95 protein-coding genes and 5 pseudogenes (2 of these 100 only partly in view) are annotated in these 114748 nt (G+C 70.8%); 41 read left to right on the top strand and 59 right to left on the bottom strand.

Features of this window, described 5'->3' with window-relative positions:
* Both EF387_RS24790 and chvE read left to right on the top strand, forming a co-directional pair.
* Window positions 1–73, top strand: the 3' portion of a protein-coding gene (locus tag EF387_RS24790; RefSeq protein ID WP_128378811.1) for an ATP-binding protein. It extends 2174 nt beyond the left edge of the window; the window shows 73 of its 2247 coding nt (coding positions 2175–2247); the start codon falls outside the window, past its left edge; its stop codon occupies window positions 71–73.
* Window positions 74–583: 510 nt separating this feature from the next.
* Window positions 584–1684, top strand: coding sequence for a multiple monosaccharide ABC transporter substrate-binding protein (gene chvE, locus EF387_RS24785; RefSeq protein ID WP_128378810.1), 1101 nt, complete (start codon window positions 584–586; stop codon window positions 1682–1684).
* A 72-nt stretch (window positions 1685–1756) separates the two neighbouring features.
* Here the strand turns inward: chvE and EF387_RS24780 are convergent, their stop codons facing one another.
* The 4 genes from EF387_RS24780 to EF387_RS24765 all read right to left on the bottom strand — a co-directional run bounded on the left by EF387_RS24780 (window position 1757) and on the right by EF387_RS24765 (window position 5186).
* Window positions 1757–2392 (bottom strand): HAD family acid phosphatase, encoded by a 636-nt coding sequence (locus EF387_RS24780; protein ID WP_128378809.1) that lies wholly within the window; start codon window positions 2390–2392, stop codon window positions 1757–1759.
* Window positions 2393–2681: 289 nt separating this feature from the next.
* Complete coding sequence (locus tag EF387_RS24775) at window positions 2682–3494, bottom strand: ABC transporter permease (protein ID WP_128378808.1); 813 nt, start codon at window positions 3492–3494, stop codon at window positions 2682–2684.
* The gene (locus EF387_RS24770; protein ID WP_128378807.1) at window positions 3491–4456 is read right to left on the bottom strand and encodes an ATP-binding cassette domain-containing protein; all 966 of its coding nucleotides are present in this window, start codon (window positions 4454–4456) and stop codon (window positions 3491–3493) included. The genes EF387_RS24775 and EF387_RS24770 overlap by 4 nt, the downstream gene beginning before the upstream one ends.
* Before the next feature lie 58 nt (window positions 4457–4514).
* Window positions 4515–5186, bottom strand: a complete 672-nt coding sequence (locus EF387_RS24765) for a DUF4097 family beta strand repeat-containing protein (RefSeq protein ID WP_128378806.1) — start codon at window positions 5184–5186, stop codon at window positions 4515–4517.
* A gap of 232 nt (window positions 5187–5418) precedes the next feature.
* On the opposite strand from EF387_RS24765, the gene EF387_RS50090 reads away from it, so the two are divergent.
* Window positions 5419–6174, top strand: a complete 756-nt coding sequence (locus EF387_RS50090) for a GbsR/MarR family transcriptional regulator (protein ID WP_128378805.1) — start codon at window positions 5419–5421, stop codon at window positions 6172–6174.
* A gap of 172 nt (window positions 6175–6346) precedes the next feature.
* Window positions 6347–6586 carry a chaplin gene (locus tag EF387_RS24755; protein ID WP_128378804.1) on the top strand — a complete coding sequence of 80 codons (240 nt, stop codon included), beginning with the start codon at window positions 6347–6349 and terminating at the stop codon, window positions 6584–6586.
* A gap of 110 nt (window positions 6587–6696) precedes the next feature.
* On the opposite strand, the gene EF387_RS24750 is transcribed toward EF387_RS24755, so the two are convergent.
* The 4 genes from EF387_RS24750 to EF387_RS24735 form a co-directional block, all read right to left on the bottom strand.
* The gene (locus tag EF387_RS24750; protein WP_128378803.1) at window positions 6697–7200 is read right to left on the bottom strand and encodes a DUF5949 family protein; all 504 of its coding nucleotides are present in this window, start codon (window positions 7198–7200) and stop codon (window positions 6697–6699) included.
* Between the two features lie 149 nt (window positions 7201–7349).
* Window positions 7350–7586, bottom strand: coding sequence for a chaplin (locus EF387_RS24745; protein WP_128378802.1), 237 nt, complete (start codon window positions 7584–7586; stop codon window positions 7350–7352).
* Between the two features lie 313 nt (window positions 7587–7899).
* Window positions 7900–9111 carry a chaplin gene (locus EF387_RS24740; protein WP_128378801.1) on the bottom strand — a complete coding sequence of 404 codons (1212 nt, stop codon included), beginning with the start codon at window positions 9109–9111 and terminating at the stop codon, window positions 7900–7902.
* Between the two features lie 96 nt (window positions 9112–9207).
* Window positions 9208–9468 carry a chaplin gene (locus EF387_RS24735; protein WP_128378800.1) on the bottom strand — a complete coding sequence of 87 codons (261 nt, stop codon included), beginning with the start codon at window positions 9466–9468 and terminating at the stop codon, window positions 9208–9210.
* Between the two features lie 373 nt (window positions 9469–9841).
* Here EF387_RS24735 and EF387_RS24730 point away from each other — a divergent pair, with 373 nt between their 5' ends.
* Complete coding sequence (locus EF387_RS24730) at window positions 9842–10222, top strand: rodlin (protein WP_128378799.1); 381 nt, start codon at window positions 9842–9844, stop codon at window positions 10220–10222.
* Window positions 10223–10267: 45 nt separating this feature from the next.
* Here the strand turns inward: EF387_RS24730 and EF387_RS24725 are convergent, their stop codons facing one another.
* The 3 genes from EF387_RS24725 to EF387_RS24715 form a co-directional block, all read right to left on the bottom strand.
* Window positions 10268–11842, bottom strand: coding sequence for a vWA domain-containing protein (locus tag EF387_RS24725; protein ID WP_128378798.1), 1575 nt, complete (start codon window positions 11840–11842; stop codon window positions 10268–10270).
* A 222-nt stretch (window positions 11843–12064) separates the two neighbouring features.
* The gene (locus tag EF387_RS24720; RefSeq protein ID WP_128378797.1) at window positions 12065–12928 is read right to left on the bottom strand and encodes an ABC transporter permease; all 864 of its coding nucleotides are present in this window, start codon (window positions 12926–12928) and stop codon (window positions 12065–12067) included.
* Window positions 12925–15807, bottom strand: a complete 2883-nt coding sequence (locus EF387_RS24715) for an alpha/beta fold hydrolase (RefSeq protein ID WP_128378796.1) — start codon at window positions 15805–15807, stop codon at window positions 12925–12927. Before EF387_RS24715 ends, EF387_RS24720 begins: the two co-directional genes overlap by 4 nt.
* A gap of 116 nt (window positions 15808–15923) precedes the next feature.
* On the opposite strand from EF387_RS24715, the gene EF387_RS24710 reads away from it, so the two are divergent.
* Window positions 15924–16334, top strand: coding sequence for a GNAT family N-acetyltransferase (locus EF387_RS24710; protein ID WP_128378795.1), 411 nt, complete (start codon window positions 15924–15926; stop codon window positions 16332–16334).
* A 332-nt stretch (window positions 16335–16666) separates the two neighbouring features.
* Here EF387_RS24710 and mmsA read toward each other — a convergent pair whose 3' ends face one another.
* The 5 genes from mmsA to iolC form a co-directional block, all read right to left on the bottom strand.
* Window positions 16667–18169, bottom strand: a complete 1503-nt coding sequence (gene mmsA / locus EF387_RS24705; protein WP_128378794.1) for a CoA-acylating methylmalonate-semialdehyde dehydrogenase — start codon at window positions 18167–18169, stop codon at window positions 16667–16669.
* Window positions 18170–18183: 14 nt separating this feature from the next.
* The gene (iolD, locus tag EF387_RS24700) at window positions 18184–20058 is read right to left on the bottom strand and encodes a 3D-(3,5/4)-trihydroxycyclohexane-1,2-dione acylhydrolase (decyclizing) (RefSeq protein WP_128378793.1); all 1875 of its coding nucleotides are present in this window, start codon (window positions 20056–20058) and stop codon (window positions 18184–18186) included.
* Window positions 20055–20873, bottom strand: coding sequence for a 5-deoxy-glucuronate isomerase (gene iolB, locus EF387_RS24695; protein WP_128378792.1), 819 nt, complete (start codon window positions 20871–20873; stop codon window positions 20055–20057). The genes iolD and iolB overlap by 4 nt, the downstream gene beginning before the upstream one ends.
* Before the next feature lie 35 nt (window positions 20874–20908).
* Entirely contained in the window at window positions 20909–21817 is a 909-nt protein-coding gene (locus EF387_RS24690; protein ID WP_128378841.1) for a Cgl0159 family (beta/alpha)8-fold protein, read from the bottom strand.
* A 287-nt stretch (window positions 21818–22104) separates the two neighbouring features.
* Entirely contained in the window at window positions 22105–23109 is a 1005-nt protein-coding gene (iolC, locus tag EF387_RS24685) for a 5-dehydro-2-deoxygluconokinase (protein ID WP_128378791.1), read from the bottom strand.
* A gap of 521 nt (window positions 23110–23630) precedes the next feature.
* Between iolC and EF387_RS24680 the strand changes: the two genes are divergently transcribed.
* Window positions 23631–24611 carry a helix-turn-helix domain-containing protein gene (locus EF387_RS24680; protein WP_128378790.1) on the top strand — a complete coding sequence of 327 codons (981 nt, stop codon included), beginning with the start codon at window positions 23631–23633 and terminating at the stop codon, window positions 24609–24611.
* Between the two features lie 258 nt (window positions 24612–24869).
* Here the strand turns inward: EF387_RS24680 and EF387_RS24675 are convergent, their stop codons facing one another.
* Window positions 24870–27236: an MMPL family transporter gene (locus EF387_RS24675; RefSeq protein WP_128378789.1), complete on the bottom strand. Its 2367-nt coding sequence runs from the start codon at window positions 27234–27236 to the stop codon at window positions 24870–24872.
* A 166-nt stretch (window positions 27237–27402) separates the two neighbouring features.
* Here EF387_RS24675 and EF387_RS24670 point away from each other — a divergent pair, with 166 nt between their 5' ends.
* The 3 genes from EF387_RS24670 to EF387_RS24660 all read left to right on the top strand — a co-directional run bounded on the left by EF387_RS24670 (window position 27403) and on the right by EF387_RS24660 (window position 30949).
* Window positions 27403–28212, top strand: coding sequence for a TetR/AcrR family transcriptional regulator (locus EF387_RS24670; RefSeq protein ID WP_128378788.1), 810 nt, complete (start codon window positions 27403–27405; stop codon window positions 28210–28212).
* A 120-nt stretch (window positions 28213–28332) separates the two neighbouring features.
* Entirely contained in the window at window positions 28333–28587 is a 255-nt protein-coding gene (locus EF387_RS24665; RefSeq protein ID WP_128378787.1) for a heavy-metal-associated domain-containing protein, read from the top strand.
* Between the two features lie 10 nt (window positions 28588–28597).
* Window positions 28598–30949, top strand: a complete 2352-nt coding sequence (locus EF387_RS24660; protein WP_128378786.1) for a heavy metal translocating P-type ATPase — start codon at window positions 28598–28600, stop codon at window positions 30947–30949.
* Window positions 30950–31649: 700 nt separating this feature from the next.
* Here the strand turns inward: EF387_RS24660 and EF387_RS24655 are convergent.
* Window positions 31650–32939 carry a citrate synthase gene (locus tag EF387_RS24655; RefSeq protein WP_128378785.1) on the bottom strand — a complete coding sequence of 430 codons (1290 nt, stop codon included), beginning with the start codon at window positions 32937–32939 and terminating at the stop codon, window positions 31650–31652.
* Window positions 32940–33215: 276 nt separating this feature from the next.
* Window positions 33216–35474 carry an SF1B family DNA helicase RecD2 gene (recD2, locus tag EF387_RS24650; protein ID WP_128378784.1) on the bottom strand — a complete coding sequence of 753 codons (2259 nt, stop codon included), beginning with the start codon at window positions 35472–35474 and terminating at the stop codon, window positions 33216–33218.
* Between the two features lie 235 nt (window positions 35475–35709).
* On the opposite strand from recD2, the gene EF387_RS24645 reads away from it, so the two are divergent.
* The 4 genes and pseudogenes from EF387_RS24645 to EF387_RS24630 all read left to right on the top strand — a co-directional run bounded on the left by EF387_RS24645 (window position 35710) and on the right by EF387_RS24630 (window position 38871).
* Window positions 35710–36789 carry a LacI family DNA-binding transcriptional regulator gene (locus EF387_RS24645; protein ID WP_128378783.1) on the top strand — a complete coding sequence of 360 codons (1080 nt, stop codon included), beginning with the start codon at window positions 35710–35712 and terminating at the stop codon, window positions 36787–36789.
* 107 nt (window positions 36790–36896) lie between these two features.
* Window positions 36897–37796, top strand: coding sequence for a ribokinase (locus EF387_RS24640; RefSeq protein ID WP_128378782.1), 900 nt, complete (start codon window positions 36897–36899; stop codon window positions 37794–37796).
* 34 nt (window positions 37797–37830) lie between these two features.
* Window positions 37831–38218, top strand: a pseudogene (gene rbsD, locus EF387_RS24635) (D-ribose pyranase).
* 248 nt (window positions 38219–38466) lie between these two features.
* On the top strand, window positions 38467–38871 hold the full coding sequence (locus EF387_RS24630; RefSeq protein WP_128378781.1) for a DUF937 domain-containing protein: 405 nt from the start codon (window positions 38467–38469) through the stop codon (window positions 38869–38871).
* A gap of 225 nt (window positions 38872–39096) precedes the next feature.
* On the opposite strand, the gene EF387_RS24625 is transcribed toward EF387_RS24630, so the two are convergent.
* From EF387_RS24625 to EF387_RS24615, 3 genes are read right to left on the bottom strand one after another with little or no spacing between them, the layout of a single operon-like run.
* Window positions 39097–39894 carry a sugar phosphate isomerase/epimerase family protein gene (locus EF387_RS24625; protein ID WP_128378840.1) on the bottom strand — a complete coding sequence of 266 codons (798 nt, stop codon included), beginning with the start codon at window positions 39892–39894 and terminating at the stop codon, window positions 39097–39099.
* A gap of 38 nt (window positions 39895–39932) precedes the next feature.
* Entirely contained in the window at window positions 39933–41084 is a 1152-nt protein-coding gene (locus tag EF387_RS24620) for a dihydrodipicolinate synthase family protein (RefSeq protein WP_128378780.1), read from the bottom strand.
* Window positions 41081–42232, bottom strand: a complete 1152-nt coding sequence (locus EF387_RS24615) for a Gfo/Idh/MocA family protein (protein ID WP_162467199.1) — start codon at window positions 42230–42232, stop codon at window positions 41081–41083. The genes EF387_RS24620 and EF387_RS24615 overlap by 4 nt, the downstream gene beginning before the upstream one ends.
* 432 nt (window positions 42233–42664) lie before the next feature.
* Between EF387_RS24615 and EF387_RS24610 the strand changes: the two genes are divergently transcribed.
* Entirely contained in the window at window positions 42665–43711 is a 1047-nt protein-coding gene (locus tag EF387_RS24610) for a LacI family DNA-binding transcriptional regulator (RefSeq protein ID WP_128378779.1), read from the top strand.
* 627 nt (window positions 43712–44338) lie between these two features.
* Here EF387_RS24610 and EF387_RS24605 read toward each other — a convergent pair.
* Window positions 44339–44761, bottom strand: coding sequence for a MerR family transcriptional regulator (locus tag EF387_RS24605; RefSeq protein ID WP_128378778.1), 423 nt, complete (start codon window positions 44759–44761; stop codon window positions 44339–44341).
* Between the two features lie 158 nt (window positions 44762–44919).
* On the opposite strand from EF387_RS24605, the gene EF387_RS24600 reads away from it, so the two are divergent.
* Complete coding sequence (locus EF387_RS24600; protein ID WP_128378777.1) at window positions 44920–45633, top strand: SDR family oxidoreductase; 714 nt, start codon at window positions 44920–44922, stop codon at window positions 45631–45633.
* Window positions 45634–45882: 249 nt separating this feature from the next.
* Here the strand turns inward: EF387_RS24600 and EF387_RS24595 are convergent, their stop codons facing one another.
* Window positions 45883–46449, bottom strand: a complete 567-nt coding sequence (locus tag EF387_RS24595) for a cysteine hydrolase family protein (protein ID WP_128378776.1) — start codon at window positions 46447–46449, stop codon at window positions 45883–45885.
* Between the two features lie 188 nt (window positions 46450–46637).
* Between EF387_RS24595 and EF387_RS24590 the strand changes: the two genes are divergently transcribed.
* On the top strand, window positions 46638–47570 hold the full coding sequence (locus EF387_RS24590) for a bifunctional helix-turn-helix transcriptional regulator/GNAT family N-acetyltransferase (protein ID WP_128378775.1): 933 nt from the start codon (window positions 46638–46640) through the stop codon (window positions 47568–47570).
* Window positions 47571–47657: 87 nt separating this feature from the next.
* Complete coding sequence (locus EF387_RS24585) at window positions 47658–48458, top strand: sugar phosphate isomerase/epimerase family protein (protein WP_128378774.1); 801 nt, start codon at window positions 47658–47660, stop codon at window positions 48456–48458.
* Between the two features lie 67 nt (window positions 48459–48525).
* Here the strand turns inward: EF387_RS24585 and EF387_RS24580 are convergent, their stop codons facing one another.
* Both EF387_RS24580 and EF387_RS24575 read right to left on the bottom strand, forming a co-directional pair.
* Entirely contained in the window at window positions 48526–49509 is a 984-nt protein-coding gene (locus tag EF387_RS24580; protein WP_128378773.1) for a peptidoglycan-binding protein, read from the bottom strand.
* A 197-nt stretch (window positions 49510–49706) separates the two neighbouring features.
* Window positions 49707–49841: pseudogene (locus tag EF387_RS24575) on the bottom strand (peptidase E); the annotation flags it as partial.
* A 255-nt stretch (window positions 49842–50096) separates the two neighbouring features.
* Between EF387_RS24575 and EF387_RS24570 the strand changes: the two are divergent.
* Window positions 50097–52208 carry an acyltransferase family protein gene (locus tag EF387_RS24570; protein ID WP_238431662.1) on the top strand — a complete coding sequence of 704 codons (2112 nt, stop codon included), beginning with the start codon at window positions 50097–50099 and terminating at the stop codon, window positions 52206–52208.
* A gap of 49 nt (window positions 52209–52257) precedes the next feature.
* Here the strand turns inward: EF387_RS24570 and EF387_RS24565 are convergent, their stop codons facing one another.
* Complete coding sequence (locus EF387_RS24565; protein WP_128378772.1) at window positions 52258–52896, bottom strand: GNAT family N-acetyltransferase; 639 nt, start codon at window positions 52894–52896, stop codon at window positions 52258–52260.
* Window positions 52897–53676: 780 nt separating this feature from the next.
* Between EF387_RS24565 and EF387_RS24560 the strand changes: the two genes are divergently transcribed.
* Both EF387_RS24560 and EF387_RS24555 read left to right on the top strand, forming a co-directional pair.
* Window positions 53677–55497, top strand: a complete 1821-nt coding sequence (locus EF387_RS24560) for a glycoside hydrolase family 3 protein (protein WP_128378771.1) — start codon at window positions 53677–53679, stop codon at window positions 55495–55497.
* 135 nt (window positions 55498–55632) lie between these two features.
* The gene (locus EF387_RS24555; RefSeq protein ID WP_128378770.1) at window positions 55633–56259 is read left to right on the top strand and encodes a hypothetical protein; all 627 of its coding nucleotides are present in this window, start codon (window positions 55633–55635) and stop codon (window positions 56257–56259) included.
* 77 nt (window positions 56260–56336) lie between these two features.
* On the opposite strand, the gene EF387_RS24550 is transcribed toward EF387_RS24555, so the two are convergent.
* From EF387_RS24550 to EF387_RS24530, 5 genes are all read right to left on the bottom strand, one after another.
* On the bottom strand, window positions 56337–57761 hold the full coding sequence (locus EF387_RS24550) for a S28 family serine protease (RefSeq protein ID WP_128378769.1): 1425 nt from the start codon (window positions 57759–57761) through the stop codon (window positions 56337–56339).
* A 139-nt stretch (window positions 57762–57900) separates the two neighbouring features.
* Window positions 57901–58251, bottom strand: a complete 351-nt coding sequence (locus EF387_RS24545; RefSeq protein ID WP_128378768.1) for a hypothetical protein — start codon at window positions 58249–58251, stop codon at window positions 57901–57903.
* 205 nt (window positions 58252–58456) lie between these two features.
* Window positions 58457–62281 carry an ABC transporter ATP-binding protein gene (locus EF387_RS24540; protein ID WP_128378767.1) on the bottom strand — a complete coding sequence of 1275 codons (3825 nt, stop codon included), beginning with the start codon at window positions 62279–62281 and terminating at the stop codon, window positions 58457–58459.
* Between the two features lie 190 nt (window positions 62282–62471).
* Entirely contained in the window at window positions 62472–63509 is a 1038-nt protein-coding gene (locus tag EF387_RS24535) for an esterase-like activity of phytase family protein (protein ID WP_128378766.1), read from the bottom strand.
* 67 nt (window positions 63510–63576) lie between these two features.
* The gene (locus tag EF387_RS24530; protein WP_128378765.1) at window positions 63577–64515 is read right to left on the bottom strand and encodes a serine hydrolase; all 939 of its coding nucleotides are present in this window, start codon (window positions 64513–64515) and stop codon (window positions 63577–63579) included.
* 307 nt (window positions 64516–64822) lie between these two features.
* On the opposite strand from EF387_RS24530, the gene EF387_RS24525 reads away from it, so the two are divergent.
* The 4 genes from EF387_RS24525 to EF387_RS24510 all read left to right on the top strand — a co-directional run bounded on the left by EF387_RS24525 (window position 64823) and on the right by EF387_RS24510 (window position 68465).
* The gene (locus tag EF387_RS24525; protein ID WP_128378764.1) at window positions 64823–66310 is read left to right on the top strand and encodes an FG-GAP repeat domain-containing protein; all 1488 of its coding nucleotides are present in this window, start codon (window positions 64823–64825) and stop codon (window positions 66308–66310) included.
* Between the two features lie 57 nt (window positions 66311–66367).
* Window positions 66368–66712: a hypothetical protein gene (locus EF387_RS24520; protein ID WP_128378763.1), complete on the top strand. Its 345-nt coding sequence runs from the start codon at window positions 66368–66370 to the stop codon at window positions 66710–66712.
* 269 nt (window positions 66713–66981) lie between these two features.
* On the top strand, window positions 66982–67743 hold the full coding sequence (locus tag EF387_RS24515) for an endonuclease I family protein (protein ID WP_238431661.1): 762 nt from the start codon (window positions 66982–66984) through the stop codon (window positions 67741–67743).
* 119 nt (window positions 67744–67862) lie between these two features.
* Entirely contained in the window at window positions 67863–68465 is a 603-nt protein-coding gene (locus EF387_RS24510; RefSeq protein ID WP_128378761.1) for a hypothetical protein, read from the top strand.
* A gap of 41 nt (window positions 68466–68506) precedes the next feature.
* Here the strand turns inward: EF387_RS24510 and EF387_RS24505 are convergent, their stop codons facing one another.
* The 3 genes from EF387_RS24505 to EF387_RS24495 all read right to left on the bottom strand — a co-directional run bounded on the left by EF387_RS24505 (window position 68507) and on the right by EF387_RS24495 (window position 72724).
* Window positions 68507–70195 (bottom strand): thiamine pyrophosphate-binding protein, encoded by a 1689-nt coding sequence (locus EF387_RS24505; protein ID WP_128378760.1) that lies wholly within the window; start codon window positions 70193–70195, stop codon window positions 68507–68509.
* Complete coding sequence (speB, locus tag EF387_RS24500; protein ID WP_128378759.1) at window positions 70192–71178, bottom strand: agmatinase; 987 nt, start codon at window positions 71176–71178, stop codon at window positions 70192–70194. Before speB ends, EF387_RS24505 begins: the two co-directional genes overlap by 4 nt.
* An 85-nt stretch (window positions 71179–71263) precedes the next feature.
* Window positions 71264–72724, bottom strand: coding sequence for a sodium:solute symporter family protein (locus EF387_RS24495; protein ID WP_128378758.1), 1461 nt, complete (start codon window positions 72722–72724; stop codon window positions 71264–71266).
* Between the two features lie 135 nt (window positions 72725–72859).
* Between EF387_RS24495 and EF387_RS24490 the strand changes: the two genes are divergently transcribed.
* The gene (locus EF387_RS24490) at window positions 72860–74401 is read left to right on the top strand and encodes a helix-turn-helix domain-containing protein (protein WP_128378757.1); all 1542 of its coding nucleotides are present in this window, start codon (window positions 72860–72862) and stop codon (window positions 74399–74401) included.
* Between the two features lie 116 nt (window positions 74402–74517).
* Window positions 74518–75333: a phosphatase gene (locus EF387_RS24485; RefSeq protein ID WP_128378756.1), complete on the top strand. Its 816-nt coding sequence runs from the start codon at window positions 74518–74520 to the stop codon at window positions 75331–75333.
* A 104-nt stretch (window positions 75334–75437) separates the two neighbouring features.
* On the opposite strand, the gene EF387_RS24480 is transcribed toward EF387_RS24485, so the two are convergent.
* The 4 genes and pseudogenes from EF387_RS24480 to EF387_RS24460 all read right to left on the bottom strand — a co-directional run.
* The gene (locus EF387_RS24480; protein WP_128378755.1) at window positions 75438–76304 is read right to left on the bottom strand and encodes an acyl-CoA thioesterase; all 867 of its coding nucleotides are present in this window, start codon (window positions 76302–76304) and stop codon (window positions 75438–75440) included.
* A 36-nt stretch (window positions 76305–76340) separates the two neighbouring features.
* Complete coding sequence (locus EF387_RS24475; protein WP_128378837.1) at window positions 76341–77498, bottom strand: acyl-CoA dehydrogenase family protein; 1158 nt, start codon at window positions 77496–77498, stop codon at window positions 76341–76343.
* A gap of 116 nt (window positions 77499–77614) precedes the next feature.
* The gene (locus tag EF387_RS50085; RefSeq protein WP_420802616.1) at window positions 77615–78172 is read right to left on the bottom strand and encodes a TetR-type transcription factor C-terminal domain-containing protein; all 558 of its coding nucleotides are present in this window, start codon (window positions 78170–78172) and stop codon (window positions 77615–77617) included.
* A gap of 99 nt (window positions 78173–78271) precedes the next feature.
* Window positions 78272–78514, bottom strand: a pseudogene (locus EF387_RS24460) (helix-turn-helix domain-containing protein); the annotation flags it as partial.
* Window positions 78515–78611: 97 nt separating this feature from the next.
* Between EF387_RS24460 and EF387_RS24455 the strand changes: the two are divergent.
* Genes EF387_RS24455 through EF387_RS24440 form a run of 4 tightly spaced genes read left to right on the top strand, consistent with a single transcriptional unit; the run spans window position 78612 to window position 84316 of the window.
* Window positions 78612–80228: a carboxyl transferase domain-containing protein gene (locus EF387_RS24455; protein ID WP_128378754.1), complete on the top strand. Its 1617-nt coding sequence runs from the start codon at window positions 78612–78614 to the stop codon at window positions 80226–80228.
* A 14-nt stretch (window positions 80229–80242) separates the two neighbouring features.
* Complete coding sequence (locus EF387_RS24450; protein ID WP_128378753.1) at window positions 80243–82195, top strand: ATP-binding protein; 1953 nt, start codon at window positions 80243–80245, stop codon at window positions 82193–82195.
* Window positions 82192–83148: a hydroxymethylglutaryl-CoA lyase gene (locus tag EF387_RS24445; protein WP_128378752.1), complete on the top strand. Its 957-nt coding sequence runs from the start codon at window positions 82192–82194 to the stop codon at window positions 83146–83148. Before EF387_RS24450 ends, EF387_RS24445 begins: the two co-directional genes overlap by 4 nt.
* Before the next feature lie 7 nt (window positions 83149–83155).
* Complete coding sequence (locus tag EF387_RS24440; protein ID WP_128378751.1) at window positions 83156–84316, top strand: acyl-CoA dehydrogenase family protein; 1161 nt, start codon at window positions 83156–83158, stop codon at window positions 84314–84316.
* A 22-nt stretch (window positions 84317–84338) separates the two neighbouring features.
* On the opposite strand, the gene EF387_RS24435 is transcribed toward EF387_RS24440, so the two are convergent.
* The 3 genes from EF387_RS24435 to EF387_RS24425 all read right to left on the bottom strand — a co-directional run bounded on the left by EF387_RS24435 (window position 84339) and on the right by EF387_RS24425 (window position 85976).
* On the bottom strand, window positions 84339–84773 hold the full coding sequence (locus EF387_RS24435) for a hypothetical protein (protein WP_238431660.1): 435 nt from the start codon (window positions 84771–84773) through the stop codon (window positions 84339–84341).
* Between the two features lie 259 nt (window positions 84774–85032).
* Window positions 85033–85599, bottom strand: coding sequence for a hypothetical protein (locus EF387_RS24430; protein WP_128378750.1), 567 nt, complete (start codon window positions 85597–85599; stop codon window positions 85033–85035).
* Window positions 85596–85976 (bottom strand): PadR family transcriptional regulator, encoded by a 381-nt coding sequence (locus tag EF387_RS24425; RefSeq protein ID WP_128378749.1) that lies wholly within the window; start codon window positions 85974–85976, stop codon window positions 85596–85598. Before EF387_RS24425 ends, EF387_RS24430 begins: the two co-directional genes overlap by 4 nt.
* 130 nt (window positions 85977–86106) lie before the next feature.
* Between EF387_RS24425 and EF387_RS48505 the strand changes: the two are divergent.
* A pseudogene (locus EF387_RS48505) lies at window positions 86107–86385 on the top strand (acyl-CoA dehydrogenase family protein); the annotation flags it as partial.
* Window positions 86386–86419: 34 nt separating this feature from the next.
* Here the strand turns inward: EF387_RS48505 and EF387_RS24415 are convergent.
* Window positions 86420–87649, bottom strand: a complete 1230-nt coding sequence (locus EF387_RS24415; RefSeq protein ID WP_128378748.1) for a GNAT family N-acetyltransferase — start codon at window positions 87647–87649, stop codon at window positions 86420–86422.
* A gap of 235 nt (window positions 87650–87884) precedes the next feature.
* On the opposite strand from EF387_RS24415, the pseudogene EF387_RS48500 reads away from it, so the two are divergent.
* The 3 genes and pseudogenes from EF387_RS48500 to EF387_RS24400 all read left to right on the top strand — a co-directional run.
* A pseudogene (locus EF387_RS48500) lies at window positions 87885–87980 on the top strand (GNAT family N-acetyltransferase); the annotation flags it as partial.
* Window positions 87981–88123: 143 nt separating this feature from the next.
* Window positions 88124–89176, top strand: a complete 1053-nt coding sequence (locus tag EF387_RS24405) for an ABC transporter substrate-binding protein (protein ID WP_128378747.1) — start codon at window positions 88124–88126, stop codon at window positions 89174–89176.
* 28 nt (window positions 89177–89204) lie between these two features.
* The gene (locus EF387_RS24400) at window positions 89205–90056 is read left to right on the top strand and encodes a siderophore-interacting protein (RefSeq protein ID WP_128378746.1); all 852 of its coding nucleotides are present in this window, start codon (window positions 89205–89207) and stop codon (window positions 90054–90056) included.
* A gap of 109 nt (window positions 90057–90165) precedes the next feature.
* On the opposite strand, the gene EF387_RS24395 is transcribed toward EF387_RS24400, so the two are convergent.
* A complete protein-coding gene (locus EF387_RS24395; protein WP_420802614.1) occupies window positions 90166–91785 on the bottom strand; it encodes a beta-N-acetylhexosaminidase in 1620 nt (539 codons plus the stop codon).
* 203 nt (window positions 91786–91988) lie between these two features.
* On the opposite strand from EF387_RS24395, the gene EF387_RS24390 reads away from it, so the two are divergent.
* Window positions 91989–92900 carry a DUF4429 domain-containing protein gene (locus EF387_RS24390; protein ID WP_128378745.1) on the top strand — a complete coding sequence of 304 codons (912 nt, stop codon included), beginning with the start codon at window positions 91989–91991 and terminating at the stop codon, window positions 92898–92900.
* A gap of 74 nt (window positions 92901–92974) precedes the next feature.
* Here the strand turns inward: EF387_RS24390 and EF387_RS24385 are convergent, their stop codons facing one another.
* The 10 genes from EF387_RS24385 to EF387_RS24345 form a co-directional block, all read right to left on the bottom strand.
* Entirely contained in the window at window positions 92975–93853 is an 879-nt protein-coding gene (locus tag EF387_RS24385; RefSeq protein ID WP_128378744.1) for a potassium channel family protein, read from the bottom strand.
* 548 nt (window positions 93854–94401) lie between these two features.
* Window positions 94402–94656, bottom strand: a complete 255-nt coding sequence (locus EF387_RS24380; RefSeq protein ID WP_128378743.1) for a DUF1876 domain-containing protein — start codon at window positions 94654–94656, stop codon at window positions 94402–94404.
* A gap of 319 nt (window positions 94657–94975) precedes the next feature.
* Window positions 94976–95482 (bottom strand): OsmC family protein, encoded by a 507-nt coding sequence (locus EF387_RS24375; protein WP_128378742.1) that lies wholly within the window; start codon window positions 95480–95482, stop codon window positions 94976–94978.
* A 518-nt stretch (window positions 95483–96000) separates the two neighbouring features.
* A complete protein-coding gene (hypE, locus tag EF387_RS24370; RefSeq protein WP_128378741.1) occupies window positions 96001–97062 on the bottom strand; it encodes a hydrogenase expression/formation protein HypE in 1062 nt (353 codons plus the stop codon).
* On the bottom strand, window positions 97059–98153 hold the full coding sequence (hypD, locus tag EF387_RS24365) for a hydrogenase formation protein HypD (RefSeq protein WP_128378740.1): 1095 nt from the start codon (window positions 98151–98153) through the stop codon (window positions 97059–97061). Before hypD ends, hypE begins: the two co-directional genes overlap by 4 nt.
* Window positions 98150–98404: a HypC/HybG/HupF family hydrogenase formation chaperone gene (locus EF387_RS24360; RefSeq protein WP_128378739.1), complete on the bottom strand. Its 255-nt coding sequence runs from the start codon at window positions 98402–98404 to the stop codon at window positions 98150–98152. The genes hypD and EF387_RS24360 overlap by 4 nt, the downstream gene beginning before the upstream one ends.
* A 5-nt stretch (window positions 98405–98409) precedes the next feature.
* Entirely contained in the window at window positions 98410–100788 is a 2379-nt protein-coding gene (gene hypF / locus EF387_RS24355; RefSeq protein WP_128378738.1) for a carbamoyltransferase HypF, read from the bottom strand.
* On the bottom strand, window positions 100785–100931 hold the full coding sequence (locus tag EF387_RS46755; protein WP_155589783.1) for a hypothetical protein: 147 nt from the start codon (window positions 100929–100931) through the stop codon (window positions 100785–100787). Before EF387_RS46755 ends, hypF begins: the two co-directional genes overlap by 4 nt.
* A 184-nt stretch (window positions 100932–101115) precedes the next feature.
* Window positions 101116–101964, bottom strand: a complete 849-nt coding sequence (gene hypB / locus EF387_RS24350) for a hydrogenase nickel incorporation protein HypB (protein WP_128378737.1) — start codon at window positions 101962–101964, stop codon at window positions 101116–101118.
* Window positions 101965–101970: 6 nt separating this feature from the next.
* On the bottom strand, window positions 101971–102369 hold the full coding sequence (locus tag EF387_RS24345; RefSeq protein ID WP_128378736.1) for a hydrogenase maturation nickel metallochaperone HypA/HybF: 399 nt from the start codon (window positions 102367–102369) through the stop codon (window positions 101971–101973).
* 327 nt (window positions 102370–102696) lie between these two features.
* Between EF387_RS24345 and moaA the strand changes: the two genes are divergently transcribed.
* Entirely contained in the window at window positions 102697–103797 is a 1101-nt protein-coding gene (gene moaA, locus EF387_RS24340; RefSeq protein ID WP_128378735.1) for a GTP 3',8-cyclase MoaA, read from the top strand.
* A gap of 606 nt (window positions 103798–104403) precedes the next feature.
* Here moaA and EF387_RS24335 read toward each other — a convergent pair.
* The 3 genes from EF387_RS24335 to EF387_RS24325 all read right to left on the bottom strand — a co-directional run bounded on the left by EF387_RS24335 (window position 104404) and on the right by EF387_RS24325 (window position 107170).
* Complete coding sequence (locus EF387_RS24335; protein WP_128378734.1) at window positions 104404–105558, bottom strand: ABC transporter ATP-binding protein; 1155 nt, start codon at window positions 105556–105558, stop codon at window positions 104404–104406.
* 1 nt (window position 105559) lies between these two features.
* On the bottom strand, window positions 105560–106204 hold the full coding sequence (locus EF387_RS24330; RefSeq protein ID WP_128378733.1) for an ABC transporter permease: 645 nt from the start codon (window positions 106202–106204) through the stop codon (window positions 105560–105562).
* Between the two features lie 69 nt (window positions 106205–106273).
* The gene (locus EF387_RS24325) at window positions 106274–107170 is read right to left on the bottom strand and encodes an ABC transporter substrate-binding protein (protein WP_128378732.1); all 897 of its coding nucleotides are present in this window, start codon (window positions 107168–107170) and stop codon (window positions 106274–106276) included.
* A 500-nt stretch (window positions 107171–107670) separates the two neighbouring features.
* On the opposite strand from EF387_RS24325, the gene EF387_RS24320 reads away from it, so the two are divergent.
* Complete coding sequence (locus EF387_RS24320) at window positions 107671–108714, top strand: ThiF family adenylyltransferase (RefSeq protein WP_128378731.1); 1044 nt, start codon at window positions 107671–107673, stop codon at window positions 108712–108714.
* Between the two features lies 1 nt (window position 108715).
* Window positions 108716–109864 carry an aminotransferase class V-fold PLP-dependent enzyme gene (locus tag EF387_RS24315; protein ID WP_128378730.1) on the top strand — a complete coding sequence of 383 codons (1149 nt, stop codon included), beginning with the start codon at window positions 108716–108718 and terminating at the stop codon, window positions 109862–109864.
* Between the two features lie 51 nt (window positions 109865–109915).
* Here EF387_RS24315 and EF387_RS24310 read toward each other — a convergent pair whose 3' ends face one another.
* Both EF387_RS24310 and EF387_RS24305 read right to left on the bottom strand, forming a co-directional pair.
* Window positions 109916–111484: a GAF domain-containing protein gene (locus EF387_RS24310; RefSeq protein ID WP_128378729.1), complete on the bottom strand. Its 1569-nt coding sequence runs from the start codon at window positions 111482–111484 to the stop codon at window positions 109916–109918.
* Window positions 111485–112258: 774 nt separating this feature from the next.
* Window positions 112259–113479, bottom strand: coding sequence for a molybdopterin molybdotransferase MoeA (locus tag EF387_RS24305; protein WP_128378728.1), 1221 nt, complete (start codon window positions 113477–113479; stop codon window positions 112259–112261).
* 440 nt (window positions 113480–113919) lie between these two features.
* On the opposite strand from EF387_RS24305, the gene EF387_RS24300 reads away from it, so the two are divergent.
* Together EF387_RS24300 and EF387_RS24295 are read left to right on the top strand one after the other, a co-directional pair.
* The gene (locus EF387_RS24300) at window positions 113920–114402 is read left to right on the top strand and encodes a 4Fe-4S dicluster domain-containing protein (RefSeq protein WP_128378727.1); all 483 of its coding nucleotides are present in this window, start codon (window positions 113920–113922) and stop codon (window positions 114400–114402) included.
* On the top strand, window positions 114402–114748 hold the start of the coding sequence (locus EF387_RS24295) for an aldehyde ferredoxin oxidoreductase family protein (RefSeq protein ID WP_128378726.1). 1456 nt of this gene lie beyond the right edge of the window; 347 of the gene's 1803 nt are visible here — the first part of the coding sequence; its start codon is at window positions 114402–114404; its stop codon lies off the right edge, out of view. Before EF387_RS24300 ends, EF387_RS24295 begins: the two co-directional genes overlap by 1 nt.

The raw sequence follows: 114748 nt of genomic DNA, 5'->3' as shown, positions 1-114748 counted from the left end.
CACGTCGGACCGCCGGCGGGAACGCCACGCACGCTCAGCGCACGCGAAGAGCTGGGGAACGGGGACCAGATGACCGGCGACCCGAGGTTCCTCGTCGCGATTGCCCGGTGTGGTCCATCACGGGGGCATCCGGGGTGCGTTCGGCACCGCTCCGTGTATTCCAATCGTTACGTGAGCCCTGTCACGTGTCAGGCGCTCCCTTTCCCCCTTTTGCGCCCCTCCGTAAACCGAACACACCCTCTCAAGCCCGATTACCGAGGGAGGTTTTCGCCACGCCCCGCCCAGGAACGACTCCTCTTCGTGACCATGAAGCTCGCGGACGGGGGATGTGGTGATTATGTGCTTCGAGGTACGCTGCCCGGCATTCCACGTTCGAGGACCGTGCTCGTTCGGGCCGGTCAACCCGGTCCACTCGTGCGCGGAGAAGGCCGAGGGCCCGGTCGCAACCACATACCGTCCTGTCCGACGCCAGTACCAGCTCACCGGGAACCGGTGAGTAGCGTTACTCCCGGGCGGTGCGTCACGTCCGGGTAACCGGTCGCCATCCCGACGGCCGGCTGAATAACCGTTTTTGTTAGGAACGATGACGATGCGCGCCCGCACCACTGCCGCTGCGGCCATAGCCGCGGCTCTCTCCCTCTCCCTCGCCGCTTGCAGCGGCGGCGACAGCGAGGGGGCCAGCAGCACGGACGACGCGACAGTCGGTATCGCCATGCCGACCAAGACCTCCCAGCGGTGGATCAACGACGGCGACAACATGGTCAGCGAGCTGCGGCAGTACGGCTACAGCACGACCCTGAAGTACGCCAACAACAGTTCCAAGACGCAGATCGAGCAGCTGGAGAACATGATCCAGGGCGGCGCGGACGTCCTGGTGATCGCTGCGGTCGACAGCACCGTGTTGGGCGGAGTGCTGAAGAAGGCGGAGGACGCCGGCGTTCCCGTCATCGGCTACGACCGTCTGCCGATGAACACGCCGGACGTCGACTACTACTCCAGCTTCGACAACCTGAAGGTCGGCCAGCTCCAGGCGATGTACATCGTGGAGCAGCTGGGTCTGGTCAACGGCAGCGGTAAGGGCCCCTTCAACATCGAGCTGTTCGCCGGCTCCGCCGACGACAACAACGCCAAGTACTTCTTCAAAGGCGCGATGGATGTCCTGCAGGAGTACATCGACAGCGGCCAGCTCGTAGTGAAGTCGGGCGAGACCGATTTCAAGAACCTCACCACCCTGCGGTGGGACGGCCGCCTCGCCCAGAAGCGTATGGCGAAGGTGCTCTCCTCGACGTACTCCGACGCCAAGCTGGACGCGGTCCTCTCTCCGTATGACGGCATGTCCATCGGCATCATCAACGCGCTGAAGGCTGACGGTTACGGCACCGACGCCAAGCCGCTGCCGCTCGTGACGGGGCAGGACGCCGAGACCCCGTCCGTGCAGGCGATCATCGATCGCGAGCAGTCGGAGACGGTCTACAAGGACACCCGCAAGCTCGCCCTGGTCACCGCGCACATGGTCAACTCGGTGCTGCACGGCAACTCGCCGGTGATCAGCGACACCAAGACCTACGACAACGGCAAGAAGATCGTCCCGGCGTACCTGCTGGAGCCGGTCAGCGTCGACCGGACCAACTACAAGCAGGTGCTGGTCAACTCCGGTTACATCAAGGCGAGCGACCTCAAGTAGCGCCCGGCGCCGGGTCCTTCACCGTCACGGTGGCGCGCCGCACCGGCGTCGCCACCGCGAAGTCCCACTGACTCAGGACAACTGGCCGTCGTAGTCCGGCAGTTTGAAGGTGCGCTCCGCGTGGCCGCCCACCAGGTCGGTGGTGTTGTTGCCGACGTTGGCGATGATCGTGTAGCCCTTGGCCTCGATCTCCGTGCGCTTGGCCGTCTTGTACGCGCCGACCTCCGCGAACAGGTCCGGCAGATCACGGACATAGAGGTCGTCGAGGGGGTAACCCACCGATGTCAGGTTGGACTTGGTCAGGCTGTAGATGATGCCCGGCCGCGCGGTGATGAAGAAGACGTTCACACCACGGGACTTGGCGTACGTGGCCAGCTCCAGCGACGGCTTCACCGCCGGGGTGGGCAGCTGGTACCAGGGGTGGAAGTCGCTCTCCAGCGTGGTGTTGTCGATGTCGAAGACGATCGCGAGCTTCTGCCCTGAAGTGTTCTGCGTACGCTGCTGGACGTACGGCAGCGCCTGGTCGATGACCTTGCGTACGTCGCTCTGCCAGGTGGCGTAGTCGACGTCGGCCGCGGCGGCGGCCGTTGTGACGCTTGCCGCCGGTGCCGCTGCGGCCGGTCCCGCGGCAACCACCGGTACTCCCAACCCGAGGACCGCCGCGACCGATACCGCCGCAATCCGCTGACGTACACCGCGTCTTGCCATGCTCGCTCCTTCTCTCGTACGAGACGGGATTCAACTCGTCATGGTCACGACCAAGAATGGACGGCAGGCCAACAGAAAGCTACCCATGAGTAGACAGCGAACGTGCGGAGTTGGCCGTACGGGCGGGGATGGCCGGCGTGCGGTCTGCCGGATGGCCGGTCAGGCGGCCCCGTGTGCATGGGCGGGCGGCCGATGACGCGGACGGGGCGGCGTGCGCCGACGCTGTGTCGGTGCACGCCGCCCTCGAGTGGGACGAGTCGCGGGACAACTGCCCGCGTTGTCATGGCGGTTACTTCGGGTCGTTGTTGAACTTGGAGGTCGACCAGAGGTAGCCGAGTACCGCGAGGCCCAGGCACCAGGCCACGGCGAGCCATCCGTTGTGGCCGATCTCGGTGCCGAGGAGCAGGCCGCGCAGGGTCTCGATGGCGGGGGTGAAGGGCTGGTATTCGGCGATCGGCTGGAACCAGCTCGGCATCGCGTCGATGGGGACGAAGGCGCTGGAGATGAGCGGGAGGAAGATCAGCGGCAGGGCGTTGTTGCTGGCGGCCTCGGCGTTCGGGCTGATCAGGCCCATGCCGACGGCGATCCAGGTGAGTGCCAGGGCGAACAGGGTGAGCAGTCCGAAGGCCGCGAACCATTCCAGGGCGGTGGCGTCGGTGGAGCGGAAGCCGATGGCCACGCCGACGGCGCCGACGAGGATGACACTGATGATGGACTGCAGCACGCTGCCGATGACGTGGCCGACGAGCACAGAGCCGCGGTGGATGGCCATGGTGCGGAAGCGGGCGATGATGCCCTCGGTCATGTCGTTGGAGACGGAGACGGCGGTGCCGATGGTGGTGCTGCCGATGGTCATCAGCAGCAGGCCCGGCACGAGGTAGGCGATGTAGTCGGAGCGGTCGCCGCCGCCGATGCCCGCGCTCATGGTGTTGCCGAAGACGTAGACGAACAGCAGTAGCAGCATGACCGGGGTGAGCAGCAGGTTCAGGGTGAGGGAGGGGTAGCGCCGGGCGTGCAGGAGGTTGCGGCGCAGCATCGTGGAGGAGTCGCGCACGGCCAGGGAGATCCGGGTCGGGCGGGCGGGAGCCAGGGGGGCGCTCATCGGACAGCCTCCTCAGGCTGGTTGGGCTGGTGGGTGGTCTGGGTGGCGCCGGTCAGGGCGAAGAAGACGTCGTCGAGGTCGGGGGTGTGCACGGTGAGTTCGTCGGCCTCGATGCCGGCGGAGTCCAACCGGTCGAGGATGGAGCGCAGTTCGCGCTGACTGCCGCCGGAGGGGATCTGCAGGGCCAGTGACGTGTCGTCGCGGGTGGCGTCGCGCAGGACGGTGGCGGCGCCCTGGTAGGCGGCCGGGTCGGTGAAGCGGAGCCGGACGTGGCCGCCGGGGATGAGTCGCTTGAGTTCCTCGGCGCTGCCCTGGGCGGCGATCGTGCCGTTGTTGAGTACGGCGATGCGGTCGGCGAGCTGGTCGGCTTCCTCCAAGTACTGGGTGGTGAGGAAGACGGTCACGCCGCCGGTGACGAGTTCGCGGATGATCTGCCACATGTTGTGGCGGGAGCGGGGGTCCAGGCCGGTGGTGGGTTCGTCGAGGAAGATGATGCGCGGGTTTCCGACCAGGGTCATGGCGATGTCGAGGCGGCGTTTCATGCCGCCGGAGTAGGTGGAGGCGGGCTTGTTCGCGGCCTCGACCAGGTCGAAGCGTTCCAGCAGTTCCGCGGCGACCCGCCGCCCTTGGTGCCTGGGGAGGTGGTGCAGGTCCGCCATGAGGAGCATGTTCTCCTCACCGGTGATCAGGCCGTCGACGGCGGAGAACTGTCCGGTGACGCCGATCGCGGCGCGCACGGCCTGCGGGTCGGTGGCCAGGTCGTGTCCGCCGACCTGGGCCTGGCCGCCGTCGGCGGTGATGAGCGTGGAGAGGATCTTCACGGCGGTGGTCTTGCCGGCGCCGTTCGGGCCGAGCAGGGAGAAGACCGTTCCTTGCGGGACGGTCAGGTCTACGCCGTCCAGGACGGTCTTGTCGCCGTAGGACTTGCGCAGCCCGTTCGCTGCGATGGCCGGGGTGGTCATGAGGATGCTCCTTGTCGCAGGCTGCCGGGTCATGAGGACTGCCGGGCCGGAAGGCGTGTCAGAGGCTGCGGGCGGTGATGTCGCCGTAGGCGGTGGTGGCGTGGATGGTCAGCTGGGGGTTGGGGCCGTCGGTGTTGCTGAGTGCGTTGTGGATCCGGCCGTGGGAGGTGCCGGCGTCCAGGGCAGCGGAGACTCCGGCGGCGGCGCCGACCGAGATCTCGCCGTGCTCGGTGCGCAGCGTCACCGTGCCGCGCACGGCCTGGTCGATGCGGATGTCCCCCTTCTGGGTGCTGATCTCCGCGGGGCCGCCCAGCCGGCCGACCACGACATCCCCGGCCAGGACGGCCAGGCGGGCGCTCGCGGCCTCCTCGAGCGTGACCTGGCCGAGCGCGCCGTCGAAGACGACATCGCCGAGCCGTCCCACGCCCTGCAATGCGGCGCCGGCCGTCTTCGCCTCGATGCGGGAACCGGCGGGCAGCTCGATGGTCACCTCGACCGAACCGGACGGCCCGATGAGCTGGTTCTTCGCCGCCGGGCCCTCGACCCGCAGCACACCCTCGCCGAATTCCACCGTGGTCTGCTCCGCAGCCTTAACATCACGGCCCTTCGAGCCGTCCACGGGCAGGACCTCCACCGTGGTGTCGGCCCGGTCGCCGGCGATGAACCGCACACGGCCCGCGGGGATGTCCAGGACGGCGGAAACCGGGGCCGGAGTGTCGAACGTCTGCATGATGCTCTCCCGTGACTCGTCGTTTCGAACGATGGAAACGCTACGTTGCATTCCAATGCCCCGCAACAAGTTCGTTGCGTCAACTCTTAATAAGTGCAGGTAAAAGCCATGAGATTGTTGCAACAGCCTCGAATTTAACGCAACGACAACCACCCCAGCCATTGCAATGGACTGGGAATGAACGCTATAGTCGAGGAACCAAGGACCGCCGAGGGGCACAAAGGAGATCGCGATGCCGGGAGGCAGGCTCACCCAACAGGAACGCCGGCGGATCGCGCTGGGTCTGGCCGACGGCCTCGCCTACGCGGAGATCGCCAGAGGTTTGAATCGTCCGACCTCGACGATCACGCGCGAGGTGATGCGCAACGGCGGCCCCACGTCCTACCGCGCCGACCTGGCCCACCGCGCCACCGAACGCCGTGCCCACCGACGCAGGCAGGTCGCGCCCCGGGGGGCGGAGGCGCCGGAGCAGGCTTACGGGCGCGACGCCGAAGCGGTGCGCGAATACGAGGAGGCCTTCACCACCGTCATGATGGCTTCGGGCATGCCCACGATGATGGCCCGGGTGATGGCCTGCCTCACCCTCACCGACTCCGGCAGCCTCACCGCGTCCGAACTCGTCCAGCGCCTCCAGGTCAGCCCGGCGTCCATCTCCAAAGCCATCGCGTTCCTCGAGAGCCAGGGCATGGTGCGCCGGGAACAGGGCGAACGCCGCCGCGAGCGCTACGTCGTCGACGACGACGTCTGGTACGAGTCGATGCTGGCCAGCGCCCGCGGCATCGCCCAACTCGTCGAGACCGCACGGCAGGGCGTCCGCGTCCTCGTCCCGGGCACCCCCGCCGCCACCCGCTTGGAGAACATCGCCCGCTTCCTCGACTTCGTCTCCGAGAGCACCGCCCGCGCCGCGGAACAGGCCCGCGAGCTCCTCCGCAGCAAACCGGAAGCGACCTCGGACGGCACTGCCACGCCACGTTCAACCAGCGGTTGAGACACAGGCGCCAACAGACGAAGACGGTGAGGGGACGAAGACGGTAAACGGACGAAGACGGTGAACGGGTGACGGAGGACCTGGCGGCGTGACCGGCCCTCGGACCCGGCGTTGAACGGCAGGTGCGGCGGCGATACGCGCGGCCGCACTCGACGAACCACTAAGGAGAATGATGTCTCGCATCGCGAAGGCTGTCGCCGTCGCCGTCGGAGCGGGTGCCGCGGCCCTCGGCGGAGCCGGTCTGGCCGCGGCCGACGCGGGTGCCCAGGCCGAGTCGGTCGGCTCGTCCGGCGTCGCCGCCGGCAATGTGGTGGGCGCCCCGCTCCACCTGCCGGTCAACGCCGTCGGCAACAGCGCCAACGTCGTCGGCGCCCTCAACCCGGCCTTCGGAAACGCCGGCACGATCGGCTGACATCCGTCAGCCGGCATCCGTCAGCCGGCATCGACGCTGACGTCGACAGAGACTCGAAAGCCCCCGGTGGCCACGGCCACCGGGGGCTTTGCGCGCACCCTCCGACGGCGTCAGCCGCGCAGGCCGCGTGCCGGGAGCAGACAGTGCGCCGCGTCCAGGAGCGTCTCCTCGTCGCCCGCGAACGCGGCCAGGGCCTGCGGGTCGACCGCCCTGCCGGGCTCCGCATCGGGCCAGGCGCGGGCGGTGAAGACGAAGTGGGCGTACCCGCGCCGCTCGACCGCGGAGAGCCACTGCGGCGGAACCGTGCACTGGGCCGTGAGGTTCGGCAGGGTGACGACGGCCTGGCCCGCCTCGACGAGGAGACCCACAGGCAGGGCCTGTCGCCGGGTGCCGTCGACGACCGGGCCGCCGATCGGCAGGCCGTGGTCCTCGAGCAGTCTGCGTACGGCCGCCGCGGTGGCGTCCGGGCCGCCTTCCGCGTCACCCAGCGAATAGGCGAGCAGACAAGCCAAGTCCCCCTGTCCCTCGGGCTGTTCACCGCTCCAGGCCAGGACGGCGATCGTGCCGAGATCAGCCATGCGGACGGCGCCCGCGCCGCTTGAGGTTGAGGTCACCGCGGAACCGTACCGGCGTTTCGGAACGCACCCGCCCCTTCCTCACCCTGCCGGGCGATCCCTCGAACGAGGGACGTCGGCGGGGTGACCGAAGCGCAATGGCCGCCCTCCCCGTTCGGGAGGACGGCCATTGCGCGCCGGGCTCGACGTCAGTGCTGGCAGACGATGCCGGACGCGGGGTTCAGCAGACCGATGACGTCCACGGTGTTACCGCACACGTTCATCGGCAGGTGGATCGGCAGCTGCAGGGTGTTGCCCGCGAGGACGCCCGAAGAGCTGACCGACGAGCTCTGCGCGTCGCTGTCGGCGGCGGCGACGCCGGCGGTGCCTGCCAGGGCGGCTGCGGCAACGGAGGTGAGGGCCAGGCCCTTCGCGATACGCGACATGGAAGAGGTGCTCCTTGGGGGTTGTGACACAACACCGGGGCGGAATGCCACGGCGTGTAGCTCAACGCCTGGCGATACGGGCAGGTTGCTCGGCCAATGAGGTGATATGCACCAATTACACCTAACTGCCCAACGCTCCCGGCCCACGCTACGGCTGGCCCCGTGGTCGGGACGGTCCCGTGGTCGGGACGATCCGGTGATCCGGCCGGTCCGGTCCTGTAAGCGAACACACCGAGGCCGGGAAGAGGTCGTAACGCCTCTTCCCGGCCTCGGGGCTGTCCTGTGCCGCGTGGCGCGAGCCGCCGATGCCGCGCTAGCGGCCCGCGGCGACCCGTCCGCGCCGGTACAGCAGCGCACCGCCGAGCAGCAGCGAGGCTCCGGCGGCGGCCGCGAGCGCGCTCTCGCCGGCGCCGGTGGCGGCGAGCTGGTCCTGCTCCACGACCCTGTCATCGGCCGGCGCCGGGTCGTCGTCCGTGACGGTGCCGGTGGGCGTCGGCTCGGTGGGCGTCGTGTCGACGGGCGGGGTGCCGGGGGGGACCGTCGCCGGTGGAGTCGTCACGGGCGGAGTGGCCGGGGGGTTGGCCGCGGGCGGGTTGGTCGCCGGCGGGTTCGCGGCGGGCGGGTTGGTCGCCGGCGGGTTGGTGGCCGGGGGGTTCGTAGCCGGCGGGTTGGTCGTCGGCGGCGTCGTCGTGGGCGGGGTGTTGGTCGGCGGGGTGGCCATGGAGTCGTCGGCGCAGTCGGCCTCGGTGACGGGGTTCAGCACCCCGACGACGTCCACGGTGTTGCCGCACACGTTCGCCGGAAGGTGGATCGGCAGCTGCACGGTGTTGCCCGACAGCACACCGGACGCACCCTCCGTCGAGCTGCCGGCCGTGGCCCCCGAGGTCGACGACGTGGCGGAGCCCGAAGCGGTGCCGCATTCGTTCGCGGCCGCGCCGTTCAGCAGACCGACCACGTTCGCGGTGTTGCCGCACAGATTCACCGGCAGATGAACCGGCGCCTGCACCGTATTACCCGACAGCACACCGGACGCACCGTCCGACGAACTCTCCGCCGTGGCACCCGACATCGACGACGTCGACGTACCGGAATCCGAACCAATGACACACTCGTTCGCGGACGCGCCGTTCAGCGCACCGATCACATCCACCGAGTTGCCACACGCATTCACCGGCAGATGAACCGGCGCCTGCACCGTATTACCCGACAGCACACCGGACGCACCGTCCGACGAACTCTCCGCCGTGGCACCCGACATCGACGACGTCGACGTACCGGAATCCGAACCGTTGTCGCAGCTGCTGCCGAACGCCGGGTTCAGCAAGGCGGCGGCATTCACCGTGTTGCCGCACGCGTTCACCGGGAGATGGATCGGTGCCTGCACGTTGTTGCCCGACAGCACGCCGGACGCGTCCGTCGTCTGTGCGCCGGCGTCCGCGTCGGCGAAGGCAGCGGAGCCGCACAGGGACCAGACGCTGGTCGCGGCGGCGGCCACGACCATTCCCCTGCTCAGGGTCTGTCGCAATCTCGTAGTCTTCCTGCTTGTAGTGAAAGCCGACCTCGGTACCGCTCGGGACGTGCGAGGCCGACCCCGGCACAGCCGGATGGTGAGTGCGCTACCTCAGTTGGCGTGGGAGCAGCTGTTGCCGAACGCCGGGTTCAGCAGACCGATGACGTTCGCGGAATCCCCGCAGAGGTTGACCGGGACATGGGTGGGCAGCTGGACCACGTTGCCTGCCGCTACACCCGAGGCACCGACGCTGGAGGCCTCCGCGCCCGTGTCCGCCATGGCGGGGGCGGCCATTCCAAAGGCCATGAGCGCACCGGCGGCGACGGTGACGGTCTTGTTGTGCTTCACGTTCTTTCCCTTCACTGCGGTCATGCCCGAATGGCGGCCTAAACCGCGCGAGCACCGTATGAACGGCCCGCACCATGACCTACGTGGCCGTAAACGAGGGAAAGGGCCGCAAAGAAACCGGAGAACGCGGTCTTTTGCTCAATTCACTCCAACGCTGCGCGCGGTTGACCCATGAAGTCGCCTGCTGCGCAAGGGTTTTATGAAAAGAGCCCCTGCATGCCGATGGGTTGATGGGACCATTCACTTCTTCCGAAGATTCGGAAATTCCACACCGGGTCGGCGGCCGAAATTGTCGGGCTGCTGTGCCGTTGAGCCGTCGAGGTGAACGGCAGCAACCGTCCCGCACGGGGTCAGTTGTCCACAGCGCTCGGACGGGCTACTCCAGAAGGGACCGCAAGTGATCAAGAAGGTCATGGCCGCCGCGGCGATCGCCGCATCCGTGGTCGGTGCGTCGGCCGCCGCCGCGCCCCACGCGCTGGCCGCGGACGACGACAACAGCGTCAACACCACCAACGACGACAGCTCCCAGCAGTCCTACGGCAACCTGGCGACGCACGGGAACATGAGCCCGCAAATGGCGCTCGTCCAGGGCTCGCTGAACAAGCCGTGCGTCGGTGTGCCCGCCAAGGCCGGCGCGGCCTCGCTGGTCGGTCTCGTACCGGTCGCCGTGGAGGACGTCCCGGTGCTGTCGCCGTCCTCGAACCAGCAGTGCGCCGAGAACTCCACCCAGATCGAGGGCGATGACGCGCTCTCCCCCCTCCTGGACGACGCCCGCTGACGTCGGGCCGCGACGCCGACCGACCAACCGCGCCGATCGGCGCCGTCAGTATTCGTGGGGTTCCGTGGCCTGTTCCAGGGCTCGCGTCAGCTCCTCCGTCTCCTTGTTGCGGGGCAGTTCGCGCGCGTGGGCGGTCAGTTCGCGCAGCGACGGGGTGCCGGGCAGCGATGCCCAGCGGCTGTCGCCGCGGCGCAGGGCGTCCGCGAAGTACGCGGCGATCGCGGTGGTCCGCAGTCCCTCGGGCGCGGTCCACAGGTCGTCCCGCAGGGACTGTGCCTCGAGACGGCCCGACTCCTCGTGCGGTGAGCGGGTGTCGGGGTCCTGCCAGCGGACGGTCGCCGTGGCGAGGTGGCCCGAGGCGCCGGGACGGGTGCGGACGGCGTAGAGCGCGGTGACCGTGTGGCCGGGGCCGACCTCGCCGCCGTCGACGCGGTCGTCGCGGAAGTCCTCGTCGGCGACCTGGCGGTTGTCGTAGCCGATCAGGCGGTACTCCTCGACGGTCTCCGGGTCGAAGGCGACCTGCGCCTTGGCATCGCGGGCCGCGAGGTCGATGTTCTGCGGGAGTTGTTCGCAGAAGACCTCGTAGGCGTCCCTGGGCTCGGAGACGTACACCGTGTGGCCGTCGCCCTTGTCCGCGAGGCGCTCCATCAGGGCGTCGCCGTAGTCGCTGCCGACACCGACGCCGAACAGGGTGATGCCGTGTTCGCGGCGGGCACCGTCGATGCGTTCCAGGATGGTGCCGGCGTCGGTGTCACCGGTGTTGGCGAGCGCGTCGGAGAGCAGGACCACACGGTTCGTGACGCCCGGGCGCCGACCTTCGACGGCCTCGGCGTACCCCTCCTCGACACCGGCGCCGAGGTTGGTGGAGTTGGAGGGCTCCAGGCTGTCGATGGCGTCGTGGATCCGGCCGCGGCCCGCGCCGAGGCGGGTCATCGGCAGGACGGTCTCGGCGTCGTCGCTGAAGGTGACCAGCGCGACCGAGTCGTCGTCACGCAGCCGGTCCGTCATCACGCCGAGAGAGTCCTTGACCAGATCGAGCCGCCCCGGTTCGGCCATGGAGCCGGAGACGTCGATGACGAACGTGAGGGCGGCGGGCGGGCGTTCGCTGTCGTCCGGGGCCTCGCGGGTGGCAAGGCCGACCCTGACGAGCGACCAGCCCTCCCGGTCGGTCCGGGCGCCGTCGACGGTGACGGAGAAGCCGTTGCCGTCGGGCCGCTCGTAGTCCTGGCGGAAGCTGTTGACGAACTCCTCGGGGCGGATGGCGGCGGGATCGGGGCGCCGTCCGTCGGCGAGGGTGCGGCGCGCGTAGCCGTAGGAGGCGGTGTCGACGTCGAGGGCGAACGTGGAGAGGTAGTCGGAGGGGTCCGGCTCGCCCGTCGGGCGCAGGCGGTCGTTCCGGCCCTCGGCGAAATCCTCCCCCGGGCCGAGCGACTGGGCCGGGGCGGGCGCGGGGCCCGGTCCCGAGTCTCCGCGTGCCTTTTCGCGCGAGGAGTAGCCGGAGTCGTCGGCGCTCCCGCCCCCACCGCAGCCGGTCAGCACCAGGGCACCGGCGAGGGCCGAGGCCAGCAGCGCGGCCCGCAGCCGACGCGCGCGGCGCCCGCGGGCCGGCTCCCACCGCATGCCGTCCGGCGTGCGCCGTGCATCCGTGTCTTCGTGATCGATTCCGTGCTGTCGTCCGTGGTGCGTCATCCTGTGCCCCCTCGGTGACTCAGCGAGTCGACGTCGACGTCTGTGACTGTGACGCCCGAGGAGGGCCGAACGTGCGGTACGGGGCGTTGCGGATGGATCTCGAAGCGGCCACGGGCAGGGGCCGCCGAGACCGGTGGGTGACCCTCCGTTGACCTAGGACACCACGTCCTTGCGGGCGAAACCGCGGAAGGCCAGCGCGAACAGCACCAGCGCGTACGTTATGGAGACCGAGGCGCCCTGGATCATGCCGCCCCACTCCGGAGTCGGCTGGATGGCGTCGGCCCAGGCGAACTGCCAGTGCGCGGGCAGGAAGTGCCGCCAGTCACCGAGCGCCGTCACCGCGTCCAGCACGTTCCCCACGATCGTCAGGCCGACCGCGCCGCCGACCGCGCCCAGCGGGGCGTCGGTCTTGGTGGAGAGCCAGAACGCGAGGCCCGCGGTGACCAGTTGGGAGACGAAGATGTAGGCGATCACGATCAGCAGGCTGCGGGTGGCCGTGCCCACGGGGAGGGTGCCACCGGTGGGGATCTGCAGCGGCCCCCAGCCGTAGGCCACCGTGCCGACCGCCAGGGCGACCACCGGGAGCAGGATCATCGCGGCCAGGCTGAGGCCGAGCGCCACGGTGAGCTTGGACCACAGCAGCCGCATCCGCGGCACCGGGGCCGCCAGCAGGTACCTGAGGGAGGACCAGCTCGCCTCCGAGGCGACGGTGTCGCCGCAGAACAGTGCGACGGGGATGACGAGCAGGAATCCCGCGGAGACGAAGAGGTTCACCGCGGCGAAGTTCGCCCCCGACGCGGTGGCCGTGTCCATCAGCGAGATCCGCTCGTTGCGCCCGCCCGGCTCGCCGCCGACGGCGAAGGCGACGACGAGGACGAAGGGCAGGAGGGCGAGCACCGCGCCCATGACGAGAGTGCGGCGCCGCTTCAACTGCCGTACGAACTCGACCCGGAGCGGCAGCGTTCGCCGCGCGCGGTACCCGTCGGCGGTCTCGGCCCGCTCGACCAGCGTGCTCATGAGGAACCTCCGATCAGGGTGAGGAACGCGTCTTCGAGCCGCCGGTGGGGCCCGAGGGACGCCACGGGGACTTCGAGACGGACGAGTTCGACGAGGAGCCTGGCCGCCGCCTCGGAGCCGCCCGCAGCCGCAGCGGACCCGTTGGCGGCAGCCGTGGACCCGTTGGCGGCAGCCCCGTTCGCGGCGGCCGCGGAACCGTTCGCCGCCGCAGAGCCCTTCGCGGACGCGGAGCCGTTGGCGGCTGCTTCGAGGACCACGTCATCGGGCGCGGTCGTACTGGTACCCGTCTCCTTGACGCCAGCGCCGACGACCACCGCTGCCCTCTCCGCCGCCTCGCCGTGTACGGGTGCCGCCAGGCGTACCAGGAGGCCTTCCTCCGTCAGTACCGCCGACGACACCTCCGGCAGGGCCGCCACCTTCCGAACGACCGGGTCCGGGATGTCGGACGCGAGGCCGACGAGGAGCGTGTCGCCGGAGCCCGTGATCTCCGAGACCGGGCCCGCCTGGACCAGTCGGCCGCGGTCCATCACCACGAGGTGGGTGCAGGACTGTTCGACCTCCGCCAGGAGGTGGCTGGAGACGATGACGGTACGGCCGCCCGCCGCGTAGCGGATCATGACCTCGCGCATCTCGCGGATCTGCGGCGGGTCGAGACCGTTGGTTGGTTCGTCGAGGATCAGCAGGTCGGGCAGGCCGAGCATGGCCTGGGCGATGGCCAGGCGCTGGCGCATGCCCTGGGAGTAGGTGCGCACCGCGCGCGCCAGGGCGTCACCGAGGCCGGCGATCTCCAGGGCTTCCTCGATGTGCGCGTCCTCCCGGGGACGGCCCGTGGCCTGCCAGTACAGCTCGAGGTTGTCGCGGCCCGAGAGATGCGGGAGGAAGCCCGCGCCCTCCACGAACGCCCCGACCCTCGACAGCACCGGTGCGCCCGGCCGGATGGCGTGGCCGAAGACCCGGATCTCGCCGCCGTCCGGCTTGATGAGGCCCATCAGCATGCGCAGGGTCGTCGTCTTGCCGGCGCCGTTCGGTCCCAGGAGGCCGAGGACCTGGCCCTTCTCGACGCGGAACGACAGGTCCCGGACCGCGTACCGGTCCGCCGAGTTGGCGTAGCGCTTGCTCAGGTCCGTGATCTGCAGGGGGACTTCGGCTAGGGCGGGGTCGGGCGCCGGAGCCGTCGTCCGCCGGCGTCCCGTCACCAGCAGCACCAGCGCGATGCCCGCTCCGGCCGGCGGCAGCCACCACACCCAGGAGGGCAGCGCCGCGGCGGCCGTCGTCACACCGGGGGCGGTCGGGACGCGGAGGTCGCCCTTCAACGAGACCGTGTACGTCGCCGGGGCCACCGGGGAGGCGTAGCCGAGGTCCGTGGAGGCGAGCACGAGCCGCAGCCGGTGGCCCTTCTCCACCTCGTGGTCGATCGCGGGCAGCGTCAGGGTGACGTCCTTGCCTGCCTTGGCGTCCTCGATCCGGACCGGTGCGACCAGCTGGGACGGCAGCACCTGCTGCCGTCCGTCCGGCCCGACGTCGTACACCTTGCCGAACAGCACGGCGTCATCGCTCGTGGATCGCACGTGCACGCTCACCGTGGGCGAGCCGGTGATGCGCAGGTCCTCCGTCAGTGCGGTGGAGTCGAACCTGGCGAACTGGCCGGGGAAGTCGAGGGACACGCCGACGCCGAGCGACGACAGCTGTGACAGTCCGCCCGCGCCGCCGAGGCCCGGCAGCGCGGAGACGCCCGGTGGGCTGGCGCCGGCCGGATTCGTCACGCTCTGCTCCCGACCGCTGAGGGCGATCGGGCGCTGCCCGCCGGTCAGTCCGGGGTAGGTGTCCCCGGTGGCGCCGCGCAGTGTGGCGGCGCCGTCGGTGGAGTCGACGCCGCCGGTGCGCGAGACACGGAACGCCGGGCCCGTGTCGGCGTTTTCATCGTCCTTCAGATAGCGGTGGAACCACGCGCCGATACGGGCTTCCAGCCGGTCGGCCTCGTTGTTGCCGCCGTCGTGGCCGCCCGCGATCCAGTCGACGTCCACGGGCGCGCCGTTGGCCCGGATCGCCTTGGCCATCGCGTCGGCCTGGCCGAGCGGGAAGAGGGAGTCGGTCTGGCCCTGCATGATCAGTGTCGGTACGTCGATGCGGTCGCCGACGGCGGACGGGCTGCGCTCCTCAAGGAGCCGGGTGGCCTCGGCGTCCGGCGTCCCGGACTCCGCCACCCGGTTGTACATCTGGCACAGCTGGGCCTCGAAGCGGTCGCAGCCGCCGCCGGAGTTGATGAAGATCCCGGCCCACAGTTTCTTGAAGACGCCGTTCGGGAACAGGGCGTCCGCGAGGTTCCAGTACGTGATCGACGGGGCGATGGCGTCCACGCGCTGGTCGTATCCGGCGGCCAGCAGCGAGATGGCCCCGCCGTACGAGGCGCCGGTGACGCCCACGCGCGGGTCGCCGCTCTTGTCGAGCTCGACATCGGGCCGCTTCGCCAGCCAGTCGATCAGACGGGAGACGTCGGCGACCTCGCCCTTGGGATCGTTCAGCCCGATCTTCCCGGTGGACCGGCCGAAGCCGCGCGCCGACCACGTCAGCACCGCGTATCCGTCGCGGGCGAGGCGCTCGGCCTGCGCACGCACGTCGGCCTTGCTGCTGCCGAAGCCGTGCCCGATGAGGACGGCGGGCCGGCGTTCCTTCCCACCACCCGCGGTGAAGTACGAGGTGTCGATCTCCACCCCGCCGCCCATGCCCATGATCCGGTCGGTGCGGTGCACGGGCGGCGGGTCGTCCGAGGCGACGGCCGTCCAGGTCCCGCCGACGGCGAGCACGGCGACCGAGGCCGCGGCGGCGAACCACCGTCGCGGCCCGCGCAGTGCGCTCAGTGCGGGCTTTCGAAGATCCATGCGTCAACGGTAAGGGCGACCGCCGACAACCGATGCAGCCACCGGTCGGAAGTGGCGGACCTCCCACAGGCGTACACGCCCTCTGCCGCATACCGCGGTCGTGGTACGAACGGCCCATGGAGATCCGCCGCGCCACGACGGTCATCGAACTCACCAATGCCGAACACCTCTTCGACGAACCGGTTCGCCCCGAGTGGGCCCGGAAGTTCCTCGACGCCCAGGGCCACCACCTCTTCCTCGCGTACGAGGACGGCGGCCCGGTCGGCTTCGTCAGCGGCGTCGAGACCGTCCACCCGGACAAGGGGACGGAGATGTTCCTGTACGAGTTGGGTGTCGCCGAGGCGTACCGGCGCCGGGGGTTCGCCCGCGCGCTCGTCGGGGCCCTGGCGGCGCTGGCCCGCGAGCGGGGCTGTTACGGAATGTGGGTCGGCGTGGACGCCGGGAACGATGTCGCCCTCGCCGTGTACCGGAGCGCGGGTGGGCGCGACGACGGCGGGTGCCGGGTGGTGACGTGGGACTTCGGGTGAGAGCCGGCCGGGGCGGCTCTTCGCCCCGTCAGCCCTGCCCGTCCTCCCCCGGGCTCTCGACTTCGCTCCGGCCGCCTGCCCCCGGCCGGGGTGATCAGGCCGGACGGCGAGGCGAGGCGCACCCCGTCCTCCCCCGGGCTCTCGACTTCGCTCGAGCCGGGGGCGCAGGGGCGGAGACCCGTGGGGGCGGGAAGGGCAAGGGCGTTGCGGGGCGAGGAAGACCTGCCCCGCCCCGGTTGGGGGCGAGGAAGACCTGCCTCGCCCGGGTTGGGGGCGAGGAAGACCTGCCCCGCCCCGGTTGGGGGGCGAGGAAGCCTGCCTCGCCCCCACTTTCAGTGATTGCGGGGGAAGCCCAGGTCGACCCCGGCCGGTGCCTCCGACGGGTCCGGCCAGCGGGTCGTCACGACCTTGCCCCGGGTGTAGAAGTGCGTGCCGTCATTGCCGTAGATGTGGTGGTCGCCGAAGAGGGAGTCCTTCCAGCCACCGAAGGAGTGGTAGCCCACCGGCACCGGGATGGGGACGTTCACGCCGACCATGCCCGCCTCGATCTCGAGTTGGAAGCGGCGGGCGGCACCGCCGTCGCGAGTGAAGATCGCGGTGCCGTTGCCGAACGGCGAGGCGTTGATGAGGGCCACACCGTCCTCGTAGGTGTCCACGCGCAGCACGCACAGAACCGGGCCGAAGATCTCGTCCCGGTAGGCCTTCGCCGTGGTCGGGACCCTGTCGAGGAGCGAGATGCCGATCCAGTGACCGTCCTCGAAACCGTCGACCGTGTAGTCGCTGCCGTCGAGGACCACCTCGGCGCCCTCGGCCGCCGCGCCCGTCACGTAGGACGCGACCTTGTCGCGGTGCGCGGCGGTGATGAGCGGGCCCATCTCGGAGGCTGGGTCGTTGCCGGGACCGATCTTGATCTTCTCCGCGCGTTCGCGGATCTTCTCGACCAGTTCGTCGCCGACCGAACCGACCGCGACCACCGCGGAGATGGCCATGCAGCGTTCGCCCGCCGAGCCGTAGGCGGCCGAGACGGCGGCGTCCGCGGCGGCGTCCAGGTCGGCGTCCGGAAGGACCAGCATGTGGTTCTTCGCGCCGCCGAGCGCCTGGACGCGCTTGCCGTTGGCGGAGGCCGTGGTGTGGATGTAGCGGGCGATGGGGGTGGAGCCGACGAAGGAGACGGCCTTGACGTCGGGGTGCTCCAGGAGGCGGTCCACGGCCACCTTGTCGCCGTGGACGATGTTGAAGACGCCGTCCGGCAGACCCGCCTCCGCCAGCAGTTCGGCGACCTTCATCGACGCCGACGGGTCCTTCTCCGACGGCTTCAGCACGAACGTGTTTCCGCACGCGATGGCCAGCGGGAACATCCACATCGGCACCATGGCCGGGAAGTTGAACGGCGTGATGCCCGCCACCACGCCGAGCGGCTGGCGGATCGCGGCCACGTCGACGCGCGAGGCCACCTCCGTGGACAGTTCGCCCTTCAGCTGCACCGTGATGCCGCAGGCCAGGTCCACGATCTCCAGGCCGCGGGCGACCTCGCCGAGCGCGTCGGAGTGCACCTTGCCGTGCTCGGCGGTGATCAGTTCGGCGATCTCGTCGCGGTGCTCGTCCAGCAGTGCCCGGAACCTGAACAGGATCGCCGTCCGCTTCGCCAGGGACGAGGTGCCCCAGCTCGCGTACGCCTCCTTGGCGGTGGCGACCGCGGCGTCCACCTCGTCGACGCCGGCGAACGCGACCTTCGTGGTGACCTGGCCGGTCGCGGGGTCGGTGACGTCGCCGTAGGTGCCGGACGCGCCCTCGACGGTCTTGCCGCCGATCCAGTGGTTGACGATCTTCGTCATGCCCGAAAACTCCTTCACAGATGGCGGCGCCGGGTGGAGACGTGCCGGTCGTACTCTTCGCGCGCCTTGACCGCCGACGGCCGGGTCGCGGTCTCGGCCACAGGAACATCCCACCAGGCCTGCGCCGGGGGCGGGCCCGACACTGTGTCTGCCGTTTCGGTCTCGACGTAGACACAAGTGGCGGTGTCCGCGGCCCGCGCCTCGGCCAGGGCCGCGCGCAGATCCCGTACGGTCTTCGCGCGCAGCACCCGCATGCCCAGGCTGGCGGCGTTGGCGGCGAGGTCCACGGGCAGCGGCCGGCCCGTGTAGAGGCCGTCGTCGTCCTGGTGGCGGTACTGGGTGCCGAAGCGCTCGCCTCCGACGGTCTCGGAGAGGCCGCCGATGGAGGCGTAGCCGTGGTTCTGGACCAGCAGGATCTTGATCGCGATCCCCTCCTGCACGGCGGTGACGATCTCCGTCGGCATCATGAGGTACGTTCCGTCGCCGACCAGCGCCCACACGGGCCGGTCGGGGACCGCCATCTTCACACCGATCGCCGCCGGGATCTCGTAGCCCATGCACGAGTAGCCGTACTCGAGGTGGTACTGGTCGCGCGAACGGGTCCGCCACAGCTTGTGCAGATCGCCGGGGAGCGAGCCGGCCGCGTTGATGATGATGTCGTCGTCCCTCACCACCTCCTCCAGCAGGCCCAGGACCTGCGGCTGGGTGGGCCGGACGTCCGGCTCGTCGGCCTCGTAGCACGCGTCGACGCGATGCTCCCAGCGCTGCTTGTCCTCGGTGTACTCCGCGATGTACGCGTCGTCCACCCGGTGGCCGTGCAGGGCCAGCGCCTCGGTGAGTTCCTCCAGGGCCGCGCGGGCGTCCGCGATCAGCGGCAGCCCGGCGAGCTTGTGGCCGTCGTACGGCGCGATGTTCAGGTTGAGGAAGCGGACGCCGTCGGCGGCGAAGAGGGTGCCGGAGGCGGTGGTGAAGTCGGTGTACCGGGTGCCGACGCCGATCACCAGGTCCGCGGTGCGGGCGAGTTCGTCGGCTGCGGCGGTGCCGGTGTGCCCGAGGCCACCCATGTCCTGCGGGTGGTCGTGGCGCAGCGAGCCCTTCCCGGCCTGGGTGGAGGCCACCGGGATGCCGGTCGTCTCGGCGAACTCCCCGAGCGCGTCCTCGGCCCGGCTGTGGTGGACCCCGCCGCCCGCGACGACCAGCGGGCGGCGCGCCTCACGGACGGCCCGGACGGCGGCGGCGAGTTCGGTCGGGTCGGCGACCGGACGGCGTACGGTCCAGGTGCGCTCCGCGAAGAACTCCTCCGGCCAGTCGTACGCCTCCGCCTGCACGTCCTGCGGTAGCGCGAGGGTCACCGCGCCGGTGTCGAGGGGGTCGGTGAGGACGCGCATCGCCTGCAGCGCGGCGGGGATCAGGGCCTCGGGGCGGGTGATTCGGTCGAAGTACTTCGACACCGGGCGCAGACAGTCGTTGACCGAGATGTCGCCCGCGTACGGCACTTCGAGCTGCTGGAGGACCGGGTCGGCGGGGCGCGTGGCGAAGATGTCGCCCGGGAGGAGCAGGACCGGGAGATGGTTGATGGTGGCGAGGGCCGCGCCGGTGACGAGGTTGGTGGCGCCGGGGCCGATGGAGGTCGTCACGGCGTGCGTGGACAGGCGGTTCGACTGGCGTGCGTAGCCGACCGCCGCGTGCACCATGGCCTGTTCGTTGCGACCCTGGTGGAACGGCATCTCGACGGCGTGCTGCAGCAGGGCCTGGCCGAGCCCCGCGACGTTGCCGTGGCCGAAGATCCCCCAGGTGGCACCGATCAGCCGTCGGCGCTCGCCGTCGCGTTCCGTGTACTGGGCGGCGAGGAAGCGCACCAGCGCCTGTGCGACCGTCAGTCGAGTCATCGGTAACCCTCCGGGTGGTCGGGGTGGAAGCAGATCCGCCACTCACGGTCCGCGCCCGGGCCCGCCATCACGTTGAGGTAGTACATGGCGTGTTCGGGAGCGGCGATCGAGGGCCCGTGCCAGCCGTCCGGGACCAGCACCATGTCGCCGGTACGGACTTCGGCCAGGACGTCGCTGCCTCCGTCTCGGGAGGGGAATACGCGTTGATAGCCGTATCCGTTCGGGCCCTGGAACTCGAAGTAGTAGATCTCCTCGAGCTCGGACTCCTCGCCCGGCCGGTGCTCGTCGTGCTTGTGCGGCGGGTACGAGGACCAGTTGCCGCCGGGCGTGACCACCTCGACCGCGATCAGCTTGTCGCACTCGAAGGCGTCGGCCGCGGCGAAGCCCCGCACCTTGCGGGCGCAGGTGCCGCTGCCGCGGTCTTCCACGGGGACCTCCGGCGCGGGGCCGTAGCGGGCGGGGAGTCGTCGCTCGCACTTCGCTCCTGCCAGGGCGAAGCGGCCTCCCGCGCCGGAGGCGATCTGTGCCTGGGCGTCGCGGGGGACGTACGCGAAGTCGGAGACTTCGGCGAACACGTCGCGCCTGCCCAGGAGGTGGAACTGATGTTCTTCGGTGGTGACCGTGCAGCCGCCGCTGAGCGGCATCACGATCCACTCGCTTTCACCGGTGGTGAACGTGTGCGTGCCGCCCGCCGGCAGCTCGACGATCCGCAGGCTGCTGTGCGTCCAGCCGGCCCGTTCGGGGTCGATGTCGAGGGCGTACAGCGACGAGGCGGTGGTCCCCGCCGGTACGTACAGCTCGTCGGTGGTGCTCATGCGTGGGGCTCCCGTCCCTTCGTTCCTGATGGCGCTCACAGCAGGCTCACCGCGATGTCCACGGCGCCCGCCACATCGCCGTCCGGCGGATAGAGCAGCGAACGACCGACCACCAGGCCCTGAACGGTGGGCAGTTGGAGGGCGACGCGCCACTTCTCGTACGCGGCCTCCTGATCACCGCCGACCTCGCCGCCGAGCAGGACCGCCGGGAGGGTGGAGGTCTCCATCACCTGCGCCATGTCGTCGGGGTTCTCCGTGACCGGCACCTTCAGCCAGGTGTACGCGGAGCTCCCGCCGAGGCCGCTCGCGATCGCGATGGACTTCGTGACCGCCTCGGCGCTCAGGTCGTTGCGGACCCTGCCGTCCGCGCCGCGGCGGGACAGGAACGGCTCGACGAAGACCGGGAGGCGGCGCTCGGCCATGTCGTCGATGGCGCGGGCGGTCGACTCCAGGGTGGTCAGGGAGCCGGGGTCGGCGTAGTCGATGCGCAGCAGCAGCTTGCCTGCGTCGAAGCCGAGTCGCTGGATGTCCTGGGGGCGGTGTCCGGTGAACCGGTCGTCCAGTTCGAAGGAGGCGCCCGCGAGTCCGCCGCGGTTCAGGGAGCCGAGGACGACCTTGTGGTCCAGGGCGCCGAGCAGCAGCAGGTCGTCGAGGATGTCGGCGGTGGCGAGCACGCCGTCCACGCCGGGCCGGCTCAGCGCCAGGCAGAGCCGCTCGAGGAGGTCGGCGCGGTTGGCCATGGCGAGCCTGCGGTCGCCGACGGCGAGGGCACCGCGGGCCGGGTGGTCGGCGGCGACGATCATCAGCCGGCCGGTGTCGCCCAGCAGCGGCCGCCTCGGACGGCGGTCGGCCGCCTCCAGCACGGCTTCCGGGTGACGGGTACGGAGCCGGACGAGCTCGGCGACATCGACGGAACACGGCGTCCCGGATGCCGTGGGGTTCACGGAGGCGGTCGGGTTCACGGAGGGGGCGGGATTCACGGAGGCGGTCGGATTCAGGGAGGCGGTCGGGTTCAGGGAGGCGACCGGTGGGTTCACGGAGGGCGCGGAGGCAGCCGTGTGCACGGAAGCGGCGGAGTTCACGGCAGGAGCGGAAGCAGCCGCGTTCACAAGAGCCGCGGAGTTCACAGAAGCGGCCGCGCTCACGGCAGCCGCCGCGTTCACGGAAGCAGACCTGTTGACGGAAGCAGACCCGTTGACGGAAGCCGCCGGGTTCACAGAAGCAGCCCGGTTCACAGGACCGCACCCGCCTTCAGCGCAACCTCGACCTCCGCCGGAGTGGGCATCGCGGAGGAGCACTCGAGGCGGGAGGCGACGATCGCGCCCGCCGCGTTGGCGTGACGCATGACGCGTTCCAGGTCCCAGCCCGCCAGCAGGCCGTGGCACAGGGACCCGCCGAACGCGTCGCCCGCGCCGAGGCCGTTGAGGACGTTGACCGGGAGCGGCGGCACCTCGGCCGACTCGCCCGTGCCGCTGACGGCGAGGACGCCCTTCGGCCCCTGCTTGACGACGGCGAGTTCGACACCGGCGTCCAGCAGCGCGCGGGCCGCGGTGTGCGGATCGCGTTCACCGGTGGCGATCTCGACCTCGTCGATGTTGCCGACCGCGACGGTGGTGTGGCGCAGGGCCTCGGCGTAGAAGGGGCGGGCCGTGTCCGGGTCTTGCCAGAACATGGGGCGCCAGTCGAGGTCGAAGACGGTCGTGCCGGACTTGGCCCGGTGCGCGAGGGCCGCGAGGGTCGCCGTACGGCTGGGCTCCTCGCTCAGCCCGGTACCTGTGACCCAGAAGATCCGTGCCGCCCGGACGGCGTCCAGATCCAGCTCATGGGCGTCGATCTCCAGATCGGGCGCCTTGGGCCGGCGGTAGAAGTACAGCGGGAAGTCGTCCGGCGGGAACACCTCGCAGAACGTGATGGGGGTCTGCAGCCCGGGCACGGGCGTCACCCAGCGGTCGTCGACGCCGAAGTCGCGCAACTCCTGGTGGAGGTACTCCCCGAAGGGATCGTCACCGGTGCGGGTGATGACCGCTGTACGCCGTCCGAGCCGCGCCGCGGCGACCGCGACGTTGGTGGCCGAGCCGCCGAGGAACTTTCCGAAGGACGTCACCTGGTCGAGGGACACCCCGATCTGCAGCGGATACAGATCCACCCCGATCCGGCCCATGGTGATCAGGTCGTGGGGCGCGTCGGCCCCGGACTCGTCCTGGGAGGCGCTGGGGTGGGGCTCCTTGAACTCCATCGAGTTCCCTTCACATCGGCGTCTCCTCAGGTCTAGCCGTGTTGGCGGAACCCTGTCAATGTGTTGTCCGGACATTCGGACCAGACAGGGACAGCGCTTTCCACGGGACCCGAAGACGCCGCAGACGTCGCTGGCACCACAGTCCTCACTGTCCCCCATCCGCGTCGGTTCGGCGCCCCGCATCCGCGTCGGTTCGGCGCCCCGCATCCGCGAATCGATCGGCGCCCCGCATCCGCGTCGATCGGCGCCCCCCATCCGCGTCGGTCGGCGCCCCGCATCCGCGTCGGTCGGCGCCCGAATCTGAGCCGCCGTCCGGTGTGCCGGCTGTGGTCGCGGAGCGGACCCGGACGCTCCCGCGGTCCGTCAGGGCCTGACAACCGGACAAGGACGACCTGCGGGCTCCCCAGGACTCCCGGTCGCCCGTGTGCCGTAGCACCATGGGTGGCCTTGCTCGGACACGGACGTGCAGGGCGGGCGGGGCGGGCGGGGTGGCGGAATGGACTCGGGGTGCGGAGGGGCGCATGACGGCAGGGACGCTCGTACGGGCGGGCCGGGGACCGGGCGGCACATGGGAGACCGTGCTCACCCTGCCGCATCCCAGGCTGCGGCCCGGGGTGATCAACTACCGCGGGATCCGGCTCGCCCTGGACCGGCCGCGCCGTCGGCTGGAGGCGCCGACCGGCACGGTGACGCTGTTACTGGGCTTCGACCGTCCGATACGGATCTCCCGCGCGGGCCGGCCGCCAAAGACCCTGCTGTCGGTGTTCGCGGGCCTCGCCACGGTTCCGGCCATCGGTGAACACGACGGCCGGCTCGCCGGCATCGAGGTGCTGCTCACCCCCTGGGCCTCGTTCAGCCTCTTAGGCATTCCGCAGCACGAACTCACCGGACTGCACTGCGACCCCGACGAACTCCCGCACGCACTGGACTCGTCCCGTCGGCAGAGCATCGGCGAACTGGCCGCCACTCTGGCCGCGCTGCCGTCCTGGGCCGAACGCTTCCGGCTACTCGACGATGTGCTGGTGCGCTGGACCGAGGCCGGCACGCCCGCATCGGCGCGGGTGGTACGGGCCTGGTCCACGCTGGCGCGCAGCGGCGGCGCGATCCCCGTCCCCCTGCTGGCGGACGAAGTCGGTTGGAGCGTACGCCAGTTGGAGAGCCGTTTCCGGGAGCAGATCGGGGTCGGGCCCAAGGCGGCCGCCCGGATCCTGCGGCTTCAGCGGGCGCGGCGGCTGCTCAGTGCCGGACGCTCCCAGGCCGAGACGGCCGCCGCCTGTGGGTTCTACGACCAGGCGCATCTCAGCGGTGAGTTCCGGGCGATGACGGGGTGCACGCCCGGGGAGTTCATCGCCGCCCGGCTGGGCGAGGCGGCGCCCGCCTCCGGGCCACCGCTGATGGACCGGCTGCGCGGAGAGGCGACCAGCTTGGTGCTGTCGCCGGACCGAGGTGCGGATTTTTCCAAGACCGGCAGGGTGCGGGCCATGCAGGGTGGAGCCTCCTAGCCGGGGGGAAGCGGGGAAGCCGGTGGGCCGGATCCGGCGCAGCGGATCCGGCCCACCTTGCTGCCGCCCGCCCCCTGTTGCCCGCCCACACCCGTCCCACCCCGAGGCGTTCGGCCCATCCCTGAGCGTCCGGTCCACCCGGAGCGTCCGGTCCACCCCGGAGTGTCCGTCCATCTCGGGGCTCCGCCCCCGGACCGCGCCGGGGAGCGCCGCACCCGACCCTGCCGTGGAGTGCGTCTCTCGTCCGCGTCGGAGAAGTCAACCCGCCCGGCGATCGAGGACGAGGCCGCCAGTTCGATTGCGGGGCTCCATGGCCGGCGGCTCGCTCTCGGTGAGGCCGAATCGGGCGTGGAGGCGGCGTAGCGGGGCCGGTGCCCACCAGGTGGCCCGGCCGGTCAGTTTCATCGCCGCGGGGACCAGCAGACTGCGCACCACCATCGCGTCCATCAGCACCGCAAGAGCGATCCCGAGACCGAGCATCTTGGTGTTGGTGACCCGGGAGGTGCCTATCGCCACCATCACCACCGCCAGGATCACGGCGGCGGCGGTGATCAGGCCTCCGGTGCGCTGCAGGCCGAAGCGGACCGCGTGGGTGTGATCCCCGGTGTGGTCGTACTCCTCCTTGATCCGGGAGAGCAGGAAGACGCCGTAGTCCATGGAGAGGCCGAAGGCGACGCAGAACATCAGCACCGGCAGGGTCGTCTCTATGCTGCCCGGGCTGGTGAAGCCGAGCAGTCCGGAGAGATGGCCGTCCTGGAAGACCCACACCACGGCGCCGAACATCGCCGTCAGACTGAGTGCGTTGAGCAGCACCGCCTGGATGGGGATCAGCACACTGCCGGTCAGCAGGAAGACCAGGAGCAGGGTGACGATGGAGATGACGGCCAGTGCCCAGGGCAGCCGGTCGGCTATCGCGTCCTTGGAGTCGACGAGGACCGCCGCCGTGCCGGTGACGGAGGTGTCGAACGGGGCGTCCTCGGCGCGCAGTTCGTCCACCAGCCGCTGGGCGGCGGAGTCCACCGCCTCTCCCTCGGGCACCACCGTGAAGTACGCCGAGTCGCCCTTCACCAGCGGCCCGTCCACCCGCCGCACCTCGGGCAGCGCGGATATGTCCGCCTTGTACGCGGCGTACTGGGCCTCGGACGCACGTCCCTCCGCGAGGATCTCCAGAGCACCGCCCGGGCTGCCCGGGAAGTCCTCCCTGATGTGCTGCTGCACGACGTGGGACTCGGCACCCGAGGGCAGCTGACGGTCATCCGCGGTGCCGAACTTGACGCCCAGGAAGGGCAGGCCGAGGACCACCAGGGCGACCGTGGTGGCCACCGCGAAGAGAGGTGCCCGCCTCATCACAAGGCCGGCGAACCGGTCCCAGGCACCGGCGGTCTCGTCCGTCGGTGCGGCCTGCGCCTCGGCGGGCGCCTCGACCCGTGGCTCGATCTGTGTCTCGACCCGCGGCTTACCACCCGTAGCCGGGCCGGCGACCGTGCCGGGGCCGGCACTCCTTTCGCCGGCTCCCGCGGCAAGGGACCCGCGCCGCAGCAGCCTCCGCAGATCGAGCGCGTTCACCCGCTCCCCCAGCAGCACCAGCGCCGCCGGCAGGAGGATCAGCGCCGCGCCCGCCGCCAGCAGCACCACCGCGATGCCCGCATAGGCGAACGAGCGCAGGAAGTACTGCGGGAAGACCAGCATCGCCGCCAGTGACACGGCGACCGTGAGAGCCGAGAACAGCACCGTGCGTCCGGCCGTGCGCAGCGTCCTGCCCACCGCGCCCACCGGCTGCGCGCCCGCGGCCAGTTCCTCGCGGAACCGGCGGACGATGAACAGGGCGTAGTCGATGGCCAGGCCGAGGCCCAGGGCCGTCGTGAGGTTCAGGGCGAAGACCGAGACGTCCGTGACCTCGGTGAGGCCGCGCAGCACCGCGTTCGTGCCCAGGATGGCCACGATGCCCACACCCAGCGGCAGCAGGGCCGCGATGGCGCTGCCGAAGACCATGACCAGCAGGACGAGGGTCACCGGGAGGGCGATCATCTCGGCCCGCAGCAGATCCTCCTGAATGGTCTTCTGCATTTCGTGCCGCACCGCGACCGGGCCGCCGATCTTGACCTCCACGGGGCCGTGGGTACCGTGGTAGACGGGGGCGATTCGCTTCAGGGTGGCGTCCGCCGTCTTCTCGTCGCCCAGGATGCGGGCCGCTATCAGTGCCTCGTGGCCGTCCTCGGCGCGCAGCGCGGGCGACTTGGACCGCCAGTAGGAGCCGACTCCGGTGACGCCTCGTTCCCCGCCCAGCCGTGCCGTGAGCCGCTCGGCCTCGGCCGCGACAGCCGCGTCGTCCACAGAGGAACCGCGCGCCTCCACGAGCAGCAGCAGATTGGGCTGTGCGTCGGGGAAGCGCCGCTCCAGTGCCTGGGTCGCGTACGTCGACTCCGCGGCCGGATCCTGCCAGCCCCCGCTGCCCAGGCGGTCCGCGACCCCACTGCCCGCGACCACCGCGAGTGCGGTCAGCAGGAGCGCGACCAGCAGGGTGAGCCGGGGCCGCACCGTGACGAAGCGGGTCCAGGAACCCGTGCCCGGCGGGCCGTCATCCCCCTCTTCGGCCTTGCCACCTGCGTTGTTGACTTCGCTCATGATGCGGTGTCCCCTTCACCGTGACCCGTGCATCCCGTGCGTCCGGACAGGCGGCATGAGTCGCCATTGCCATACACTGGCAAACACGAGTCATCGCTCGCGTTTCTCAAGAATGCGAGCGACCGCTCGTGTTTGTCAATCGAGTGCTGAGAGCTGGGGATAACTCGTGCCCGAGAAGGCCACGCCGCGGAAGGTCACTCCACAGACGGGAGCGCCCGACACCCGAGCGACGAAGGCCGGCGCGGCCGAGACCAGGGCTGGAGCGGACACGACTGGAGCAGACGGGACCGGAGCCGACAGGACCGGAGCCGACAGGACCGGCACCGCCGAGACCGGAGGGGCCCCGGCCGCGGCGCCCGAGAGACCCCGCCGGCGGCAGGCCCGCGGCGAGCGGCGGATCGCCCAGCTCCTCGAGGCGGCGGCGGCCGTGTTCTGCAAGAGCGGCTACACCGGCGCCAGCACCAACGCCATCGCCCGCGAGGCCGGCGTCTCACCCGGCACGCTCTACCAGTTCTTCCCCAACAAGGAGGCCATCGCGGTCAGCCTCAGCGACCAACTGCTGCGCGAGTGGACCGAGTCGCACGGCCAGGCCCTCGCCCCGGAGAACATCGCGCTCCCCCTCGACCGGATGCTGGACGCCGTCCTCGACCCGATCATCGCCTTCAACGTCGAGAACCCCGCCTTCGCCGTCCTGATGCACAGCACGGACACCCCCGGCCAGATCACACGGAACACCGAAACCCTGCACGACACGGTCCTCACCCGGGTCGAGGAGATCGTGGCGGGCTTCCTGCCGACCACACCGCCCGTGGAGCGGTCGGTCACCGCGAACATGGTCGTCGGAATCTTCAAGGCGGGCATCGACCTGATCCTCACCCACGAGGGCATGGAGCGTGAGGCTTACATCACGGAGCTGAAGACGGCCATGCACCGCTACCTGCTGCCCTTGCTCGAAGAAGACGAGACCGAGGCGTAGCCCCTTTGGCACCCATACCCCGCAGGGGTATAGTCTGGACCTCGAGCACCTCATACGTCATACCGAGAACCAGCCCCGCCGAGGCGACGAGCAGCCTCACCGGGGAGCAAGGAGCACGCGATGACCGCCCAGTCCAAGCCTCAGAACGCCGAAGCCGGAGCCGAGGTCACGGCCGTCTACCAGGTGACCGGCATGACCTGCGGCCACTGCGAGAGCGCCGTCACCGGCGAGCTCTCCGAACTCGCCGGAGTCAGCTCCGTCAAGGCCGTCGCCGCCACCGGCCAGGTCACCGTGGTCTCCGCCGCCCCGCTGGACGAGGCGGCCGTACGCGCCGCCGTCGACGAGGCCGGTTACGAGCTCGCCGGCACGGCCTGAGCCCACCGGCATGACGAGCACCGCCCCGGAGGCGACCACCACCGGCACATCCCGGACCGAGCTGATCATCGGCGGAATGACCTGCGCGTCCTGCGCTGCCCGCGTCGAGAAGAAGCTCAACCGCATGGAAGGCGTCAGCGCCACCGTCAACTACGCGACGGAGAAGGCGCAGATCACGTACGCCGACGGGGTAGGAGTCGACGACCTGATCGCCACGGTGGTGAGGACCGGCTACACCGCGGAGCCGCCACCGCCCCCACCCGAACCGGAACCGGAGCCGGAGGCCGAGGCGGCATCGGAAGCGGGAGGAGCGCACGGGGCGCGGGCGCCGCAGGAGAACGTGGATGACACGGCTCTCGCCGCGCTCCGGCAGCGCCTCACCGTCTCGGCGCTCCTCGCGCTCCCCGTGGTGCTCCTCTCCATGGTCCCCGCGCTGCAGTTCGACAACTGGCAGTGGCTGTCGCTGACGCTCGCCGCACCCGTGGTCGTCTGGGGCGGACTGCCCTTCCACCGCGCGGCGTTCACGAACGCCCGGCATGGCGCGGCGACCATGGACACGCTCGTCTCCATCGGCACCCTCGCCGCCTTCGGCTGGTCGCTGTGGGCCCTGTTCTTCGGCCACGCCGGCATGCCGGGCATGCGCCACGGCTTCGACCTCACCGTCTCCCGCACGGACGGCTCATCGGCCCTCTACCTCGAAGTGGCCGCGGGAGTCGTCGCGTTCATCCTGCTCGGCCGCTATCTGGAGGCCCGCGCCAAGCGCAGGGCGGGGGCGGCGCTCAGGGCGCTGATGGAACTGGGCGCCAAGGACGTGTCCGTGCTGCGCGAAGGCCGTGAAGTACGTGTTCCGGTTGCCCGGCTGGCGGTCGGCGACCGATTCGTCGTACGGCCCGGCGAGAAGATTGCCACGGACGGCAGGGTGGTCGAGGGCGCCTCCGCCGTCGACGCCTCCCTGCTCACCGGCGAGTCGGTGCCGGTGGACGTGACCGTCGGCGACGCCGTCACCGGCGCCACAGTCAACGCCGGCGGCCGGCTCGTCGTCGAGGCCACCCGCGTCGGCGCCGACACGCACCTCGCGCGCATCGCGGAACTCGTCGAGGACGCGCAGAACGGCAAGGCCGCCGTCCAGCGCCTCGCCGACCGGATCTCCGCCGTGTTCGTCCCGGTGGTTCTCCTCCTCGCCCTGGCCACGCTGCTGATCTGGCCCGCGGTCACGGAAGACCGGACGGCTGCGTTCACCGCCGCCGTCGCCGTGCTGATCATCGCCTGCCCCTGCGCCCTGGGCCTCGCCACCCCCACCGCCCTGATGGTCGGCACCGGACGCGGCGCCCAGCTCGGCATCCTCATCAAGGGACCGGAGGTCCTGGAGAACACCCGCCGGATCGACACCGTCGTCCTGGACAAGACCGGAACCGTCACCACCGGTCGTATGCGTCTGATGGACGTCGTCACCTCACCCGGGGCGGACGAGGGCGAGCTCCTGCGCCTCGCAGGAGCCCTCGAACACGCCTCCGAGCACCCGATCGCCCGGGCGATCGCGGAAGGCGCCGAGGAGCGCACCGGGGACCTGCCCACGCCCGAGCACTTCCAGAACCTCCCGGGACTCGGCGTGCGCGGTCGCGTGGACGGCCATGACGTCTTCGTCGGCCGGCTGCTGAGCGGATCGCCGTCGGGCGAACCGTCGCCGGACGGGTCGCCCGTGGACCGGCCGGTCCTGGACAAGCCCCTCCTCGACGCGCCGGCCCGCGCCGTCACGGAGGCCGAGGCGGCGGGACGCACGGCCGTCGTGGTCGTCCGGGACGGGGTGGCACTCGGTGTCCTCACCGTGGCCGACGCCGTCAAAGAGACCAGCGCCGAGGCCGTACGCGCCCTGCGGGACCTCGGGCTCACCCCGGTCCTGCTGACGGGGGACAACCGCGCCGTCGCGGAGTCCGTGGCCCGGGCGGTGGGCGTCGACGAGGTGATCGCCGAAGTGCTCCCCCGGGACAAGGTCGACGTCGTCAGGAGGCTGCAGGCCGAGGGACGCACCGTCGCCATGGTCGGCGACGGGGTCAACGACGCCGCCGCCCTCGCCACCGCCGACCTCGGTATCGCCATGGGCACCGGCACGGACGCGGCCATCGAGGCGGCCGACCTGACCCTTGTACGCGGCGACCTGCGGGTGGCCGCCGACGCCATCCGGCTGTCCCGGAAGACCCTCTCCACCATCAAGGGGAACCTGGCCTGGGCCTTCGGCTACAACGTCGCCGCGCTGCCCCTGGCCGCCTCCGGGATGCTCAACCCGATGATCGCGGGCGCGGCGATGGCCTTCTCCTCGGTCTTCGTGGTCACGAACAGCCTACGACTGCGCACATTCCGGTGACGTCGGAGTATGAGGCCCTCTAGAGTCCCTCCAGGGCCTCACATAAGGTCTTCACAGACCCGACGCACTATCCTTACGCTTGAGTCCCGGTCGCTGTACCGGGTGTCTTGCGCACCTTCGGGACCGCGGTTTCAGGCTGCGGGCAAGAGACACAGATCACAGTGGCAGGAACGTAACCACCGAAGGGATCAGTGAGTCTAAGTTGGCGATGTCAGAAGCGTCTTGGGGGGCGTGACTGACATCTGGGGGCGTCTTGGGGGACGTCCCTGGAATTGCGTCGCCGGGGCACGTACACGGGGAGCTTTGAGCGGCCCTCCCGCCCGTACGGGTCCCGGCAGATCGCATCGGGTTTTGCTCGTTTTGCTCGCAGCAGGCGCTGCCCCATGACCCCCGGCCGGATCCCGTGGGGGGAATCCGTCCCGGGACAAAGGAAAGCGCCCCGCCTGTCGGCCCGTGGGGGGACTGACAGCGGGGCGCTTTCCGTATTTTTGGAGGCTCGCTTCGCCTCAGGGGCGCGTCGGGCTCTTACTTCGTGTTCCGGCGCAGGTCCTCGGTGCCGTCTGGTGAAGATCCGGGCCCCGGAGCCCTGATCCGGGTCCGGCACCTTCACTCACACCGCGACAAGAACACCAAGCCCTCCCGGCCCGCCAAGCGGGCCAAGAGGGCAGCGTGCAACCGGACTCTTCGGCGCCGACAACCGTCAGCGAGCCTCGACCGGAACGAAGTCGCGCTCGACGACTCCCGTGTAGATCTGCCGCGGGCGGCCGATGCGGGAGCCCGGCTCCTTGATCATCTCGTGCCACTGGGCGATCCAGCCCGGCAGCCGGCCGAGGGCGAACAGGACCGTGAACATCTCGGTCGGGAAGCCCATGGCCCGGTAGATCAGACCGGTGTAGAAGTCCACGTTCGGGTAGAGGCTGCGCGAGACGAAGTAGTCGTCGGAGAGGGCGTGCTCCTCCAGCTTGAGGGCGATGTCCAGCAGTTCGTCGGACTTGCCCAGCGCCGAGAGGACGTCGTGCGCCGCCGCCTTGATGATCTTCGCCCGGGGGTCGAAGTTCTTGTACACGCGGTGGCCGAAGCCCATCAGCCGGACGCCGTCCTCCTTGTTCTTCACCTTGCGAATGAAGGAGTCGACGTTGCCGCCGGAGGCCTGGATGCCCTCCAGCATCTCCAGCACGGATTGGTTGGCACCGCCGTGCAGCGGGCCCCAGAGGGCCGAGATGCCGGCGGAGATCGACGCGAACATGTTCGCCTGCGAGGAACCGACCAGGCGGACCGTGGAGGTCGAGCAGTTCTGCTCGTGGTCCGCGTGCAGGATCAGGAGCTTGTCGAGAGCCGAGACCACGACCGGGTCAAGGTCGTACTCCTGGGCCGGCACCGAGAAGGTCATGCGCAGGAAGTTCTCGACGTAGCCGAGGTCGTTCCGCGGGTAGACGAAGGGGTGACCGATCGACTTCTTGTACGCGTACGCCGCGATCGTCGGCAGCTTGGCGAGCAGCCGGATCGTGGAGAGGTTGCGCTGCTTCTCGTCGAACGGGTTGTGGCTGTCCTGGTAGAACGTCGACAGGGCGCTCACCACGGACGACAGCATCGCCATCGGGTGGGCGTCCCGCGGGAAGCCGCGGTAGAAGTTCTTGACGTCCTCGTGCAGCAGGGTGTGCTGCGTGATGTCGTTCCGGAAGGTGCTCAGCTCGTCGACCGTCGGCAGCTCGCCGTTGATCAGCAGGTACGCCACCTCGAGGAAGGTGGAGCGCTCGGCCAGCTGCTCGATCGGGTAGCCGCGGTACCGGAGAATGCCCTGCTCGCCGTCAAGGTAGGTGATGGCGGATTTATAGGCGGCGGTGTTGCCGTAGCCACTGTCCAGGGTCACCAGACCGGTCTGGGCGCGGAGCTTCCCGATGTCGAAGCCCTTGTCGCCGACGGTGCTGTCGATCACCGGGTAGGTGTACTCGCCGTCGCCGTACCGCAGTACTACAGAGTTGTCGCTCACGTCATCCCTCACCGACGTAGTGCCTCTTCTTCGAGGTGCCCTGACTGTCTCTACCATCCCCCATTTGGCCCTGGAGAGTGCACTCGGGGTCGACCGTTGGGCCGTTGGACGGCACTCAGTGCCGCCAACCGCTACATCCTGCCCCCGTTCGCCCCGGTCCGGAAGTGCTGTGTGAGCTTTACGACTCATTTGATCGATCATTTTTTCTGATGCTTGGCGGGAAACGGGCGCCGAAGCATGCCACCGAAGAGGCCGACGATCACGGGGTCCGTGCGCTCACCCCTCCAATGGCCGGGGTGCCAGCCGAAAGTCCAGGGCCGTGCAGCGCCTTCCGGCCGACACGGTGCGTACCGCCTGGCCGAGCGCCTTGCGGGAGCCGACCAGGACGACCAGCTTCTTGGCGCGGGTCACCGCCGTGTAGAGCAGATTGCGTTGCAGCATCATCCAGGCGCTGGTGGTCACCGGGATCACCACGGCCGGGTACTCACTGCCCTGGGAACGGTGGATCGTCACCGCGTACGCGTGCGCCAGCTCGTCCAGTTCGTCGAACTCGTACGGCACCTCCTCGTCCTCGTCCGTCAGCACCGTCAGGCGCTGGTCGACCGGGTCGAGCGAGGTGACCACGCCCACGGTGCCGTTGAAGACGCCGTTCGCGCCCTTCTCGTAATTGTTGCGGATCTGGGTCACCTTGTCGCCGACGCGGAAGACCCGGCCCCCGAACCGCCTCTCGGCAAGGTCCGGCCGGGCCGGGGTGATCGCCTGCTGCAGGAGGCCGTTGAGATGGCCCGCACCCGCGGGGCCGCGGTGCATGGGGGCCAGGACCTGGACGTCCCGGCGCGGATCCAGGCCGAATTTGGCCGGAATCCGACGGGCCGCCACATCCACCGTGAGCCGGCCGGCCTCCTCGGTGTCGTCCTCGACGAAGAGGAAGAAGTCCGTCAGGCCCTGGGTGACCGGCTGGTGGCCGGAGTTGATCCGGTGCGCGTTGGTGACCACGCCGGACTGCTGGGCCTGCCGGAAGACCCGGGTCAGCCGGACCGCCGGGACCGGGCCGCCGTCCGCCAGGAGGTCGCGCAGGACCTCGCCCGCACCCACGCTGGGCAGCTGGTCCACATCGCCGACGAAGAGCAGATGCGCACCCGGGGGCACGGCCTTGGCCAGCTTGTTGGCGAGCAGGAGGTCCAGCATGGACGCCTCGTCCACGACCACCAGGTCGGCGTCCAGGGGGCGGTCCCTGTCGTAGGCCGCGTCGCCGCCGGGCTTCAGCTCCAGGAGGCGGTGGACGGTGGAGGCCTCGGCCCCCGTGAGTTCCGAAAGGCGCTTAGCGGCCCGCCCGGTGGGGGCCGCCAGGACCACCTTGGCCTTCTTGGCGCGGGCCAGTTCCACGACGGAGCGCACGGTGAAGGACTTGCCGCAGCCGGGGCCGCCGGTGAGGACGGCGACCTTCTCCGTCAGCGCGAGCCGGACCGCCTGCTCCTGCTCGGGGGCGAGGTCCGCGCCCGTGCGCTCCTTCAGCCACGTCAGGGCCTTGTCCCAGGCCACGTCCCGGAAGGCGGGCATCCGGTCCTCCTCGGTGCGCAGCAGCCGCAGCAGCTGGGAGGAGAGGGAGAGTTCGGCGCGGTGGAACGGGACCAGATAGACGGCGGTCACCGGATCGCCGCCGTCCGGGCCCGGCACCCGCTCCCGTACCACGCCCTCGTCCTCGGCGGCGAGTTCCGCGAGGCACTCGATGACCAGCCCCGTGTCCACCTGGAGGAGCTTCACCGCGTCGGCGATCAGCTGTTCCTCGGGGAGGAAGCAGTGGCCCTGGTCGGTGGACTGCGAGAGGGCGTACTGGAGACCGGCCTTGACGCGTTCCGGGCTGTCGTGCGGGATGCCGACGGACTGGGCGATCTTGTCGGCGGTGAGGAAACCGATGCCCCAGATGTCGGCCGCGAGGCGGTACGGCTGGTTCTTGACCACCGAGATCGACGCGTCCTCGTACTTCTTGTAGATGCGCACGGCGATGGAGGTGGAGACCTCGACCGTCTGCAGGAAGAGCATCACTTCCTTGATCGCCTTCTGTTCCTCCCAGGCGTCGGCGATCTTCTTGGTGCGCTTGGGGCCGAGGCCGGGGACCTCGATCAGGCGCTTCGGCTCCTCCTCGATGACCTGCAGGGTGTCCAGGCCGAAGTGCTGGGTGATGCGGTCGGCGAAGACCGGGCCGATGCCCTTGACCAGGCCCGAGCCCAGATAGCGGCGGATGCCCTGGATGGTGGCGGGCAGGACCGTGGTGTAGTTCTCCACCGTGAACTGCTTGCCGTACTGCGGGTGCGAGCCCCAGCGGCCCTCCATGCGCAGGGATTCGCCGACCTGGGCGCCGAGGAGCGAGCCGACGACCGTGAGCAGGTCACCCGCGCCGCGGCCGGTGTCGACCCGCGCCACCGTGTAGCCGTTCTCCTCGTTGGCGTACGTGATCCGCTCCAGTACGCCCTCCAGCACAGCCAGGCGCCGCTCGGCACCCGGCTGTCCGTTCCGCACCGCCTGATTGGACATGATCCGACGCTACCGCCGGGGTCCGACAGCGCGGGCAACCTGTGGACAACCGGCCGACGATCCGCCGCCCCGCCCCGGCCACTCACCGCTCGCCATCCCACCGCTCGCCGGGCATCACGATCCGGTACCGGCGCTTGCCGGGCGGCTTGATTAAGCCGCGTGTAATCGATTCCATGACGATCGTGTAATCGATTCACGGCTCGGCAACGGGCTTTCATGAGGAGGTGGACCGGCGATGGCGAGCATCAAGGACGTCGCCGCCGAGGCGGGGGTTTCCGTCGCCACGGTCTCGCGTGTCCTGAACGGCCACCCGTCGGTCAGCGACGAGGCACGCACGCGCGTGCTGGCCGCGGTGAGGGCGCTGGGCTACCGCCCCAACGCCGTCGCCCGCTCCCTGCGCACGGACGAGACCCGCACCCTCGGCCTGGTCATCAGCGACGTGATGAACCCCTACTTCACCGAGCTGGCGCGCTCCGTCGAGGAGGAGGCCCGTGCGCTCGGCTACAGCGTGATCATCGGGAACGCCGACGAGCGGCCGGAGTTGCAGGACCACCACATCCGTACGCTCCTCGACCGGCGCAGCGACGGACTGCTGCTCTCCCCCACCGACGGCGGCTCCCCGCTGATGCTGGACGCCGCGCGCGCGGGCACCCCGATGGTCTTCGTGGACCGCTGGATCCCGGGCGTGGACGTGCCGGTGGTGCGGGCCGACGGCCGGGACGCCGTACGGGACCTCGTCGCCCATCTGCACGGCCTGGGCCATCGCCGGCTCGCCATCATCACCGGCCCGGCCGCCACCACGACCGGCAGCGAGCGCGTGGCGGCCTTCGGGGAGGCCCTGGAGGCGTTCGGGATCGCGCTCCCGGAGGCCTACATCGGGCAGGGCGACTTCCAGGCCGAGAGCGGGCGCCGGGCCACCGATGCGTTCCTCGCCCTGCCCGAGCCCCCGGAGGCGGTCTTCGCGGCCGACAACCTGATGGCGCTCGGCGCGCTGGACGCCATCCGCGCGCGCGGGATGCGGGTTCCGGACGACATCGCGCTCGCCGCGTTCGACGACATCCCGTGGTTCGTGCACACCGATCCGCCGATCACGGCGATCGCCCAGCCCACCGGTGAACTGGGGCGGGCCGCCGTACGCGCCCTCGTCGACCGCATCGAGGGCCGCCCCCCGCAGTCCGTGACCCTGTCCGCCCGGCTCGTCGTACGCCGCTCCTGCGGCGAGCCCCCCGACCCCGCGAAGGAGCAACGCGTGAGCCACCCGGACGAGTTGCTGCGCATCGAAGGCATACGGAAAGAGGGCGAATTCAGCGGCTGACACAGGACAGTGGCCGGGCGGGGTCCGCTCCGGTCACCCCGGTATGAGCCGTACGCGGAGCCGCGGCCCGCGTACGGCTCCGACTCACCTGCTCAGGGAGACAGTTCATGTACGACTACGACCTCCTGGTCGTCGGATCGGCCAACGCCGACCTGGTGATCGGCGTCGAGCGGCGGCCGGGGGCCGGCGAGACGGTGCTCGGCTCCGACCTGGCCGTCCACCCGGGCGGCAAGGGCGCCAACCAGGCGGTGGCCGCCGCACGTCTCGGGGCCCGTACGGCCCTGCTGGCGCGGGTCGGCGACGACGCGCACGGACAGCTGTTGCTCGACTCGCAGCGGGACGCGGGCGTGGACACCGCGGGCGTGCTGGTCGGCGGGGCGCCCACCGGGGTCGCGCTGATCACGGTGGACCCGTCGGGGGACAACAGCATCGTGGTGTCACCGGGAGCCAACGGACGGCTGGTGCCGGAGGACGTACGCGCCGCGGCGAGCCTTCTGCACGCCTCCCGGGTGGTCTCGGCGCAGCTGGAGGTCCCGCTGGAGACGGTCGTGGAGGTCGTACGGAACCTGCCGGACGGCACCCGCTTCGTCCTGAACCCCTCACCGCCCCGGTCGCTGCCCGAGGAGGTGCTCGCCGCTTGCGACCCGCTGATCGTGAACGAGCACGAGGCACGGGTCATCGTCGAGGGCGATCTGACGGGTTCCCCCGAGGACTGGGCGCGGGCACTGCTGGCGCTGGGACCGCGGTCGGTGGTCGTCACGCTGGGCGCGGAGGGTGCTCTGGTGGCCTCCGCCGAGGGCGCGGCGCGTGTGCCGTCCGTGGCGGTCAAGGCCGTGGACACGACGGGGGCGGGGGACGCGTTCACGGCGGCGCTGGCCTGGCGGCTGGGTTTGGGCGAGTCCCTCGTGGACGCCGCGGCATTCGCGGCCCGGGTTGGGGCTGCCGCGGTCACCAGGCAGGGCGCGCAGGTGTCCTTCCCCACGGCGGAGGAGGTCGCCGCACTGTGACGAGGCACATCGCATCCGAGGAGGTCACGGCCGCGTGAAGAAGGCCGGAATTCTGAACCGCGCTGTGCGGGGCGCTGGCCGAGCTGGGTCACGGCGACGGCGTGCTGGTCTGCGACGCGGGCATGCCCATCCCGTCCGGTCCGCGCGTGGTCGACCTGGCCTTCCGGGCCGGGGTGCCGTCGTTCGCGGAGGTCGTGGACGGACTGCTCGCGGAGCTGGTGGTGGAGGGCGCCACGGCGGCACGGGAGGTACGGCAGGCCAATCCGGCGGCGACCGAGCTGCTCGAGGCCCGCTTCCCGAACCTGAACCTGATCTCCCACGAGGAGCTGAAGGCGCGCTCGGCCGGGGCCCGGCTGGTCGTGCGCATCGGGGAGGCGCGGCCGTACGCGGACGTCCTGCTGCGGTGCGGGGTGTTCTTCTGACGGCTGGACCTGGCCGGAAGCCCATGCCACGCGGCCGTCCCGAAATGACTTCGAGGGGCCCGGTCCGTCGACCGGGCCCCTCGGCTTCCCCTCCTGCCAGAACCCCCGCGATCCCCCCAGATCCCCCTCCAGAAGTTCCGACGCCAAGTACGACCCGCGAGGTGGGGGAAGGGTTGCACGGTCCTACAAGATTTTTTCCCGCGGTTTTCGGCGCGCCGCCAAACCTGGATGGACGTAGCGTTTCACCCATGAGTCCCATGAGCGAAGACTCGCTGGAAAACGACGTGCGTGACACGCTCGACGACGAGAAGCTCCAGGAGATCGCCGATGTCATCGGCACCGACCCGGCCGCCGCCCAGGAGGTCGTCGACGCCACGGTCTCGGCCCTGTCCGGCGGCCTGCACGACCGCGCGGTGACCAGCCCGGGCGAGGTCCAGCAGGCCCTCGCCGAGGTCCAGGAGGCGCCGCTGGGCGGTCTCGACGCCGACGGTCTCATGGGTGGTCTGCTGTATCGCGTGAGCGGTCCCGCCGCGCATGCCGCCGCCAGGCGGACGGGCCTCGCACCGGAGACGGTGTCCCGGGTGATCGAGCTGCTGATGCCGGTGCTGCTGACGGTTCTGAGCAGGCGGGCGGCGCGGGGCGCACGGCGCTGACCGCACGCCCCACCGACGTCTCCGCGCCTCCGCACCTCCGCGTAACGGCTCAGGGCTGAAGGCTCAGGGCTGAAGGTTCAGGGCTGAAGGTTCAGGGCTGAAGGTTCAGGGCTGAACGAAGGCGCACGCCCCGAGCCCGACGCCTCAGTCTCACGGTCCACCGCACACGGCTGACGGCTGACGGCTCAAAAGCTCTCAAGCTCACAAGCTCACAAGCTCACAAGCTCACACAGCGTGCCGTACGAACCGTTCGGCCGTCTCCGCGAGGACCTCCCGGCCGTCCCGGGCCCACAGTCCGTCGTTGAACAGTTCGACCTCGATCGGGCCCGTGTACCCGGCCGCCTCGACATGGCCGCGCCACTCGCGCATGTCGATGGAGCCGTCACCGATCTGCCCGCGCCCGGTGAGGACGCCCTCGGGCAGCGGCGTGGTCCAGTCGGCGAGCTGGAAGGTGTGCAGCCGGCCCGTGGCGCCCGCGCGGGCGATCTGCGCGGGGGCGGTGTCGTCCCACCAGATGTGGTACGTGTCCACGCACACCCCGACCTGGGTCGCCGGGAAGCGCTCGGCGAGGTCCAGGGCCTGGGTGAGCGTCGAGACGACGCAGCGGTCGGCGGCGTACATCGGGTGGAGGGGCTCGATGGCCAGCCGGACGCCGCGCTCGGCGGCGTACGGCGCCAGTTCGCCGAGCGCGTCCGCGATGCGCTCGCGTGCTCCGTGCAGGTCCTTCGAGCCGGCGGGTAGCCCGCCGGAGACGAGGACCAGCGTGTCGGTGCCGAGCGTCGCGGCCTCGTCGATCGCCCGCCGGTTGTCGTCCAGCGCAGCCGCCCGTTCCTGCGGGTCGATGGCCGTGAAGAACCCGCCCCGGCACAGTGTCGTGACGGTGAGGCCCGCGTCCCGTACCAGCTTGGCGGCGGCCTCGACCCCGTACGACTGGACCGGCTCGCGCCACAGTCCGACGCCGGGCACGCCCGACTCCAGGCAGGCGTCGGCCAGTTCGGGCAGCGACAGCTGCTTGACCGTCATCTGGTTGATGGAGAACCGTTCGAGGCGTTCGTGCGCGGTCACTGGGCCACTCCGTACAGGGCGAGCAGGTTCTTCATGCGTTCCTCGGCGCGTGCCGGATCCGGGAACAGGCCCAGGCCGTCCGCGAGTTCGTACGCCCGCGCGAAGTGCGGCAGCGAGCGAGCCGACTGGAGGCCGCCGACCATCGTGAAGTGGTCCTGGTGGCCCGCGAGCCAGGCGAGGAAGACCACACCCGTCTTGTAGAAGCGGGTCGGCGTCTGGAACAGGTGCCGGGACAACTCGACGGTGGGATCGAGGAGTTCACGGAAGCCCTTGACGTCACCGGTGTCCAGGACGCGTACCGCCTCGGCCGCCAGCGGACCCAGCGGGTCGAAGATGCCGAGCAGCGCGTGGCTGAATCCCTTGTCGTCGCCGGCGATCAGCTCGGGGTAGTTGAAGTCGTCGCCGGTGTAGCAGCGCACACCGTTCGGAAGGCGCCGGCGCAGGTCGATCTCGCGCTGGGCGTCCAGGAGGGAGATCTTGATGCCGTCCACCTTGTCCGGGTGCGCGGCGATCACCTCCAGGAAGACGTCGGTGGCCTTGTCCAGGTCGGACGATCCCCAGTAGCCCTCCAGCGCCGGGTCGAACATGGGGCCGAGCCAGTGCAGGATCACCGGTTCGGACGCCTGGCGCAGCAGGTGCCCGTAGACGTCCAGGTAGTCCTCGGGGCCGTGCGCCGCCGCGGCGAGCGCCCGGGAGGCCATCAGGATCGCCTGGGCGCCGGTCTCCTCGACGAGGGCGAGCTGCTCCTCGTAGGCCGCCCGGACTTGCTGGAGCGAACCGGAGGCGATCTGGTCGGTGCCGACCCCGCACGCGATCCGGCCGCCGACCGCCTTGGCCTCGGCGGCGCTGCGGCGGATCAGCTCTGCCGCGCCCGCCCAGTCCAGGCCCATCCCGCGCTGAGCGGTGTCCATGGCCTCCGCGACGCCGAGGCCGTGCGACCAGAGGTGGCGCCGGAAGGCGAGGGTGGCGTCCCAGTCGACGGCGGCCGGCGAGTCGGGGGACACGTCCGCGTACGGGTCGGCGACGACGTGCGCGGCCGAGAAGACCGTACGGGAGGTGAAGGGGGCGCCCGTTGTGAGGGCGAGCGGTTCCGTGCGCGGGGTGTAGGTCCTCAGCACCCCGTCCGCACCCGGCAGTCGGATCGTCACAGCTGGATCTCCGGTACGTCGATGCGGCGGCCCTCGGTGGAGGACTTCAGACCCAGTTCGGCGAGCTGGACGCCGCGGGCGCCGGCCAGCAGGTCCCACTGGTAGGGGGCGTCGGCGTAGACGTGCTTGAGGAACAGCTCCCACTGCGCCTTGAAGCCGTTGTCGAACTCGGTGTTGTCCGGGACCTCCTGCCACTGGTCGCGGAAGGAGTAGGTGGCCGGGATGTCCGGGTTCCACACCGGCTTGGGGGTGGCGCTGCGGTGCTGGACACGGCAGTTGCGCAGGCCCGCGACGGCGGAGCCCTCGGTGCCGTCCACCTGGAACTCGACGAGTTCGTCGCGGTTGACGCGCACCGCCCAGGAGGAGTTGATCTGGGCGATCGCGCCGCCGTCGAGTTCGAAGATGCCGTACGCGGCGTCGTCCGCGGTCGCGTCGTAGGGCTTGCCCTGCTCGTCCCAGCGCTGCGGGATATGGGTGGCGGTGAGGGCCTGGACGGACTTGACGCGGCCGAACAGCTCGTGCAGCACGTACTCCCAGTGCGGGAACATGTCGACGACGATGCCGCCGCCGTCCTCGGCACGGTAGTTCCAGGAGGGGCGCTGGGCCTCCTGCCAGTCGCCCTCGAAGACCCAGTAGCCGAACTCGCCGCGGACGGAGAGGATGCGGCCGAAGAATCCGCCGTCGATGAGGCGCTTCAGCTTCAGCAGGCCCGGCAGGAAGATCTTGTCCTGGACCACGCCGTGCTTGATGCCCTTGGCCTGGGCGAGACGGGCGAGCTCCAGGGCGCCGTCGAGGCCGGTGGCGGTGGGCTTCTCGGTGTAGATGTGCTTGCCGGCGGCGATGGCCTGCTTGATGGCCTCCTCGCGGGCGGAGGTGACCTGCGCGTCGAAGTAGATGTCGATGGAGTCGTCGGCGAGGACGGCGTCGAGGTCGGTGGAGTAGTGGTCGAGACCGTGCCGGTCGGCGAGGGCCTTCAGGGCGTGCTCGCGGCGGCCGACGAGGACCGGCTCCGGCCACAGCACGGTGCCGTCGCCGAGGTCGAGGCCGCCCTGCTCGCGCAGTGCCAGGAGTGAGCGGACGAGGTGCTGGCGATAGCCCATGCGTCCCGTCACGCCGTTCATGGCGATACGCACCGTCTTGCGTGTCACGTCATTGCCTCCGTACGCGGTTGCGCGCCGCGCACGCTCTTCTGTCGGGCGAGCGTTACAGCAAGCGCTTTCTATCCAGGGAGAAGCTAGCCTCTGATCAGTGGTTTGGACAAGACCAAAGGGGGCGGAAACGTGAGGACGTCGACCACTCGGTCTCCCGTCTCCCGGGCGCGCCCCGGACCGGGCCCTGGGCGGGGCCCTGGACCGATCCCTTTACCGGCCCTCGACCGATCGCTTGACCAGCCCGCAACCGATCCCTTGACCGGGCCGCAACCGATCCGCTGACCGGGCCCGTGACCGATCCCTTGACCTATCGGACCCTTAGCTCATTTGATCTGCTGATCAGCTGTTTCCCTGCTCCTTTGGCCGGCCCGGCGAGCTGCGGGCCCCGACGAGAAGTGACGACCTGATGCGTGACCGGAGGACTACGAGATGACCGTGACCCTGGCGGACGTGGCGGCCCGCGCCCGGGTGTCGCCCGCCACCGTGTCCCGCGTGCTGAACGGGAACTATCCCGTGGCCGCGACCACGCGTGAGCGGGTGCTCCGGGCGGTGGACGAGCTGGACTACGTGCTCAACGGGCCCGCGAGCGCGCTGGCCGCCGCCACCTCCGACCTGGTCGGGATCCTGGTCAACGACATCGCCGACCCGTTCTTCGGGATCATGGCAGGGGCCATCCAGTCGGAGATCACCGGGCCCGGGGGGCGGGCCGGCGGGGAGCGGCTCGGGGTGGTGTGCAACACCGGCGGATCCCCCGAGCGGGAGCTCACGTATCTGACCCTGCTGCAGCGGCAGCGGGCGGCGGCCGTGGTACTGACCGGGGGCGCGGTGGAGAGCCCGGAGCATCTGACGGCCGTGTCCGCGAAGCTGCGCAGGCTCTCGGAGGCCGGGACACGGGTCGTGCTGTGCGGACGGCCGCCGGCGCCCGACACCGACGCGATCGCGTTGACGTTCGACAACCGGGGCGGGGGGCAGCAACTCACCGAGCATCTGATCGGACTCGGGCATCGGCGCATGGGGTACATCGCGGGCCCGGAGGAGCGGACGACCACCCGCCACCGCCTCGAAGGGCACCGGGCCGCGCTGGCCGCGGCCGGCATCGAGGACGACCCGGCGCTGACGGTCCACGGCCCGTACGACCGCCGGTCCGGCTATGAGTCCGCCCTGGAACTCCTGCGCAGGGAACCGGGGTTGACGGCCGTGGTCGCGGCGAACGACACGGTCGCACTCGGCGCCTGCGCGGCTCTGCGCGAGTCGGGCCTGCGCATCCCGGAGGACGTTTCGGTGGCGGGCTTCGACGACCTTCCTTTCAGCATCGACGCGGTCCCCGCGCTCACGACGGTCCGCCTGCCGCTCGCGGAGGCGGGGGCCCGCGCCGGGCGGATCGCGACGGGCCGCGAGGAGGCACCGCCCGGGGGGATCGCCACGGCGCACGGGGAGTTGATGGTGCGTGGGTCCACCGGGGCGCCGCGCGGCTGACCCGACGGGGGTCGCGGTGGGTTGGCAACTGTTCGCCGAGGAGTGCGCACAAGGCCGCTTGAACTCGATCGTGTGATGGTCGACTGCCAGGCTTGCGGTGCCCTGGGCCGGTCGGGTTGGCGTTGCCGTGCGATCTGGGACGCCGGGCACGGTGCCAGCGTGCGGGGCCCCCGCTCCACCGGAGAGATGGTCCGGGGCCTCCCCGCCCGCCAATGGCCGTACCCACTGGCCATGTCGCCTCAGGGAACCGGCCTCCCGGGATCGGACCAAGCACAGGATGCGTGTCGCCGCCCCGGGGTCGAGTACGCCGGGGACCTGGGGGCACCTCCCACGCTCTTAGGGCAGTGGGGGAGCTCAGGACCGTTCGGGGCGTGCGGCTGATCGGGCTCACTTCTGCTCAGTCCCCAGGAACGGTTTCGTGTCTATGCCGCGGGGCTGACCCGACGGCGCGACCGGCCCGACGGCGCGACCGGCCCGACGGCGCGACCGGCCCTTCGCTACCGCCGAAGAGGCCGGTCGGACCGCCGCCTGAGGTGGGTCAGGTGAAGCGTTCCGGGAAGCGCGCTGCCGAGGGGCGGTCGAAGGCATCCGAGCCCACTCAGCCGCGCGCCCGGTCGCCCCGCTGCTTCAGGCCGCCGCTGTGTCCGAAGCAGTCGCCGCGTCCGAGGCGGTCGGCTGCTCGTCGAGCGATGCCGGGCAGCGCTCCCCACCCGGATGCGCGGCGAGCCTGATCAACAGATCCAGCCTCCGCCCCACCTCTTGGAGTTCGGCGACACTCGCGGCGATGCGAGCACGTTCGGCGCGCAGGCGCTCGACCATGTCCGGTTCCGCGTACTGGGCGTCGACGCAGGGCAGGAAGGACGCGATCAGGCGGCTGCTGAGCCCGGCGGAGTAGAGCTGCTGGATGAGCCGTACTCGGTCGACCGCCGACTCCGGGTAGACCCGCTGGCCGCTCGGCGTGCGCTCGGAGCTGAGGATGCCCTGCTCCTCGTAGTAGCGGAGCGCGCGCGTGCTCACCTTGGCCCTGTCCGCCAGTTCACCGATGCGCACGGTGCGCCCCCTTCGTCCCGATCATCGACACCGTCTCTCGTCCCGATCATGGGCCTCGTCGCCGGTAAGTGATTTGCCTTTGACGTCAACGTCAGGTTTTAGCGTAAGCGGCCGAGGGCGGTTGCGGCCGCTTACGTCATGAACCGAGGGGAATCACCATGGATGTCACCGGATCGATCGCGCTCGTCACCGGAGCGAATCGCGGTATTGGCCGCCGCTTCGTCGACGAACTGCTCGCGCGCGACGCCGCGAAGGTCTACGCAACGGCCCGCCGCCCCGAGTTGATCGAGGTCTCCGACCCGCGGGTGGAGGTGCTGCACCTCGACCTCCTCGATGCGCGGTCGGTGACGCTCGCGGCTGCCGCGGCCCCCGATGTCACCCTGCTCGTCAACAACGCCGGCATCGCGACGGGCGTAAGCCTCCTCACCGGCGAACTGGACAAGGTGCGGGCGGAGTTGGACACACACTTCTTCGGAACGCTCGGGGTGATCCGCGCGTTCGCCCCGGTTCTCGCGTCGAACGGCGGCGGAGCGATCGTGAACATCCTGTCGGTACTGTCGTGGGCCGCCTCCGGCGAGGCGAACGCCTACGCCGCGGCCAAGGCCGCGGAGTGGAACATGACGAACGGCCTCCGCCTCGAACTCGCCGACCAGAAGACCCTGGTGCAGGGCGTGCACCTCGGAGCCGCCGACACCGACATCATGGCCGACTACGACGTCCCGAAGATCGACCCGGTGGAGGTCGCCCGGGCCAGCCTGGACGGGGTGCAGTCCGGTGCCATCGAGGTCCTGGTCGACGACGCGAGCCGCTTCGTGAAGGCTTCCCTCTCGGCGGACCCCGCGGAGTTCTACGCCCAGGCGACAGGGAACTGAGGACGCGAGACGCCGGGCCGCGCCGGGGGGCGGCCGAACGCCAGGGGCGCGGCCGGACGCCAGGGGGGCGGCCGGACGCCAGGGGGGCGGCCGAACGCCAGGGGGCAGTTGGTCGCGGGGCGCGGGACGCCGGTTCCAGGAGTTCGTCCACCGACCACCGACCACCGGGAACGTCAGCGCCGACCAGGAGTTCCTGGTGTGGCGGCCTCGACATGCTGCTTCGCGGACCGATCGACTGACGCGCAGGGCTCAGTCCGAGTCCGCCGCCGCGAACGTCGTCTGAGCAGTAGTGGCCGTTCCACCGCGCCGCCCCGGGGCTTTCTGCCACTGCCAGTAGAGGTTCGTGTGGGCGATCACCTGGGGTGGGGGTGGGGCGCCGTAGGCCGTGAGGTCTTCCGTGGTGTGGGCGTCGGCGACCAAGGTCGCGTCGTAACCTCTGGCGATCGCTCCATGGAGAGTCGACCGAATGCACATGTCCGTCTGTGCGCCCGTGACGACCAGGCGACCCACACCGCGTTCCGCGAGCAGCGCCTCGAGCTCGGTGTCCTCGAACGAGTCGCCGTACAGCTTGTAAACAAGCGGCTCACCCTCGCCGCGGACCAGTTCCGGTACGTACTCCCACTCCTTGGTGCCCAGCTCGAGGCCGTCGTCGGAGTGCTGGACCCAGATCACCGGTACTTCCTTCGCGCGGGCCCGGTCGATGAGGGTGTTGATGTTCGCGATCATCTCGTCGCGATTGTGGGCTCCGGTCACCACGCCGTTCTGGACGTCGATGACCAGCAGCGCGGTGTTCGGCCGGTCCGGCAGGGTCGTCATGGACGGCTCTTCCTCTCCCGTTGTCTCTCCCCAACTGCGCACCCACCGTAGGGCGACCCACTGACAACGGCGCACTGATACAACGACCCACTGACAACGGCCCGGCGGCGGCGTACGCTCGAAGTGATATCTCTGACTGAGTCAAGCATTTCGAGGCCGGCATCAAGCATCTCCGTCGGGAGACCCTCATGACCGTGCAGGACATCCGGTCCTTCAACCGCTTCTACACGAACGTCATCGGCGCCCTCGACTACGGCCGCCACCTCTACGCCCCGTACACGCTGACCGAGTCCCGGGTGCTGTACGAGCTCGCCCACTCACGGCAGTTGGACGCGGCCGACCTACGGACCCGGCTCTCGCTGGACGCGGGCTATCTGACCCGGATCCTCAACAAGTTCGAGCAGGACGGGCTGGTCGAGCGGGGCGCCTCCGAGCGGGACACGCGTCGCCGTCGGATCACGCTCACCGAGCGCGGACGGGAAGCGCAGAACCTGCTGGAGGAGCGCAGCCAGGAGACGGTGGGGTCATTGCTGGGATCGGTCCCGGCGCAGGACCGGCCGCGGCTGGTGGAGGCGATGCGCACGATCCGGGAGATCCTCGCCGCGCCGCGTCCGCCGCGCCGCGAGGACGTGCTGCTGCGCGAGCCGAAGCCCGGTGAGCTGGGCTGGATCGTGGAGCGCAACGCGGCCGTCTATGCGGCGGAGTACGGCTGGAACACCGACTACGAGGGCCTGGTCGCCAGGATCGTCGCGGACTTCGCCGAGGACCACGACCCGCATCTGGAGCGGGTGTGGATCGCGGAGATCGACGGGCGGGCGGTCGGCTGTGTGATGTGCGTGCGCGACGAGACCCCGGGCGCCGCCCGGTTGCGGCTGCTGCTGGTGGAACCGGAGGCACGCGGGCTCGGCATCGGCGACCGGCTGGTGGAGGCGTGCGTCGACTTCGCACGCGGGGCGGGGTACCGGGAGATGGTGCTGTGGACCAACGACTGCCTGGTGGCGGCCCGCAAGATCTACCAGCGGCACGGCTTCGTCCTGGTCGCGGAGAAGCCGCACCGTTCCTTCGGTGCGGATCTGGTGGGCCAGGACTGGAGGCTTGATCTGCACCCCGCCGGCGAGTGAAGCGTTCCTCGGACGGTCGGCCGGCCGCGGGCAGCCGTGATGGCCCCGCGCGAGCCAATCCCGCCCACCACGAGTAGTGTCCCCACCATGAAGCTGGCCTTCTCCACCCTCGGCGTCCCCGGTCTTCCGATCCCCGACGTGGTGCGGCTCGCGGCCACCCACGGCTACCACGGGGTCGAACTGCGCGCGCACCCCGAGGAGCCGGTGCACCCCGGCATAGACCTGAGCGAACGGGCCGACGTGGCCGCCGAGTTCAAGGCGGCGGGCGTCGAGATCCTGGGCCTCGCGGGATACGCGCGCGTGGCGGCCCCGGGCGACGACGACCCCGTCATCGCCGAGATCCGTGAACTGCTGAACCTCGCCCGCGACCTCGGCGCCCCCTTCGTACGGGTCTTCCCCGGCGCCGGCACCGAGCAGAGCCTGGAGGAAGCCGAGGCCGCGGCGGCCCGGCGGCTCGGCACGGCCGCGGAGTACGCCGCCGACACCGGCGTCCGCATCCTGCTGGAGACCCATGACTCACACCGGACCGGCGCCGACGCGACCCGCATCCTCGGCGCCGTCGGCCACCGCCGGGTCGGCGCCCTCTGGGACGTGATGCACACCTGGCTCGGCGGCGAACAGCCCGTGGAGACGTACGCCGCGCTGTGTACGCAGCTCGGCTATGTGCAGGTCAAGGACATCGCCTCCGCCGAGGACAAGACGCCGCTCGGGCTCGGCGCGGGCGTCCTGCCGCTCGCGGAGTGCGTGGAGGTCCTCAGCCGCGAGGGCTGGGACGGCTGGCTGTGCTGGGAGTACGAGAAGCGGTGGTACGAGGCGGCGGCTCCGCTGGAAGGGCTGCTGGGCCCCGGGCGGGAGCACCTCGGGCGGCTCCTCAACGAATCCGCCTAGCACCGCCCGGCGGGCCTGAGGCCTGAACCTGGGTTCCGGGCGCAGTGGACGAGCGGTACCGGCCCGGTCAGGAGAACAGCAACCGCCACGTCAGCGGACCCGGCCGGCCGTCCGCGTCGCCGCGCAGTTCCTTCCTCGACTTCTGGAAGTCGCGGACGTTGAGCCGGTCCGCCTCGCCCCAGGTTCGGCTCGGGCCCACCTTGTAGTGGTCTCCGAAGCCGCGCTTGACCAGCTGCTTGCCGAGTTGCAGGACGTAGGCGTTCGACGCCCCGTCCAGGAAGTACTTGCGGCCGGGAAAGGCGGGGATGGTGGGCGTGGTCGGTGTGGTGGGCTTGGTCGGCGTCGTGGGTCTGGTCGGTGTCGTGGGCTTCGTGGGCGTGGTCGGCTTGGTGCCACCCGCCGGGTCGTCGTCGCCCAGGTCCAGCTCGGCCTTGGCGTACTTGAGGAGCCGGGCGAAGTCGATCGCGCCGGGGTCGCCATGCGAGTTCTCCGGGACGTGCATATGGCCGCACACCCCCTTGAACGACTCCCACTGGGCACCCGACATCCGCTGACCGCCGGCATTGGCGTACGACGTCGGGTACGCGGGCCACTCCGTCGGGCCGGACAGCGGCACCCCGTGCTCCTCGTGCATCCAGGCCAGGAAGCGTGCGACGCCCTGGAGCGCCCAGTCCGGTGCGTCCGGCCAGTAGACGTGTGACTGGTCCGCCTTCTCCCACTTGGCGTGCGTCTTGGGGTCGCAGGTGCCGACCAGCTCGACCTGGCACACGTTCATGGTGTTCGTCTCGACTCCACCGCGCAGGTTGACCAGGGCCCGGGAGGAGGTCTCTATGTCGAAGTGCTGGTACCACCGCAGCTTCTTGGCCGCGAGGTCGGGGACCGCGGTCAGGTTCGGTGCCGAGGAGCCGCCGCCGTAGCCCGGCAGCGTGCGGCCCTCGGTGGTGTGCAGGACGACGACGTTGACCTCCATCGCGTCGCCGGGGTGGTCGTCCTGGTACCAGTTGGCGCGACTGGAGCCGGGGTATCGCTGAGGGCCAGTCTTCGTGCTCATGTGCAACTCCTCATGCATCCCATGGATTGCCTCCCGCACCGGACCGCCGCGAGGGAGTTGAGGAGATCATGGCCCAACCGTCTTGTTTTGTACGGCGGTTGGCTCGGAAACGTTGTCACGGATCATCGACAGTCGTCTCGGATCGTCAACGGTCGTTTCAGCCGCCGGTCCCACCAGAGGAGACCTCGCGGCTCCCCCTACTCCGGCGGGGCGGGCAGCAGGCGGGGTTCGATGCGTTCCTCGACGGCCGTGTCGCCCTCACGACGGACGATGTACGCACCCTTCCCCGGCACTTCGGCGACCGCTTCCACCAGCCCGGTGCCCCGGTGGACGCCAACGACCGGGCGAAGTCGATCGCGCGGTTCACAGAGACTGACGCCCTCTGGGAGCGCCCGGGCCGAATGGAGGGAACGCCCTGGCTGGACAGCGGCGAACGCCCAGGCTGAATGGGGGTGAACCGGTGGTTTCCCGCGGTTGAATCTTCGCGGGTGAGGCGAAGTCGGGGCGAAACTGCGGAACCGCGTGTGGCGGCCGGGCTGATCTTCTTGGCGGAAGCGTGTCAGTCGTCCGAGGAGAGTCACCCCCTGATGCCGAGCGTCATGTCCGCCGAGATACGTACCGTCCCGGCGAGCGGCAGCTCCGTACCGCCCCCGGGCCATGCGCTGCGGCTCGACATCCAGGGGCTGCGCGCGGTGGCCGTCGGGCTGGTGGTGCTCTCCCACGCCGGCGTGTCCCAGGTCAGTGGCGGTTACATCGGTGTCGACGTCTTCTTCGTGATCTCCGGTTTCCTGATCACGTCGCTGCTGCTGCGCGAACTCGGCACCACCGGCCGGGTGTCGGTCCGTTCCTTCTACGCGCGCCGGGCACTGCGGCTGCTTCCCGCGTCGTCCCTGGTCATCGCCGTCACGCTGGGCGGGGCGTGGCTGTTCCTGTCGACGGCGCGGCTCGCGGAGTACGCGGGTGACGCCCTCGCCGGCGCGCTGTACGCGGTCAACTTCCGGCTGGCGGCGGCCGGTACGGACTATCTCGCCCAGAACAGCCCGCCGTCGCCGTTCCAGCACTTCTGGTCGCTCGCCGTGGAGGAGCAGTTCTACCTGGTGTGGCCGCTGCTCCTGCTGCTCACCTGGCGGGTGGCCCGCGGTCGGCGCCGGCTGGTCGCGGTGCCGCTCGGGGTCCTGTGCCTGGGGTCGTTCGCGGCGGGCGTTCTCCTGACGAACTCCTCGGCGCCCTGGGCGTACTTCGGTTCCCTCACCCGGGCCTGGGAACTGGGCGCCGGTGCGTTCCTGGCGCTGGCCACCGGCCGGCTGGAACGACTGCCCGCCGCCCTCGGGGCCCCGCTGACCTGGCTCGGCCTGGCCTGCGTCACCCTGGCAGCGGTCTGGTACGACGACGAGACGCCCTTCCCCGGCTACCACGCCCTCCTGCCGGTCGCCGGCACCGCGCTCGTCCTGGCCGGCGGCTGCGCGCCCACCCCGTACGGCGCGGGGTGGCTGCTGGGGCGGCGACCGCTGGTGTGGCTCGGTGGACTCTCGTACGGCTGGTACCTGTGGCACTGGCCGCTGCTGGTCATAGCACCGGCGGCGCTGGGCCGCGCCGACGGCACCGCCGACGTGCCGCTCGCGCTCGGGCTGTCCGCGGCGGCGCTGCTCCTGGCGTGGCTGACCCTGCACTTCGTCGAAAACCCGGTCCGCTTCCACCGGGCCTTCCGCGGACGCCCCCGCCGCGCCCTGGCCCTCGGGACCGCGCTGTCCGCGGGCGCCTCGGCGCTGTCGCTGACGGCGACGGCGGTCCCGCCGACGATCGAGGTGGGCGCCCCCGCGCCCGCGCTGGCGCAGGCTCTCTCCGACGCACCGGCCCCGCAGGCACGTCTCAGCGAACTCCTTGCGTCGTCCCCCACCGCCCTGCCGAGCAACCTCGCCCCGCCCCTGCCGAAGGTGAAGTCCTCCCGCTCCGCGGTCTACCGGGACGGCTGCCACGTCGACCACGCCGCCACGCGCCCCCGGCCCTGCGTCTACGGCGACCGGTCGTCCTCCCGTACGGTCGTCCTCTTCGGCGACTCCCACGCGGCCCAGTGGTTCCCGGCCCTGCGCGTGCTCGCGACCGCACGCGGCTGGAAGCTGGTCTCGTTGACGAAGGCCTCCTGCAAGGTCGCCGACGTGACCATCGTCAGCGATCACAAGCCCTACACCGCCTGCGACACCTGGCGCTCCAACGCCGTGGCAAGGATCAAGAGCCTGCGCCCCGCCCTGGTCGTCGTCTCCTCCTCGGACGCCGGCGACCCGGCCCGCCCCGCCGCCGACCCCCTCCACCAGTGGACCACCGGCTTCGAGAACACCTTCCGCGAACTGGGCACCTCCGGCACCCGGATCGCCGCCCTGCTCGACACCCCATGGCCCAAAGGGGACCCCATCGACTGCGCCGCCAGGAACTCCCTGCAACTACGCGCCTGCGCGAACCACTTGCCGGACGCGACCCGCGACGCCACCCGCGGTGCGGCCATCCGCGCCGCCGCGTCCACCACGACCACCACCGTCATCGACCCCACCCCCTGGGTCTGCGCCCCCCGCACCGGCATCTGCCCCGTAGTCGTCGCCGACACCGCCGTCTACCGCGACGACAGCCACCTCTCAGAGGCGTACGCCGAGGCGCTTGCCCCGGTTCTGGCGTCGTCACTGGATCGCCTCGTGGGTGCGCCCTGAACACAGCGGAACGCCCCGGCACAGCGGTCGCTGGGGTCAGACGTACGGTTCACGAGCGGGCCGTACGCACCCGTATCGCGGACAGCCGTTCCTCCAGCCGGGCCCGGCACTGGGGCCATTCCCCCTCCGTGATCGCATAGATGGCGGAGTCACGGAGTTGGCCCTCCTCGCCCGGGGCCCAGGAGCGGGACCAGTTGCGCAGGACTCCCTCGAACCGTGCTCCCGCGGCCTCGATCGCGGCACGGGAACGGCTGTTGCGTGCGTCGGTCTTCAAGTCCACACGCGCCACCCCCCAGTTGTCGAAGGCGTGGCGGAACAGCAGGAGCTTGGACTCGGGGTTGATCCCCGTGCCCTGGGCCGACTTGGCGAGCCAGGTGAAGCCGACCTCGATCGCGTCCAGCCGGTCCGCCGACCGCCATGAACGCGGCTCCCAGTAGGACGTGGTTCCGACCACCCGCCCCGAGGACCGCGACACCTGCGCGTACGGTGCGAGGCTGCCCGCCGCCGCCCGGGCGAGCTGTGCGTCGATGTACTGTCCGACCTCGTCCGCCCTGGGCACCCAGGTGTACGCGTACGAGCCGCGGTCCTCCTCCGCCGCCTCCGCGAGGCCGGCCGCGTGGTGCTGCGCCAAGGGCTCCAGCCGCACCAACTCGCCTTCGAGGACCGGCCCCACCAGCTTGAAAGTCATCGTCCGCTGCTCCCCGTCTCCGTGGTCGGGAGCACTCTTCCCCACCCGCCCTCGGCCGTCGAGCGGAATTCCCCGCGGCAGCGCCGCAAGCAGGGGCCGGCAGCGGCCGAAAGTCTCGGCTCCTGAGCCACTGGGACCACACCGGTACCAATTTCCGGAAACCCGGGAACCCGCCCCGGGAGGTGTCCGTCCAATGTGCGTGCTGCCGGATGAGTCTCCGTTGTGCGGTGTCGGCCTCGCTGCTGGCTGCGATCGCTGACAACACCCTCTCCACCGCCTGCGGCCGGCAGCACGCCGTCACCGGCGCGCCCCCCTCCGACTGCGCCGGTGACGGCCCCTCAGGGGTCCTTGCACTATGCCCGCCCGGGTCGCGCGGCCTGGCACCGCTCCCCCAAGCTCTCGGCTGCGCTCGAGCAGGGGGACCCCCCATCGCAGCGTTGCCGAAAAGCCCTGGTAGCTCCTCCCCCACTCTCGACTCCGCTCGAGCGGGGGCACGCCCATCGAGGGCTCTTGGGCGCCTTGCGATGCACGGCACCAGACCACGCGACCTCATCGGACGCTCATAGTGCAAGGACCCCTCAGCCCTCTCCGGTGAGTCCTGAGCGTGTCGCCGCCGCTCGGCTCGTTGTCGTGTACACCCTTGACCGTAAGAAACTTCCCGGTTATTCGTGGCTCGTCGGAAGTTTCCTTCACCAGCAGCCCCTCCACTGGATCCAACCTCAGGGATTCCCTCATGGATCCCGACGGATCCCCCACGGATCCCCTCCGGAAGGAGCGCACGTGCACGACAGTCGCAGCACGGGAAGCACCTCCAGACGTACCGTTCTCGCCGCCTCGGCCGCGACCGCGGCGGCCGCCGCCGGGGCGCTGGGTGCGGCCCCCGCCCACTCCCTCCCCTCGGACGACGCACGGCTCCGCGCCCTCATCTCCCGCATGACGCTGGAGGAGAAGGTGGGCCAGCTGTTCGTCATGCGGGTGTACGGACATTCGGCCACCGCCCCGGACCAGGCCGACATCGACGCCAACCTCAAGGAGATCGGGGTCCGCACCGCCGCGGAGCTGGTCGCCAAGTACCGCGTCGGCGGTGTCATCTACTTCACCTGGGCGCACAACACCCGTGATCCTCACCAGATCGCCGATCTGTCCAACGGCATCCAGCGGGCGTCCCTCGACCTGCCCCGCGGACTGCCGCTGCTCATCGCCACCGACCAGGAACACGGCATCGTCTGCCGGGTGGGCAAGCCCGCGACCCTGTTCCCGGGAGCGATGGCGCTCGGCGCGGGCGGACTGCGGACGGACGCCCGCGAGGCCGGACGGATCGCCGCCGCGGAACTGCGCGCGCTGGGCATCAACCAGAACTACGCGCCGGACGCCGACGTCAACGTCAACCCGGCCAACCCGGTCATCGGCGTACGCTCCTTCGGCGCCGACCCGCAGGCAGTGGCCCGTATGGTCGCCGCGCAGGTCAAGGGCTACCAGGGGGCCCGGGTCGCGGCCACCGCCAAGCACTTCCCGGGGCACGGCGACACCGAGACCGACAGCCACTACGGCTTCCCGGTGATCGAGCACACCGAGGAACAGTGGGCGACGCTCGACGCCCCGCCGTTCCGGGCGGCGATCGCGGCGGGCATCGACTCCATCATGACGGCGCACATCATGGTCCCGGCGCTCGACCCCTCCGGCGACCCGGCCACCCTCTCGCATCCGATCCTCACCGGCATCCTGCGCGAACGGCTCGGCTACGACGGGGTGGTGGTCACGGACTCGCTCGGCATGCAGGGCGTGCGCACCAAGTACGGCGACGACCGGGTGCCCGTGCTGGCGCTGAAGGCCGGTGTCGACCAGCTCCTCAACCCGCCCTCGCTGGACGTCGCCTGGAACGCGGTGCTGAGGGCCGTGCGGCAGGGTGAGCTGACCGAGGCCCGGCTGGATCGGTCGATCCTGCGCATCCTGCGGCTGAAGGCGAAGGTGGGGCTGCTGAAGAACCCGTACGTCACCCATGCCGGCGTGGACCGTACGGTGGGCACGGCCGCGCACCTGAGGGCGGCGGACCGGATCGCGGAACGGACCACGACGCTGCTGGTCAACTCGCGCGGGCTGCTTCCGCTGTCCCGGCGGACGCACCGGAACGTCCTGGTCGTCGGCGCCGACCCGGCGTCCCCGTCCGGCACCACGGGCCCGCCCACCACCGTGCTCGCGACCGCGCTCGACGAACTCGGCTTCACGGCGACCGCGCTGTCCACCGGCACCAACCCGTCGCAGGCGACCGTCGAGACGGCGGTGGCCGCGGCGCGTGGCAGGGACGCGGTCCTCGTCGCCACATACAACCTCGCGGCCGCGCAGAAGACGCTGGTGAACGCGCTGCTCGCGACCGGGGTGCCGGTGGTCGCGGTGGCCGTCCGCAATCCGTACGACGTGGCCCAGCTGCCGGGTGTGGAAGCGTATCTGGCGGCGTACTCGTGGACGGACGTAGAACTGCGGGCCGCGGTGCGGGTGATCGCGGGGCGGGTGCGGCCTCGGGGGAAGCTGCCGGTGCCGGTGCAGCGCGCGGACGATCCGACACAAGTGATGTTCCCCATAGGGCACGGTTTGATGTACTAGCGGACTGTGTCTGACGTACCGGATGTACGCTTCCCACCCGGCGTGTCAACTCCAACATGCGCAAAGGACCCCACACACCTGGCGTGGGCACGCTCCGGCGCGTCACGCTGGACAGGTGAATCGGGGGGGTTTCCTATGCGCAAGAGGCACGGTGTGGGGGTGGTGTGCGCGCTGCTGACCGTGGTGGCTGCGCTCACCGGATGCCAGTCGTCGGGGTCGTCGGACAGCCGGCTGGGCCAGGAGCCCTCGCCTGCGCGGACGGTGACGTCCTCGGGGTTCGGGGCGGAGTTCCTGGGAGTCGACGAGTGCAGTTCCTTCGGTACGACGAACTTCACCGAGGTGTCGTGCGGCAGTGAGCGGGCGTCGGCGCGGGTGATCGCCCGCTACGACGGGAAGGTCGCGGACGGGCCGCTGTGCCCCGCCACGACGGACTTCGTGCTGCACATCAGCGAGCAGAGCGGCGCCTCGGGCGAGGACGGCGGCGGAGCGATCCCGCAGGGCTACGCCTGCATGCGCAACCTCCAGCCGCCGCATCCGGGTGACCCCGGTGGCGGGGGCGGGCCGCGGACCATCGTCGGCGACTGTGTCTACAGCGCGGGCAAGGGAGAGGTCCGGGAGACCGCTTGCGACGGCAAGGCGGAGAACAAGCCGGAGTTCAAGGTGGCGTCGGCGGTGAAGAGCCGGGCGCAGTGCCCGGGGTCGACCTCGCTGTACGTCGAGCTCGGGGGTCCCAAGCCGGTGGGGTGTGCCCGCAAGCTGTGAGTTCGCGTGCGGGAGGGGCTGAACACTCGCGGTTCAGCCCCTCCTGTGTGCGCGGGACTACTCCCGTGTGTGCGGGACTACGGACGCAGCGCCGGCTCACGCTCGACGTCGCGCTTGTCCAGCTTCGCGTCGAACTTGGCCAGTGGCTTCGCCTTCGAAGGGTCCTCCTGGACCGTTGTGGAGGCGACTCCCGCCCAGTCGAGGATGCGGGCGGTCGCGAGGGCCTTCTCGTCGGCGATCAGGCCGGCCACGTTGGCGCCGTGGTTCAGGCCCGGGGCCGTGAAGACGTAGGAGTCCTTCGCGCCCCGGCCGAGGCGGAACGGCTCGGCGCCCCACGGGTCGTTCTCGCCGTAGACGAAGAGCATGCGGTTGGCGCGGTGCTTGACCCAGGTGTCGATGTCGCGCATCGCGAACGGCTGGAACTTCATCGGGATGGAGCGCGGCACGAAGTTCCGCGGCGGCTGGTAGCCGTAGCGGATGTACTTCTTCTCGATGTGCGGGAAGGTGATGGTCGGCGCGCCCAGCTGCGTACCCGCCTGGTAGAAGTACGGCGTGTACGGCTCCAGGCCCTGGTCGGTGTAGAAGGAGAACCCGGAGATCGTGTCGATCGAGGTGAAGATCTCGTCGTCCGTGGCGTTCTTGGCGTCCGCCGGGATGGTGTCGCAGTCCGACAGCAGGCTGTACTGCCAGAAGCCCCAGACGTAGTCGAGAACGACCGCCTCGTAAGCGCGGTCCAGGCTGCCGATGGTGTTGAAGGTGTACTCGTTCTCGGCCGCGTACGCCGCGTACTTCTTCTCCAGCGGCTCACGGCGCACCAGCGCCTCGCGCTGCACCGCGTTCAGCCGGTCGCGGCACTCCTTGGTGCCGACCTTGGCGAAGAAGCGGTCGTAGGCGGAGTCCTCCTTGTTCACCACGTCGTTGGGCGCCACGTAGGCGACGACACCGTCCATGTCGCGCGGGTAGAAACGCTCGTAGTAGGTGGCGGTCATGCCGCCCTTGGAGCCGCCGGTGGAGATCCACTTCTTGCCGTATATCGGCTTCAGCGCCTTGAAGATGCGGTGCTGGTCGCTGGCGGCCTGCCAGATGTCGAGCTTGGTCCAGTCGGCCGGGTCGGGACGGGACGGCGTGAAGAACCGATACTCCATGGAGACCTGGTTCCCGTCCACGATCTGGGTGGGTTCGCGGCGGCCGGGTGTCGTGGAGACGTTGTAGCCGCCGGTGTAGAAGACCGTCGGGCGGGACGTGTCCCGGTGCAGCACGGTGATCCGCTGCTGGAACGTTCCCTTCGACGGGCGCCGGTGGTCGACCGGCTGGGTGTAGTTGAGCACGAAGTACCGGTAGCCGGTGTACGGCTTCTCCTGGATCAGGCTCATGCCCTCGATCGCGAGCAGCCGGTCCTTGATGTCGACGGGCTCGGGCTGGGCGGCGGTGGCCACCCCGGCCGTGCTGACAGTGCCGATCAGCACCACGAGCGCGAGCAGCCATCTGAGCGCCTTGCGCATGACTCTCCCCTGGAATACACAGATGTCCGCCGGAAACTAGCGGAGCAACTGCCGTGACACCAGAGGTATCTGAGAAATCGTCAGACGAAGCGCCACAAATGGGCGTCAGCCGGAAGAGGGTTTCGGGCTGTCCCGCGCGTCAGCACCTGAACCAGCCCCTGGTCACCGAGTCCCCGCCGACAGCCCCCCTGATCAGGATGCGGCGGTGTCCGACATGCACGTTCACGGGGCCCGCGTACCGGGTGAACTTCCCCTCGTTCACCACGGGCCAGTTGCCGCGCGCCTGCACGCTGACCGACATCCACTGGCGCTTGCCCGTGCGCTTGGGCAGGGTCACCGCGCAGACGTAGCCGCGGTTCTTGAAGACCAGGACCTTCCCGGTGGAGAAGGTGAACGTACGGATCTTGCGTCCGGGGCAGTGCGCGGACGCCGCCTGCGCATCGGTGGGCGTGACGAGCGCCAGCAGGCCCGAGGCGGTGAACAAGGCCATCGCAAGCACCAGCCGACGGCGTATCGCACCCCCTGATGTGTTCCCCACTGCCCATCCCTCCCCGACGCTTCCCCGCGTACTTCCCGGCGTCCTGCTGAACTGACGCACGGCAGACATCGGAGGTTGCGTCCCCTGTCGGGACGGGACGCATCTACGCAAAGTTTCCACAGCCCGTGACGGTTCGTGTACGGGGACCGTCACACGATCATGACGAGGTGCCGACGCGCTCCTCCGGCTCCGGCTCCGGCTCGCCTATGAAGGTCCGCCACAGCCGCGCGTACCGGCCGCCGAGCGCCAGCAGTTCGTCGTGGGTGCCGTCCTCGGCGACCCGGCCGCGGTCCATGACCACGACCCGGTCCGCGCGCGCGGCCGTCGTCAGACGGTGGGCCACGACCAGCGTGGTGCGGCGTCCGGTGAGCCGGTCCGTCGCCTGGTTGACCTGTGCCTCGGTGGCCAGGTCGAGGGCGGCGGTGGCCTCGTCGAGGAGCAGGATGTCCGGGTCGACGAGTTCGGCGCGGGCGAGCGCGATGAGCTGCCGTTGTCCGGCGGAGAGGTTCCGGCCGCGTTCGGCGACCTCGTGGAGGTAGCCGCCCTCCAGCGTGGCGATCATGTCGTGCGCGCCGACCGCGCGGGCGGCGGCCTCCACCTCGGCGTCGGTGGCGTCGGGCCGCCCGTAGGCGATCGCGTCCCGGACCGTGCCCTGGAAGAGGTACGCCTCCTGCGGTACGACACCGAGACGGTGCCGATAGGAGGTCAGATCCAGGGCACGCAGATCCGTGCCGTCGACCGTGACCCGGCCCCGGGTCGGGTCGTAGAAGCGCGCGACCAGTTTCACCAGCGTGGACTTGCCGGCTCCGGTCTCACCGACGAAGGCGACGGTCTGCCCGGCCGGGACGGACAGGGAGACCCCGCTCAGGGCCTCCTCGCCTTCCTCGCCGGACCCGTAGGCGAAGTCGACATCCTCGAAGGCGATGTCGCCGCGCAGCGAGCGCACCTCGAGCGGCTCGGCGGCGGCCTTGGTGGAGGTCGGCTCCTGGAGGAGTTCCTGAATGCGGCCGAGCGAGACCGTGGCCTGCTGGTAGCCGTCGAAGACCTGGGAGAGCTGCTGTACGGGGGCGAAGAACAGGTCGATGTAGAGGAGGTAGGCGACCAGCGCGCCGGTCGTCAGCGTCGCGGCCTCCACCCGCTGCGCGCCCACGATCAGCACGGCCGCCGCCGCGAACGACGACAGCAGCTGCACGAACGGGAAGTACACCGAGATCAGCCACTGGCCGCGGATGCGCGCCTGCCGGTAGGCCTCACTGCCCGCCGCGTAACTCCGGGCGCCCGCCTCCTCCCGCCGGAAGGCCTGCACGATCCGCAGCCCGGACACCGACTCCTGCAGTTCGGCGTTGACCACCGACACCCGCTCACGGGCGAGTTCGTACGCCTTGACGCTGGCGCGGCGGAAGAAGACCGTGCCGACGATCAGCGGCGGCAGCGTCAGGAAGACCACCAGAGCGAGCTGCAGGTCGATCACGACGAGCGCGACCATGATGCCGAAGAAGGTGGTGAGGGAGACGAACGCGGTGACCAGGCCCGTCTGCAGGAACGTCGACAGCGCGTCGACGTCGGTGGTCATACGGGTCATGATCCGGCCGGTCAGCTCCCGCTCGTAGTAGTCGAGTCCGAGCCGCTGCAGCTGCGCGAAGATCTTCAACCGGAGTGCGTACAGGACACGTTCGCCGGTGCGGCCCGTCATCCGCATCTCGCCGATCTGGGCGGCCCACTGGGCCAGCACGGCGAGCAGCCCGAGCAGGGAAGCTGCCCACACCGCGCCCAGGGCGAGTTCGTTGACTCCCTGGTCGATGCCGTGCCGGATCAGCACCGGCAGCAGCAGGGCCATGCCCGCGTCGGTGGCGACGAGGACGAGGCTGAGCAGCAGCGGCAGCCCGAAGCCGCGCAGCAGCCTTCTGAGGCCGTAGGACTCCTCGGGCCGGACCGCCTGCGCCTCGTCGACGCCGGGGGTGTCGGTCGCCGGGGGCAGCGCCTCGACCTGTGCGAGGAGTTCGGGTGTCGCGGGCATCCCGTCGAAGGCGGTGTCGCGGGGTTCGCGTTCACCCGTCCACAGTCTGGGTGTGATGCCTCGCTCGGCGTCGAACTCGGCGTCCAGCTCGTCCCTTATGGAGGTGTCCTCCTGCGGGCAGGACGGCTGGGTGTGACCGGGCGAGACCCCGCCCAGTTCGTCGGGGTCGGTGAGCAGCCGCCGGTACAGGGGCGAGCGCTGCTGGAGTTCCTCGTGGGTGCCGATGTCGGCGAGCCGGCCGCCGTCGAGGACGGCGATGCGGTCGGCGAGGTTGAGGGTGGAGCGCCGGTGCGCGATCAGCAGTGTGGTCCGGCCCTCCATGACGTGTTTCAGCGCCTCGTGGATCTCGTGCTCGACCCGGGCGTCCACCGCGGAGGTCGCGTCGTCCAGCACGAGCAGGCGTGGGTCGGTGAGCAGGGCGCGGGCGAGTGCCATGCGCTGGCGCTGGCCGCCGGAGAGGGTGAGGCCGTGCTCGCCGACCTTGGTGTCGTAGCCCTCGGGCAGGTCGGCGATGAAACCGTCCGCCTGGGCGGCCCGCGCGGCGGCCTCGATCTCCTCCTGGGTGGCGTCCGGGCGGCCGTAGGCGATGTTGTTCCGGACCGTGTCCGAGAAGAGGAAGGAGTCCTCGGGGACCAGCCCGATCGCGGCGCGCAGCGAGTCCAGGGTGAGCTCGCGGACGTCGTGGCCGCCGACGAGGACGGCGCCGTGGGTGACGTCGTAGAAGCGCGGCAGGAGGAGGGAGACGGTGGACTTGCCGGAGCCGGAGGAGCCGACGACGGCGAGGGTCTCGCCGGCGCGGATCTCGAAGGACAGGCCGTCGAGGACCTTGGCACCGTCCTGCCCGTCGGCGTCGTGGCCGTTGGTGCCGTAGCCGAACGACACGTCGTCGAACTCGACGGTCGCGGGGGCGTCCGCGGGCAGTTCCCGCGTGCCGTCCTTGATCGACGGCCGGGTGTCGATCAGCTCCAGTACGCGCTCGGTGCCCGCCCGGGCCTGCTGCCCGACGGTGAGCACCACGGCGAGCATCCGCACCGGTCCGACGAGTTGCGCCAGGTACGCCGAGAAGGCCACGAAGGTGCCGAGCGTGATGTGCCCGCGCACCGCGAGCCAGCCGCCGAGCGCCAGCATGGCCACCTGGCCGAGCGCCGGGACGGCCTGCAGGGCGGGGGTGTAGCGGGCGTTCAGCCGGACGGCGCGCAGCCGGCCCGCGAACAGCCGCCGTCCGACCTCCCGCAGCTTCCCGGTCTCCTGCTCCTCCTGACCGAAGCCCTTGACCACCCTGACACCGCTGATGGCACCGTCGACCACGCCCGCCACGGCGGCCGCCTGCGCCTGGGCGTACCAGGTGGCGGGATGCAGCCTGGTGCGGCTGCGCTTGGCGATCACCCACAGGGCGGGGGCGACGGCGAGGGCGACCAGGGTGAGTGGCAGTGAGAGCCACGCCATGATCACGACGGAGATGAGGAAGAGCAGGATGTTCCCGATCGTCATCGGGAGCATGAACAGCAGACCCTGGATGAGCTGCAGGTCACTGGTGGCCCGGCCGACGACCTGCCCGGTGGACAGCTCGTCCTGCCGTCTGCCGTCGAGCCGGGTGATCGTCTCGTACATCCCGGTGCGCAGGTCGTGCTGGACGTCGAGCGCCAGGCGGCCGCCGTAGTAGCGGCGGACGTAGGTGAGGGCGTAGACGACGACCGCGGTACCGATCAGCGCGCCCGCCCAGGGGGCCATGGACCTGTTGCCGTCACCGATCACATCGTCGATGATCACCTTGGTGATCAGCGGCACGAGGGCCATGAGGGCCATCCCGGCCAGTGAGGAGCCGAGCGCGAGCACGACGTCCTTCGGGTACCGCCACGCGTATCCGGCGAGCCGTCGTGCCCAGCCGGGGCTCTCCTGCCCGGCCCCCTCCTGTTGCGCTGCCACGCAGGTGCCTCCTGTCCATGCTGGTCCGCCGGCAGCCATCGCTGGTCCGCCGGAAGACATCAACAGACATCAACATCGACAGAAGCGGATTTCATCCCTCCGCAACACACTCCCTGTCCGGACCCTCACGGAAACCCGGACCTGAGCGCTCCGCACGACCGCTCCGGTCACCACGCGGCACCCCGGTGCACGGTCGCGTGTGGCCCGGCCGAACGGTCGGGCCACACGTTCAGACGCGGACCGTCAGCCGGTAGAACCGGGTGGTCTGGGTCGCGCCCTGGTTGTCGTCGCTGACCAGGAGGACGCGGAGGCGGCCGTGGGGGTCGCGGCCGGTGATCGTCATGCCCTCGATGTTGTCGAGGAGCGGGTTGGGCTGGGGCTGCTTGGCCGTGGCGCCCAGGGACGGGCAGTTCACCAGGTCGGCGAGGAGCGTCTTGCGGGCGAGGCGTACGCCGTCCTGTCCGGTCAGGGTGTCGGTCCGGGAGGTGTCCGTGGCGTGCCGGAGATCGGCGAGGTGGAGGCGGACGGTGTTGCCGACGCCGGCGGTGAAGCCGCGCTCCAGGACGAGGAGACGGCCGTCCGGGGTCGCGGTGGTCTCCGAGACGCCCAGGCCGGGGTCCTTGCGGTAGCCGTACTGGGCGCCGAGGCGAAACTCCCCGTGGCGGCGGTCCGCGGCGCGGTTCCAGGTCTGGAGGCGGACGATGCCGTCCGTGTCGCCGCTGAGGGTGCCTTCCATGCCCGCGAGGAGCGTGCGACCGCCGGGGAGGAGGGTCAGTCCCTCGAAGGTCTGGTTGCCGGTGGCGCGGCCGGCCGGGGCGACCCGGAGTGCCTCGGGCACGGGGAGCCGGTCCAGGATCCTGCCGTCGCGGGAGTGGCGGCGGATGGACGGTTCCGTCTCGGAGGCCACGAGCCGGGTGCCGTCGCGGTCGACGACCAGGCCCTCGGAGTCGAGCGCGGCACCGTTCTCGTCCGCGAGGGCCACGACGCTCCCGGGCGCGAACGTGCCGCGGTCCAGGATGAAGAGCGCGGACCGGTCGGAGAGCGCGGCGAGCCTGCCGTCCCGGTCCACGGCGAGAGCGGAGAAGTTGCCTGTGAAGGTGCCGTCGAACGTCGTCTTGTCCAGCGCGTCGGAGAAGGAGTCGATCGAGACGGTGGGCGAACAGGCACGAGTGCCCGGGGAGTCGGCGTTGACGGGCCCCGCGGCGACCAGACAGGTGGCCGCCGCCAGCCCGGCGGTGACGGTGGCGAGCAGAGATCTCAGGCGCATGGCAGGACGCTAGGACGCCCGGGTGTCCCGGGAGCGGCCTCCTGGTGAAGGCCGGCCCGGGCATGGGTCACTTCGCCGTGTCCTCAGGGACCGCCGGGAACGTCGGGAACGCCTGCATCGGGGTGCTCGTCGTGCCGTGGCGCTGGGGGCTCACGGTCGTCGGGACCAGGTCCTTGTGGATGGCCCGCGCCACGTTCTGGATGGTGGTGACGCCGTAGTTCATCGTGCTGTTGCCCTGTGTGAGGACGGTGATGTAGTAGTCGTGGCCGCCGCCCTGGAACGCGCCCACGCTGTGCACCCGCCAGCCGTGGGTGGCGCGGGGGAGCCAGCCGTTCTTGACGTACACCTTCACCGAGGAGGGCGCTCCGGCGGGCGTGCCCCAGCGCTGCGAGGCGACGACCCTGTTCATCAACTTCATGATGTACGCGCGGGAGTTGTCGCTCAGCACGGAGTTCCGGGCGGTGATCAGCCCCAGCAGCTTCTGCTCGTCGCGGACCGTGATCTGCGTCAGGCCCCAGTAGCCGTTCGCGCCCGGCCGGGTCTGGGTCATCCCGGCGGCGGCCAGGAACTGCCTCACCTTGGTCACCCCGAGCTGTCTCCACAGCGCGGTGGTGGCGTCGTTGTCCGACTTGGTGATCATCGCGGTGGCGAGGTTCTGCTCACGCTGCGTCAGATACCGGTTGTGCTTCCTCGCGTCCCACAGCAGCGTGGCCAGCACGGTCACCTTCACGACGCTGGCGGAGTCGTAGGCAGTGGTGGCACGGAGCGAGCAACTCGTCTTCGTCTTGCGGTCGTGGACGCCGAGGGCCACCGTTCCCCGGCGCGTGGCGAGCGCCGCCCTGATGTCCCTCTGTAGCTTGGCGGCGAGTCCCGCCTTGGCGGACGTGCAGGTCACCTGCGGCGTGGCGGCACCGGCGGGCGTCGAGGCCACGACGAGCGGCGCCAGCACCCCGGCCGCCAGGCCCGCCCCGAGCACGCGGGCGCGCCGGGATAAACGGTGAGTCATGAAGGCTTCCCCTCTCGAAGCACGTGCGAGTGCGCCCCCGGCACACTCTCAGCCCTTGACACGCGAAGGGTGGCGAAAGGTTGTACGGGTTGTGCGGATAGACGTACGGCCGTACGAGGAGCTACTGCGCGGACGCGATCGGCGAACCGGTACTTCACGCGCCTGTCGGTGAGCGACGTGGAAACCTGCGCCGAACAGGCTGTTACGCACGCATGACAATTGACCGTACAACCTATGGCCTGAGGTTCGAGTCGCACTGCATGAACGACGATCACGCGTTCACCTGTCCTATTCGAGAGGCAGTCGCATGTCCGGAGTAAGACGCAGAACCCGCACCAAGCGGCTGACCGCCCCGCTGGCCGCCGCGGCGCTGGTCGCCGGAGGTCTCGGTGCTTGGGCTCTCACAGGGGGCGCGGCCCAGGCCGCCGCACCGTCCGTTCAGGTCCAGGACGACTTCAACGGTGATGGGAAGGCCGACCTCGTCGTCGGTGCGCCGAACGCCACGATCTCGGGCCAGGCCAAGGCGGGCTACGTAGCCGTCACCTACGGTTCCTCCAGCGGGCTCTCCGCCTCCAGGAAGAAGCTGGTGAGCCGCTCGACCAGCGGAGTACCGGGGGCCGCCACCGCCGGCGAGCGCTTCGGCTCCACCTTCGCCAAGGGAGACCTGGACAACGACGGGTTCGGCGACCTCGTGATCGCCGGCGGCAAGGCCGGCTCCGTCATCCTGTGGGGCTCCGCCTCCGGACTCACCGGCGGCACCAACATCGCCGGGTACGGGGCCGCCCCGCAGATCGGCGACTTCGACGGGGACGGCAAGGCCGACCTCGCGCTGTTCTCGGCGCAGCCCCTGAGCGGCGACGACCCCGTGGGCGCGCCGGCCACGCTGTGGAAGGGCCCCGTCTCCCGGGTCGGCAAGCCGGCCGCCGTGCTCAACGTGGTCGACAAGTCCCAGTGGTGGGGCTACGAGGCGGACGACGCCACCTGCGTCTCCAACGGCGGCTGCGAGGACGGCCCCGCATCCATCACCGGCCCCGTCGTCTCGGGCCAGGTCGGTGACGTCAACGGCGACGGCAAGGACGACATCGTCCAGTGGGCCTACGCCGGTGACGGCCAGTGGGGCAACAGGCTGCTGCTGGGCGGCGGTGCGGGCTTCACCGAGACCTTGTCGATCGGCGACGGGGGCAGCACTCCGGCCGGCACCGGAGTGGGCGACGTGAACGGCGACAAGTTCGACGACATCGTCGTCGGCGCGGACAGCATTTCCCAGAAGGTTCGCATCGCGTACGGCTCCGCCTCCGGCCCGTCCCCGAGCAACGTGAAGACCTTCGACCAGGACCTGCCCGGCTTCCCCGGCGCCCAGGAGTCCGGTGACCTGACCGGCGGGGCCGTCTCGGTCGCCGATGTCACGGGAGACGGCTTCGCCGACATCGCGCTCGGCATCCCCGGCGAGGACTTCAGCGGCCTCACCAACGCCGGCTCGGTCGCCCTCGTCCGCGGCAGCGCCTCCGGTGTCACCGGCGCCGGCACGACGGTCATCACCCAGAACACCGCCGGGGTGCCCGGAGTTGCCGAGACGGGAGACAAGTTCGGCGTCACCACCGCGCTCCTGGACGTCAACGGCAACGGCCGCCGGGACCTCGCCGCCGCCTCCACCGCCGAGAACAGCAACGACGGGGCCGTGTGGCTGCTGCGCGGTTCCTCCACGGGCCTGACCGCGACGTCCGCGTTCGCCTTCAGCGGCTCGACCCTCTCCGCGCCGGCAACGGACGCGCTGTTCGGGTTCAGCCTGCGTTGATCCTGCACCAGCGCGCGCTGAGAATGTGCCGATCGTGAACCAGTCCGCGCTGAGCATGTGCTGACCGTTCACCGAGCGGACGAACGGGCCGTACACCCCTCCCAGCCCGACGGTTGGGGGAAGGATGTACGGCCCGTTACTCATGCCTGCGCGCTCGGTGGCGGCATGGGCGGCGGCCGGGGCGGCGACTCCGGCGTCAGTGCGGAGGTCACCGCTTGGGTGCAGAAGCACGGGACGGCGGTCGACACGAGCGAGTACGACGCCGGCTCGTCGTCCGACTCCGACTCCGACTCCGACTCCGACTCAGGTTCGGGTTCGGGTTCGGGCTCGCGGACCTCCGGCACCTCGGGCGCGCAGAACAGCCAGGCGATTTACCCCCTGGACGCGTCGGACGTCAACTAGGGCGATCCCTCCGCCAGTTGAGGGATATCCCTCGCATCGGGCAGCCCCCGGCCCCACCGAGGCCGGGGGTTGCTCGCTTTGCCGGAACGTCACACAACCGCTTCCTGTCCGTTACATGACAGACCCGTCCGCCATGCCACGCTCCCGGTTGACCGAACAGTCAACTCGCGTAGACCTCTTCGGGAAAGGGCACCCCCATGTCCGTTGCGCAGACAGGCAGACGGCGTTCCGGCAGCCGGCGGCCCGGCAGATGGAAGACGCCGGCGCTGATGACCTCCGCCGTACTGGTCGGCCTCACCCTGCCGACCGTGGCCGCGACACCCGCCGGAGCCACGACGACGGCGTACGACGACACGTACTACGCGGGCGCGATCGGCAAGACCGGCACGGCGCTGAAGGACTCCCTGCACACGATCATCAGCGACCAGACGAAGATCTCGTACTCGGCGGTCTGGAACGCGCTCAAGGTCACCGACCAGGACCCGAACAACAGCAACAACGTGAAGTTGCTCTACTCCGGGATCTCGCGGAGCAAGTCGCTGAACGGCGGCAATACGGGCAACTGGAACCGTGAGCACGTGTGGGCGCAGTCCCACGGCGACTTCGGCACCTCGGCCGGCCCGGGCACCGACCTGCACCATCTGCGCCCCGAGGACGTCCAGGTCAACAGCGTCCGCGGCAACAAGGACTTCGACAACGGCGGCAGCTCGTTCACCAACAGCGGCGGCAGCCTCACCGACTCCAACTCCTTCGAGCCCCGCGACGCCGTCAAGGGCGATGTGGCCCGCATGATCCTCTACATGGCCGTCCGCTACGAGGGCGACGACTCCTGGCCGGACCTGGAGCCCAACGACGCGGTCACCAACGGCAGCGTCCCCTACCACGGCCGCCTGTCCGTCCTGAAGCAGTGGAACGACGAGGACCCGCCGGACGCCTTCGAGGAACGCCGCAACGAGATCATCTACGACAACTACCAGGGCAACCGCAACCCGTTCATCGACCACCCGGAGTGGGTCGAGGCGATCTGGTAGACCGTTCGTCCGCGGCCCCTGCCCACCTGTGGTCAGGGGCCCCGCACGGCCGCGGCCCGTTCACGGCCGCGTGTCGGGAACGACGAAACAGGGAACGACGACCCCGGGACGGGGGACGTATGGACGGCAGGCTCAGGGACAGGTTGCGGACGTTCTACGAGTTCTGCCTCGATGTGTTCGACGACCTCCGCCACGATGGCGTCCCCGCCCGCGAGGTGCTGGTGCTGGTGGGTGCCGTGGCGCAGTGGCTGTGCGCCGTGGCCGGGCTCGTGTACTTCTGGCCCCGGGGGGTGACGCTCTCGACGTACGCCGTCGTTCAGGCCGCCTGCGTGGGATGCCAGGCGCTGGCCGTGGCGGGGGTCGTATGGCCCGGGCGCCGGGCCGGCTCACGTGACCTCGCCGGACTGCAGCAGGGCCTGACGCTGAACGTCCTGCTGTGCACCTGGCTGCTGGGGGTGCTCCCCGTCGGCGGGTTCCTGATGCTGACATCGCTCGAACCGGACGGCAGCCCGGCCGGGTTGGGCACACCCGTCGAGGCGGTGTTCTGGTCGGGCACGGCGCTCATGCTGGGGTCGATTGCGGGCCTGATCAGTGTGGTGGTCCTCGCCGACCGGGTACGGCGGTCCGACGCGGGGGAAGGGTCGGCGGACGGACCGAGCATGGGGGCGTCGCCGTCCGAGGACGACGGCCATGGGTCCGGGTCCTGGTCCGGCGACGACTGAACGCGTTCCGGCGACGACTGAACGCGCCGGTGGACCCTGCCTCAGCCCTCCAGATGCGTGGGCGCGAACATCCGCAGCACCGCGGGCAGGACGACGACAGAAGGCCCGGGCGCGGCAAGGGACTTCGCGAGGTCCTCGGCCAGCGTCGCGGGACTCGTCCGCACGCCCGGCACCCCGAACGACTCCGCCAGCGCCACGAAGTCCGGGCGGTGCAACTCGGTGCCGGTCGTCTCACCGAACGCGTCCGTCATGTACTCGCGCAGGATGCCGTAGCCGCCGTCGTCGACGATGAGCCAGGTGACGTTCAGGTCGTACTGCTTCGCCGTGGCCAGTTCGGCGATCGAGTACAGCGCGCCACCGTCGCCGGAGACCGCGAGGACCGGTTGGGTGGGGTCGGCCACCGCGGCGCCGAGTGCCGCCGGGAAGGCGTAGCCGAGGCCGCCCGCGCCCTGTGCCGAGTGCATGATGCCCGGGCGGCGGGCGTCGAAGGCGGACCAGGCCCAGTAGGACAGGATCGTCATGTCCCAGAAGGACGGGGACGCCGCCGGGAGGGCCCGCCGAATCGACCCCAACAGCTCCTGCTCCAGGGTGAGTTCCTGGGCGGCGATCCGGTCCCGGACCTTCGCGAGGACGGCCCGAACGCGCTCCGGTGCCGTGGCGTCCTCGCGCACTGCCGTCGTCTCGATCAACGCCTGGAGGGCGAGCCGCGCGTCCGCGTGGACGCCGAGCGCCGGGTGGTTGGACTCCAGCTTGCCGAGGTCCGCCTCGATCTGGACGACCCGGCCGCGGGGCTTGAACGTGTAATAGTTCGAGGAGAGTTCGCCGAGGCCGGAACCCACCACCAGCAGTACGTCCGCGTCCTCGAGGAAGTCCGTGGTGTGCCGGTCCTCCAGCCAGGACTGCAGCGACAGCGGGTGCTCCCAGGGGAAGGCCCCCTTGCCGCCGAAGGTGGTGACGACGGGCGCGGAGAGCTTCTCCGCGAGCGTCCGCAGCTTCCCGGAGGCATCCGCCCGGATCACTCCCCCACCCGCGATGATCGCCGGGCGGTCGGCGCGGGAGAGCAAGTCTGCTGCGACGGCAGTCAGTTCGGGCCGGGGCACGAGGTCGTGCGGGGCCGCGTCCACCCCCGTCACCACGGGCAGGTCCGTCTTCGCCAGCAGTACGTCCTGCGGGATCTCCACCCACACCGGGCCGTGCGGGGCGGTCAGCGCCGACTCCCAGGCGGCCGCCACGGCCGAGGGGATCTGGGACTGGGTGCGGACCGTGTGCACGGACTTCACCACTCCCCGGAACGAGGCGGCCTGGTCCGGGAGTTCGTGCAGATAGCCGTGGCGCCCGCCGCCGAGTCCGGCGGTCGGGATCTGGCTGCTGATCGCGAGGACGGGCGCGGAGGCCGCGGCCGCCTCCTGCAGCGCGGCGAGAGAGGTCAGCGCCCCCGGGCCGGTGGAGACCAGCAGCGGTGCCGCCTCACCGGTGACCCGGCCGTAGGCGTCGGCCGCGAACCCCGCGTTGTTCTCCACCCGCAGCCCCACGTACGTCAGACGCGAGCGCCGCAGCGCGTCGAACATGCCCAGCGCGTGCTGGCCGGGCAGCCCGAAGACGGTGGTCGCGCCGAGGCCGGCGAGGGTCTCCACGACCAGGTCCCCGCCGGTGCGGCCGTCGGGAGGGTTGAGCGCGGCCTCCGTCTGCGCCGGGGTCGGCCGGAGTACGAGGTCGTGGTCGTGGGTCACTTGCTCTCGGCTTCCTCGCCGGCCCGGCCCCCGGCGATCTGGCGGGACATGATGGTCGTCAGCTCGTACGCCGTGTGGGACGCGGCCACGGCGGTGATCTCGGCGTGATCGTACGCGGGCGCCACCTCGACGACATCCGCGGAGACCAGGTTGCATGAGGCCAGCCCGCGCAGGATCTCCAGGAGTTCGCGGGAGGTCATGCCGCCTGCCTCGGGGGTGCCGGTGCCCGGAGCGTGCGCCGGGTCCAGGCAGTCGATGTCGATGGAGATGTACAGCGGACGGTCGCCGATGCGCTGCCGGAGCTGGTCGGCGATTTCGTCGGCGCCACGCCGGTAGATGTCGGCGGAGGTGACGATGCCGAAGCCCATCTTCTCGTCGTCGGTGAGGTCCTGCTTGCCGTAGAGCGGGCCGCGCGTGCCGACGTGGGAGAGGGCGGACGTGTCGAGGATGCCCTCTTCGACTGCCCGCCGGAACGGGGTGCCGTGGGTGTACTCGGCGCCGAAGTAGGTGTCCCAGGTGTCGAGATGGGCGTCGAAGTGGAGCAGCGCCACCGGCCCGTGCTTCTTCGCCACCGACCTCAGCAGCGGCAGCGCGATCGTGTGGTCACCGCCGAGGGTCATCAACCGGGCGCCGCTGCCGAGGAGTTCGTCGGCGGCGGCCTCGACGGTCTCCACGGCCTCGTTGATGTTGAACGGGTTCGCCGCGATGTCACCGGCGTCCGCGACCTGGGCGAGGGCGAACGGGGACGCGTCCTGCGCCGGGTTGTAGGGGCGCAGCAGCCGGGACGCCTCGCGGATCGCGTTGCCGCCGAAGCGGGCGCCCGGCCGGTAGGAGACTCCCGAGTCGAACGGCACGCCCACCACAGCGACGTCGGCGGTGCCGACCTCCTCGAGGCGGGGCAGCCGGGCGAAGGTCGCGGGGCCGGCGTACCGCGGGACGCGGGACGAGTCGACCGGGCCCCGGGGGGTCTCGTTGCTGCTCATGGGAACTGCCTTCTTCCTGCACACGCTTCATCGCGTATGCACTACTTACATTACTTATGCACTAGTTGTACTACTGAGGACGACTTTACTGGGGAGCCGGGACGGCTTCCGACACGGGTTCGGGTGCCCGCCCGGCCAGCCGTTCGCGCCAGGCGGCCAGGACGGCCGCGTCGGTCGCCGGGGTGGCCAGGGAGACGATCACGTAGGCGGCCAGCGAGGACAGCAGCCCGTAGTAGACGGGCTCGTTGGCGAGGATCCCGTACGTGGCCATCAGCACGATCACGGCGAGACCGCCGACCACGACGGAGGCGAGGGCACCGTGCACCGTGCCGCGCTTCCACACCAGCCCGCCGAGGATGGGGACGAGGAGTCCGCCGACGAGGAGGTTGTACGCCACGGTCAGCGCCTCGACCACGTTGTTGAGGGCGATCGCCGTGCAGATCACCGCGACACCCATGATCAGGATGAAGGCGCGGTTGCCCCGGACCTCGTCGTGCGCGTCCTCGCCGCGGCCGACGGCTCCCCGCAGCCGCGACCAGATGTCGTTGTTGGCGACCGTGGCACAGGCGATGAGCGCGCCGGAGGACGTCGACATCACGGCGGCCAGGGCGGCGGCGAGCACCAAACCCCTGACGCCGACGGGCAGTTCCTCCTTCACGATGGTCGCGAAGGCGTCGTCCGCGCTGCCCAGCTTGGGGAACAGCACCTTGGCGGCGGTCCCGATCACGGCACCGGCGAGGGCGTAGACGAGACAGTAGGTGCCGGCGACCGTGCCGCCCCACTGGGCCGTCCGGTCACTGCGCGCGGTGAACACCCGCTGCCAGATGTCCTGCCCGATCAGCATGCCGAAGGTATAGATCAGGACGTACGTGAAGATGGTCTCGCCGCCGATGCCCAGCGGGTCGAAGTAGGACGTCGGCAGCGCGTCCCTCATCTCCCCGAAGCCGCCGGCCTTGACGACGGCGATGGGCAGCAGCAGGAGCAGCACACCGATCGTCTTGACGACGAACTGCACCATGTCCGTGAGGGTGATGGACCACATCCCGCCGAGGGTCGAGTACGCGACCACGATCGAGCCGCCGAGGACGATAGCGACCGTGCGGTTCACATCCAGGAGAACGTCGAAGATCGTCGCGTAGGCGATGGTCGAGGTGACCGCGAGCATCAGGGTGTACGCCCACATGACGACACCGGAGATGACGCCGGCCCGGCCGCCGTAGCGCAGGTCGAGCATCTCGGAGACGGTGTACACCTTCAGGCGGGCGATGCGGGCGGAGAAGAAGACGGAGAGGGCGAGCAGGCCGAGGCCGATGGTGAACACCATCCAGGCCCCGGAGAGCCCGTACTGGTACCCGAGTCCGACACCGCCGATGGTGGACGCGCCGCCGAGGACGATGGCGGCCATGGTCCCCGAGTACATACCGGGCCCGAGTCGGCGGCCCGCGACGAGGAACTCGCTCTTGGATCGGGCGCGGCGCATGCCCCACCAGCCCATGGCCAGCATCGCGGCCAAGTAGACGACGATCACGGTGTAGTCGACGGCCATAGGGGCCTCCTTCGCGCACTCTCGGTGGCGGCGCCACGGTGGCGGTGTCGGAGACTGACCCTAGGTGTCCGGAAAGCGACTCTGAAGTGTACGTTTCATCCACTGTCAGCGATCCGGACGGAGGAAACGTCCACCATGCCGGACGCGTCCGCACCAGGAGCCCCGGGGGTACCGGTACCCCCCACCCCACCGGTCCCGTTCACGGCGCTGCTGGCCCGGGAGGACCTGGGCCTGCGGCAGATCGCGGGGCCGGTGGACTCCGGCACGGTGATCCACTGGGCGCACACCTCGGAGATGTCGGACCCGTATCCGTATCTGCTCGGCGGCGAACTGCTGTTGACGGCGGGCGTGCACATCCCGGACGCGGCGGGGTCCGGCACTTACTTCGACCACTACGTGTCCCGGATCGTGGCGGCGGGCGGCGCCGCGCTGGGCTTCGGCCTGGCCCCGGTGCACGACACGGTTCCGCGGGCGCTGGTGGCGGCCTGTGACGCGTACGAGCTGCCGTTGCTGGAGGTCCCGCCGCGGACCACGTTCTCCGGCGTGGCCCGTGCGGTGTGGCAGCTGATGGCCGAGGCCCGGCACGCGGAGCTGCGCCGGGTGACTCAGGCCCAGCAGAGCCTGGCGGCTGCGGCGGCCCGCCCCGACCCGGTGCCGTCGGTGCTGCGCCGGCTGGCCCAGCGGCTGGGCGGCGGGGCCGTGCTCTACGCGCCGGACGGGACCCAGGTCGCGGCGGCGGGCCGCGAGCTGGGTCCGGAGGCGGCGGCGGGACTGGCGGAGCTGGCGACGGTGGTACGCCCGCGGCCGGCCGGCCCGGAGGCAGGTCCGGCGCGGCGCCCGCCCACGTCGGCGACCGGAGCCACCGCCGAAGCCCATCTCGCCGCTTACGCCCTCGGCACCGGCCAGGGCTTCGTGCTGGGCGTGGCGACCCCGAGGCACGGGTCCGCGATGCCCGGCGACCACACCATCTCCTCCGTCGCCGCCGTACTTCTGTCCCTGCTCACCGGGGAACACCAGAGCGGCGCGGGGGCGGCCCGTTCCTCCGCGCTGGTCCGCCTGCTGCTCGGGGCCCCTCCCGCGGAGGTGGCCCCGCTGCTCGGCGCCGGGCGGTGGATCGTCGTGCACGCGCGGCCCGCCGCCGGTACCGCACCCGACGCGGTGGCCGCCTCCGCCCTCGGCGCCGCGCTGGGCAGCGCGCTGGTGGACACGGCCGGGGTGGTACGCGTCCTCGTCCCCGCCGACCGCGAGGTCCAGGAGCAGCCGGGCTGGATCTGCGGGGTGAGTGCCCCGGTGGAGCCGAGCGAGTGGGCGGAGGCCGACACGCAGGCCGCCCGCGCGCTCGCCCGGGCCCGGGCGACCCGTGCGCCGCTGGTCCGCCACGACGCCCGGCCCGTCCTCGCGGACCTGGTCCCCACCGAGGACGCCGAGGCCCACGCCCGGGCCCTCCTCGCCCCCATCGCCGCCACCCCGTCCCTCACCGAGACCCTCCGCACCTGGCTCTCCCTGCACGGCAGTTGGGACCGCACGGCGGTGGCCCTGTCCGTGCACCGCAACACGGTCCGCCAGCGCGTGGCCCGCTGCGCGGCGCTGCTGGGGGCCGACCTGGACGACCCGGACGTCCGGATGGAACTGTGGTTCGCGCTGCGCCGTGTGGGGACGAAGCGTTCGGCGAGGTGAATCCGGGGCTTCCGGCCCCCCGCGGGGCCGGACAGGGGCGCGGGACCCGAGTGACCCGTGTCCCACGGGTCGGGACGTCGGGCCCGCGAGGGGAGAGCCCCGGCACAATAAGAGGTATGCCGATAACCGGGACGATCCCCAGCCGCACCGAACTAGTCGACCACCTCGTGCGGACTCGAATCGCGGGCGAGGTGGCGACGCCCCGCGAGAACAACCTCTCCCACTACCGCAAGCTCGCGAACGGCGACCGCCACTTCTGGCTCGGCCTGGAGCTCGGCGACCGCTGGACCGACGAACAGGACGTCCTCGCGGTGATGGCCGAGCGGTGCGGCGTGAACGACGACCCGGACTACCGGTTCGGGCAGGACACCATCGACCCGGAGCTGACGGTCGCCGCGCTGGAGCGGATGGCGGCCCGGCTGCGCAAGGCGGCGGAGGGCCGGCAGCGGGTGCTGTTCGCCACCGGTCACCCCGGCGGCCTGATCGACGTGCACCACTCCACCGCGAACGCACTGCGCGCGGCGGGCTGCGACATCGTGGTGATCCCGGACCACCTGCAGGCGGACGAGGGGTACCTCTTCCAGTTCGCGGACGTGGCGATGCTGGAGCGCGGCGCGACGCTGTGGCACACGCACTCCCCGGAGCCGATGCGGGCGGTGCTGAACGCCCTGAAGGAGATGGGCGAGCCGCTCCCGGACCTGGTGGTCGCCGACCACGGGTGGGCGGGCTGCGCGGGCCAGCTCGGTGTCGACGCCGTCGGCTACGCGGACTGCAACGACCCGGCCCTGTTCATCGGCGAGGCCGAGGGCACGGTCCAGGTGACGGTCCCCCTGGACGACCACGTGGTCAGCCCGCGCTACTACGACCCGATGACGGCGTACCTGCTGTCCCAGGCGGGCCTGCTGGACGAGGAGCCGGTGCGGAGCACCTGACCCGCCCCGGTGCCGTGCCCGGGCCGATGCCACGCCCGGGCCGGTGCCACGCCCGGGCCGATGCCACGCCCGGGCCGATGCCACGCCCGGGCCGATGGCCCGGGTCACCGCGGTATCCGGACGACCCCCTCCTGGATCACCGAAATCGCCAGCCGCCCGTCCTGGGTGTAGATCCGTGCCTGCCCGAGCCCCCGCCCTCCGGACGCCGACGGGGACTCCTGGTCGTACAGGAGCCATTCGTCGGCCCGGAACGGCCGGTGGAACCACATCGCGTGGTCCAGCGACGCCCCGACGACGTCCCCGACCGCCCATCCGCCGCGCCCGTGCGCGAGCAGGATCGAGTCGAGCAGGGTCATGTCGGAGACGTAGGTGGCGAGGACGACGTGCAGGAGAGGGTCGTCAGCGAGCTTGCCGTTGGTGCGGAACCAGACCTGGGACTGCGGCTCGCGCGGCTCGCCGAACCTGCCGTACGGCGGATCGTCGACGTAGCGCAGGTCGATGGCCTCGCGGGCCCGAAGAAACCTTTCGACGATCTCCGGAGCGAGGTGGTCGTAGCCGCTCAGGCGTTCCTGGCCGGTGGGCACGGTCACCGGATCGGGGGCCGGCGGCATCGGGGCCTGGTGGTCGAGGCCATCCTCGTACGTCTGGAAGGACGCCGACAGCGCGAAGATCGGCCTGCCGTGCTGGACCGCTACCACCCTGCGGGTGGTGAAGGAGCGGCCGTCGCGGATGCGTTCGACGTTGTAGACGATGGGCGCGCCCGGGTCGCCGATGCGCAGGAAGTACGCGTGCAGGGAGTGGGCGTGCCGGTCCGCGGGGGCCGTACGCCCGGCGGCGACCAGCGCCTGGGCCGCCACCTGTCCGCCGAAGACGCGGGGGATGACGGCGGAGCGGGACTGGCCGCGGAAGATGTTCTCCTCGATCTGCTCGAGGTCGAGCAGATCGAGGAGATCCTGAAGTGCCTGGCTCATGGGAGAGATTTGTATCCGGCCGTTATCACGGTCGGCTTACAGGCCCATGTCCTTCGCGATGATCGACTTCATGATCTCGCTGGTGCCGCCGTAGATGCGGTTGACGCGGTTGTCCGCGTACAGGCGGGCTATCGGGTACTCGTTCATGAAGCCGTAGCCGCCGTGCAGCTGGAGGCAGCGGTCGATGACGCGGTGTGCGACCTCGGTGCAGAACAGCTTGGCGCTGGCGGCCTCGGCCGGGGTCAGCTCGCCCGCGTCGAGGGCCTCCAGGGCGCGGTCGGCGACGGCCTCGGCGGCGTCCACCTCGGCCTGGCAGGCGGCCAGCTCGAACTTGGTGTTCTGGAAGTGCGCGACCGGCTTGCCGAAGACGGTCCGCTCCTGCACGTACTGCTTGGCGAACCGAACGGCGGCCTTGGCCTGCGCGTAGGCGCCGAAGGCGATGCCCCAGCGCTCGGAGGCCAGGTTGTGGCCGAGGTAGTAGAAGCCCTTGTTCTCCTCGCCGAGGAGGTCCTCGACGGGGACCTTGACGTCGACGAACGCCAGCTCGGCGGTGTCGGAGGTGCGCAGGCCGAGCTTGTCGAGCTTCCGGCCGACGGAGTAGCCCTCGGACTTGGTGTCGACGGCGAAGAGGGAGATGCCGAAGCGGCGGTCCTCGGCGGTGGGCGCGGAGGTGCGGGCGCAGACGATCACGCGGTCGGCGTGGACACCGCCGGTGATGAAGGTCTTGGCGCCATTGAGGACGTAGTGGGTGCCGTCCTCGCTCAGCTTGGCGGTGGTCTTCATGCCCGCGAGGTCGGAGCCGGTGCCCGGCTCGGTCATCGCGAGGGCCCACATCTCCTCGGCGGAGACGAACTTCGGCAGGAACCGCTTCTTCTGCTCGTCGTTGGCGAGCATCTTGATGTACGGCAGGCCGAGCAGAACGTGCACGCCGGAGCCGCCGAAGTGGACGCCCGCGCGGGCGGTCTCCTCGTACATCACGGCCTCGAACTTGTACGAGTCGATGCCGGCGCCGCCGAACTCCTCGGGGACGTTGATGCCGAAGAGGCCCAGCTCTGCGAGCTTGTAGTAGAAGTCCCGCGGCGCCTGGCCGGCGGCGAACCACTCGTCGTACACCGGTACGACCTCGGCCTCGATGAAGGCGCGCAGGGTCTCCCGGAACGCCTCGTGGTCCTCGTCAAACACCGTACGGCGCACCGCCGCCACCTCCACCTGCTGCACGTATCGTGTCTAAGCGCTTGCTCAGACAGCACCGTACCGGCGAGTACGAAGCGGCGTCCAGAGCGTCACGGACCCCTGTCCCGTAACGCTCGTCACTCCAACGGCCCACCCGCGGAAGCGAACGCCCCGCGCGCCATCCGGTGCAGCAGCGCCGCCGTGGCCGCGCGCCCGGGCAGGGAGCCCGGACGGCCCAGGTGCGGGGTGGAGTTGAGCAGCCCGAAGACGGCGTGCACGGCCGCCCGCGCCACGGGCTCCGCGAGATGGGGGTACAGCTCGCGCACCACGCCCACCCACAGCTCGACGTACTGCCGCTGCAACTGCCGTACGAGCTTGCGGTCGCTGTCGCGGAGGCGGTCGAGCTCCCGGTCGTGCAGGGTGATCAGCGGGCGGTCGTCCAGCGCGAAGTCGATGTGCCCCTCGATGAGCGAGTCGAGAACCGCCCCGGGATCCCGCCGCACCACCCCCCCACGGCCACCTTCGCCCGACCCGGCTCGCCCGGGTCGCAGGGCTTCCTCGGCCGACCCGGCTCGCCCGGCTCCACGGCCACCTTGCTCGGTCTCGAAAGAACCGCGCTGGGCCCGGCTCTCACCTTCGCCGACCCCGCCCACACCGGCACCAGCACCGGCACCGGCACCCACACCCACACCCACACCGGCCTCAGTACCGGCACCGGTACCGGCACCTGCGCCCGCACCGGCCTCGGTATCGGCGACGGCGCCCACACCGGCGTCCGAGGCCCCGACGCCGCCCCCGTCCGCCTCGGCGAGCCGCCGCTTCGCGCCCGTCAGCAGTTGCCCGCTGATGCCCACGAGCAGCTCGGCGAGCATCGCGTCCTTGCCCGCGAAGTGCCGGTAGAGACCCGGCCCGCTGATGCCGACCGCCGCTCCTATCTCGTCGACGCCGACCCCGTGGAAGCCGCGCTCGGCGAAGAGCCGGGCGGCCTCCTTGAGGATCTGCTCACGGCGGGTCAGGGCGTCGGTTCTGGTGGCCATGGAGACAATTCTAGACAGCGAGGTTAGCGCTCGTTAACCTGAAGGCGTGCGTTAACGCTCATTAACCGGTCGACCACTGGGTGAGGGGACCTCGGACATGCAGGAGGCACCGGAGCTTTCGAGTGCGGCGGACCCCGCGTCGGACGCCTGGCGGGCCAACGAGACGGCGCACCGCGCGCTGGCCGAGGAGTTGCGCGCGAAACTCGCCGCGGCCCGGCTCGGCGGCGGCGAGAAGGCGCGCGCCCGGCACACCGCGCGCGGCAAGCTGCTGCCGCGCGACCGCGTGGACACGCTCCTGGACGCGGGCTCGCCCTTCCTGGAGCTCGCGCCACTGGCCGCGGACGGGATGTACGAGGGGCAGGCACCCGCGGCGGGCGTGATCGCCGGGATCGGGCGGGTGAGCGGACGAGAGTGCGTGATCGTCGCCAACGACGCCACCGTCAAGGGCGGCACGTACTACCCGATGACGGTCAAGAAGCACTTGCGCGCCCAGGAGGTCGCCCTCGAGAACCGGCTGCCGTGCGTGTACCTCGTGGACTCCGGAGGGGCCTTCCTGCCCATGCAGGACGAGGTCTTCCCCGACCGGGAGCACTTCGGGCGGATCTTCTACAACCAGGCGCGGATGTCGGGCGCCGGGATCCCGCAGATCGCGGCCGTGCTGGGGTCCTGCACGGCGGGCGGCGCGTACGTCCCGGCGATGAGCGACGAGGCCGTGATCGTCCGCGACCAGGGCACGATCTTCCTCGGCGGCCCGCCCCTGGTGAAGGCCGCGACGGGCGAGGTGGTGACGGCCGAGGAACTGGGCGGCGGCGAGGTGCACGCGCGCGTGTCCGGCGTCACGGACCACCTCGCGGAGGACGACGCGCACGCGCTGCGGATCGTGCGCACCATCGTCTCCACGCTCCCCGCGCGCGGGTCCCTGCCCTGGGAGGTCCGGCCGTCCGTCGAGCCGAAGGTGGACCCGTACGGCCTCTACGGCGTCGTCCCGGTCGACTCCCGTACCCCCTACGACGTCCGCGAGGTCATCGCGCGCGTGGTGGACGCCTCACGGTTCGCCGAGTTCAAGGCGGAGTTCGGGCAGACCCTCGTCACCGGCTTCGCGCGGATCCACGGCCATCCCGTCGGAATCGTCGCCAACAACGGCATCCTGTTCTCCGAGTCCGCCCAGAAGGGCGCCCACTTCATCGAGCTGTGCGACCAGCGCGGGATCCCGCTGGTGTTCCTGCAGAACATCTCCGGGTTCATGGTGGGGCGCGACTACGAGGCGGGCGGTATCGCCAAGCACGGCGCCAAGATGGTGACGGCGGTGGCGTGCACGCGCGTGCCCAAGCTCACGGTGGTGATCGGCGGCTCGTACGGGGCGGGCAACTACTCCATGTGCGGCCGGGCGTATTCGCCGCGCTTCTTGTGGATGTGGCCGAACGCCAAGATCTCCGTGATGGGCGGCGAGCAGGCCGCCTCGGTCCTCGCGACGGTCAAGCGCGACCAGTTGGAGGCGCGCGGCGAGGACTGGCCGACCGGCGACGAGGAGGCCTTCAAGGCCCCGATCCGCGCCCAGTACGAGCGCCAGGGCAACGCCTACTACGCGACGGCCCGGCTCTGGGACGACGGGGTCATCGACCCGCTGGAAACCCGCCAGGTGCTGGGCCTGGCCCTGACCGCGTGCGCGAACGCCCCCCTGGGAGAGCCCGGGTTCGGCGTCTTCCGGATGTGAGGGGACGAACGACGATGTTCGACACAGTGCTCGTGGCCAACCGGGGCGAGATCGCGGTACGGGTCGTCCGGACGCTGAAGTCCCTGGGCATCCGCTCGGTGGCCGTCTTCAGCGACGCCGACGCGGACGCCCGGCACGTCCGGGAGGCCGACACCGCGGTACGGATCGGGCCCGCCCCGGCGGCCGAGAGCTATCTGTCCGCCGAGCGGCTGCTGGAGGCTGCCGCGCGGACCGGCGCCCAGGCGGTCCACCCCGGGTATGGATTCCTGGCGGAGAACGCGGCGTTCGCGCGCGCGTGCGCCGACGCCGGGCTCGTCTTCATCGGGCCGTCCGCGCTGTCCATCTCCCTTATGGGCGACAAGATCCGCGCCAAGACGACGGTGCGTCAGGCCGGAGTCCCCGTCGTCCCGGGGTCGAACGGCAGCGGCCTGACGGACGACCAACTGGCCGAGGCCGCCCGGGAGATCGGCATGCCGGTGCTGCTGAAGCCGTCGGCGGGCGGCGGCGGAAAGGGCATGCGGCTGGTGCGGGACACGGCGGTGCTGGCCGACGAGATCGCCGCCGCCCGCCGCGAGGCCCGGGCCGCCTTCGGTGACGACACGCTCCTCGTGGAGCGCTGGATCGACCGCCCCCGGCACATCGAGATCCAGGTCCTCGCGGACAGCCACGGCAATGTGATCCACCTGGGCGAGCGCGAGTGCTCCCTCCAGCGCCGCCACCAGAAGATCATCGAGGAGGCGCCGAGCGTGCTCCTCGACGACCGGACCCGCGCCGCGATGGGCGAGGCCGCGGTCCAGGCGGCCCGCTCCTGCGACTACCGGGGCGCGGGCACGGTCGAGTTCATCGTGCCGGGCACGGACCCCTCCGCGTACTACTTCATGGAGATGAACACCCGACTCCAGGTCGAGCACCCGGTGACGGAGCTGGTCACCGGACTGGACCTGGTGGAGTGGCAGGTACGGGTGGCGGCGGGCGAGCGGCTGCCGCTCACCCAGGACGGCATCCGGCTCACCGGGCACGCGGTGGAGGCGCGTATCTGCGCGGAGACCGTGTCCGTCAAGGAGGGCGCGCGCGGATTCCTGCCGTCCGGCGGCACGGTGCTGGCGCTGCACGAGCCGGGGGGCGACGGCGTACGGACGGACTCGGGGCTGAGCGAGGGCACCGAGGTCGGCAGCCTCTACGACCCGATGCTGTCGAAGGTCATCGCCTACGGACCCGACCGCGCGACCGCGCTGCGGAAGCTGCGCGCGGCCCTCGCCGACACCGTCACGCTGGGCGTGCCGACCAACGCGGGCTTCCTGCGCAGGCTGCTCGCCCATCCGGCGGTGGTGGCGGGCGAGTTGGACACGGGGCTCGTGGAGCGCGAGGTGGACGGGCTCGTTCCGGCGGAGGTGCCGGAGGAGGTGTACGAGGCGGCGGCCGCGGTACGCCTCGACGCCCTCACGCCGCGCGGGGAGGGCTGGACGGATCCGTTCTCGGTGCCGAGCGGGTGGCGGATGGGCTGCGAACCGGCGCCCCCGGCCTTCGACTTGCGGGTGGCGGGAGCCGAACCCGTGTCACACCGTCCGCGCGGCACCCACATGGTCACGGCCGACCAGGTGTCCGTGACCCTGGACGGCGTCCGCCACACCTTCCACCGTGCCGGCGACTGGCTCGGCAGGGACGGCGACGCCTGGCAGGTCCGCGATCACGACCCTGTGGAGGCCTCCCTCAGCCGCGCCGCGCACTCCGGCGCCGACTCGCTGACGGCACCGATGCCCGGCACGGTCACCGTCGTGAAGGTCGCCGTGGGCGACATGGTGACCGCCGGACAGAGCCTGCTGGTGGTCGAGGCCATGAAGATGGAGCACGTCGTCTCCGCCCCGCACGCGGGCACGGTCACCGAGCTCGACGTCTCCCCCGGCACGACGGTCGCCATGGACCAGGTGCTTGCCGTGATCGCAGCCCACGAGGAGGTGACGGAATGACCGATCGAGGACTGCCCATGACCGTACCGGCCGCGGACCTCCCCCAGCGGGTGCGGATCCACGAGGTGGGCGCACGCGACGGCCTGCAGAACGAGAAGACGACGGTGCCGACCGGGACCAAGGTCGAGTTCATCCGCCGCCTCGCCGACGCGGGCCTGACCACGATCGAGGCCACCAGCTTCGTACACCCCAGGTGGGTGCCCCAACTCGCGGACGCGGAGCAGCTGTTTCCGCAGGTACGGGAGCTGCCGGGGGTGGCGCTGCCCGTGCTGGTCCCCAACGAACGCGGCCTGGAGCGGGCACTGGCACTCGGAGCGACGCACGTCGCCGTGTTCGCCAGCGCGACGGAGTCCTTCGCGAAGGCCAACCTGAACCGGACGGTGGACGAGTCGCTGACCATGTTCGAGCCCGTGGTGGCCCGCGCGAAGGGTGCGGGCGGGCGCGTCCGCGGCTACGTGTCCATGTGCTTCGGCGACCCCTGGGAAGGCCCCGTACCGGTCGAGCAGGTCGTCCACGTGTGCACCGCCCTGGTCGACATGGGCTGCGACGAGCTCAGCCTCGGCGACACCATCGGCGTGGCGACCCCCGGGCACGTACGGGAACTGCTGACCGCGCTCAACGAGGAGGGCGTGCCCACCCCCACTCTGGGTGTGCACTTCCACGACACCTACGGCCAGGCGCTCGCCAACACCCTGGCCGCGCTGCAGCACGGCGTCACGACCGTCGACGCCTCGGCGGGCGGCCTCGGCGGCTGCCCGTTCGCCAAGTCCGCCACGGGCAACCTCGCCACCGAAGACCTCGTGTGGATGCTCCAGGGCCTCGGCATGGAAACCGGGGTCGACCTCGGCCGTCTGGTCGCCACCAGCGCCTGGATGGCCGAACAACTGGGCCGACCCAGCCCGTCCCGCACCGTCCGGGCCCTCTCGCCCCATGACTCCCACAAGGAGCAGTGAACAAGCCATGGACCACAAGCTCTCCCCGGAACTGGAAGAACTCCGCCGCACCGTCGAGGAGTTCGCCCACGACGTGGTCGCCCCGAAGATCGGCGACTTCTACGAGCGCCACGAGTTCCCGTACGAGATCGTCCGTGAGATGGGCCGCATGGGGCTCTTCGGGCTCCCCTTCCCGGAGGAGTACGGCGGCATGGGCGGCGACTACCTGGCGCTCGGCATCGCCCTGGAGGAGTTGGCCCGCGTCGACTCCTCCGTGGCCATCACCCTGGAAGCGGGCGTATCGCTGGGCGCCATGCCGATCCACCTCTACGGCACGGAAGCCCAGAAGCGGCACTGGCTCCCCCGCCTCTGCTCCGGCGAGATCCTCGGCGCGTTCGGTCTCACCGAGCCGGACGCCGGCTCCGACGCGGGCGGGACGCGCACAACAGCCCGCCTCGACGAGCAGACGAACGAATGGGTGATCAACGGCACCAAGTGCTTCATCACCAACTCGGGCACGGACATCACGGGCCTGGTGACGGTCACCGCGGTCACCGACCGCAAGCCCGACGGCAGCCCCCGGATCTCCTCCTTCATCGTCCCGTCCGGCACGCCCGGCTTCACGGTGGCGGCACCGTACTCGAAGGTCGGCTGGAACGCTTCGGACACCCGCGAGTTGTCCTTCTCGGACGTCCGCGTCCCCGCCGAGAACCTCCTGGGCGAGGAGGGCCGGGGCTACGCCCAGTTCCTGCGCATCCTGGACGAGGGCCGCATCGCCATCTCGGCGCTCGCCACGGGCCTGGCCCAGGGCTGCGTCGACGAATCCGTCAAGTACGCGAAGGAACGCCATGCGTTCGGCCGCCCGATCGGTTCCAACCAGGCGATCCAGTTCAAGATCGCGGACATGGAGATGAAGGCGCACACGGCCCGCCTGGCGTGGCGCGACGCGGCTTCCCGCCTGGTCGCGGGCGAACCCTTCAAGAAGGAGGCGGCCCTGGCGAAGCTCTACTCCTCCACGATCGCCGTGGACAACGCCCGCGACGCCACCCAGATCCACGGCGGCTACGGCTTCATGAACGAGTACCCGGTGGCCCGCATGTGGCGCGACTCCAAGATCCTGGAGATCGGGGAGGGCACGAGCGAGGTGCAACGCATGCTGATCGCACGGGAGTTGGGGCTGGCGGGCTGAGTCACACCGCCTTTGTTGACGGTCACACCTTCTTGACGACGACCCTGTGCGGGACGAGCCTCTCCAGGTCGTCGACGTCCGAGGTGAGGACGGTTACGTTGCCTTGCTGCTGACGGGCGATGACCGCGAGCACGGCATCGCTCGCGAACTTGTGGCCGTGCAGCCCGGCAGTGGCGAGGAGCCGACGGGCCTGCCGGGCCTCTTCCTGTCCCACATCCGCGACGCGGACCCGGGAGAGCACCCAGTCCCAGCGCTGCTCGGTGGTCCGCCCGTCATACGCCTCGACGAGGGTCAGCGGAGACGTGATCACTTCTGCCTCGCCCTGTGCGGCGAGGCTGAGCCGGGCGATCATCATCCGGTCGCCGCGCACGGCCAGCGACAGGGCCTCGCAGTCCAGGACGAAGACCCTTTCCTTACCGTCCTGAACCGCCCGCATCCCGCCCCGCAAGCCAGTCACCCGCACAGGTGACGCGGCCGGCAGGGTGGGTGGGCGGGAGTTCTTTCCCCCGGTTCTTTGCGGAGGTCAGCGGCCCACCGGCCCCTCGCGCACAAGGACCCGGCGCGCCCGGAAGACGGACAGCGACCGGCACCCGGCCGACTCAGAAGCGGTGCTGCCCGTCCCGCTCCGCAGTCCGGCCTCCAAGGCGAGCGCATCGCACTGCGGACCCTGAGCTGTCAGCGGAATGGCGGCCGGGCCCGGAGGTACGGGCGTGATGTCACTTGGTTCCGGGCTGGTCCATCCGTGTGCGGGCGCGCCTGGCGACCGCGTATGCGGCGCTCGGCAGGGTCAGGAGAACTGAGGTCCAGAGGGCGACGTGGAAGAGCGGCTCGTCGCCGGCCAGCCAATCGGTGAGGAGCGAGACCGGTAGGCCGGCACCTGCCGCCAGCAGCCACCCCTTGCCCAAGCCCAGGGTTCCGCGCCGGAGTTCGACGGCGACGGTGACCGTACCGACGGTGAGCCAGAAGGCAAGGCGGCCGGGGCTGACGGGAACTGCTCCGGTCCATCCGATCAGGTGCGACATGAGCAGGATTCCGCCCATCGCGGCCGGCACCACCATCGCCATCCCCAGCAACCGTCTGCGCAGCGGCGTCCTGGCCCGCGCCCAGGCCGCAGCGAACGCCTTGACGTCGTCGCCCACGACATCCCGCGGCGCACGTCCCGCGGCCGCCGCCTCCTCCAGGTGCGCGGAGAGCTCGGCGAGCATGTCCTTGACGGAGGCGTCATCGACGCCCCGGTACTCCCAGTTGCTGCGGCATATGGCCAGGACCCGGTCGGTCGTCATGGTCTTGTTCCCCCTGTGGTCGGCTCGGTGTTGGTCAGGATCTCGTTCACCTGGGCCGTGAAGTCCCGCCAGACGGTGCGGCCCCGTGTCAGTTCCGCTCCGCCTGCCCGGGTCAGCCGGTAGTACTTGCGCGGCGCCCCTCCGCTGGATGACGGCGCGCGATAGGACTCGATGAGCCCTGCCCGCTCCATCCGGGCGAGCAGCGGATAGATGCTGCCCTCACTGACGAGTTCGAGCCCGCTCTGACTGAGAGCTTCGACGAACTCGAATCCATAGCGAGGACGTTCCGCGATCAGGGCGAGCAGGCAGATGTCGAGCGCTCCACGCAGGAGCTGGCTGCGCCGGGGGTCGCCGGACGTCTCCTGCCCCATTGTCATGCGGCACATGATAGTCAGCCAACTACCTTGCGCCGCACGACAGAAGGCGAGCCATGGAGTGTCGGCCGGCGGCGGAAGACAGCCGGAGACTCAGAATGGGCTCAGCTCACCATCTGGGTAGGCGGTGGCCTCGGCCCTGTCTACGTGCCTGGCACAGGGCTGTGCGGACGAGCCGTCGAAGTACGCGAAGGAAGCCAGGCCTTCGGCCACGCCATCGGCTCGTACCAGGGGATCCAGTTCATCGCCGACATGGAGATGAAGGCCCACACGGCCCGCCTTCCTGACACGACGCGGCCTCCCGCCGCGCCGCGGGTGAACCTTCAAGAAGGAGGCCGCCCTGGCGAAGCTCCACTCCTCCACAATCGCCGCGACAACGCCGGCCACCACCCAGATCCACGGCGGCTACGGCCGTCGACCCCGGCACGTCGAAGAGGTCGGCGCGGTCAGAACCAGTGCAGGCAGTGCGGGGAGCGCTCGGCGCGGAAGAGTGTGTCGGCGAGGGTGGCCGCGCCTGGGCGGTGGGCCCGGATGTGTCCGGCACGCACGAGCGTGCTCGGGGCGGTGCCGCCGAGGTAGACGGAGCCCAGGTCGCTGATGTCGAGGGACAGGTCGGGCTTCCGGTCCGTCGGGACGCAGTCGGCCTTGCTGTCCCGGATGGTCAGCAGGTAGCGGTCGTGTTCGCCGAGGAACGGGTCGTCGATGTCCAGGACGAGCTCGCCGTCCGTGAACCAGCCGCGCGCGGTCAGCGCACGCGGGACGTCCAGCAGTCGCACCCAGAGCCAGTCCATGGCGCCGCTCACCTCGCCGGCGCGGAAGTCCGCGAACTGCCAGCGCAGCGGGTGATCGGCCGGGACGTGCTTGAACACGACGTGCGAGACCAGGTCGTGTCCGAGTACGAACCGGGCCAGGGCCGTGAAGACGGCGTCGTCGGTGGCGATGGTCTCGTCGACCGTCAGGGTGCCGGACTCGATCGAGTAGCTGGCGTAACCGTCCGGGACGCCGTCGGTGTCCCGGTGGACGGCGACGTAGCGCGGCGCCGGCGAGATCGGGGGCTGCCCCGCGCGCAAGGCCCACCAGCGGTGCGGCCGGGACAGAGCGCCGGGCTGGGCGCGGCGGTACCGGTCGTAGACCTCTTCCAGGATCTCGCCGCACTCGGCCCGACGCAGCACCTCGACCGAGCCGTTGTCCGAGCCGTTCGCCGGTGCGTGGGTCACTCCGCGCGCCCGGGGTACGGCGAGGGCGGCCTGGTGGCGCGGTACCTTCAGCTGCGCCGTGTAGGTCGCCGGTCCGTAGCCGAACCTGCCGTAGATCGGGGCCTGAGAGGCCAGCAGCACGGAAAGGAACTCCCCGTCGGCCCTCAGTCCGGTGAGCTGATGCCGCATCATCGCGCGGAGCACGCCCTGGCGCCGGTGCGAGGGCAGGACGCCGACGGCGGTCACCCCGGCGGCCGGGACGAGAGTCTCACCGGGCAGGGTGAGCTCGAAGGAGTGCGTGGCGGCGGTGCCGACGGGCCGTCCGTCCGCCGTCAGGGCGAGCATGCAGCGGTCCGTTTCGAGGGCCGACCACCAGAGCCCGCCGCCCTCGATCGGGGTTTCCGGGAAGAGCCCGAACGCGGCATGGACCGTGTCGACGAAGACATCGAGATCCTCGTCGGTCGTGGGACGGATCTGCATTGCTGCCGCTGCCTCCTCGGGATACCGGCACCACGACTCGCGGTGTCTGGCCACAGTGCAGCGTTAACCCGTGGGCAGGGCAAGCGAATTACGGCCGGGCGCGGCCGCATCGACGGCCGCCGCCCTGTGGTGGACGCCGATGAGTATGAATGATCGTCGCCCGACCGACAGCCGAGCGTCACCGGAGGCCGGGGGCACGGTCGGTTCCTCAGCCGCCCCTCCACCGAGGCGGCGATTGCGCCGGCATGTGCGGAGGCCGGACGGCACTTGGCGCGACACGGTCCACTTCTCGATCCTGGCCCCGGAGTGGTCCCCGGCCAAGCGGCGCCTGGCGCCCGCCCGGGCTCGGCCACGGCGGATAGGCCAGGGCGTGGGGGCAACCCGACCCGGGATGACAAATAAGGTTAGGCTAACCTATCTTGGACCGCTGTCATCCGGTGGTTATCCGCCCCCTGCCCGAAAGCAGCTGCACCCATGCCCAACCCCCGTGCCCCTCACCTCACCCGCCGCGGCCTGCTCGCCGCGGGCGGCGCCCTCGGTCTCGGTGTCGCTCTCGCCGCCTGCGGTGACGAGAGCGACACGAAGCGCGGCGCCGGTTCGGACTCGACGAGCACGGCGGCCGACTCCGGCCCCTGGTCCTTCAAGGACGACCGCGGCGAGACCGTGAAGCTGGACGACGTTCCCGCGAACATCGTCGCCTTCACCGGTGTCGCCGCCGCGCTGTACGACTACGGCATCGAGGTCAAGGGCGTCTTCGGCCCCACCACGACCAAGGGCGGCAAGGCCGACGTCCAGGCCGGCGACATGGACGTCAGCAAGCTCACGGTCATCGGCAACGCCTGGGGGCAGTTCAGCGTCGAGAAGTACGTGGCCCTCTCCCCCGACGTCCTGCTCACCACGACCTTCGACAGCGCGGGCACCCTCTGGTACGTGCCCGAGGAGTCCAAGGACAAGGTCGCGAAGCTGGCCCCGAGCGTCGCCGTGTCCGTCTACGACCGGCAGTTGACGCAGCCGCTGGAGCGGATGTGGGAGCTCGCCGAGTCGCTCGGCGCGGACATGAAGGCGGACAAGGTCACCCGGGCCAGGAAGCGCTTCGAGGACGCCGCCGCCCGGCTGCGCAAGGCCGCCAAGGCCAACCCCGACATCAAGGTGATGGCCGGCTCCGCCGCCGAGTCCGTGTTCTACGTCTCCGGCACCAACCTCTCCGTGGACCTCGAGTACTTCAAGGCGCTCGGCGTGAAGTTCGTCGAGCCGCCGGAGGAGGCCAAGAAGGAGACGGGCGGCTGGTTCGAGACCCTCAGCTGGGAGAACGTCGACAAGTACCCGGCCGACATCATCATCATGGACGACCGCTCCTCGACCATCCAGCCCGCCGACATCACCCAGGCGACCTGGAAGAAGCTGCCCGCGGTCAAGGCCGGCCAGGTGATCCCGCGCTCCCCCGAGCCGATCCTGTCCTACGACAAGTGCACTCCGCTGCTGGAGAACCTCGCGGAGGCGCTGGAGAACGCCAAGAAGGTCAGCTGACCACTTTCGCGTGAGCTTTGGAGAGCGTATGACGACGGCCGTGGCCGCCCCGTTCCGTTTCTTCTCCCTGCGGGTGACCCGGACGACGCGGCTCGGCCCGTCCCTGGTCCGGGTCGGCTTCGCGGGACCCGACCTGAGCGCCTTCGCCTCCGACGGGCGCGACCAGAGCCTGTCGCTCTTCCTGCCGCATCCGGGGCAGGACGCACCCGTCGTTCCGATCGAGTCGGGCGACGGCTGGTGGCAGGCCTGGCGTGAACTCCCGGACGACGTACGGGCGGTGATGCGCTCGTACACACTGCGCGCCCTGCGGCGCACCCCGGGCGAGCCCGACGAGATCGACATCGACTTCGTGCTGCACGGCACGGAGCCGGGGTCCGCCGGGCCCGCGGGTCCGGCCTCGCGCTGGGCCGCCCGGGCCGCGCCCGGCGACCGGGTCCTGGTGCTCGGCCCGGCGGTCGCGGACAACACCGCGATCCGCTTCCGCCCGCCCGCCGACACCGACCTGGTCCTCCTCTGGGCCGACGAGACCGCGCTGCCCGCCGCCTCCGCCATCCTCGAGTCGCTCCCGGCCGGCACCCGCGCCCGCGTCTGGCTGGAGGTCGAGCACCCCGCGGACATCCAGGAGCTGGCCACCGCGGCCGATGCCGAGATCACCTGGCTGTTCCGGGACCAGGGCGCTCCGGCGGGCGTCGACGCGATCCGGGCCGCCGCACTGCCGGAGGCCTCGGCCCCGTACGCCTGGATCGCGGGTGAGTCCGGCTGTGTGAAGGAGCTGCGCAGACACCTCGTCCGGGAGCGGGAGTGGGACCGGCGCCGGGTCGCCTTCGTCGGCTACTGGCGGCAGGGGCTCAGCGAGGAACAGCTGCGCGAGCAGGCCTAGAAACCACCCACCGGCTCTTCGCAGGCGGAGCGAAGAGCCCCACGAACAGGCGGGCGCTCCGGAACGGTCCCCCGGGGCGCCCGCCGCCGTGTCGCGGTCTGTCAGGAGTTCACTCGGCGGGCCACGGGACCTTCGGCGACCTGTAGTAGCCGATGCCCAGCGCGTCCCACCGCGGGGCCTGAGCGGCGAGCCGCACCTTGTAGGTGTCCCAGTCGTGGGTCGCGGCGGGCGACCAGCCCAGCTCGGCGACGCCCGGCAGCCGCGGGAAGACCATGTGGTCGATGTCGGACGTGGTGACGATGGTCTCGGTCCACAGCGGCGCCTCCACCCCCTGGACGGCCGAACTCGGGGCCCCGGGGAGGTAGTCGGCGGGGTCCCAGTCGTAGGACCGGTCCACCTCCACCAGACCGGCCCAGTCGAGTCCCAGCGGGGTGTCCTTCGTGTACTTCATGTCGAGGTAGATCCGGTCGGCGGGCGAGAGGATCAGCCCGGTCCCGTTCTGTGCCGCCCTGGCGACCTGGGCCTTCTCCTCGGCACCGGTTTCGTCCAGGCCCCAGTACTGCGCCAGGGCGCCCTTCGCGGGGGTCGCCCCGGTCAGCTGGTGCCAGCCGATCACCGTCTTGCCGTACCGGGCCACGACGGGCTGCACCCGGTCCATGAACTTGACGTAGTCCTCGTGGCTGGTGGAGTGCGCCTCGTCGCCGCCGATGTGGAGGTAGCGTCCCGGAGTGAGGGCGGCCAGTTCACGGATCACATCGTCCACGAAGTCGTAGGTGACTTCCTTGTCGACGCACAGCGAACTGAAGCCGACCTCGGTGCCGGTGTAGAGCGGGGGCGCGACTCCGTCGCAGTTCAGGTCCGCGTACGAGGCGAGGGCGGCATTGGTGTGGCCCGGCATGTCGATCTCCGGGACGACCTCCAGGTGGCGCGAGGCGGCGTAGCGGACGATCTCCTTGTAGTCCGCCTTGGTGTAGAAGCCGCCGGGGCCACCGCCGACCTGGGTGGAGCCGCCGTATTCGGTCAGCCGGGGCCAGGAGTCGATCGCGATGCGCCAGCCCTGGTCGTCGGAGAGGTGCAGATGCAGTTTGTTGAGCTTGTAGAGCGCCAACTCGTCGATGAACCGCTTGACTTGGTCGACGGTGAAGAAGTGCCGGGAGACGTCCAGCATGGCGCCGCGCCAGCCGTAGCGCGGGGTGTCCTTGATGGTGCCGCCCGCGACCGGCCAGGGCCCCGGCTGCACGGTCCGCTTCTCCACGGCGGCGGGCAGCAGTTGGCGCAGGGTCTGGACGCCGTGGAAGAGCCCGGCGGACGTCCGGGCGGTGATGGTGACGCCGTGCTTGCCGCTGTCGAGGCGGTAGCCCTCGCCGCCGAGGGCCTTGTCACGGGAGCCCAGCCGCAGCCGGATCGCGTCGCTCCCGCCGCGCGAGGTCACCGGCAGCCGGTATCCCGTCGACGGCCGCAGAATTCCGGCCAGATAGAGGCCGATCCGCTCGGTGTTCCGGTCCACCTGGATGCGCGTGGTGGGCGTGATGCGGAACGCGGTGCCGTCCGGAGCGACGGAGGCCGGGGCCGGCACCACGCGGCCGAGCGGGGTGGGGGTTCTGGTGGGTGCTTCGGGGGCGGCGCCGACGGCGGAGATCCCGGCGGCGGCCACGAGCAGCAGCGTGCGGCGCCGCATGGCGCCGCCGCCCGAGCCGAGCAGCCTGGGGCTTCTGTGACGCTGTCTCACGAAGGGTCCCTTTCCACGGGAAATCAAGGGTCCACGGGTGCACGGGGCTTCACAGGTGCACGGGTGCACGAGTGCACCGAGTCACTGGCCACGAGGCACGGAATCGCCGGATGCGGCGAACGTTCCCCATGGGACCCGTTGAGTACCCGGCCCGTCAATAGGTATAGACCAAGTTCCCGGCGGTCCGGTGAAAGAATCACCCCATGGCGGAAATCATCCAGCGGGACGGCACCTGGACTTTCGACGGCGATTCCCTGCGACTGGTGCCGGGCCGGGACAAGGGCGTGAGTCTGCTCCGCAAGACCCTGGGCGAACTGACCGTCCCCCTGGAGGCGTTGGCGGGCGTCTCGTTCGAGCAGGGCAAGAAGTCAGGGCGGCTGAGGCTGCGCCTGCGGGACGGCGCCGACCCGCTGCTGCAAGCGACCGGCGGCAAGCTCACCGAATCCTCGGACCCCTATCAACTCGCCGTCGAGCCGGGCCGGTACGGAGTGGCCGAATACCTGGTGGACGAGGTGCGCAACGCACTGTTCCTGGACGAGGTGCCCGCCGGCCCCGCCGACCGCTATCTGCTGCCGGGGCCCGCCGTGCCGCTGTCGGTCTCCGCCGGCGACGGCACGGCGAGCTTCGACGGCGAGCACGTCCGCCTGGAGTGGAACTGGAAGACCGAGGAGGCCAAGGCAGCCTCGGGCAACCGCTCACTGCCGCTGGAGCACATCGCCGCCGTCGAGTGGCATCCCGCGGAGGGCCTGGAGAACGGCCACCTCCGCTTCACCGTGAAGAACGCGCCGACCAAGGCCCCGCCCAAGTACGACCCCAACTCCGTCGAGTTGTGGGGCTTCAAGAAGGACCCGTTGATGGCACTGGTGGCGGCGGCCGTACAGGCCCGCCTCCCACACCCCTCGGCACCGGTCGCGGACCTGCCGCCCACCGCCGTGCCGCAGCAGATCCCGGCCGCGGCCTTCCAGCCGGCCGTCGCCCCCGTCGCCCCGGCGCCGGAGGACGACCACGACGCCCTGCTGCGACGGCTGCGCGAACTCGGCGAGCTGCACAAGTCGGGCGTCCTCACGGACGAGGAGTTCACGGCGGCCAAGCAGGCGGTCCTCAAGCGGATGTGAGCACCGGAGGCCGACCGCGTCATCCCAGCCCGGCGGACGGCCTCCACTGCACTCCACTCCTCTCTTCGTGCCGGTCAGGGCTGATGGAGGCTGCGGCCGTGGTCGGCGGCGTAGGCCGCGAAGACATCCGTCGGTGTACCGCCCGTATGCAGAAAACGCTCGTCGAGGATGGTGGCGAGATCCTCCAGAGCACCGCCGAGCAGGTCGCCGGCCAGACGCACGTCCTGGCGCCGGGCCGCCTGCCCGCGCTGGGCGAGGGTCGCCGCGTAGCCGACCATGGCCGCGAAAGAGGCGTCGTCCTCCCCGTCATGGAAGTAGTAGGCCTCGGCGTACTGGGTGAAGTCGATGCGGACGCGCACCACTTCAGTGGCCAGGCTGTCCAGCATCACGGCTCCGGCACAGGAGTCGATCTGCTGCGTCGTCGGTTCCGAGTCGCGCAGCAGTGCCAGCCTGATGGCCAGGGCCCTCCTGCGGCTCAACGCCGGGTAGATCTCGAGCACCCAGGAGACCGTGGCCGTCAGGAGAGCGAAGCCGATGAGGGCTTCCAACGGCGAGACCAGGCGGAGCCAGCCCTCGCCCGGCGCGATGTCGCCGAGCCCCAGGGTGGCGACCATGACGAGCGACAGGTACACGGAGTCGAGCAGCGGCGGTTCCTGAGCCGCCTTGGAACCGGGAGAGAACGTGAACGCCCCGGGCATGTGGGGCCAGTAGACGATGGACCAGCCCAGGATGACGATGGCGGCCCACATGCCGACCACCGTCACCATGGAGAGCGGCCCGACGAGCCCGACCACACGCCTGCGCACACGAAAACGCTTGGCCAGTTTCCACAGCACCGTCATGACGAGTCGGCTTAGGCCCCCGTGCCGCGTTGGGTGCCAGAGCGTGTGGAACAGGTCGCGCAGTACGGCCATGACCAGCCCGACCCCCACCAGTGAGACCAACCACTCCATGCACGTCTCCCCATGGCCCTTCCGCGCGGTGCCCTGGGCAGCGCGGGCGTCGGAGGCCACCGTCGGCAGCGCCTGCCGCCCGAGGCTTGTCGCGAGCGTAGTGCGACGGGGTCGTCACGGAACGCCGAATCGCCGCCCGCCGAGCCCGCGGGCGAAGCGGACGTCGAGTTCCGGTGCAGCAGCTGGGCGCACCCACACGGCGTGATCGAGCAGCGCTCAACCGGTCGGCCGAACCGATACGGCGGCCGGACTGAGGCGCGCGGGCCGGATCGAGACGCGCGGGCCGGATCGACACCCACATGTCGCGTCGGCCCCCGGCCCAGGGCACGCCAGACTCGGGTCGGTGGGCCGCTCCCGAGGCAGGCGACTGGTCCGGGGCCATCCGGGGCGTTGCTCCTGTGCGGTTTCTCCGGTCTGGTTCATCCGGTCCCTGCGGAATCGGTGGCCATCATGCGAGCGCATCTCGGCGACCATCTTCCTGACGCGGCCGGCGGTGGCCAGCCTCGCGACCACAGGAGTCCCCGCCTCGAACGGCGACGCCGCGTCGTTCACTCCGGCCGGCCGGCCGCACCCTCGATGTCCCGCTCGGCGGTGTCGAGCAGCTGCTGGGCGAGATTGCGCACGGCCCGGCCCGCCGCCAGCTCGTCACCGATCTCCGGCACAGGGGTGTCGACGGGGCTGCAGTGCGCGGTCCCACGACCTGTGAGCACGGCGGTCCCGGTGTCCAGCACCACCCGTGCCGTCGTCGTCCCCTCTTCCTCGAAGAGATGGAGGCGGACCTTCCACTCCACTGTGTGCGCCATCTTCTTCCTCCTCGCCTCGACAGGGCCCGGACCCGCCCTTCGATCCGGCACCGGACCCGTAGGCGGACCGCTCCCGAGTCGGTCTCTTCGAGCCGGTGAGGCTCGAATCCAGGCTGGCACGGGAGTCGGCGCGGTGGCAGGACCCGTCCGGCCCCTCCTCGGGCCGGTCGGCCCCTGGGGAGCCCACAGACCCGCCATGAGGGTGTGAGGTGGGAGTTGTGGGCGGAGGGGGAGACATGATCCTGACCACGTCGATTCCACCGGCCGCCGGGCAGCGCGCATCAGGCGGGCCGGTGCGCGGGTCGGACCGAGGGCGGGCTCATGGCTCCATCGGCATCATCGGCGCCACCGGCTCCCTCCGCTCCATCGGCTCCCTCCGCTCCAGCTCGATGCCGATCTCGGGTGGTTGGTGGAGCGTGTTGTGGACGGTGCAGTGCGAGGCGACCGCGAGCATGGCCGCGTGGCGCTGTGCGGAGAGAGCCGGCGGCGGGACGACGACGATGCGTACGGACGCGATGCGGGCCGGGCGGTCGGTGGCCATGGTGAACTCCGTACGGACCCGCAGTCCGTCGCGCGGCAGCCCGTGGCGGGTCAGGTAGCGGCCCGCGTAGAAGGCGACGCAGGTGGCCAGAGATGCCGCGAACAGCTCGGTGGGGGTGGGGGCGGTGTCCGTGCCGCCCGCGTCCGTGGGCTGGTCGACCATGAGCAGGTGGCCCCGGATGTCCACCGCGTACGCGTCGCCGTTGACGTGGGCGACGTCCAGTCGGTGCACCTCCGCCTCCTGTGACCGCCGTACGGTGATCGTCTCCGACGCTGTGTCTGTCATGGCCGGCCTCCTTCGGCGGCGCTGCTGCTGATCTCCGGTGGAACGCGAACGGCCCGGCGGCGAGTGCGTGCGCGGTCTTCGCTGTCACGTCTCAGGTGGCACGGCAGCCCCGTGGCCACGTCCGGCCTTCAGTAGGGGAGGGACCGTCCGGAGGAGGTCCGCAGGTCCTCAGGCTCCGGTCGCCGCGGAGGCCGGGAGTTCCTCGGCACCCGTATCCGTGTCATGACCGTCGCCTCCCTGGCCGTCGTGCCCCGGGCTCGCGCCGACCCTCACGCTCGAGCCATCGTCTCCGATCAGCCTCGTGTGTCACACGCCGCGGGGCCATGGGACGACCGGCCCCGGTCGAAGGGCACCTCGGGCCACGGATGTGGGCCGACCGTCCCTGACCGCGCTGTGGGCGGCGTCGGGCCGGAGCCGGCCGCCGGTACGGCGAACTCGGTCATCGGCCGGGCGGTCCGGGGACGACGGCGCTGCCCGGCCTCCGCCGGAGGGGTCTTGGCACGGCGCGTCTCGGCCGTTCAGCAGATCCGTGGCAGTTGTTCGCCGATGAGCATGTCGACGACCCGGCGCGCCCCCAGCAGGGTGCGGACGGTGACCTGTCCGGAGCGATCGTCCAGCACGGTGCCGACCCGAACCGCGCCCGCGCCTTCCGGTACCGACCGCATCGCGGCCAGCAGCCGGTCGGCCCGGTCGGCGGCGACGAACGCGACGAGACAGCCCTCGTTGGCGACGTGCAGGGGATCCAGGCCCAGCAGGTCGCAGGCGGCCGCCACCGCGGGCGGCACCGGCAGGACGGTCTCGTCGAGTTCCACGCCGACCTCCGACGCCTGCGCCAACTCGTTGACGGCCGACGCGAGTCCGCCCCGGGTGGGGTCGCGCAGGGCGTGCAGGTCGGGGCCGACCGCCTCGACCATGGCGCGCACCAGCCGGTGCAGCGGCCGGGTGTCCGATGCGATGTCGGTCTCGAAGCCGAGTCCCTCGCGGACGCTGAGGACGGTGGTGCCGTGCAGTCCGATCGGGCCCGACAGCACCACGGCGTCCCCCGGTCGCGCGCCGTCGGCGGAGGGCATCGCGCCCGGCAGCCGCAGGCCCAGCCCGGTGGTGTTGACGAACAGCCCGTCGGCGGCCCCGCGGCCGACGACCTTCGTGTCGCCGGTCACCACCGGCACCCCGGCGGCGGTCGCCGCCCGTCCGATCGACTCGGTGACCCGGCGCAGGACGTCGAGCGGGAAGCCCTCCTCGATCACGAAGGCCGCCGACAGCGCGAAGGGTTCCGCGCCCATCATCGCGACGTCGTTGACGGTGCCGTGCACGGCGAGCGATCCGATGTCGCCGCCGGGGAAGAACAGCGGGCTGACGACGAAGGAGTCGGTGCTCATCACGAGCTCCCGGTCACCGAGCTTCAGCACGGCCGCGTCCTGGGCTGGCCCCGCGGGCGAGGCCGCTCCGAGGCCCGGCAGGATCAGATCCCTGAGCAGGCCGGCGGACAGTTGTCCGCCGCTGCCGTGGCCCAGCAGAACGTGTTCGGTCTCGGCCCGGGGCAGCGGGCAGGTGGCTCGCAGGGGGTCGACGGCGGTCATGTGTCGTTCCTCCGTCCGGCGTTGTGGAAGGCGGCGCAGGTGCCCTCGGTCGAGACCATGGGCGCGCCGAGCGGGGTCCGCGGGGTGCACAGGGTGCCGTAGGCACGGCAGTCGGTGGGTACTTTCGTGCCCTGCAGGATCTCCCCGGCGACGCAGTGGGGGTGCTCCCGGGCCGTCAGGGCCGCCACGCCGAAGCGGGTCTCGGCGTCGTACGCGGCGAACGCGGGCGCGAGGTGCAGCCCGCTGCCGGGGATGGGGCCGATGCCGCGCCAGGTGCGGTCGCCGACGATGAAGACGCGGCGGATCGCGTCCTGCGCGGCGGTGTTGCCGGAGCGGAGCACGGCGCGGGCGTACTGGTTCTCCACCTCGTGGCGGCCTTCCTCCAGTTGACGGACCGTCATGAGGATGCCTTCGAGGAGGTCCAGCGGCTCGAAGCCGGTGACCACGACGGGGACCCGGTACCGGGCCGCGAGCGGCTCGTACTCCGTCCATCCCATGACCGCGCATACGTGACCGGCGGCGAGGAAGCCCTGGACCCGGGTGGCGGGCGATTCGAGGATCGCGGTCATGGCCGGGGGCACCAGGACGTGGCTGACGAGGATGCCGAAGTTCGGCAGACCGAGCGCGTCCGCCCGCAGGACGGCCATGGCGTTGGCCGGGGCGGTGGTCTCGAAGCCGACCGCGAAGAACACCACCTGCCGGTCCGGGTTCCGGCGGGCCAGGTCCACCGCGTCGACCGGGGAGTACACCACCCGTACATCGGCACCGCGCGCCTTGAGCGCCAGCAGGTCGGTGTGCGAGCCGGGCACGCGCAGCATGTCCCCGTAGGAGGTGAAGATCACCTCTGGTCGGGCGGCGATGGCGAGGGCCTTGTCGATGAGCTCCAGCGGGGTGACGCAGACCGGGCAGCCGGGGCCGTGGATCATCCGCAGGCCGTCGGGCAGCAGCTCGTCAATGCCCTGGCGAACGATGGTGTGGGTCTGACCGCCGCACACCTCCATGATCGTCCAGGGGCGGGTGGCGGTGGCGTGGATCTCCTGGAGCAGCCGTCGGGCGACGACGGGATCGCGGTACTCGTCGAGGTACTTCACTGTCCCAACTCCCCCGCCAGGGCCTGGCCGCCGTCCAGGGCGCGCAGCACCTCGAGGGTTCGCCGGGCCTCCTCCTCGTCCACCCGGCTGATGGCGAAGCCGACGTGCACGATGACGTAGTCGCCTGCCTCGCACTCCGGGACGTAGGCCAGGCAGACGTCCCTGCGGACGCCGCCGAAGTCCACCACGCCCATGCGCAGCCCCTCGTCGTGACCGGTCGTGATGATCCGGCCGGGAATCCCCAGGCACATCGCCGTCACCTTCCTTTCAGCAGGCACGCGGCTACGGCGGCCTGTCCGTAGCTGATGCCGCCGTCGTTCGCCGGGACCAGACGGTTCAGGCGGGGGTGCAGCCCTGTCCGCCGCAGCGCGGACGCGACCCCGGTGGCGATCCGGCGGTTCTGGAACACCCCGCCCGACAGGCACACGTCGCCGAGTCCCGTCTCCCGGGCGGCCTCTTCGGCCATGGCGACCGTGACGGCCACGACCGTGTTGTGGAACCGGGCGGCCAGGCAGGGTACGGAACGCCCGTCGGCCACGCCCGCGAGCAGGTCGCGCAGCGTCGGCCGGAGGTCGTAGACGAGCAGGCCTTCGCGGCGCTGCAGCCGCCAGGCCAGTTCGCCGCGCTCGCGCGGGTCGGCGGCGGCCTCCAGGGCGATGGCGGCCTCCGCTTCGTAGCCGGCGTCGTCGCGCAGGCCGAGCAGGCTGGAGACGGCATCGAACAGGCGGCCGGCGCTGGAGGCGAGCGGCGCGTTGACGCCTCGCTCGACCATGCGGCGCACCGTCCGCACTTCGGTGGCCGGCAACCGGTCGAGGAACGGGCCCGCGGTACACGCGCCTTCCCATCGTGGCCCGCCGATGCCCGGGCCCCCGCGGTCCGTCTCGTCGAGGTCCTCGGCGCCGTACAGATAGCCGAGCGCCATCCGCGCCGGGCGGCGGACGGCCGCCGCGCCACCGGGCATCGGGGCGGTGCCGAAGCGGCCGAATCGGCGGTAGCCGGCGAGATCGGCGACGAGGATCTCGCCGCCCCACAGGGTGCCGTCGTCGCCGAGCCCCAGCCCGTCGTAGGCGACGCCGATGAACGGGCCGGTCAGGCCGTGTTCGGCGGCGCAGGAGGCCACGTGCGCGTGGTGATGCTGGACGGGAATCCGGGACCGTGCGGGCAGACGGCCCGCCTCCTGCGTGGACAGGTAGCCGGGGTGCAGGTCGTGGGCAATGTACACGGGTGTGATCGCCTCGAGGCGAGTCAGGTGGGCGAGGTTCCCGCGGAACGCCGTCAGGGTGTCGGCGTCCTCCAGATCCCCGGTGTGCGGTCCGAGCACCACCCGGCCGCGGTCCGCGAGGGCGAAGGTGTGCTTCAGTTCGGCGCCGACCGCGAGCAGCGGACCGGGCGCGGCCACCGGCAGGCGCATCGGTTCGGGGGCATAGCCGCGGGCTCGGCGGACGACCGACTCGCGGCGTCCCAGCACCTGGGTCACGGAATCGTCGTAGCGGGCGCGGATGGCGCGGTCGTGCCGGAGGAAGCCGTCGGCGATGCCGCCGAGCCGGTCCGGGGCCGTGTCGTCGTCGATGACGATCGGTTCCTGGGAGCGGTTGCCGCTGGTGACGACGAGCGGCCGGTCCAGGTCGTGCAGCAGCAGGTGGTGCAGGGGCGTGTAGGGCAGGAACAGCCCGATCCGGCGGGTTCCGGGATGCAGTCCCGCGGCGGTCGCCGGACGGGAGTGCGCACGGGCCGTCAGCAGGACGATGGGCGCGGCAGGTGAGGTCAGCAGGTGCTTCTCGGTCGCGGTGGGATACGCCAGTCCCGCAGCCGCTCGGAGGTCGCGGACCATCACGGCGAGCGGTTTGGTCCAACGGTGCTTGCGCTGCCGCAGCCGCCGTACGGCGTCCTCGTCGGTGGCGTCGCAGACGAGTTGGTAGCCGCCCAGCCCCTTGACCGCGACGATCCCGCCGGCGGCGATCACGGCCACCGCGGCCCGCAGGGCCTCCTCCCCCACGGGCTGCGCCCCCGGCGCCTCAGCCCGTCGGCCCGGCCGCGGCTCGCCGCCCGGCAGCCAGGCCAGCCGTGGGCCGCAGTCCGGACAGGCCACCGGCTCGGCGTGGAACCGGCGGTCGAGCGGGTCGGTGTACTCGGCACGGCACCGCCGGCACAACGGGAAGGCGCCCATCGCCGTGCGGGTCCGGTCGTAGGGGAGATCGTCGATGATCGTGGCGCGCGGCCCGCAGTTGGTGCAGTTGGTGAACGGGTAGCGGAACCGCCGGTCCAGCGGGTCGAACAGCTCCCGCAGGCAGTCGTCGCAGGTGGCGATGTCGGGCGGGAAGTCCCGCGCGGCCGAAGGGTGCGCGGCGCTCTCGGCGATGGCGAAGCCGGCGCCGACCGGTGCCGGTGACATCGCCAGGTCGCGCACGGCGACCCGGGTGACACGGGCCCTGGGCGGCGCCTCGGTGCGCAGCCGGCCGGCGAACGCCGTGAGGACGGCGGCCGGAGCCGCCGCCTCGATGACCACGAACCCGCCCGCGTTGCGGACCGAGCCGTCCACGCCCAGGTCGGCCGCCAGCCGGTGGACGAACGGCCGGAAGCCCACCCCCTGGACGGTGCCGTGGACCTCGTAGCGCCGTGCGGTGCGGCCGTTCACCGGGCCGCACCAAGCCGTGCGGCCCGCGCCGGCTCCGGGACCGTCCGCAGACCGGGCGCGGAGCCGCCCGTGAAGGCGTTTCGGTACACCGCCTGCGTATGGGCGGTGAAGGCGTCTTCCGCCAAGTGGTCCAGGTCAGCCATGGCTCGACTGTGTCCTGGGCAAGACGGCCGCGACAGGGGCCGACCGTCCCTCGCGGCGGGGACCTTCGTCGCTCCTCGGCCAGCGCTGACGCGATGTCACCGCACCGGCGCCGAGAAGGTCGCCGCCGGTTCTGCCGACCTCTGCCGACCGGTCCGCGCTTCCGGGCCTCGCGGCGTGGCGGGCTCAGGGCCCGGCGGGGAAGGGCGCCACATCCGAGAGCCAGGCGCACCAGGCGTCGACACCCTCCCCCGTCCTGGCGCTCACCGTGATCGTCGCGACTCCGGGGTTGACCTCTCCGAGGTTCTTCAGAAAGAGACCGAGGTCGAAATCGAGGTGCGGGAGCAGGTCGATCTTGTTGATCACCACGAGGTTCACGGACCGGAACATCACCGGATACTTGAGGGGCTTGTCCTCTCCTTCCGTCACGGAGTAGACCATCGCCCGGGCGTGTTCGCCGATGCCGAACTCCGCGGGACAGACAAGGTTCCCGACGTTCTCGACCACGACCAGATCGAGGTCTTGCAGCGGCAGCCGAGGCAGTGCGGAACGAACCATGGGCGCGTCGAGGTGGCACTCGCCGCCGAAACCCTGGCCTGTGTTGACGAGTGCGATCGCCGCGCCGAAGCCCTGCAACCGGTCGGCGTCCAGGCTCGTCTCGATGTCCCCCTCGACGATGCCGACACGGACCTTGCCCGCAAGGCGCTGCAACGTCCGACGCAGCAGCATCGTCTTGCCGGCGCCGGGAGAGGACATGAGGTTGACGACCCGGACGTGCGCCGCGTCGAAATCGGCACGGTTTGCGGCGGCGAGCCGGTCGTTCTCGTCGAAGATCGCCTCCAGGACTTCCACACGTCCGGCCCCGGTGCCATATCCCGAGTGGTCCGGTACGGCCGCGCTCACGGACAGCCCTCGTCCGCAGGATCCCTCGGCGGCAGGCGGTGCGCCGCCGTGGGAGTGCCGTGACGTACGGCCTTCGCCGAGGTCGGCGTGCCCGTGGCCGGTGCCGTCCTCGTGGCGGTGGAAACGGCTCATGACTTCTCACTCCTTCGTAGCCGAGTTCGACGGTCGCCCGCTGCCCGGTTCCGCCGGATCCTCGTCCAGGTCCTCGTCCAGGACGTCGATGGAAACGACGAGGAGTTCCTCACCCGACACCACCGACACCGAGCCCTGGCAGCCCGGGCACCTCAGAACGAATCTGCTGAGGGTGTGTCTGGTTCCGCACTCGACGCACTCGACCTCGGCAGGCACCACCTCGACGTCGAGCACCGACCCCTGGAGGAGGGGATCACGGGCGGCGAGGGACCAGCAGAAGACGAGAGCGTCGGGAACCACCTGCCGCAACGCTCCGACCCGGAGCCGGACCGACCGGACCCTGTGCCCACCGGCATGGTGGATCACGGCTCGAGCGATCGCGTCACACAGGGACAGCTCGTGCACGACGGTTCCACCTCTCCCGGATCGCTGTGCGAGGGCGCAGTCCCCCTCAACGACTGCTCTTGGTGACGGGCCTTGGTGAGCGGCTCTTGGTCACGGCTCCTGGTCACGGCTCCTGGTCACGGCTCCCGGTGACGGCTGCTGGTGACGGCTCCCGGTGACGGCTGCTGGTGACGGCTTTGAGGGTGTCGGGGGCCACTGCCTCATTCAGCGACCTGCCGAGACGCTCGCGGAAGGGCTGAATGGCCCCTGTGGTAGGGGCATTTCCGGCAATGCGACGGGAACGTCGGCCCCTGGTCGTGGTCCGGTGGAGGTTCGTAGCCTCGGCCCATGTCCCAGATCCCCGACTTCGCAGACGTCTCCCGGCCGCCCGGCGGTCCGCTCCGGGCCCCGGCCGCCTTGCCGGGGTCCGCGCTGGTGGACAGGTTCGGGCGGATCGCCACGAATCTGCGGATCAGTCTGACTGACCGCTGCAACCTGCGCTGTTCGTACTGCATGCCGGCCGAAGGCACCCCGTGGTGTCCGGCCGGGGAGCTGCTGACGGACGACGAGATCATCCGCTTGATCACCGTTGCCGTGCGTGACCTGGGCGTGCGGCAGGTCCGGTTCACCGGCGGGGAACCATTGCTGCGCCGGGGACTTGAGCGCATCGTGGCTGCCACGACGTCGCTGCGGACCCCCGACGGCGACACTCCCGAAACCGCCCTGACCACCAACGGCGTCCTGCTGGAACGGCGCGCCACAGCCCTGCGCGAAGCGGGACTGCGGCGGGTGAATGTCTCCCTCGACACGCTCGATCGCGCCCGGTACACCCGGCTGACCCGTCGGGACCGTCTGCCCGAGGTGCTCGCAGGTCTGCGGGCGGCAGCCGAAGCGGGTCTGACCCCCGTCAAGATCAACTCTGTTCTCCTCCGAGGGGTCAACGAGGACGAGGCGGTCTCCCTGGTCCGGTGGGCGCTGGAAAGGGGCTACCAGCCCAGGTTCATCGAGCAGATGCCCCTGGGGCCCGCAGACGTCTGGGACCGGGACGAGATGGTCTCGGCTGCCGAGATCCTGAGCCTGCTGCGGTCCGAACTCACTCTGACCCCGGTTCATGCCGCCGTGCGGGGTGCAGCCCCCGCGGAGACGTGGATCGTCTCGGATGTCCGCTCGCCGGCCGGGATCGTCCCGGCCGTGGGAATCGTCGCCTCTGTCTCACGCCCCTTCTGCCGGGGCTGCGACCGCACCCGGCTCACCGCCGACGGGCAGCTGCGCACGTGTCTGTTCGCCCGCGCCGAGACCGACTTGCGTGCCCTGCTGCGCGGCGGCGCGTCCGACCGTGAGATCGCGGGTGTGTGGCGCGGGACCATGTGGGCCAAGCAACGCGGCCATGGCATCGACGACGGCGAGTTCCGCCGACCCGACCGCCCGATGAGCGCGATCGGAGGCTGAGCGGGACCGGGCAGCATGGCTCGCATGCCCATCGGACGTGGGCCGCCGGACAAGGGGGCTGCCGGACAACGGGGGCTGCCGGACGACGGCCCCCGCCGAACGACGGGAACCCACCGACCGAGATGCCACGGACGACGGGGACCCACCCGACGCCGGCACCCTCCGACCGGCAGTGACCGACCTGTCGGCGTACACCTGAACGCGGACAGAGAAGTACAGACATACGTCCCCACCCGAAGAGGGTCAGGTGCAGGCTGGAGAGCCGGGACCAGCCCGACCTCTGAGGGTGCGTGACAGGACGGCCGGTAAAAGGGCGCCCTTCGGGCGTCGCTGCGCGATGGGGCGTTGCCCCACCCTGGACAGTCCGCCCTGTCACGAGGCTGGCTGGCTATCGGCCGGCCCCGGCCCTGTGGCGACCACGCAGTTGGCCACGTTCGCGTGTACCTGGCTGGGGAGAAAGGCGCGTACTCCGACACCACCCGACGACGGGCACCCACCGCACGACAAAGGTGACCCACCCGACGACAGGGACCCACCGCACGACACGCCACCGCACGACAGGGTTGCCGGGTGGCGCGACGCCTCAGTGTGCTTGCCCGGAGTTCCTCAGCCCGGCAGACCTATCAGGTGCAGGGCGGTGGCCTTGAAGGACGCCTCGACCCTGTCTCCCGGCCGCAGGCCCATTTCGAGCGTGGACGTCTTCGTGACGGCGGCCACGAGCAGGGCTCCGCAGTCCACGGTGACATGAACGAGGGGCCCCTTGGACGCCACGTTCACGATCCTTCCCTCGAGCCGGTTGCGGGCGCTGGTGAGCGGGGACGGCGGGCTCAGCCGACCCAGGGGCCGGAGCGTCACGTCTTCCGGCCGCAAGCAGCACAGGACATTCCGGTCGGGCGACAGCGAGGTGACCGCTTCGACCCGATGCTCCTGGACCATGACGGTCCCCAGCCCGTCCCGGACCGACAGCAGCCGACCGGGCAGCCTGGTCTCGACGCCGACGAAGGCAGCCACCTCCGGGTCGACCGGTTTGGCCAAAACCTCCTGGGGCGCACCCTCTTGGCGCAGTCGACCGTTCACGACAACGGCCATCCTGGATCCGAGCCGTCCTGCCTCGTCGAGGTCGTGAGTCACCAGGAGGCAGGCCCGCTCCGTCTCGCGCAACAGCCGTTCCGTGTCGTCCACGAGTTGCGCGCGCGCCGCGACGTCGACGGACGCGAACGGCTCGTCCAGCAGCAGCACTTCAGGATCCAGGACCAACGCTCTGGCGAGGCTCACTCGCTGGGCCTCACCACTGGACAGTTCGCGGGCGTGACGGTCCCTCAGGGCGAGGATCCCCAGCCTGTCCAGCCACTCGTCGACCCGCAGGCCCGCCTGTCTGCCACGAACACCTCGGAACCGCAAGCCGGAAGCGACGTTCTTGCGGACCGTGGTGTCCAGCAGCAGGGGATCCGCCAGGACGAGACCGATCCTGCGCCGCAGGGCCAGTGACCGCCGCGGCGTGACCGGGGTTCCGTCGAAGGCCAGTTCTCCCCGGGTCGGCCGGAGAAGGAAGGCCATGGCGAGCAGCAGTGTGCTCTTCCCGGCGCCGTTCGGTCCGACGACGGCGACCGTCTCGGCACGCCTCACCGAGAACTGTCCGATGTCCAGGACGCGCCGCCCGCCTCGCTCCACCACCAGCCCGCGCACCTGCAGCAGGGCAGAAGTCCGCTCGCCGCTGTCCACCGGGAAAGCGGTCCGCCGGCTGAAGAGTCTCACGCTCATGTCAGTGCTGTCGCTTTCGCAGTTGGGCCCAGGTGAGGACCCCGTTGATGAGGAAGGCCAGGGCCAGCAGGATCCCGGCGAGCGCGACGGCGGAGCCGAACTCGCCACGCCCCACGTCGAGGACGATGGCGGTCGTCAGGACCCTGGTCTGCCCGCTGATGTTGCCTCCGACCATCATGGCCGCGCCCACTTCGGAGATGACGCTTCCGAACCCCGCCATGAGGGCGGCGAGCAGGGACAGCCGCGCCTCCCGCCAGAGCCACCAGATCGTCTGCCACCGGGACGCTCCGAGTCCCTGCAACTGGAGCTGGAGCCGGGGATCAAGTTGGCCTATTCCCGCGGCGGCCAGGCCGAGGATCACCGGGGTGGCGATCACCACCTCGGCGAGGACGATGGCCGACGGTGTGTAGATGAGGCCGAGATCTCCGAGGGGTCCACTGCGCCACAGCAGGAAGGCGACGGCCAGTCCGGCCACCACCGGTGGCAGCGCCATGCCGGTGTTGACCACGCTGAGCACCAGGCCGCGGCTGCGGAAGGTGGAGAGCGCGAGCCATGTTCCCAGCGGCAGCCCGATGAGGAGGCTGATCGCCGTGGCCAGGCCGGACACACCGAGCGAGAGCAGAGTGATCTGCACCAGGTCGTCCATCGCGCTCTCCTGCCGTTCGCCGGAACCGCGGACGTACGGTCACGTTCGCCGGATCCGGGCTCGTCGGGTCTACTTCAGCTCGGTCTCGCTCTTGCCGGCATCGGCGACGAAGAGCGGCTGGTCGTACTCGTCGCCGCCGAAGCCGGCGATCAGCGACTGCCCCTTCGACTGGGTGATGTAGTCCGCGAACGCCTTGGCACCGGCCTTGTTCACCTTCGGCCATTTCGCGGAGTTCACCGAGATGACGTGGTACGGGTTGAGCAGGAAGGGGTCCTTCTCGACCAGCGAGGTCAGCTCGAGCTTCGACGCCGAGGTGAGGAAGGTCGCGTTGTCCGTCAGGGTGTAGCCCCCCTTCTCCGACGCGATCTGCAACGTGGCTCCCATGCCCTGACCGCTCTGCAGGTACCAGGACCGGCCCTTCGGGCTGGTGCCAGCCTTGCTCCAGATGGCCAGCTCCTTGGTTTCCGTGCCCGACCCGTCGCCACGGGAGACGAAGGTGGACCGGGAAGCGGCGATCTTCCTGAACGCGGCGGCGGCCGTGCCGGCGGACTTGATCCCGGCCGGATCCGACGCGGGCCCGACGACGTAGAAGTAGTTGTGCGCCACGATCCGGCGGTCGACGCCGTAACCGTCCTCCATGAACGTCTCCTCGGACGCGGGGGCGTGCACGAGCAGGACGTCCGCGTTGCCCTGCCGGCCCATCTTGAGAGCCTGGCCCGTTCCGACGGCAACGGTCTTCACCCGGTAGCCGGACGCCTTCTCGAACGCCGGGACGACAACGTCGAGCAGACCGGAGTCCTGTGTGGACGTCGTCGTCGCGAGGATGACCACGCGTTGCGCGGGCGCCCGGGCTGCGCTGTGGGAGGTGGAGGACGCCGTGCCTCCACACCCGGTCACGGCCACGGCGGTGACGGCCGCGGCCGCCCAGTACAGAGCCCTGCGCATCGGACTGGCACGCTTGGACATCAGAGGTTCCTCCTTGTTCCCAGTCACACTGCCGAACGAATTCCGTAGACCGCGCGGCGCGCGGATCTTGGCCCGCCCCGATGTGCACAATCGCCCGGGAACTCAATCGGGCGGACTCCTGGGATGGATGGTTGCATCCCGGGCGCAAGGCCGCAGGAGGGCCATGAGGCCCTTTCTCGACCCGCTGCCGAGCCCATTGGGCCTTTTTTCGACGCGTGGCTGAGGAATCCGCTCGCTGAAATTGCCGCGTGATGTGAGGCGGTGCAACGTGAGGTAACCCTTATCGGCTTTCCGGTGTGCGACATCGGGCAACGCCCAAAAAGCCTGAGTGGCCGCTCCGCAGGACTGTCGGCCTCACCCCTCGGGACCATTGGCCTCGGATGAATTCCTCGCCGCGGCACCACAATGGCCGCCAACCGGAAACATTTTCCTCCCTGGCCCACGAACGACGGCATCCGCCCACGGGAGACCGGCTCGGCCCTGGTGAACTGGGAGGCCCCATGACAACCACGCCCGAAGACCACGACGGCGCCCGGTACTCCCGCCAGGCGAGGTTCCGGGGAATCGGTCAGCAGGGCCAGGAGCGGCTGACCGCCGGCCGGGTGCTGGTCGTCGGCTGCGGGGCGCTCGGGAGCGTCTCGGCCGATCTCCTCGCTCGATCAGGAGTCGGACACATCACGGTCGTGGACCGTGACTTCGTCGAAGTCTCCAACCTGCAGCGCCAGTTGCTGTTCGACGAGGCGGACGCCGCGGCGGGCACACCCAAAGCGGTAGCTGCCGCCGAAGCGATCGGCCGGATCAACTCCGGGATCGTCGTGGAGCCGGTCGTGGCGGACGTGACCCCTGACAACGTCGAGGCGCTGGTGGCCGGCGCGGACGTGGTCCTGGACGGCACAGACAATCTGGAGACCCGCTATCTGCTCAACGACGCCTGCGTGAAGGCCCGGATCCCCTGGATCTACGGAGGAGCGGTGGGGTCCGGGGGCATGGCGATGGTGGTCCTGCCGAGCCGGACGCCATGTTTCCGCTGCATGTTCCCCGTCCCGGCAGCGGCGGGATCACTGGACACCTGCGAGACGGCGGGCGTGCTGGCCTCGGCCGTGGTCATGGTGTCGGCGTTCCAATGGACGGAAGCGGTCAAGCTCCTCGTCGGGGATCGCGAGCACCTCAACCTGAAACTGGTCTACTTCGACGTCTGGGAGAACGACCGGCTGGACAGCGACCGGCTCGATCCCGCACCCGACTGCCCCTGCTGCGGCCGGCACCGCTACGAGTTCCTGGATGCCGGCGCGACCAGCAGGACCGCGGCGTTGTGCGGGCGCAACGCCGTCCAGGTCAGCCCGGGGCACGAAGTCGCCCTGGATCTGAGGGAGCTGGCGAACCGGCTGGAGGGGGTGGGCGCCCTGACGACGACGAGGTTCCTGCTCCGCCTGGCCCTGGGAGCACATGAGCTGACCGTGTTCCCCGACGGCCGGGCCATCGTGAAAGGGACGAGCGATCTGAGCGTGGCCCGGTCGCTCTACGCCCGGTATGTGGGGGTCTGACGTGATCTACCTCGACAACGCCGCCACGTCGTTCCCCAAGCCGCCCGAGGTGGCAGCGGCGATCTCCGACTTCCTCACCGACAAGGCCGGGAACCCGGGGCGCTCCGGGCATGGGCTCGCCCTGGCCGCGCAGGGCGTCGTCTCGGACACCCGCCGCGCGCTGGCCTCGTTCCTCGGCGCCGGGGACCCGGCCCGGTTGGCGTTCACCCTCAACGCGACGGACGCGCTGAACCTGGCCCTGTGGGGGCTGCTGCGCCCGGGCGACCGCGTGGTCACCACGAGCATGGAGCACAACGCCGTCGCCCGGCCTCTGTTCGCCCTCGCGGAGTCCGGCGTCGCGGTCCACCGGATCCCGTGCGCTCGCGACGGGAGCCTGGACCTCGCCGATCTGGAATGTGAGTTGCGGTCCATGCCCACCCGGCTGGTCGCCATGACGCACGCGAGCAACGTGTGCGGAACGGTCCTGCCGATCGCCGAAGCGGCCGAACTCGCCCACCGGCATGGAGCGCTGATCCTCGTGGACGCCGCCCAGACGGCCGGGGTGCTCCCGGTCGACGTCACGGCGCGGGGGATCGACCTGCTCGCCGTGCCCGGGCACAAAGGGCTGCTGGGGCCGACCGGCACCGGCGCCCTGTACGTGGCGCCCGGCCTGGAGCTCACGCCGACGCGGCAGGGCGGAACGGGCAGCCGGTCGGAGGAACTGCGCCAGCCGCGTCAGATGCCGGACCGTTTGGAGGCGGGGACGGTCAACACCGTCGGGATCGCTGGCCTGGGGGCCGCGCTGCGTCTCCTGCGGAACGGCGGCGCGGCCGAGGTGCGCGCCCACGAGGAAGCGCTGACGGCCCGGCTTCTGGACGGGCTGAGGGACATCCCCGGCGTTCACGTGCAGGGGACCGGTGACGCCTCCCGTCAGGTCGCCGTGGTGTCGGTAACGGTGGACGGCTGGGAGCCAGTCGATCTCGGTGCCGCGTTGGACAGCTCCTTCAAGATCGCCGTACGCGCGGGCCTGCACTGTGCCCCGCTGGCTCATCACAGCATCGGGACGTACCCGCAGGGCACGGTCCGGCTGGCTCCGGGGCCCACGACCACGCCGTCGGAGATCGACGAGACGCTCGCCGCGCTGAGGGAGCTGGCGCTCGCCGCAGGGTGACCTCCTTCCGGTCGCGCTCATACCTCCGTCACGCTCGGATCCCGACCGTGCTCAGGACGAGGGCGTCGCCGCCTCAGGGCCTGTCTGGGGTTGTGATCCGGGCTCGCGGGGCGTGGCACGGGACTCGGCCCGTTCCAGGGCCTCGGCGCGCCGTGGGGATCCCACCGGGAACAGCCCGCTCAGGGTCTGCCACGCCTGCGTGTCGTCGGCTCCCCAAGGCGTGTCGAGCCATCTCTGCAGCAGGTGCACGTCATAGCCGGCCAGCAGGGCCGAGCGCAGCCGTTCGTGCAGTGCCGCACGCAACCGTACGATCCCGGGCGCGTGTGAGCGGGGTAGCAACGGTCCGGCGTACAACGCGAGGGCCTCCTGGAGCCGGCCCTCGTCCAGCAGGCCTTCCACGACCTGGGCGTCCGTGCGCACGCGGCGGCGCAGCAGATAGGGACGGGACGCCAGGAGTTCCTCCCCGACCAGGGCGCGAAGGCGGCTCATGTCCACCCGCAGGGTCGTCGGGTTGAGTTCCTTACAGGACAGGTCCTCGGCGAGGCTCCGTGCGGTTATGCCCTCCCTGGCGCGGGCCAGCAGCACCATGATCTCGCTGTGGCGGGGACCGAGTCTGATCGTGCGGCCGTCGACCTCCACCATCGCCGTGTCGCGCCCCAGAACGCTCAACCGCAGCGGTGACAAGGGGTCCGGTTCGTCAGAGCCGTCCACGAAGCGGACGATCACGTAACCGCTCACGCCCACGGGTTCGATCAGCAGCCGGCGGCCGTCCGGCAGCCGACCGCGGCCGTCGCCGGTCGCCGTCACTCCGGCGATCCGGGTGAGGCCGAGCTCCGAGCCCGCCACCAGGACCCGGCCGCCGGGGCTGACCAGTGCGGCCGCGCCCTCGGGCGCGTGCCGGGTCCCGCCGTAGGTCTCGTGGGCCCGCAGGTCACGCAGGGCGACCTGCCGGGCGAGGTCCGCCTCGACGGCCCGGGTCGTCGCCCGGACCAGCGCCAGCGCCTGCGGTCCGGCGGCCGCGTCACCGCCGGTGATGTCGAGGACACCGATGACCTGGCCGCTGTCCGGGTCCCGGATCGGTGACGCCGCGCAGGACCAGGGACGGACGGCCTCGTTGAAATGCTCCTCGGTACGAATCCGAACCGGGGCACCGACCGCGAGGGCAGTCCCGGGCGCGTTGGTTCCGGCCGCGTCCTCCGACCAGAGGGCCCCCTCGACGAAGTGGATCCGCTCGATCCGGCTCCGGGTCCGAGGGTCCCCCTCCACCCACAGCAGAGCCCCCCGCTCGTCGCCCAGAGCGAAGACCCACCCGAGTTCCCGGACGACGTCACCGAGCAGATCGCGGCAGGTGGGCAGTATCGACGCCAGGGGATGGCCCTCTCGGTATCCGGCTAGTTCGTCCGCCTGCCGCTGGACGCGTGGCAGGTGCTTTCCGTCCCGGCTGATCCGCGCCGCCTCGCAGCGTTGCCACGACTGCGCGACCACGGGGCGAAGGACGGGTGAGCGGCGACCGCCGGCCGGAACGCCACCCGGGGCACCGGCCACGTCCGCCACCGGCGGGTCGGCGGAGGCTCTGGGCTCGCCGCCCGGGCGGGGCGGGTGTGTCTCGCGCTGCGCCACGGGGACCGTCCTTCAGAACACAACGACACATGGCCGAAATTGGACACCTCGATCTATACGGCACAGGATGTCGGCGGTACAGGGCCCGTTCGGCCCCATGCGGGCACCACACGGGGCAGCCGTCGGGTCACGCCCGACCGCTTCCGCACGAACCCGCCCTGGCGTTCGGCTCTTTGATGTCCACGGCTTTCGGCTCTTCGATGTGCCGTCGGTGTGTTCTGGCCTCCCCTTCAGGTGCTGTGACCTCCCGCCAGGGCTTCTGACTCCCGCCAGGGGTTGGCAACTGTTCGCCGAGGAGTGCGCACAAGGCCGCTTGAACTCGATCGTGTGATGGTCGGCTGCCAGGCTTGCGAGGCCCCCGACCGGTCGGGTTGGCGTTGCCGTGCGATCTGGGACGCCGGGCACGGTGCCAGCGTGCGGGGCCCCCGCTCCACCGGAGAGATGGTCCGGGGCCTCCCCGCCCGCCAATGGCCGTACCCACTGGCCATGTCGCCTCAGGGAACCGGCCTCCCGGGATCGGACCAAGCACAGGATGCGTGTCGCCGCCCCGGGGTCGAGTACGCCGGGGACCTGGGGGCACCTCCCACGCTCTTAGGGCAGTGGGGGAGCTCAAGACCGTTCGGGGCGTGCGGCTGATCGGGCTCACTTCTGCTCAGTCCCCAGGAACGGTTCTGACTCCCGCCAGGAGAGCAGTGCCGGCGAGCAGCGCCAAGGGGCGCCGGCCGGTGGCCCCGATGAGGCGGTCCCGGCCCGGACGCGGCGCGGGGGCCGCGGTCATGCCATCTCTCCCGTGAAATCCGCCTCGGCGCGCAGGGGTTGGACGTCCACCCGGGTGCCGGCGGTGAGGACGTCCTCACCCCTGGGGATGAAGGCGATGCCGTCGGCCCGGGCCAGCGTGGTCACGAACCCCGTGGCCTGCCGGCCCGCGCTCGTGGCGACCAGTCCGTCGGCCGTTCGCTCGAGCCGGACGCGACGCAGCGTGACCCTGTTCGCGCGAGGCCGGACATCCTCCTCGAGCCGGGCCCTCAGCAGCGGCTCCACGGGCCTGCGGTGGCCCAGCATCCGGCGCAGCGCGGGCCGCACGAAAACCTCGAAGGTCAGCAGCGCCGCCACCGGGTTGCCCGGCAGCGCGAAGACACGGCAGGTGTCATTGGTGGCGAATGCCATCGGCCGCCCGGGCTGGATGTCCACCTGCCAGAAGGCTTCCTTCGCGCCCAGGTCGCCGAGGACCTCGCGCACCAGGTCGCGGTCACCGGCGGAGACCCCGGCCGAGGTCACCAGGACGTCGGCCCGCAGTCCCGTCTCCAGGCTCCTGCGGAGATCGTCGGGGTGGTCGCGCGCGATGGGCAGGACCGTGGGCACGACTCCCGTCCGCAGAGCCGCCGCTGCCAGCGCGGGTCCGTTGCTGTCGTGGATCCTGCCGTCCCGGAGGGGCTCACCCGGCACGAGGAGTTCGTCACCGGTGGAGAGGACGGCCACGCGCGGCCGCCGGACCACGGGGACCGTCGACCGGCCGGTCGCGGCCAGGACGGCGACCTCGGCGGGGCCCAGGACCCGGCCCTCGGTCAGTACCGCCTGTCCCGCGCGCAGATCACCGCCCCGCTTGCGCACATGGTCACCGACCGCGGGCCGAACGAGCAGACGGACGCCGTCCGGGACGGCTTCGGTGAGCTCGAACGGGACGACGGCGTCGGCGCCCGCGGGAAGGGGCGCGCCGGTGAGGATCCGGTCCGCCTGCCCCGGCTCCAGCGCGTCGACGGCGGGCTTGCCGGCGGGCAGGAACCCCCGCACCGGCAGGACCGACCGTTCCTGGCAGTCAGCGGCTCGTACCGCGTAGCCGTCCATCGCCGAGTTGTCCCACATCGGCAGGTCCCAGGGGGAGAACTGATCGGAGGCGAGGACACGTCCGACGACGTCCGGCACTGCCACGACCTCGGCACCGAGGGGGGAGACGGAACTCAGGATCGTCTCCCGGGCCTCTTCGAGACCGGTCATTCGGGCCACCTCCCTGGCGTCCGGTGGAGCCGATGAATGAATTCCGCCGACCTCACTGTAAGCACCCCCGAACGCACCGCGGACCGCCCGGAATTCGAAACTAGCCCGGCTCCGCCGGAGGGTCAATGATTCATCACGCCGACCACCGCAGAACAGCAGGTCACCGGCGAAACAAAGGGCAACATCAATCGTTCTCCGCACGGCAACGTAAGGCTACCCTTACCGCTTTTCCCGGATGCAACGTCAGGCAACACAAATACGCGGGTAATTGCCGAACGATCGCTTGAAAAAAGGGCCATTGGTCCCTCCTCCGACCATGCGCGCCGGTGCAATCATCCATACAGAGGCCGAGGCCAGGCATATCCGGAATCGACGATGGGCGATCCGGTCGGACACCTGCGGGCGATGCGATGTCGCCGATGGCCGAAGGAGGCACCGACATGGGAAAAATGTTGATGATCTATCCGGACAAGTGCACCGGATGCCGTATCTGTGAACTCGCGTGCTCCTTCCAGCAGGAAGGCAGCTTCCGGCCCGGAGCGTCCCGGATCAAGACCCTCACCTGGGAGCGAGAGGGCTTCTCGGTTCCCCTGCTGTGCCAGCAGTGCGACGACGCGGGGTGCGTGAGCGTCTGCCCGACCGGGGCGATGCATTACGGCCCGCCCGGGTCCGACCTGGTCGAGCTGAACCAGGACGCCTGCATCGGCTGCAAGCTGTGCGTCATCGCCTGCCCCTTCGGCAGCGTCAACTACGACTCGGCCACCCGGCTCATCGCCAAGTGCGACACCTGCGCCGGCGCCCCTCAGTGCGTGGCGATGTGCCCCAACGGCGCGCTGGAGTGGGTCGACGACGCCGAGCAGACCCGGGCGCGCAAGCGTGTCGTCGGCGAGAAGCTCAAGGCAGTCTTCGAGGAGGTGAAGTGATGTACGGCTGGACTGGCACCATCCTCCGGGTCGACCTGACCCACGGCACGGTGCGGCGTGAACGCACCGACCGTGAGCTGGCCCACGACTACATCGGCGCGCGCGGGATGGGCGGCAGGATCATCGCCGACGAGGTCGACCCCCAGGCCGACCCCCTTGGCCCCGAGAACAAGATGGTCTTCGCTCCCGGGCCGTTCACCGGAACGTTCGCTCCGTCCGGAGGCCGCTACAACGTCATCACGAAGAGCCCTCTGAACAACACCATCGCCGCCTCCAACTCCGGCGGCACCTTCGGTCCGGAACTCAAGTACGCCGGCTACGACGCCGTGATCGTCGAGGGCCGGTC

The organism is Streptomyces cavernae, assembly GCF_004023625.1.
GTDB lineage: Bacteria > Actinomycetota > Actinomycetes > Streptomycetales > Streptomycetaceae > Streptomyces > Streptomyces cavernae.
The sequence above is the reverse complement of the archived record's forward strand: the minus strand, read 5'-3'. Positions and strand labels throughout refer to the sequence as shown.

What these genes read in the sequence shown, in the direction of transcription:
- chvE (WP_128378810.1), top strand. Translation starts at nt 584, where the DNA reads ATGACGATGCGCGCCCGCACCACTGCCGCTGCGGCCATAGCCGCGGCT.
- EF387_RS24780 (WP_128378809.1), bottom strand. Translation starts at nt 2,392, where the DNA reads ATGGCAAGACGCGGTGTACGTCAGCGGATTGCGGCGGTATCGGTCGCG.
- EF387_RS24775 (WP_128378808.1), bottom strand. Translation starts at nt 3,494, where the DNA reads ATGAGCGCCCCCCTGGCTCCCGCCCGCCCGACCCGGATCTCCCTGGCC.
- EF387_RS24770 (WP_128378807.1), bottom strand. Translation starts at nt 4,456, where the DNA reads ATGACCACCCCGGCCATCGCAGCGAACGGGCTGCGCAAGTCCTACGGC.
- EF387_RS24765 (WP_128378806.1), bottom strand. Translation starts at nt 5,186, where the DNA reads ATGCAGACGTTCGACACTCCGGCCCCGGTTTCCGCCGTCCTGGACATC.
- EF387_RS50090 (WP_128378805.1), top strand. Translation starts at nt 5,419, where the DNA reads ATGCCGGGAGGCAGGCTCACCCAACAGGAACGCCGGCGGATCGCGCTG.
- EF387_RS24755 (WP_128378804.1), top strand. Translation starts at nt 6,347, where the DNA reads ATGTCTCGCATCGCGAAGGCTGTCGCCGTCGCCGTCGGAGCGGGTGCC.
- EF387_RS24745 (WP_128378802.1), bottom strand. Translation starts at nt 7,586, where the DNA reads ATGTCGCGTATCGCGAAGGGCCTGGCCCTCACCTCCGTTGCCGCAGCC.
- EF387_RS24735 (WP_128378800.1), bottom strand. Translation starts at nt 9,468, where the DNA reads ATGACCGCAGTGAAGGGAAAGAACGTGAAGCACAACAAGACCGTCACC.
- EF387_RS24725 (WP_128378798.1), bottom strand. Translation starts at nt 11,842, where the DNA reads ATGCGGTGGGAGCCGGCCCGCGGGCGCCGCGCGCGTCGGCTGCGGGCC.
- EF387_RS24720 (WP_128378797.1), bottom strand. Translation starts at nt 12,928, where the DNA reads ATGAGCACGCTGGTCGAGCGGGCCGAGACCGCCGACGGGTACCGCGCG.
- EF387_RS24715 (WP_128378796.1), bottom strand. Translation starts at nt 15,807, where the DNA reads ATGGATCTTCGAAAGCCCGCACTGAGCGCACTGCGCGGGCCGCGACGG.
- EF387_RS24710 (WP_128378795.1), top strand. Translation starts at nt 15,924, where the DNA reads ATGGAGATCCGCCGCGCCACGACGGTCATCGAACTCACCAATGCCGAA.
- mmsA (WP_128378794.1), bottom strand. Translation starts at nt 18,169, where the DNA reads ATGACGAAGATCGTCAACCACTGGATCGGCGGCAAGACCGTCGAGGGC.
- iolD (WP_128378793.1), bottom strand. Translation starts at nt 20,058, where the DNA reads ATGACTCGACTGACGGTCGCACAGGCGCTGGTGCGCTTCCTCGCCGCC.
- iolB (WP_128378792.1), bottom strand. Translation starts at nt 20,873, where the DNA reads ATGAGCACCACCGACGAGCTGTACGTACCGGCGGGGACCACCGCCTCG.
- iolC (WP_128378791.1), bottom strand. Translation starts at nt 23,109, where the DNA reads ATGGAGTTCAAGGAGCCCCACCCCAGCGCCTCCCAGGACGAGTCCGGG.
- EF387_RS24680 (WP_128378790.1), top strand. Translation starts at nt 23,631, where the DNA reads ATGACGGCAGGGACGCTCGTACGGGCGGGCCGGGGACCGGGCGGCACA.
- EF387_RS24675 (WP_128378789.1), bottom strand. Translation starts at nt 27,236, where the DNA reads ATGAGCGAAGTCAACAACGCAGGTGGCAAGGCCGAAGAGGGGGATGAC.
- EF387_RS24665 (WP_128378787.1), top strand. Translation starts at nt 28,333, where the DNA reads ATGACCGCCCAGTCCAAGCCTCAGAACGCCGAAGCCGGAGCCGAGGTC.
- EF387_RS24660 (WP_128378786.1), top strand. Translation starts at nt 28,598, where the DNA reads ATGACGAGCACCGCCCCGGAGGCGACCACCACCGGCACATCCCGGACC.
- recD2 (WP_128378784.1), bottom strand. Translation starts at nt 35,474, where the DNA reads ATGTCCAATCAGGCGGTGCGGAACGGACAGCCGGGTGCCGAGCGGCGC.
- EF387_RS24645 (WP_128378783.1), top strand. Translation starts at nt 35,710, where the DNA reads ATGGCGAGCATCAAGGACGTCGCCGCCGAGGCGGGGGTTTCCGTCGCC.
- EF387_RS24640 (WP_128378782.1), top strand. Translation starts at nt 36,897, where the DNA reads ATGTACGACTACGACCTCCTGGTCGTCGGATCGGCCAACGCCGACCTG.
- EF387_RS24630 (WP_128378781.1), top strand. Translation starts at nt 38,467, where the DNA reads ATGAGTCCCATGAGCGAAGACTCGCTGGAAAACGACGTGCGTGACACG.
- EF387_RS24625 (WP_128378840.1), bottom strand. Translation starts at nt 39,894, where the DNA reads ATGACGGTCAAGCAGCTGTCGCTGCCCGAACTGGCCGACGCCTGCCTG.
- EF387_RS24610 (WP_128378779.1), top strand. Translation starts at nt 42,665, where the DNA reads ATGACCGTGACCCTGGCGGACGTGGCGGCCCGCGCCCGGGTGTCGCCC.
- EF387_RS24600 (WP_128378777.1), top strand. Translation starts at nt 44,920, where the DNA reads ATGGATGTCACCGGATCGATCGCGCTCGTCACCGGAGCGAATCGCGGT.
- EF387_RS24595 (WP_128378776.1), bottom strand. Translation starts at nt 46,449, where the DNA reads ATGACGACCCTGCCGGACCGGCCGAACACCGCGCTGCTGGTCATCGAC.
- EF387_RS24590 (WP_128378775.1), top strand. Translation starts at nt 46,638, where the DNA reads ATGACCGTGCAGGACATCCGGTCCTTCAACCGCTTCTACACGAACGTC.
- EF387_RS24585 (WP_128378774.1), top strand. Translation starts at nt 47,658, where the DNA reads ATGAAGCTGGCCTTCTCCACCCTCGGCGTCCCCGGTCTTCCGATCCCC.
- EF387_RS24580 (WP_128378773.1), bottom strand. Translation starts at nt 49,509, where the DNA reads ATGAGCACGAAGACTGGCCCTCAGCGATACCCCGGCTCCAGTCGCGCC.
- EF387_RS24570 (WP_238431662.1), top strand. Translation starts at nt 50,097, where the DNA reads ATGCCGAGCGTCATGTCCGCCGAGATACGTACCGTCCCGGCGAGCGGC.
- EF387_RS24565 (WP_128378772.1), bottom strand. Translation starts at nt 52,896, where the DNA reads ATGACTTTCAAGCTGGTGGGGCCGGTCCTCGAAGGCGAGTTGGTGCGG.
- EF387_RS24555 (WP_128378770.1), top strand. Translation starts at nt 55,633, where the DNA reads ATGCGCAAGAGGCACGGTGTGGGGGTGGTGTGCGCGCTGCTGACCGTG.
- EF387_RS24550 (WP_128378769.1), bottom strand. Translation starts at nt 57,761, where the DNA reads ATGCGCAAGGCGCTCAGATGGCTGCTCGCGCTCGTGGTGCTGATCGGC.
- EF387_RS24545 (WP_128378768.1), bottom strand. Translation starts at nt 58,251, where the DNA reads ATGGCCTTGTTCACCGCCTCGGGCCTGCTGGCGCTCGTCACGCCCACC.
- EF387_RS24540 (WP_128378767.1), bottom strand. Translation starts at nt 62,281, where the DNA reads ATGGCTGCCGGCGGACCAGCATGGACAGGAGGCACCTGCGTGGCAGCG.
- EF387_RS24535 (WP_128378766.1), bottom strand. Translation starts at nt 63,509, where the DNA reads ATGCGCCTGAGATCTCTGCTCGCCACCGTCACCGCCGGGCTGGCGGCG.
- EF387_RS24530 (WP_128378765.1), bottom strand. Translation starts at nt 64,515, where the DNA reads ATGACTCACCGTTTATCCCGGCGCGCCCGCGTGCTCGGGGCGGGCCTG.
- EF387_RS24525 (WP_128378764.1), top strand. Translation starts at nt 64,823, where the DNA reads ATGTCCGGAGTAAGACGCAGAACCCGCACCAAGCGGCTGACCGCCCCG.
- EF387_RS24515 (WP_238431661.1), top strand. Translation starts at nt 66,982, where the DNA reads ATGACCTCCGCCGTACTGGTCGGCCTCACCCTGCCGACCGTGGCCGCG.
- EF387_RS24510 (WP_128378761.1), top strand. Translation starts at nt 67,863, where the DNA reads ATGGACGGCAGGCTCAGGGACAGGTTGCGGACGTTCTACGAGTTCTGC.
- speB (WP_128378759.1), bottom strand. Translation starts at nt 71,178, where the DNA reads ATGAGCAGCAACGAGACCCCCCGGGGCCCGGTCGACTCGTCCCGCGTC.
- EF387_RS24495 (WP_128378758.1), bottom strand. Translation starts at nt 72,724, where the DNA reads ATGGCCGTCGACTACACCGTGATCGTCGTCTACTTGGCCGCGATGCTG.
- EF387_RS24490 (WP_128378757.1), top strand. Translation starts at nt 72,860, where the DNA reads ATGCCGGACGCGTCCGCACCAGGAGCCCCGGGGGTACCGGTACCCCCC.
- EF387_RS24485 (WP_128378756.1), top strand. Translation starts at nt 74,518, where the DNA reads ATGCCGATAACCGGGACGATCCCCAGCCGCACCGAACTAGTCGACCAC.
- EF387_RS24480 (WP_128378755.1), bottom strand. Translation starts at nt 76,304, where the DNA reads ATGAGCCAGGCACTTCAGGATCTCCTCGATCTGCTCGACCTCGAGCAG.
- EF387_RS24455 (WP_128378754.1), top strand. Translation starts at nt 78,612, where the DNA reads ATGCAGGAGGCACCGGAGCTTTCGAGTGCGGCGGACCCCGCGTCGGAC.
- EF387_RS24450 (WP_128378753.1), top strand. Translation starts at nt 80,243, where the DNA reads ATGTTCGACACAGTGCTCGTGGCCAACCGGGGCGAGATCGCGGTACGG.
- EF387_RS24445 (WP_128378752.1), top strand. Translation starts at nt 82,192, where the DNA reads ATGACCGATCGAGGACTGCCCATGACCGTACCGGCCGCGGACCTCCCC.
- EF387_RS24440 (WP_128378751.1), top strand. Translation starts at nt 83,156, where the DNA reads ATGGACCACAAGCTCTCCCCGGAACTGGAAGAACTCCGCCGCACCGTC.
- EF387_RS24430 (WP_128378750.1), bottom strand. Translation starts at nt 85,599, where the DNA reads ATGACGACCGACCGGGTCCTGGCCATATGCCGCAGCAACTGGGAGTAC.
- EF387_RS24425 (WP_128378749.1), bottom strand. Translation starts at nt 85,976, where the DNA reads ATGACAATGGGGCAGGAGACGTCCGGCGACCCCCGGCGCAGCCAGCTC.
- EF387_RS24415 (WP_128378748.1), bottom strand. Translation starts at nt 87,649, where the DNA reads ATGCAGATCCGTCCCACGACCGACGAGGATCTCGATGTCTTCGTCGAC.
- EF387_RS24405 (WP_128378747.1), top strand. Translation starts at nt 88,124, where the DNA reads ATGCCCAACCCCCGTGCCCCTCACCTCACCCGCCGCGGCCTGCTCGCC.
- EF387_RS24400 (WP_128378746.1), top strand. Translation starts at nt 89,205, where the DNA reads ATGACGACGGCCGTGGCCGCCCCGTTCCGTTTCTTCTCCCTGCGGGTG.
- EF387_RS24390 (WP_128378745.1), top strand. Translation starts at nt 91,989, where the DNA reads ATGGCGGAAATCATCCAGCGGGACGGCACCTGGACTTTCGACGGCGAT.
- EF387_RS24385 (WP_128378744.1), bottom strand. Translation starts at nt 93,853, where the DNA reads ATGGAGTGGTTGGTCTCACTGGTGGGGGTCGGGCTGGTCATGGCCGTA.
- EF387_RS24380 (WP_128378743.1), bottom strand. Translation starts at nt 94,656, where the DNA reads ATGGCGCACACAGTGGAGTGGAAGGTCCGCCTCCATCTCTTCGAGGAA.
- EF387_RS24375 (WP_128378742.1), bottom strand. Translation starts at nt 95,482, where the DNA reads ATGACAGACACAGCGTCGGAGACGATCACCGTACGGCGGTCACAGGAG.
- hypE (WP_128378741.1), bottom strand. Translation starts at nt 97,062, where the DNA reads ATGACCGCCGTCGACCCCCTGCGAGCCACCTGCCCGCTGCCCCGGGCC.
- EF387_RS24360 (WP_128378739.1), bottom strand. Translation starts at nt 98,404, where the DNA reads ATGTGCCTGGGGATTCCCGGCCGGATCATCACGACCGGTCACGACGAG.
- EF387_RS46755 (WP_155589783.1), bottom strand. Translation starts at nt 100,931, where the DNA reads ATGGCTGACCTGGACCACTTGGCGGAAGACGCCTTCACCGCCCATACG.
- hypB (WP_128378737.1), bottom strand. Translation starts at nt 101,964, where the DNA reads ATGAGCCGTTTCCACCGCCACGAGGACGGCACCGGCCACGGGCACGCC.
- moaA (WP_128378735.1), top strand. Translation starts at nt 102,697, where the DNA reads ATGTCCCAGATCCCCGACTTCGCAGACGTCTCCCGGCCGCCCGGCGGT.
- EF387_RS24335 (WP_128378734.1), bottom strand. Translation starts at nt 105,558, where the DNA reads ATGAGCGTGAGACTCTTCAGCCGGCGGACCGCTTTCCCGGTGGACAGC.
- EF387_RS24330 (WP_128378733.1), bottom strand. Translation starts at nt 106,204, where the DNA reads ATGGACGACCTGGTGCAGATCACTCTGCTCTCGCTCGGTGTGTCCGGC.
- EF387_RS24325 (WP_128378732.1), bottom strand. Translation starts at nt 107,170, where the DNA reads ATGTCCAAGCGTGCCAGTCCGATGCGCAGGGCTCTGTACTGGGCGGCC.
- EF387_RS24320 (WP_128378731.1), top strand. Translation starts at nt 107,671, where the DNA reads ATGACAACCACGCCCGAAGACCACGACGGCGCCCGGTACTCCCGCCAG.
- EF387_RS24305 (WP_128378728.1), bottom strand. Translation starts at nt 113,479, where the DNA reads ATGACCGGTCTCGAAGAGGCCCGGGAGACGATCCTGAGTTCCGTCTCC.
- EF387_RS24300 (WP_128378727.1), top strand. Translation starts at nt 113,920, where the DNA reads ATGGGAAAAATGTTGATGATCTATCCGGACAAGTGCACCGGATGCCGT.